This window comes from Paenibacillus sp. FSL P4-0338 (genome assembly GCF_038002365.1).
GTDB lineage: Bacteria > Bacillota > Bacilli > Paenibacillales > Paenibacillaceae > Paenibacillus_AQ.
Genome location: NZ_JBBOCG010000001.1, coordinates 1,960,830 through 2,076,172, shown reverse-complemented (window position 1 = coordinate 2,076,172; position 115,343 = coordinate 1,960,830). Strand labels below are relative to the sequence as shown.

General features: G+C 52.9%; 106 protein-coding genes (2 of these 106 cut by a window edge). 81 read left to right on the top strand and 25 right to left on the bottom strand.

All coding sequences use genetic code 11. From position 1 onward, the window contains the following. The 3 genes from MKZ07_RS09075 to MKZ07_RS09065 all read left to right on the top strand — a co-directional run. Positions 1-429, top strand: the final stretch of a protein-coding gene (locus MKZ07_RS09075; protein WP_036699090.1) for a thiamine pyrophosphate-dependent enzyme. The gene continues 1,878 nt to the left of window position 1, outside the view; only the last 429 of its 2,307 coding nucleotides appear in the window; its start codon lies off the left edge, out of view; its stop codon occupies positions 427-429. 249 nt (positions 430-678) lie between these two features. Next, positions 679-1,887, top strand: coding sequence for an MFS transporter (locus MKZ07_RS09070; RefSeq protein WP_341025582.1), 1,209 nt, complete (start codon positions 679-681; stop codon positions 1,885-1,887). Beyond that, positions 1,887-2,486, top strand: coding sequence for a DUF1349 domain-containing protein (locus MKZ07_RS09065; protein ID WP_341025581.1), 600 nt, complete (start codon positions 1,887-1,889; stop codon positions 2,484-2,486). The genes MKZ07_RS09070 and MKZ07_RS09065 overlap by 1 nt, the downstream gene beginning before the upstream one ends. A 106-nt stretch (positions 2,487-2,592) precedes the next feature. Here the strand turns inward: MKZ07_RS09065 and MKZ07_RS09060 are convergent, their stop codons facing one another. Beyond that, on the bottom strand, positions 2,593-2,808 hold the full coding sequence (locus tag MKZ07_RS09060) for a hypothetical protein (protein ID WP_084649044.1): 216 nt from the start codon (positions 2,806-2,808) through the stop codon (positions 2,593-2,595). Between the two features lie 109 nt (positions 2,809-2,917). After that, positions 2,918-3,433: a MogA/MoaB family molybdenum cofactor biosynthesis protein gene (locus tag MKZ07_RS09055; RefSeq protein ID WP_036699087.1), complete on the bottom strand. Its 516-nt coding sequence runs from the start codon at positions 3,431-3,433 to the stop codon at positions 2,918-2,920. 183 nt (positions 3,434-3,616) lie between these two features. Here MKZ07_RS09055 and MKZ07_RS09050 point away from each other — a divergent pair, with 183 nt between their 5' ends. The 5 genes from MKZ07_RS09050 to MKZ07_RS09030 all read left to right on the top strand — a co-directional run bounded on the left by MKZ07_RS09050 (position 3,617) and on the right by MKZ07_RS09030 (position 7,665). Continuing rightward, positions 3,617-4,615, top strand: a complete 999-nt coding sequence (locus MKZ07_RS09050) for a CobW family GTP-binding protein (protein WP_036699086.1) — start codon at positions 3,617-3,619, stop codon at positions 4,613-4,615. A 95-nt stretch (positions 4,616-4,710) separates the two neighbouring features. Beyond that, complete coding sequence (locus MKZ07_RS09045; RefSeq protein WP_036699084.1) at positions 4,711-5,058, top strand: four-helix bundle copper-binding protein; 348 nt, start codon at positions 4,711-4,713, stop codon at positions 5,056-5,058. 205 nt (positions 5,059-5,263) lie between these two features. Then, positions 5,264-6,208 carry an ATP-binding cassette domain-containing protein gene (locus MKZ07_RS09040; protein ID WP_076158431.1) on the top strand — a complete coding sequence of 315 codons (945 nt, stop codon included), beginning with the start codon at positions 5,264-5,266 and terminating at the stop codon, positions 6,206-6,208. Next, positions 6,205-6,915 (top strand): hypothetical protein, encoded by a 711-nt coding sequence (locus tag MKZ07_RS09035; RefSeq protein WP_036699082.1) that lies wholly within the window; start codon positions 6,205-6,207, stop codon positions 6,913-6,915. Before MKZ07_RS09040 ends, MKZ07_RS09035 begins: the two co-directional genes overlap by 4 nt. 285 nt (positions 6,916-7,200) lie before the next feature. Beyond that, complete coding sequence (locus MKZ07_RS09030) at positions 7,201-7,665, top strand: hypothetical protein (RefSeq protein ID WP_036699081.1); 465 nt, start codon at positions 7,201-7,203, stop codon at positions 7,663-7,665. A 567-nt stretch (positions 7,666-8,232) separates the two neighbouring features. On the opposite strand, the gene MKZ07_RS09025 is transcribed toward MKZ07_RS09030, so the two are convergent. The 3 genes from MKZ07_RS09025 to MKZ07_RS09015 form a co-directional block, all read right to left on the bottom strand. After that, positions 8,233-9,552 carry a winged helix DNA-binding domain-containing protein gene (locus tag MKZ07_RS09025; protein ID WP_341025580.1) on the bottom strand — a complete coding sequence of 440 codons (1,320 nt, stop codon included), beginning with the start codon at positions 9,550-9,552 and terminating at the stop codon, positions 8,233-8,235. Positions 9,553-9,725: 173 nt separating this feature from the next. Continuing rightward, the gene (locus tag MKZ07_RS09020) at positions 9,726-11,819 is read right to left on the bottom strand and encodes an ABC transporter ATP-binding protein (RefSeq protein WP_341025579.1); all 2,094 of its coding nucleotides are present in this window, start codon (positions 11,817-11,819) and stop codon (positions 9,726-9,728) included. A gap of 22 nt (positions 11,820-11,841) precedes the next feature. Continuing rightward, positions 11,842-13,590 (bottom strand): ABC transporter ATP-binding protein, encoded by a 1,749-nt coding sequence (locus tag MKZ07_RS09015; RefSeq protein WP_036699076.1) that lies wholly within the window; start codon positions 13,588-13,590, stop codon positions 11,842-11,844. Positions 13,591-14,109: 519 nt separating this feature from the next. Here MKZ07_RS09015 and MKZ07_RS09010 point away from each other — a divergent pair. Next, complete coding sequence (locus MKZ07_RS09010; protein WP_036699074.1) at positions 14,110-14,412, top strand: HesB/YadR/YfhF family protein; 303 nt, start codon at positions 14,110-14,112, stop codon at positions 14,410-14,412. 226 nt (positions 14,413-14,638) lie between these two features. On the opposite strand, the gene MKZ07_RS09005 is transcribed toward MKZ07_RS09010, so the two are convergent. Further along, positions 14,639-15,154, bottom strand: coding sequence for a hypothetical protein (locus tag MKZ07_RS09005; RefSeq protein WP_036699072.1), 516 nt, complete (start codon positions 15,152-15,154; stop codon positions 14,639-14,641). A 119-nt stretch (positions 15,155-15,273) separates the two neighbouring features. On the opposite strand from MKZ07_RS09005, the gene MKZ07_RS09000 reads away from it, so the two are divergent. Next, the gene (locus tag MKZ07_RS09000) at positions 15,274-17,022 is read left to right on the top strand and encodes an ABC transporter ATP-binding protein (protein WP_341025576.1); all 1,749 of its coding nucleotides are present in this window, start codon (positions 15,274-15,276) and stop codon (positions 17,020-17,022) included. Positions 17,023-17,127: 105 nt separating this feature from the next. On the opposite strand, the gene MKZ07_RS08995 is transcribed toward MKZ07_RS09000, so the two are convergent. Together MKZ07_RS08995 and MKZ07_RS08990 are read right to left on the bottom strand one after the other, a co-directional pair. Then, positions 17,128-17,571, bottom strand: a complete 444-nt coding sequence (locus MKZ07_RS08995) for a DUF441 domain-containing protein (RefSeq protein WP_036699067.1) — start codon at positions 17,569-17,571, stop codon at positions 17,128-17,130. A gap of 21 nt (positions 17,572-17,592) precedes the next feature. Next, the gene (locus tag MKZ07_RS08990; RefSeq protein ID WP_341025575.1) at positions 17,593-18,579 is read right to left on the bottom strand and encodes a YpdA family putative bacillithiol disulfide reductase; all 987 of its coding nucleotides are present in this window, start codon (positions 18,577-18,579) and stop codon (positions 17,593-17,595) included. A gap of 199 nt (positions 18,580-18,778) precedes the next feature. On the opposite strand from MKZ07_RS08990, the gene MKZ07_RS08985 reads away from it, so the two are divergent. From MKZ07_RS08985 to rsgA, 4 genes are all read left to right on the top strand, one after another. Beyond that, positions 18,779-19,375: a DUF2087 domain-containing protein gene (locus tag MKZ07_RS08985; RefSeq protein WP_036699062.1), complete on the top strand. Its 597-nt coding sequence runs from the start codon at positions 18,779-18,781 to the stop codon at positions 19,373-19,375. A gap of 120 nt (positions 19,376-19,495) precedes the next feature. Further along, complete coding sequence (locus tag MKZ07_RS08980) at positions 19,496-19,954, top strand: DUF3939 domain-containing protein (RefSeq protein ID WP_036699060.1); 459 nt, start codon at positions 19,496-19,498, stop codon at positions 19,952-19,954. A gap of 155 nt (positions 19,955-20,109) precedes the next feature. Next, a complete protein-coding gene (locus MKZ07_RS08975; RefSeq protein ID WP_341025573.1) occupies positions 20,110-20,781 on the top strand; it encodes an HAD family hydrolase in 672 nt (223 codons plus the stop codon). A 738-nt stretch (positions 20,782-21,519) separates the two neighbouring features. After that, complete coding sequence (gene rsgA, locus MKZ07_RS08970; protein WP_235218522.1) at positions 21,520-22,623, top strand: ribosome small subunit-dependent GTPase A; 1,104 nt, start codon at positions 21,520-21,522, stop codon at positions 22,621-22,623. 561 nt (positions 22,624-23,184) lie between these two features. Here the strand turns inward: rsgA and MKZ07_RS08965 are convergent. Further along, positions 23,185-23,811 (bottom strand): FMN-dependent NADH-azoreductase, encoded by a 627-nt coding sequence (locus tag MKZ07_RS08965; protein WP_036699056.1) that lies wholly within the window; start codon positions 23,809-23,811, stop codon positions 23,185-23,187. Between the two features lie 328 nt (positions 23,812-24,139). Here MKZ07_RS08965 and MKZ07_RS08960 point away from each other — a divergent pair, with 328 nt between their 5' ends. Next, positions 24,140-24,277: a hypothetical protein gene (locus tag MKZ07_RS08960; protein ID WP_179090468.1), complete on the top strand. Its 138-nt coding sequence runs from the start codon at positions 24,140-24,142 to the stop codon at positions 24,275-24,277. Between the two features lie 664 nt (positions 24,278-24,941). Here MKZ07_RS08960 and MKZ07_RS08955 read toward each other — a convergent pair. Then, positions 24,942-25,181: a hypothetical protein gene (locus MKZ07_RS08955; RefSeq protein ID WP_036699054.1), complete on the bottom strand. Its 240-nt coding sequence runs from the start codon at positions 25,179-25,181 to the stop codon at positions 24,942-24,944. 183 nt (positions 25,182-25,364) lie between these two features. On the opposite strand from MKZ07_RS08955, the gene MKZ07_RS08950 reads away from it, so the two are divergent. The 22 genes from MKZ07_RS08950 to glnA all read left to right on the top strand — a co-directional run bounded on the left by MKZ07_RS08950 (position 25,365) and on the right by glnA (position 52,606). After that, positions 25,365-26,009 (top strand): hypothetical protein, encoded by a 645-nt coding sequence (locus MKZ07_RS08950; protein ID WP_036699052.1) that lies wholly within the window; start codon positions 25,365-25,367, stop codon positions 26,007-26,009. 228 nt (positions 26,010-26,237) lie between these two features. Further along, entirely contained in the window at positions 26,238-27,248 is a 1,011-nt protein-coding gene (locus MKZ07_RS08945; protein ID WP_341025572.1) for an ABC transporter substrate-binding protein, read from the top strand. Positions 27,249-27,262: 14 nt separating this feature from the next. After that, positions 27,263-28,042 (top strand): ABC transporter ATP-binding protein, encoded by a 780-nt coding sequence (locus MKZ07_RS08940; RefSeq protein WP_036699048.1) that lies wholly within the window; start codon positions 27,263-27,265, stop codon positions 28,040-28,042. A gap of 80 nt (positions 28,043-28,122) precedes the next feature. After that, complete coding sequence (locus tag MKZ07_RS08935) at positions 28,123-28,875, top strand: ABC transporter permease (protein ID WP_372238077.1); 753 nt, start codon at positions 28,123-28,125, stop codon at positions 28,873-28,875. A gap of 95 nt (positions 28,876-28,970) precedes the next feature. Then, entirely contained in the window at positions 28,971-29,960 is a 990-nt protein-coding gene (locus MKZ07_RS08930; RefSeq protein WP_341025569.1) for an aromatic acid exporter family protein, read from the top strand. A gap of 136 nt (positions 29,961-30,096) precedes the next feature. Further along, positions 30,097-31,116 carry an HD-GYP domain-containing protein gene (locus MKZ07_RS08925; protein ID WP_036699042.1) on the top strand — a complete coding sequence of 340 codons (1,020 nt, stop codon included), beginning with the start codon at positions 30,097-30,099 and terminating at the stop codon, positions 31,114-31,116. A gap of 260 nt (positions 31,117-31,376) precedes the next feature. Next, complete coding sequence (locus tag MKZ07_RS08920) at positions 31,377-31,934, top strand: outer spore coat protein CotE (RefSeq protein WP_036699039.1); 558 nt, start codon at positions 31,377-31,379, stop codon at positions 31,932-31,934. A gap of 411 nt (positions 31,935-32,345) precedes the next feature. Then, positions 32,346-33,869 (top strand): putative amidoligase domain-containing protein, encoded by a 1,524-nt coding sequence (locus MKZ07_RS08915; protein WP_341025568.1) that lies wholly within the window; start codon positions 32,346-32,348, stop codon positions 33,867-33,869. 904 nt (positions 33,870-34,773) lie between these two features. Continuing rightward, a complete protein-coding gene (gene mutS, locus MKZ07_RS08910; protein WP_341025567.1) occupies positions 34,774-37,632 on the top strand; it encodes a DNA mismatch repair protein MutS in 2,859 nt (952 codons plus the stop codon). Positions 37,633-37,840: 208 nt separating this feature from the next. Further along, positions 37,841-39,925, top strand: a complete 2,085-nt coding sequence (gene mutL / locus MKZ07_RS08905) for a DNA mismatch repair endonuclease MutL (protein ID WP_036695482.1) — start codon at positions 37,841-37,843, stop codon at positions 39,923-39,925. Positions 39,926-39,967: 42 nt separating this feature from the next. Next, positions 39,968-40,747 (top strand): class I SAM-dependent methyltransferase, encoded by a 780-nt coding sequence (locus MKZ07_RS08900; RefSeq protein WP_341025566.1) that lies wholly within the window; start codon positions 39,968-39,970, stop codon positions 40,745-40,747. After that, a complete protein-coding gene (gene miaA / locus MKZ07_RS08895) occupies positions 40,737-41,717 on the top strand; it encodes a tRNA (adenosine(37)-N6)-dimethylallyltransferase MiaA (protein WP_036695480.1) in 981 nt (326 codons plus the stop codon). The genes MKZ07_RS08900 and miaA overlap by 11 nt, the downstream gene beginning before the upstream one ends. A gap of 19 nt (positions 41,718-41,736) precedes the next feature. Next, on the top strand, positions 41,737-41,976 hold the full coding sequence (gene hfq / locus MKZ07_RS08890) for an RNA chaperone Hfq (RefSeq protein ID WP_036695479.1): 240 nt from the start codon (positions 41,737-41,739) through the stop codon (positions 41,974-41,976). A 139-nt stretch (positions 41,977-42,115) separates the two neighbouring features. Continuing rightward, positions 42,116-44,767: a transglycosylase domain-containing protein gene (locus MKZ07_RS08885; RefSeq protein WP_036695478.1), complete on the top strand. Its 2,652-nt coding sequence runs from the start codon at positions 42,116-42,118 to the stop codon at positions 44,765-44,767. Between the two features lie 158 nt (positions 44,768-44,925). Beyond that, on the top strand, positions 44,926-45,480 hold the full coding sequence (locus MKZ07_RS08880; protein WP_036695477.1) for a DUF402 domain-containing protein: 555 nt from the start codon (positions 44,926-44,928) through the stop codon (positions 45,478-45,480). A gap of 3 nt (positions 45,481-45,483) precedes the next feature. Then, a complete protein-coding gene (locus tag MKZ07_RS08875) occupies positions 45,484-46,140 on the top strand; it encodes a YdcF family protein (RefSeq protein WP_341025565.1) in 657 nt (218 codons plus the stop codon). A gap of 90 nt (positions 46,141-46,230) precedes the next feature. Next, entirely contained in the window at positions 46,231-47,205 is a 975-nt protein-coding gene (locus tag MKZ07_RS08870) for an AAA family ATPase (RefSeq protein WP_036695476.1), read from the top strand. Positions 47,206-47,237: 32 nt separating this feature from the next. Continuing rightward, the gene (gene hflX, locus MKZ07_RS08865) at positions 47,238-48,527 is read left to right on the top strand and encodes a GTPase HflX (RefSeq protein ID WP_036695475.1); all 1,290 of its coding nucleotides are present in this window, start codon (positions 47,238-47,240) and stop codon (positions 48,525-48,527) included. Positions 48,528-48,729: 202 nt separating this feature from the next. Then, positions 48,730-49,983, top strand: coding sequence for a methionine gamma-lyase family protein (locus MKZ07_RS08860; RefSeq protein WP_341025563.1), 1,254 nt, complete (start codon positions 48,730-48,732; stop codon positions 49,981-49,983). Positions 49,984-50,043: 60 nt separating this feature from the next. Then, positions 50,044-50,577, top strand: a complete 534-nt coding sequence (locus tag MKZ07_RS08855) for an AAA family ATPase (RefSeq protein ID WP_305954386.1) — start codon at positions 50,044-50,046, stop codon at positions 50,575-50,577. Positions 50,578-50,837: 260 nt separating this feature from the next. After that, entirely contained in the window at positions 50,838-51,248 is a 411-nt protein-coding gene (locus tag MKZ07_RS08850; RefSeq protein WP_019910684.1) for a MerR family transcriptional regulator, read from the top strand. A 29-nt stretch (positions 51,249-51,277) separates the two neighbouring features. Continuing rightward, a complete protein-coding gene (glnA, locus tag MKZ07_RS08845; RefSeq protein ID WP_036695473.1) occupies positions 51,278-52,606 on the top strand; it encodes a type I glutamate--ammonia ligase in 1,329 nt (442 codons plus the stop codon). 342 nt (positions 52,607-52,948) lie between these two features. On the opposite strand, the gene MKZ07_RS08840 is transcribed toward glnA, so the two are convergent. Both MKZ07_RS08840 and MKZ07_RS08835 read right to left on the bottom strand, forming a co-directional pair. Continuing rightward, positions 52,949-53,536, bottom strand: a complete 588-nt coding sequence (locus MKZ07_RS08840) for a GNAT family N-acetyltransferase (RefSeq protein ID WP_341025560.1) — start codon at positions 53,534-53,536, stop codon at positions 52,949-52,951. Positions 53,537-53,661: 125 nt separating this feature from the next. Next, positions 53,662-53,787, bottom strand: coding sequence for a hypothetical protein (locus MKZ07_RS08835; protein WP_268748801.1), 126 nt, complete (start codon positions 53,785-53,787; stop codon positions 53,662-53,664). Between the two features lie 192 nt (positions 53,788-53,979). Between MKZ07_RS08835 and MKZ07_RS08830 the strand changes: the two genes are divergently transcribed. The 4 genes from MKZ07_RS08830 to MKZ07_RS08815 all read left to right on the top strand — a co-directional run bounded on the left by MKZ07_RS08830 (position 53,980) and on the right by MKZ07_RS08815 (position 55,270). Then, positions 53,980-54,252 (top strand): hypothetical protein, encoded by a 273-nt coding sequence (locus tag MKZ07_RS08830; protein ID WP_162174465.1) that lies wholly within the window; start codon positions 53,980-53,982, stop codon positions 54,250-54,252. A gap of 15 nt (positions 54,253-54,267) precedes the next feature. After that, complete coding sequence (locus MKZ07_RS08825) at positions 54,268-54,627, top strand: hypothetical protein (protein ID WP_036695470.1); 360 nt, start codon at positions 54,268-54,270, stop codon at positions 54,625-54,627. Between the two features lie 92 nt (positions 54,628-54,719). Further along, the gene (locus tag MKZ07_RS08820; RefSeq protein ID WP_036695469.1) at positions 54,720-54,941 is read left to right on the top strand and encodes a hypothetical protein; all 222 of its coding nucleotides are present in this window, start codon (positions 54,720-54,722) and stop codon (positions 54,939-54,941) included. Between the two features lie 110 nt (positions 54,942-55,051). Continuing rightward, positions 55,052-55,270, top strand: a complete 219-nt coding sequence (locus tag MKZ07_RS08815) for a hypothetical protein (RefSeq protein ID WP_036695468.1) — start codon at positions 55,052-55,054, stop codon at positions 55,268-55,270. 78 nt (positions 55,271-55,348) lie between these two features. Here MKZ07_RS08815 and MKZ07_RS08810 read toward each other — a convergent pair whose 3' ends face one another. Together MKZ07_RS08810 and lexA are read right to left on the bottom strand one after the other, a co-directional pair. Next, the gene (locus MKZ07_RS08810; protein WP_036695467.1) at positions 55,349-55,687 is read right to left on the bottom strand and encodes a L,D-transpeptidase; all 339 of its coding nucleotides are present in this window, start codon (positions 55,685-55,687) and stop codon (positions 55,349-55,351) included. 188 nt (positions 55,688-55,875) lie between these two features. Further along, positions 55,876-56,502 (bottom strand): transcriptional repressor LexA, encoded by a 627-nt coding sequence (gene lexA, locus MKZ07_RS08805; RefSeq protein ID WP_036695466.1) that lies wholly within the window; start codon positions 56,500-56,502, stop codon positions 55,876-55,878. Positions 56,503-56,699: 197 nt separating this feature from the next. On the opposite strand from lexA, the gene MKZ07_RS08800 reads away from it, so the two are divergent. From MKZ07_RS08800 to MKZ07_RS08715, 18 genes are all read left to right on the top strand, one after another. Then, entirely contained in the window at positions 56,700-57,116 is a 417-nt protein-coding gene (locus MKZ07_RS08800; protein WP_051493562.1) for a LysM peptidoglycan-binding domain-containing protein, read from the top strand. Between the two features lie 109 nt (positions 57,117-57,225). Further along, a complete protein-coding gene (locus MKZ07_RS08795) occupies positions 57,226-57,435 on the top strand; it encodes a DUF896 domain-containing protein (RefSeq protein ID WP_036695465.1) in 210 nt (69 codons plus the stop codon). Positions 57,436-57,482: 47 nt separating this feature from the next. Beyond that, positions 57,483-58,010, top strand: a complete 528-nt coding sequence (locus tag MKZ07_RS08790; protein WP_036695464.1) for a hypothetical protein — start codon at positions 57,483-57,485, stop codon at positions 58,008-58,010. A 35-nt stretch (positions 58,011-58,045) separates the two neighbouring features. After that, on the top strand, positions 58,046-58,831 hold the full coding sequence (locus tag MKZ07_RS08785; RefSeq protein WP_341025557.1) for an HAD family hydrolase: 786 nt from the start codon (positions 58,046-58,048) through the stop codon (positions 58,829-58,831). 467 nt (positions 58,832-59,298) lie between these two features. After that, complete coding sequence (locus MKZ07_RS08780; RefSeq protein ID WP_036695512.1) at positions 59,299-59,727, top strand: FixH family protein; 429 nt, start codon at positions 59,299-59,301, stop codon at positions 59,725-59,727. 169 nt (positions 59,728-59,896) lie between these two features. Continuing rightward, complete coding sequence (gene metH, locus MKZ07_RS08775; protein WP_442792443.1) at positions 59,897-63,274, top strand: methionine synthase; 3,378 nt, start codon at positions 59,897-59,899, stop codon at positions 63,272-63,274. A 211-nt stretch (positions 63,275-63,485) separates the two neighbouring features. Beyond that, positions 63,486-64,436 (top strand): ribonuclease Z, encoded by a 951-nt coding sequence (rnz, locus tag MKZ07_RS08770; protein WP_036695461.1) that lies wholly within the window; start codon positions 63,486-63,488, stop codon positions 64,434-64,436. Between the two features lie 292 nt (positions 64,437-64,728). Continuing rightward, positions 64,729-65,517, top strand: coding sequence for a TIGR01457 family HAD-type hydrolase (locus tag MKZ07_RS08765; protein WP_036695460.1), 789 nt, complete (start codon positions 64,729-64,731; stop codon positions 65,515-65,517). A 45-nt stretch (positions 65,518-65,562) separates the two neighbouring features. Then, positions 65,563-66,378 (top strand): Fpg/Nei family DNA glycosylase, encoded by an 816-nt coding sequence (locus MKZ07_RS08760; RefSeq protein ID WP_036695459.1) that lies wholly within the window; start codon positions 65,563-65,565, stop codon positions 66,376-66,378. Continuing rightward, positions 66,368-67,225: a deoxyribonuclease IV gene (locus MKZ07_RS08755; protein ID WP_036695458.1), complete on the top strand. Its 858-nt coding sequence runs from the start codon at positions 66,368-66,370 to the stop codon at positions 67,223-67,225. The genes MKZ07_RS08760 and MKZ07_RS08755 overlap by 11 nt, the downstream gene beginning before the upstream one ends. Next, complete coding sequence (locus MKZ07_RS08750) at positions 67,222-67,545, top strand: thioredoxin family protein (protein ID WP_036695457.1); 324 nt, start codon at positions 67,222-67,224, stop codon at positions 67,543-67,545. The genes MKZ07_RS08755 and MKZ07_RS08750 overlap by 4 nt, the downstream gene beginning before the upstream one ends. Next, a complete protein-coding gene (locus tag MKZ07_RS08745; protein ID WP_036695456.1) occupies positions 67,545-68,327 on the top strand; it encodes an ABC transporter ATP-binding protein in 783 nt (260 codons plus the stop codon). Before MKZ07_RS08750 ends, MKZ07_RS08745 begins: the two co-directional genes overlap by 1 nt. 17 nt (positions 68,328-68,344) lie before the next feature. Beyond that, positions 68,345-69,391, top strand: a complete 1,047-nt coding sequence (locus MKZ07_RS08740; RefSeq protein ID WP_084648938.1) for an SAM-dependent methyltransferase — start codon at positions 68,345-68,347, stop codon at positions 69,389-69,391. 127 nt (positions 69,392-69,518) lie between these two features. Further along, positions 69,519-71,039 (top strand): serine/threonine protein kinase, encoded by a 1,521-nt coding sequence (locus MKZ07_RS08735; RefSeq protein WP_156949638.1) that lies wholly within the window; start codon positions 69,519-69,521, stop codon positions 71,037-71,039. A 145-nt stretch (positions 71,040-71,184) separates the two neighbouring features. Further along, the gene (locus MKZ07_RS08730; protein ID WP_036695454.1) at positions 71,185-72,741 is read left to right on the top strand and encodes an ABC-F family ATP-binding cassette domain-containing protein; all 1,557 of its coding nucleotides are present in this window, start codon (positions 71,185-71,187) and stop codon (positions 72,739-72,741) included. A gap of 82 nt (positions 72,742-72,823) precedes the next feature. Next, positions 72,824-73,891: a ThiF family adenylyltransferase gene (locus MKZ07_RS08725; RefSeq protein ID WP_036695453.1), complete on the top strand. Its 1,068-nt coding sequence runs from the start codon at positions 72,824-72,826 to the stop codon at positions 73,889-73,891. 14 nt (positions 73,892-73,905) lie between these two features. Then, positions 73,906-74,211 carry a Dabb family protein gene (locus MKZ07_RS08720; RefSeq protein WP_341025552.1) on the top strand — a complete coding sequence of 102 codons (306 nt, stop codon included), beginning with the start codon at positions 73,906-73,908 and terminating at the stop codon, positions 74,209-74,211. Between the two features lie 129 nt (positions 74,212-74,340). Next, entirely contained in the window at positions 74,341-75,099 is a 759-nt protein-coding gene (locus MKZ07_RS08715; protein ID WP_341025551.1) for a response regulator transcription factor, read from the top strand. A 74-nt stretch (positions 75,100-75,173) separates the two neighbouring features. Here the strand turns inward: MKZ07_RS08715 and MKZ07_RS08710 are convergent, their stop codons facing one another. Together MKZ07_RS08710 and MKZ07_RS08705 are read right to left on the bottom strand one after the other, a co-directional pair. After that, positions 75,174-75,713: a C40 family peptidase gene (locus tag MKZ07_RS08710; protein WP_036695451.1), complete on the bottom strand. Its 540-nt coding sequence runs from the start codon at positions 75,711-75,713 to the stop codon at positions 75,174-75,176. A 281-nt stretch (positions 75,714-75,994) separates the two neighbouring features. Beyond that, entirely contained in the window at positions 75,995-76,636 is a 642-nt protein-coding gene (locus tag MKZ07_RS08705) for a thiamine diphosphokinase (RefSeq protein ID WP_341025550.1), read from the bottom strand. Between the two features lie 166 nt (positions 76,637-76,802). On the opposite strand from MKZ07_RS08705, the gene MKZ07_RS08700 reads away from it, so the two are divergent. Continuing rightward, complete coding sequence (locus tag MKZ07_RS08700) at positions 76,803-77,276, top strand: low molecular weight protein-tyrosine-phosphatase (protein ID WP_036695509.1); 474 nt, start codon at positions 76,803-76,805, stop codon at positions 77,274-77,276. A gap of 136 nt (positions 77,277-77,412) precedes the next feature. Here MKZ07_RS08700 and MKZ07_RS08695 read toward each other — a convergent pair whose 3' ends face one another. Further along, on the bottom strand, positions 77,413-78,144 hold the full coding sequence (locus MKZ07_RS08695) for an alpha/beta hydrolase (protein ID WP_036695449.1): 732 nt from the start codon (positions 78,142-78,144) through the stop codon (positions 77,413-77,415). Between the two features lie 265 nt (positions 78,145-78,409). On the opposite strand from MKZ07_RS08695, the gene pdhA reads away from it, so the two are divergent. The 7 genes from pdhA (at position 78,410) to MKZ07_RS08660 (ending at position 86,815) form a co-directional block, all read left to right on the top strand. Next, the gene (pdhA, locus tag MKZ07_RS08690; RefSeq protein WP_036695448.1) at positions 78,410-79,477 is read left to right on the top strand and encodes a pyruvate dehydrogenase (acetyl-transferring) E1 component subunit alpha; all 1,068 of its coding nucleotides are present in this window, start codon (positions 78,410-78,412) and stop codon (positions 79,475-79,477) included. A 15-nt stretch (positions 79,478-79,492) separates the two neighbouring features. Further along, positions 79,493-80,470: an alpha-ketoacid dehydrogenase subunit beta gene (locus MKZ07_RS08685; RefSeq protein WP_036695447.1), complete on the top strand. Its 978-nt coding sequence runs from the start codon at positions 79,493-79,495 to the stop codon at positions 80,468-80,470. A 106-nt stretch (positions 80,471-80,576) separates the two neighbouring features. Beyond that, positions 80,577-82,229, top strand: coding sequence for a 2-oxo acid dehydrogenase subunit E2 (locus MKZ07_RS08680; RefSeq protein ID WP_341025548.1), 1,653 nt, complete (start codon positions 80,577-80,579; stop codon positions 82,227-82,229). Positions 82,230-82,232: 3 nt separating this feature from the next. After that, complete coding sequence (gene lpdA, locus MKZ07_RS08675) at positions 82,233-83,645, top strand: dihydrolipoyl dehydrogenase (RefSeq protein ID WP_036695445.1); 1,413 nt, start codon at positions 82,233-82,235, stop codon at positions 83,643-83,645. A gap of 243 nt (positions 83,646-83,888) precedes the next feature. Next, positions 83,889-84,683: a thymidylate synthase gene (gene thyA / locus MKZ07_RS08670; RefSeq protein ID WP_036695444.1), complete on the top strand. Its 795-nt coding sequence runs from the start codon at positions 83,889-83,891 to the stop codon at positions 84,681-84,683. Next, positions 84,680-85,171 (top strand): dihydrofolate reductase, encoded by a 492-nt coding sequence (locus tag MKZ07_RS08665; protein WP_036695443.1) that lies wholly within the window; start codon positions 84,680-84,682, stop codon positions 85,169-85,171. Before thyA ends, MKZ07_RS08665 begins: the two co-directional genes overlap by 4 nt. Before the next feature lie 156 nt (positions 85,172-85,327). Next, positions 85,328-86,815, top strand: a complete 1,488-nt coding sequence (locus MKZ07_RS08660; RefSeq protein ID WP_036695442.1) for a glutamate synthase subunit beta — start codon at positions 85,328-85,330, stop codon at positions 86,813-86,815. Positions 86,816-87,032: 217 nt separating this feature from the next. On the opposite strand, the gene MKZ07_RS08655 is transcribed toward MKZ07_RS08660, so the two are convergent. After that, positions 87,033-89,033 (bottom strand): methyl-accepting chemotaxis protein, encoded by a 2,001-nt coding sequence (locus MKZ07_RS08655; RefSeq protein WP_036695441.1) that lies wholly within the window; start codon positions 89,031-89,033, stop codon positions 87,033-87,035. A 528-nt stretch (positions 89,034-89,561) separates the two neighbouring features. Between MKZ07_RS08655 and MKZ07_RS08650 the strand changes: the two genes are divergently transcribed. The 3 genes from MKZ07_RS08650 (at position 89,562) to MKZ07_RS08640 (ending at position 94,162) form a co-directional block, all read left to right on the top strand. Then, positions 89,562-91,292 carry a proline--tRNA ligase gene (locus MKZ07_RS08650; RefSeq protein ID WP_036695440.1) on the top strand — a complete coding sequence of 577 codons (1,731 nt, stop codon included), beginning with the start codon at positions 89,562-89,564 and terminating at the stop codon, positions 91,290-91,292. A gap of 64 nt (positions 91,293-91,356) precedes the next feature. Then, complete coding sequence (locus MKZ07_RS08645) at positions 91,357-91,770, top strand: hypothetical protein (RefSeq protein WP_036695439.1); 414 nt, start codon at positions 91,357-91,359, stop codon at positions 91,768-91,770. 103 nt (positions 91,771-91,873) lie between these two features. Beyond that, a complete protein-coding gene (locus tag MKZ07_RS08640) occupies positions 91,874-94,162 on the top strand; it encodes a type IA DNA topoisomerase (protein WP_036695438.1) in 2,289 nt (762 codons plus the stop codon). A 99-nt stretch (positions 94,163-94,261) separates the two neighbouring features. On the opposite strand, the gene MKZ07_RS08635 is transcribed toward MKZ07_RS08640, so the two are convergent. From MKZ07_RS08635 to MKZ07_RS08625, 3 genes are all read right to left on the bottom strand, one after another. Then, the gene (locus MKZ07_RS08635; RefSeq protein WP_076158164.1) at positions 94,262-94,999 is read right to left on the bottom strand and encodes a DsbA family protein; all 738 of its coding nucleotides are present in this window, start codon (positions 94,997-94,999) and stop codon (positions 94,262-94,264) included. Between the two features lie 108 nt (positions 95,000-95,107). Next, positions 95,108-95,860 (bottom strand): HAD family hydrolase, encoded by a 753-nt coding sequence (locus tag MKZ07_RS08630; RefSeq protein WP_036695436.1) that lies wholly within the window; start codon positions 95,858-95,860, stop codon positions 95,108-95,110. Positions 95,861-95,884: 24 nt separating this feature from the next. Next, positions 95,885-96,802 carry an ArsR/SmtB family transcription factor gene (locus MKZ07_RS08625; protein ID WP_036695435.1) on the bottom strand — a complete coding sequence of 306 codons (918 nt, stop codon included), beginning with the start codon at positions 96,800-96,802 and terminating at the stop codon, positions 95,885-95,887. Between the two features lie 160 nt (positions 96,803-96,962). Between MKZ07_RS08625 and MKZ07_RS08620 the strand changes: the two genes are divergently transcribed. The 5 genes from MKZ07_RS08620 (at position 96,963) to MKZ07_RS08600 (ending at position 102,400) form a co-directional block, all read left to right on the top strand. Continuing rightward, complete coding sequence (locus MKZ07_RS08620) at positions 96,963-98,123, top strand: MFS transporter (RefSeq protein ID WP_036695508.1); 1,161 nt, start codon at positions 96,963-96,965, stop codon at positions 98,121-98,123. A gap of 89 nt (positions 98,124-98,212) precedes the next feature. Beyond that, positions 98,213-98,938, top strand: a complete 726-nt coding sequence (locus tag MKZ07_RS08615; protein ID WP_036695434.1) for a phosphonate ABC transporter ATP-binding protein — start codon at positions 98,213-98,215, stop codon at positions 98,936-98,938. Between the two features lie 33 nt (positions 98,939-98,971). Then, a complete protein-coding gene (locus MKZ07_RS08610; protein ID WP_179090463.1) occupies positions 98,972-100,279 on the top strand; it encodes a hypothetical protein in 1,308 nt (435 codons plus the stop codon). After that, positions 100,272-100,970, top strand: coding sequence for a response regulator transcription factor (locus MKZ07_RS08605; RefSeq protein WP_036695433.1), 699 nt, complete (start codon positions 100,272-100,274; stop codon positions 100,968-100,970). Before MKZ07_RS08610 ends, MKZ07_RS08605 begins: the two co-directional genes overlap by 8 nt. After that, the gene (locus MKZ07_RS08600) at positions 100,967-102,400 is read left to right on the top strand and encodes a sensor histidine kinase (protein ID WP_036695432.1); all 1,434 of its coding nucleotides are present in this window, start codon (positions 100,967-100,969) and stop codon (positions 102,398-102,400) included. The genes MKZ07_RS08605 and MKZ07_RS08600 overlap by 4 nt, the downstream gene beginning before the upstream one ends. Positions 102,401-102,487: 87 nt before the next feature. On the opposite strand, the gene MKZ07_RS08595 is transcribed toward MKZ07_RS08600, so the two are convergent. After that, complete coding sequence (locus tag MKZ07_RS08595) at positions 102,488-103,708, bottom strand: glucose-1-phosphate adenylyltransferase (protein ID WP_036695431.1); 1,221 nt, start codon at positions 103,706-103,708, stop codon at positions 102,488-102,490. Between the two features lie 216 nt (positions 103,709-103,924). On the opposite strand from MKZ07_RS08595, the gene glgB reads away from it, so the two are divergent. Together glgB and glgA are read left to right on the top strand one after the other, a co-directional pair. Continuing rightward, complete coding sequence (gene glgB, locus MKZ07_RS08590; RefSeq protein WP_036695430.1) at positions 103,925-105,841, top strand: 1,4-alpha-glucan branching protein GlgB; 1,917 nt, start codon at positions 103,925-103,927, stop codon at positions 105,839-105,841. 45 nt (positions 105,842-105,886) lie between these two features. Then, a complete protein-coding gene (gene glgA, locus MKZ07_RS08585; RefSeq protein WP_341025543.1) occupies positions 105,887-107,323 on the top strand; it encodes a glycogen synthase GlgA in 1,437 nt (478 codons plus the stop codon). 356 nt (positions 107,324-107,679) lie between these two features. Here the strand turns inward: glgA and MKZ07_RS08580 are convergent, their stop codons facing one another. After that, positions 107,680-108,051, bottom strand: a complete 372-nt coding sequence (locus MKZ07_RS08580) for a nuclear transport factor 2 family protein (RefSeq protein ID WP_051493553.1) — start codon at positions 108,049-108,051, stop codon at positions 107,680-107,682. Further along, positions 108,044-109,807, bottom strand: coding sequence for an alpha-glycosidase (locus MKZ07_RS08575; RefSeq protein ID WP_036695428.1), 1,764 nt, complete (start codon positions 109,805-109,807; stop codon positions 108,044-108,046). The genes MKZ07_RS08580 and MKZ07_RS08575 overlap by 8 nt, the downstream gene beginning before the upstream one ends. 234 nt (positions 109,808-110,041) lie before the next feature. Between MKZ07_RS08575 and MKZ07_RS08570 the strand changes: the two genes are divergently transcribed. The 4 genes from MKZ07_RS08570 to MKZ07_RS08555 all read left to right on the top strand — a co-directional run bounded on the left by MKZ07_RS08570 (position 110,042) and on the right by MKZ07_RS08555 (position 114,005). Next, the gene (locus MKZ07_RS08570; RefSeq protein ID WP_036695427.1) at positions 110,042-110,866 is read left to right on the top strand and encodes a transporter substrate-binding domain-containing protein; all 825 of its coding nucleotides are present in this window, start codon (positions 110,042-110,044) and stop codon (positions 110,864-110,866) included. 135 nt (positions 110,867-111,001) lie between these two features. Further along, positions 111,002-111,661, top strand: a complete 660-nt coding sequence (locus MKZ07_RS08565) for an amino acid ABC transporter permease (RefSeq protein ID WP_341025539.1) — start codon at positions 111,002-111,004, stop codon at positions 111,659-111,661. Next, entirely contained in the window at positions 111,648-112,370 is a 723-nt protein-coding gene (locus MKZ07_RS08560; protein ID WP_036695425.1) for an amino acid ABC transporter ATP-binding protein, read from the top strand. The genes MKZ07_RS08565 and MKZ07_RS08560 overlap by 14 nt, the downstream gene beginning before the upstream one ends. A 108-nt stretch (positions 112,371-112,478) precedes the next feature. After that, positions 112,479-114,005 carry a Ppx/GppA phosphatase family protein gene (locus MKZ07_RS08555; protein ID WP_036695424.1) on the top strand — a complete coding sequence of 509 codons (1,527 nt, stop codon included), beginning with the start codon at positions 112,479-112,481 and terminating at the stop codon, positions 114,003-114,005. Here the strand turns inward: MKZ07_RS08555 and ppk1 are convergent. Then, positions 113,953-115,343: the 3' portion of a polyphosphate kinase 1 gene (gene ppk1 / locus MKZ07_RS08550; protein WP_036695423.1), read on the bottom strand. Its footprint extends 730 nt past the window's final position; only the last 1,391 of its 2,121 coding nucleotides appear in the window; its start codon lies beyond the right edge, outside the window; the stop codon is at positions 113,953-113,955. The genes MKZ07_RS08555 and ppk1 overlap by 53 nt on opposite strands.

Genomic DNA, 115,343 nt, shown 5'->3' with positions numbered 1-115,343 from the left:
GCGCAGATTATGGCGGCTACTAACATTCCTTATGTCTTCACCGGCTGTGAAGCTTATCCGCAGGATATGCTAAAAAAAGCGGCAAAAGCCCAGTGGTACGCGCAAAATGAAGGTCTGGTCTACGGCAAGATTCTCATTGCTTGTCCGCTGAACTGGATGAGCGAAGACAAGGACGGCACAGATATCGTGTCCCTGGCTGTCGAATCCTGCTTCTTCCCGCTATATGAAGTTGAGCAGGGAATTACAAGTATCACTTACAACCCGGAAGATAAGGACAAACGGATTGAAGTATCCGCCTGGCTGAAGACGATGGGCAAGACCCGCCATCTGCTGAAGCCGGAGAATGAACCGGCTCTGCGCAGCTTCGAGGGTGAAGTTCAGCGCCGCTGGAGCCGCCTCAAAGCGAAGCATGAGCATCCTGACTTGTAAGGTGTAAGATCTATTGGAAGCTTAGCATTCATAAGCATACGCAACAGCTAAAGTTAGCACCCGCCCGGCAGAGTCACTCTGCCGGGTTATTTGCAGCTGCAAATAACCCGAAAAAACTATTTATTAAAATACTTTTATAAAGTAATATAGTAACGAGGCGAAAGACAGTTAAAAAAGTGGTTTCGAGGTCAAGCCGCCACGCTACAGGTGGGGGAGTTCAACGATCATTGAAGGTTAGGCGGGGATAACATGGCAACGGTATTCTTAATCATTATTTATCTGGCGTTCATCAGCCTGGGACTGCCGGATTCGATGCTTGGCGCAGCCTGGCCGATTATCCGGCTGGATTTCGGAGCGCCGGTCGAGCTTGCCGGACTGCTGTCGATGATAGTGGTCGCCGGGACGATTATCTCAAGCTTGGCCAGCAGTGTAGTTCTAAAGCGGCTCGGAACGGGAATGGTTACTTTTATCAGCGTGGCGGTAACCGCTCTGGCCCTGCTCGGTTTCTCTTATTCCTCCTCGGTCCTCTGGGTGGCTATGCTGGCCTTACCGCTAGGTCTTGGGGCTGGTTCGATCGATACAGGGTTGAATAATTATGTGGCGACTCATTACAAAGCGCATCATATGAGCTGGCTGCATTGCTTTTGGGGAATCGGGGCTATGCTGGGGCCGATCCTGATGTCGCGGTATATTGCGAATGGCGAGTCCTGGAGAACGGGGTTTTTCGCGGTCAGTATGATTCAGTTCGCCCTAGTCGTGGTACTGTTCTTCAGCCTCCCGCTGTGGACAAAGGTAAGCAAACGGGGCGGACAGCAGCCTGTAGAGATGTCTGAGAAGTTAGATTCCCGGCCTGCGGCCGCTCCCGCTGAGGGTAAGGTGCTGCGGATCAAAGGCGTGAAGCTGGCGATGCTCACCTTCCTGTTCTATTGCGGAGTGGAAGCCACGGTGGGGCTATGGGGCAGCAGTTACCTGGTGAACGTCAAGGAGGTATCCCCGGCAACGGCGGCCGGATGGGTCTCGCTCTATTATGGCGGAATCACGGCCGGGCGGCTGATTACCGGCTTTATTACCTTTCGGTTCAGCAACCGTACGCTGATTCGCGGCGGGCTGGTGATTTCACTCGCGGGTGCGCTGCTGCTGGCCTTGCCGCTTCCGGCGGTATATTCACTGGTCGCTTTTATTCTGATTGGCCTCGGCTCGGCACCGATCTTCCCCTGCATGCTGCATGAGACGCCCGCCCGGTTCGGAGCGGAACATTCGCAGAAGATTATGGGGTATCAGATGGCCTTGGCATACACCGGCGGTGCATTTCTGCCTCCACTGTTGGGTTGGGCGGCGGCGCGGAGTACCTTCATGATTCTCCCGCCGGCAATGATTGGGTATATCATAGTGATGATAGTAAGCTCTGAAATCATTAACCGGATGATGAGCAAACGACAAGGAGAGGTGAGCCTGTAATGAGATTCATAGATTGGCAGGATGGAGCATGGAGCAATGAACCGGTGTCAAGCAGGACCGCGGACGGTCAACTGGTGGCCCATGCAGCGGAGGGCAGCGATTACTGGGAAAAAACGATGTACGGCTTCCAGCATGACAACGGTCATGCTCTGCTTGCCCCATGGGATAAGGCAGAGGCGGTAGAGATCAGCTTTGCGCTGGACGGGTTCACGGAGCTGTATGACCAGGCAGGCATCATGCTATGGCACAGTGGTGAGCAATGGATCAAGGCCGGTATTGAGCTGAATGACGGTGTTCCTCATATAGGTGCAGTTGTGACGGACGGTTACTCTGACTGGTCATTGTCCCCTGTTCCCGAGTGGAAGGGCGAGGTGATTACCCTCCGGGCTTCGCGGATGAAGGATGCGGTAATCCTCAGAGCTCGAACGGAGAATCATCCATGGCGGACCATCCGCGTTGCCCGGTTCCCTTATGAGACTGGCAGCCAAGCGGGACCGTTCCTGTGTGCTCCAACGCGTGCCGGCTTTCAGGTCACCTTCACCCGCTGGGCGGCTACAGCACCCGATGCAGACGTTCATACAGATCCGCCAATCGTATAGCTTTCCCCGACAAAGGCAAAACCGCCGATGTGCTTATCCTTCAAGCGCAGACGGCGGTTTTGCCTTTTGCAATATTCTATCTTATAGACCGGAGAGGCAGACTAGACTATCTTCTTCTGCTGCGCACCATTGCGGTAGGACCGCACATTTCATCCCGGACGGAATAAGTGTAGATATGGTGAGGGACCGGAACACAGTGGTGGCGTCTGACGACCTCGACATGGTGGACCACCTGGACCACCTGGGGATGATAGTAATCTTCATATACAACCTGTGTGGGATCTGTAACCGTTTCAGCAGGACATTTCGCACAATTTCTCATTACACTCAGCTCCTTCGCAGTGGACTTATGCCAGTATACGCGTTATGCAGGAGCCTGCTTGTTCATTCGTCTATTTTCCGGCAAAATAGGTGTCCGTCCATGCTGCGCATCAGGAACGCTTGTAGATCTCGCGCATGACATGGCGCAGTTCGGGCAGGATCAGCCGTTCCATGGCCAGCTTGATCGCACCGGTGGAGCCGGGCATGGAGAAGACAGCAGTACTGCCGATCGTCCCGGCTATGGCCCGGCTGAGCATGGCGGCAGAGCCGATATCTTCGGTGAAGCTCAGCAGCCGGAAAATCTCTCCGAAGCCCGGCAGCGACTTGTCCAGCAGAGAGGCTACGGCCTCATAGGTGGTGTCACGGGGGGAAATGCCTGTCCCTCCGGTCAGAAGCACAGCTTCGATGCCGGAATGTACCGAGCTTTTGTAGACCAGCTCCCGGATATCCTCATAATCATCCTTGACAATGGTACGGCCGATTACGGTATAACCGGCGGCTTCCAGCAGACTCTGGATCAGCGGCCCTCCGGTGTCCGTATCGATGGTCCGGGTATCCGAGACCGTTATGATGTAGCAAGCGACTGAATCCGGGGCTTCGCTCCGGTGTTCTTCGACGGATGATATACGAACCAGCTCCTTTTCTTATCTGCTGTGCAGCTTATATTTCTCATGATAGGGGATGGAAGCAGCAATAACAAGCTCCGGGGGAAGCTGCTGTAAGCCTCCATAGGCAGTGCCGCCTTGCACAGAGGCGGTCATTGTAGTACACTCGCTACCATAACCGATTGAGGCAGGGAGAGAGCAAACTTGGAACAGTCATTACCAGTATATATCTTGTCGGGATTTCTCGGCAGCGGCAAGACCACATTACTACAGCGTCTCTTGGATCATTGGAACCTTCAGGGCCTGCGGCCGGCTGTAATCATGAACGAGCTGGGTGAGGTGAATCTGGATGGCTTACTGGTGGAGCAGTCTGTGCCGATGGCAGAGATGCTGGGCGGCTGCATCTGCTGCACGAGCAGGGGCGACTTAAGTACGGAGCTGACCACGCTGGTCAAGAAAGAATCGCCGGATGTAGTTATCATCGAGGCTACGGGCGCAGCCAACCCGCTGGAGATTGTGGATGCCGTAACGGAGACCTCTCTATATCAGCAGGTGGAGCTGAAGGGGCTGATTACCGTCGTCGATGCCGCCCATCTCCTGGAGCTCTACCGCTCCCAGCAAGGGGCTACCTACCGTCTGATGCAGGAGCAGATCCGCTGTGCATCCGTCCTGATCCTGAACAAGACAGACCGCATTCAAGCCGCAGAGATTGCAGAAATCTCGGAGGTATTGCGCAAGTGGAACGCCTACGCGGGGATTCTGCCGGCGGTACGTTGTGGACTGGAGCCGGAAGTGCTGCTCGGTAGTGTGGGAGCCGTTCATATGGAAGACCGGCCCGCCGGGGAAGCGGGGGACAACCGAACTGAGGGAGCGATACACGCCTCACATGATCATGTGATGGCTTATACCCATTATTTCCAGAATCCCGTGAACAGCGAGGAATTCGAACGGTTTGTGAAGGAGTTGCCGCGCGATGTGTACCGGGCCAAGGGGATCGTAACTTTTACCGATACCTCTAGCCGGTTTCTGTTTCAGTACGCCTACAGGGAGGCAGATTTCATGAGAATTACGCCTCAGGGCGAGGTGCCGGATGTTGCGGTATTCATCGGTGAGCATTTCTCCTCCGGTGAGCTGCGCAAGGAGCTTCTGCGCCTGGAGAGACGTCTGCTGACCAGACCCGCAGCGGTCAAACGAAGCCTATAGTTAACAATCTGCAGTTCCTTATGAATGGTTCGTTCTTATTCTTGCAGGTTAATACATAGGCATACCCTATACTAATTGCAGGAGGTTGTAAGGCTATGACCCGAATTCAATATCAGGAATGCATTAATGCTTTGATTAAATGTATGGATGCCTGTAACTATAGCTATGTCTCAAGCCTCAAGGAATATGATCTGGCCGATCTGCGGGAAAGCATCCAGCTGGACCGTGAATGCGCAGATATCTGCTCCTTCGCTATTCAAGCGATGACCCGCCGAAGCCCGTTCGTGGCCGAAATCCTCAAATTATGCGCTGACATCTGTGACCGCTGCGCGGACACGAGCAGCCGTCATAAGCATAACCATTGCCAGGATTGCATCGATACCTGCCGCAATGCAGCCATGGCCTGCAGAAGGGTCAGTGAAGCTGTTGAAGTCTACGCCTGACATCACCCTTTAGGACTAACATATACTGCATTGAATACTTAACAGGAACCAGAGCGGCTGCAGACTTTATTCTGCACAGTTCTGGTTTTTTTGATGTGAAATGGATGGAACCGGGAAATTAAAAAGGAGAATAAAGGCATTCCGGCGAATGTTACATAAGAGAATAATCAGGCTGCCGTTCTGTGCGGCCCATAGGCATGCACGAATGGAAGGAGGCCTGAAAGCCACGAATGCATCACCTCTAATTACAATTATCGAAGGAAGCAAGCGGTATGGAAGCCGCCCGGTACTGACCGGGATATCGATGACGGTTCTTCCTGGCACGGCCACGGCTCTGGTTGGCCGCAACGGGTCCGGCAAGAGTACGCTGTTGTCCATCCTCGCGGGACTGCTGAAGCTGTCCTCCGGCGCTCTAACCTGTGACCGTCAGGCGATAACCACAGGTTATGCACCGGAAGCATTTCCCGGCTTGAAGCTCACCGCCGAAGACTATCTGCACTTCATGGGCCGGATTGCCGGACTCTCCGAAGCGGCTTCGGCGTCCCGAATCAACGAACTGTTGCAGTTGTTCAGTCTCGAATCCTCCCGCAGCCGCAAGCTGGCAGGCTTCTCCAAGGGGATGCTGCAGAAGATTAACCTGATCCAGAGTCTGCTGATCCGGCCACAGCTGCTCCTGCTTGATGAGCCCATGTCGGGACTGGATCTGCCGGCACAAGATAAGCTTATCGATATTCTGCTGGAGTTGAAGGCGGAGGGGACAGCACTCGTCTTGTCCGTTCATGAACCGCAGATCATCGAAGCTGTCGCGGATACAGTATATGTATTACATGAAGGGCAGACCATCCGGACGATTCATGGAGCGGAGAAGCTGAAGAGTGCTCCAGTAGTGAATATCGTCTATACAGCTCTGCCGGGACAAGCCCAGCAGGCTCTGGAAGCCTTGCCTGGAGTCATCCACGTGCTGCCGGAGCCGGACTTCGCCAGTACAACTAGTAGAGGGTTGACTGTAGATCAGCAAATGTCAGATACCTGCCTGAAGCAGATTCTTGCAGCGGGCGGTTCTATAGTTTCGGTGAAGCCTCTCGGGGGATTAAATGACCTGGCCGAGTGGATGGAACCCAAGGATCAGAGCGGGAGTGAACGCGGGTGAAAGGGCTAATCGGTTATTTTTTGCACAGTTATACAGTCTCCCAGCGGTTCTTCGGACCCGTTGCCGGCATTATGATTGCGGTATTAATTCTGTATTCCTATAAGCCTAACCCGGTCATGAGCAGCTACTCGGCAACGGCAGTCCTTCTATTCGTAGCCTGTGCGTGGCTCGGCCTAAGCTTCCTTAACCATGAGCAGGCGGTGCAGAAGCAGGTGGTTATCGTTCAGCTCCGTAGTGCCCGCCGCTACAGTATGGGCGGTCTGCTTACAATGATCTTGCTTACGCTGCTGCTGGATGTAGTTATTGTTATCTATCCGGTGTTGGCCGGAAGCTTCCAAGAACCTGCCGGACTTCAGCGGATCTTGCTTGGTTTGGCCGGACATGCTCTAATGGGACTATTAGGGATCACTCTATCCTTGTACCTGCAATCCTCGTGGGTACCGCGGGCTGGATATGCGGCCGGAATGATGCTGATTCTCCTCATTCTATCGATTAGCGCCGGTAAAGTGGCTGAAGTGGTGCCTGGGCCTGTTGTGTCCATTCTCCTGCCGCCGGTATACCCGGTCATGGATCGAATGATGAATGCTGAGACTCTGCCGGTGTCCTCCGTGCTAGGAGCCTATGCCCACGCATTGGCGTACATAATATTGCTTGCCGGATTCTACATTTACCGTTCCGGCCGCATGGACTATAACAAAACAAACTGAGCTGTGTCCTTTGAACTTGAAGATCTACAATTTGAAAAAAGTGACGGAGGGGAAATTTGGAACTGTAGGAGCGGTAGCGTCCGCCTGAAAGCTTTCCGTAGGAAAGCTCGCATCGTAAGCATAGGCTTGGTTTGGATTTCTACTGCGGCCAGCAGCTTGAATCGGGAAATCCAAACATAACAGCGGCCGGAAGTCCAAATGTTCACCGCAGTAACGGCCATTCCAAAATAGAACGATAGTTATATCTACACAGATCAAATAACCAGATTAAGGACGGGAGGAACGATGAAGGATACACAAATACCGGAGAGTGAACAATCCAAAGAGCTATTTGCCTATTTCGGGCTGGCTGTGTACTATTGCCAGGCACTGGAGCAGCAATTAACGAATCTGCTGCTCCTGACGAAGCTGTCGCAGGGCAAGACGCCAACCGATGCCGAAATCGCAGAGTTGTATCAACGCAAGCTTAGCAATTCACTCGGCCAACTCATCAAAGAAATCCAGCATCACTTCCCCTTCTCTGAGGAAGAGACCAGTCAATTGCAGGCCGTATGGAAGGAACGCAACTATATTGTCCATGATTACTTCAAGGAACGGATTCAAGAGACCTTCACTCCAGCCGGCCGGGCCCATATGATCCGTGAACTGAAACGCTTCAAGAACAAGGCAAGCCGGCTCGAGATTAAGCTGCAGGGCTATTGTACAGAGATGTACAGCAAGCTTGGTCTAGAGGAAGAGCATATCCAATAAGGCATCCAATAAAAGATTGCTAACCTTATCAGAAGCCTCCCCCTATGGCAGCAAGACTGCGCCAGAGGGGGAGGTTTTTTTGGATATATAAGTTTATAGGCACTTTCATATGTTACCGCATTTGCTACGGTCCTGCTGAAACGGTAGCGTTCCTGAAATGTATGCGGAAACCGAACACAATGTGCTGGTGTGGAGGTACGTGGGGGGAGTTGCTGACGGAGAGCCGCGAGGGGGAGAAGTACCCCTGAATTCAGCGGATCTGGGCAAAATAAGCAATTAAGGGCACTAGTGCTCCTGAATTCAGCAGATACAAGGCAAACGTGCGAATGTAGAGCACTAGTGCCTCTGAATCAATCGGATACGAGCCAAACGCCCAAATGAGGGGCACTAGTGCCCCTGGATCAGTCGCATATGAATCATACGTGCGAATGAGGGGCAGTAATACCCCTCATTCGCAGATTGCCCCTGAAGTGGGTGGATGAGTAATGGTGAGAGGTAGTCCACACAAGCTGTGTGGACCGTATAAGTCCCGACATCCTCCACCCGCTAGGGTATCAGATGATTGTATTAATTAGACTTTACAGGCGTAGCAGACAGCGCCTCCTCCAGCTCCTGCAGCCCGCAGGAGTGAACGACATCCGGCGCGAAGCGGATCGCGCTGGCCCCGGTCGAGCGTTGCAGCGAGGAGAAGGCTCCGGTGAGCGCGGGGAGCATGGTGCGTTCAAGCGTCTCCCCGTCCTCCCACCACCAGCGGACGATAGTCAGAACACCGGTCTTCCTATTCATCACCGGCTCCAGCCGGCCGATGAAGCGGTCGCCGTAGAGGAGGGGGAGGACATAGTACCCGTATTCCCGTTCAAGCACTGGCTTATAGACCTCCCAGCGGTATTGGAAGTCGAACAACTGGAGGATCAGCTCTCTGTCCCACAGCAGATTGTCCAGCGGGGCCAGTGCCGCCGCGAAGGAGGCCGCTCCTTCAGCATGACCGGCCCCGCCCTCATTACCAGCCTGAGACCCTGCTGCGGACTCATCTGCACCCGTAGTATCATCTTCAAGCAATACGGCTTCAAGCTCAGGGACGTCTGCTGTGCGGATGTATAGCGGGAGCTTCAGTCCGTCCACCTGTACCTCGCGGAGCAGGTCCTTCTGCAGCAGCCGCTGCACAGCCGCAGTCCGCTCCTTGCTCTTCAGGCCTGCGATGCCAAGCCAGCCGTCCCCCGACCGGTTCCATTGCAGGCCGATACTGCCGATCCGGCGCAGCACATACCAATCGTGATGCTGCTCCAGCGTCTCGTTAGGATCGCTTGCGCTAAGCAGTTCAGGAGGAAGCAGCTTGGCCGTGAAGTCGTAATAACGGCGGGTGTGCACCCGGTGATGGATGGATAGCTCGCCCCAGAAATACATGCTCTCCATAGCAGCCCGGGAGAGTCTTGCCGGAGCCCAGGACCAGTCGATCTTCTCTTTGCTCGCAAGGTCCAGTGAAGAGAGTGGTCCGCGTGCATCCAGCTCCGTGCGGACATGAGTAATCATGGCCGCCATGGCCTCGTTATGCTGATGCCTGGCGGCAGCTTCCCGGCGCCGCTGGAAATACGGCCAATCCTCTGTACAGTAAATCGACATGTTCTTATCCCAGCCATCAATCAGCAGTCTGTCCTTATATAGCAGCTCATTGGCCATCTCGGGCACGAAGCCGGGGATTCTCGCCTGAAGCACCAGCTCGTGGTTATGTCCGGTTATGCTGAGCGGATCATACTGAATACAGCCTACATGCCGGACGAAGTCATAGATGCTCTGCTTGCCGCCGGTCAATCCGCCGCTGACGAGCCGCTGATGGTGCAGCAGGAAGAGGCGGGCTTGCCGTTTGCTAAGACTGTAGGTTATCATCATCTTCACTCCATCCATAATATGTATTGCTCTATTATACAGAACAAACGTTCTGATATCAAGTGAAAGACACCCCCTGCTGCATAGCTGCGTCAGGGGGTGTTCTTGTTTCAATGTATAAGTGGTATATGCGGTTGCCAGCCATTGAACTTAATTTGCTGTATTCAAGCAGCCGCCTAGATCTGTTCCAGCGATGGCCGGAGTCCGGCGGCAGAAGCGTGGCCCCCGGACTCCGGAGCCGGCTCGCCCGGGCCGTTCCCGGCACCTGCACCAAGCTGAAGCTGATACATGCGGAAGTATCTGCCGCCCTGCGCCATCAGCTCATCATGGCTGCCGCGTTCGACAATCTGACCCCGGTGCAGCACCAGAATCTGGTCCGCACTGCGGATGGTGGAGAGCCGGTGGGCGATGATGAAGGTGGTCCGGCCCTTTTTCAGCACCTCCAGCGCCTGCTGGATAATGCTCTCGGTCTCGGTATCGATGTTGGACGTTGCTTCATCCAGAATCAGGATCGCCGGATCGAAGGATAACGCTCTGGCGAAGGAGATCAGTTGCCGCTGTCCGGCGGACAGGGTGCTGCCCTTCTCGATGACAGGTTCATCGAATCCTTGCGGTAGATGGGCCAGCAGTTTATCGGCTCCTACCTCGCGCAAGGCACGTTCGACACGCTCTCTAGAGATCCGTTCGTCACCCAGACTGACATTGGAGGCAATGGTACCGGTGAAGAGGTAAGGGTCCTGAAGCACGATGCCCATATGACTGCGCAGCCATTGCTTCGGCAGATCCTTGACCTCTTGCCCATCGATCGTTATGCTTCCTTGCTGCGGATCATAGAAGCGGAACAGCAGGTTGATGATGGAGCTTTTGCCGGAGCCGGTATGGCCGACAAGGGCGACGGTCTCGCCCGGGCGCGCCTCGAAGGAGATATCGCGCAGGACGAAGTCCTTTTTATAAGCAAAGGAGACATCCTTGAATACGACATTTCCCTTGTAACGCGGCATCGATCCGTCTGTGACCGGCTCTCCAGGCTCATCCATCAGCGTGAAGACGCGGCCGGCGGAGACCATTGAGCTGTCCAGATTCGCCAGCTGGTTGACCATGCCCGTAATCGGCTGGAACATCCGGCCCAGTACATCGACGAAGGCATAGAGGACGCCAAGCGATACGAAGGTTGAACCGTCCAAGCTGCCGAAGCCGAAGTACCACAGTACCAGCACGAAGGAGAGGCTGCGCAGCGAGTTCACCAGGTTGTGGGAGGTGAAGGCGTTGAGGTTCAGCATTTTGTTCTGATATTTCAGATAGTCGTCGTTGAGTTGCTCGAATTCAGCACTACTCTGCTTCTGGCGGCGGAAAATCCGGATGATTGACATTCCTTGAATCGATTCGTTGATAATGGCATTAATCTCACTAAGCCGCGAGCGGATGATCGTGTTGTATTTGGTAGCGATTTTGCGGTACAGCACGATCCAGAGAATAATAATCGGTACGACGAACAAACTGACCAGTCCCAGCTTCACATCGAGCAGGAAGAGGGCCACATACACACCGGTGATATTGATGATACCTGTAGCGAAGTTGGATAATACGGCAATGAACAGATCCTTGACCGCTTCCGTATCGTTGGTTACCCGGGAGACTACCTTACCGGCAGGCAGATTATCGAAGAAATAGACCGGCAGGCGCTGGATATGGGCATAGACATCGGTCCGCAGCTTGCGGATGACCTGATTGGCAGACGATTGCAGCCAGTAGGTTTTGCCGAATTCTGCAATAATGGAGATCACAAGGAACATGGCGTATAGAGCAACTAACTGATAGATTCCCGGAAGCTCCGGTTTGTAAAAGGAAAACAGATCACCAGCCGACAGCTTGACGGCCGGATAGACCGTCGTCTGCTCGCCGTATTTGATCTGGAGCTTCCCGTCCGCGAAGCTGCGCTCGCCTTCGGCCTTCGGTACAGCTTCATTGATGAAGTAGAAGCTTCTGCCAGCCTGAAGCAGGCGGACTTCCTGGCCCTTGGCTTCACCTGTGGCAAAGCGGTCACCGCGTTTGTAATAAGTGTTGTTATATTCTGCAGCATCCTCCGGCGAGGCTGTCTGGAAGTAGGGCTTCTCAATCGCAAGCAGATGATTGTCAATCATGCTCTTGGCGATAAAAGGCCCTGCCAGCTCAGCCGCTACTCCGATGGTCAGGAGCAGAAGGGCGGCGATGAAGGTCTTTTTGGCGGTCAGTGCATATTGCAGCAGACGTTTGCCTGTACTCTGTGTCAACGGTGACACCTCCTGTATGGGGTTATTCATTCGTCAGATTATTCTCGACCTGCTGGCGGTCGAACTGCTCACGGTACCAGCCGCCGAGTTCCAGCAGCTCCTGGTGAGTTCCTTGTTCTGTAATATGTCCGTCTTCGAGGACAACGATCAGATCGGCATGCTCAATCGCCGAGAGGCGATGGGTGGAGATGAGGGTGGTTTTGCCGCTGCGTTCCTCGCGGATATTCTCGATAATCTTTGCTTCTGTGCGCGCATCAACGGCGGACAGGGCATCATCCAGAATCAAAATATCGGGATTCGAGATGAAGGCGCGCGAGATCGAGACCCGCTGCTTCTGTCCCCCGGACAGGGAGACGCCGCGTTCGCCAACCATCGTATCCAGCCCGTCGGACAAGGTGCCGAGGTCATTCTGGAAGGCAGCGGCGGTAATCGCCTGCATGATCCGCTCATCGCTGGCCCCGGAATGTCCGAACTGGATGTTCTCGCGTACCGATTTGGAGAAGAGGATCTGTTCCTGCGGAACGTAGCCCATCCAGCTATGAAGCTTGTCGAGGGCGATCTGGGTGATCGGCACACCGGAGATCAGAATCTCGCCTGTGCCAGCCGGGTATTCATGCAGCAGCTGCTTCAGCAGCGTCGATTTGCCGCTGCCGGTCCGTCCGACCACGCCAAGCGTCTGGCCCTGGGAGAGGGACAAGCTGACTCCGCTGAGATTATTGATGGTAGAGGTTGGATACCGGAAGGTTACATCTTTCAGCTCGATGGTGGTTGGCTGGGCTACGGGAACCGGATGAGGTACATCCTTAACATCAGGCTTCGCATTCAGCGTCTCGTCGATCCGCTCCAATGAAGCGCCGCCGCGCTGCATGATATTAATCAGCTCGCCGATGGCGAACATCGGCCACACGATCATCCCGAGATACATATTGAACGATACCAGATCGCCCAGCGTAATCTGATTGCGGAATACGAGATAAATTCCGTAGGTCAGAGCGATGATATAACTGAGGCCCACGAACAAGCGGATCGTCGGCTCGAAGAAGGCATCGACCCGGGCAACCGCCATATTTTTGCGGTACACATCATCTGTAATGTCAGAGAAACGCTTCTCATCGTGCCGCTCTTGCACATAAGCACGGATGACGCGGATGCCTGATACGGATTCCAGTACTTGGTCGTTCATGTCACCGAAGGCATCCTGCGCCAGACTGTAACGGTCGTGGATCGCTTTGCCGTAGAACACCATGGCTACCGCAATCATCGGGAGCGGGATGACGGCGGCCAGTGTCAGCTTCCAGCTGACCAGGAACCCCATGGCGAACAGGACAACCGTGAGATACACGGTGGAGTCGACAAGGGTGAGCATCCCGAAGCCCACGGTGGCGGATACCGCCCGGATATCATTGGTGGCACGGGCCATCAGATCCCCGGTGCGGTTACGCTCGAAGAAGGCAGGGGTCATCGTCATGAGATGATTCATGAAGCGCGAGCGGAGCAGTCGCTCCACCAGATTCGATCCCCCGAACAGCTTGTGCATCCATATGTAGGTGATCCAGTAAATGATCAGCAGCATAAGTACGATCAGGCCAATGTATTTCATGAGTGAACCTGCGGTGATGGCACCGGTGACGATTTCGTCAATGGCGTTGCCGAGCAGGCGTGGAGGCAGGAGTTCTAACACACCTACCACAATAAGAAGGATGAGGCCAATAGTATAGCGCCTTTTTTCCCGGCGGAAGAACCAGCCGAGATTTCGGAGTACGGAGAACAAGGTAAATCCCTTCCTTTCGTGCTTGGAGTAATTACTAAGTTAGCTTGTTTAACGGAACATTCATGGACACTTTGCAGCGGATCATGACCTCACAGCACGCGAAAAAGCGTACCATCCGAAAACGGATGATACGCCTGTAATTGCGGTTATCATGTCCACGGTGCTATAAGCAGCACAGAGACATGTGAGAGATAAGTTAAGCCTGTTCTCATACGTTACGCGTAATACGCATGAACCTCAGGAATTCTCCACTGCTCGGGCTGCTTCGGTATTCAGTTGGGTATAGTTTTCTACAATAGTGGCGAGGTATACCATATCCATGTTTAGCACCGAGATCACCCTTTCTTCATTTTGGTAATTACTTGAAGACGTTTCGTTATGTTCCGAGTTTATCATCACACTTTAAGAATTGTCAAATTTAATTTTGCGGCGCGGCAGGAGTTCTGGCAGGAGTGCTGCAGTGATTTGGTGAATTGAAGTTTTTTGAGTATGATTGGGGTAGAGGGGAGGAGTGGAGAGATGAACATATTAATTAGTCCGGAAGCAGCCGCCTGGTTCAAAAGAGAACTGAGCCTCCAGGAGGGTGCATATATCCGGTTGTTTCCCCGGTACAGCTCAGGCGGGGGCCTGCATCCCGGCTTCTCACTGGGTATTGCCACCGAGCAGCCTGGACGTCCTGCTGTGCAGTTCGGGGAAGGCGGCTTGACCTTCTATATGGAAGAGCAGGATCTGTGGTACATGGAGGGGTACAATCTGTCGATTGTCTATTCGCAGGCGGACGATGACATCGATTACAAGTATGAGCCTGTGCCGGTGGCATAAGGGGTGAACTGGCGCGAATGGCAGATCCCGGCACTGCCGGGAATGCTGAACAAGCCCTTGCCGTCAGGCAAGGGCTTGTTCCAAAATATAAGAATATATAGGTTTCACACAATAACTTATCCTTCTATTTCTCGCTGAAACGGTACCGTCCTTTAAAAGGACGGCCAAGCCGTTTCCACTTGTACGCACCAGGAAAGCGAAGCTGCCCGCTGCTCAGGTGACGCGATTAGTGCGAGCTGCGGAAGTTTTCTTCCTCCATGGCGAACTCGAAATCATCAATATCATATACCTGGACGGGAACTCCGCCTTCGATGATGCGCTGGATCAGCTCGAACTGGTCGGTCAGAATCGGCACCTTCTCACGCTGGGAGGCCAGCAGCAGCTCTGTCTCAATCGGATCGAACGCTTCTCCGTAGGAGGCATTGTCGATACTGTTGATGATGGTAATCTGCGCGTGTCCGCCGAGGAGGATGCCAGAGCTTTTGGCCCAGGGGATATTTAGGCAGCGGTTGATCTTCTTGGCATTCAGCGGCTCCTCGAAATAGTTGATCAGCTCGCGGATTCTGAGTCTGACATGCTTGTCGTCATCCGCCTGGCTCATCACCGGCTCATCGCTGTCGCGCAGCTCGTATAACTCCATAATTGTGGTATAAGGGACTATATATTCTACAGGGCTCCGCGGGATGAGGAGCTGGCCGTAAATCGCCATCATGACGGCTTCCGTCACAAATTGTCTGGGCATCATTATCCTCCTGAATTTCGGTACTGCAACCGTAACTGTTTAAAAATAATAAAACACTGCAGCGCGCAAATGTCAACTGTACCCTGATGAAGAATGAATTGGAAAGGACCTGACAAGCCGTGAAATCTTGGAAATCTTATTATACCTTTGTTCGGCCTTATATGAAATGGATTGTGCTCACTCTCATCATCGGGATGGTCAAATTCAGCATTCCGCTGACGCTGCCGATGATTCTGAAATATGTAGTCGATGAGCTGCTGGGCAATCCGGCACTAACGATAGCGGAGCGGGTCTCAAAGCTGATGACCGTGATCGGCGGGGGCCTGATTCTGTTCGTGATTGTCCGCGGGCCGGTTGAGTATTACCGCCAATATTTCGCCCAGTTGATTACGAGCAAGGTGCTATTCGATATGCGCAATAAGCTCTATGAGCATCTGCAGCGGCTGTCACTGCGTTATTACCAGAATACGAAGGTGGGCGAGGCCATCTCCCGGTTTATTAACGATGTGGAGCAGTCGAAGAACCTGGTTGAGGTCGGAATGATGAATGTCTGGCTGGATATGTTCACCCTGCTCTTCGCCCTGGGCTTCATGCTCTATCTGAATCCGGTGCTGACGCTGGTGGCGATTGCGATTCTGCCGCTGTATGGCATTGCCGTCAATACGCTGTACAAACGCCTCAAGGTGCTGACCAAAGACCGGTCACAGGCACTTGCCGTCATTCAGGGCTATCTGCATGAACGGATTCAAGGGATTGCGGTCATCCGCAGCTTCACGATGGAACGGGTAGACCTGCAGCAATTCGAGGAGATCAACGGCAAGTTTCTGCAAAAAGCGCTGGCGCAAACACGGTGGAATGCCTTCACCTTCGCTATTATCAACACCTTGACCGATATTGCACCGCTGCTTGTCATCGGATACGGGGGATACCAGGTCATCCAAGGCAATCTGACGCTCGGAACCTTCGTGGCCTTCTTCGGCTACCTGGACCGGATGTATGCCCCGCTGCGCCGGCTGATTAACTCTTCGACGGTGCTTACCCAGGCCTCGGCCTCTCTGGAACGTGTGCTGGAGCTGCTGAATGAGCCGTATGATATTGTCGATGCTCCGGACGCGAAGCCGCTGCTGAAGGCAGCCGGGAAGATCGAGTTCAACAAGGTGTGGTTCAAGTATAGCGACGAGCATGAGTGGGTGCTGCGGGACATTAATCTGAGTATCGCTCCGGGCCAGACGGTGGCTTTTGTCGGGATGAGCGGGGGCGGCAAATCCTCGCTGATTAGCCTGATTCCCCGCTTCTACGACATCAGCGAAGGCAGTCTGCGCATGGACGGCCACGATATCCGCGGGCTGACGCAGGAGAGTCTGCGGCGGACGGTGGGCATGGTGCTGCAGGATAATTTCCTGTTCAGCGGCTCGGTACGCGACAACATCCGGTTCGGGAACCCGGAAGCGGGGGAAGAGGAGGTCATGAAGGCGGCGGTAGCCGCGAATGCCCACGACTTCATCATGCAGCTGCCGGAAGGTTATGATACCGAGGTGGGGGAGCGTGGGGTGAAGCTGTCCGGCGGACAGAAGCAGCGCGTGGCGATTGCACGGGTGTTCCTGAAGGACCCCAAGGTGCTGATTCTGGACGAAGCAACCTCCGCGCTGGATCTGGAGTCCGAGCATCTGATCCAGCAGGCGTTGCAGTCCCTCGCTTCCGAGCGGACGACGCTGATTGTGGCCCACCGGCTGTCTACGATTACCCATGCCGACCAGATTATCGTGCTGGAGAACGGTGAGATCACCGAACGCGGCACCCATGAGGAGCTGATGGGACTTGCGGGGAGCTACGCCCGGCTGTTCAACGTTCAGCGGCTGGATGCTTAGCGCGTCTATACTATTCTTATTCAAATCAAACAGGCTGCAGTTCCACCCGTATAGGTGGACTTGCAGCCTGTTTCGTCTTGCCTTGGACTTGAGGTTGATCTGGACTTACATCCGGCCAATCAGCAGCGACAGGATGCCTGCAGCAATTAGCGGTCCCACGGGAACGCCTTTGAACAGAGCCACGCCAAGGACAGTTCCGATGAGTAACCCGGCGACGATGGTCGGTTGGCTGCCCATGAGCACGGCTCCGCGACCGCCCAGGTAAGCAACCAGGACACCAACTCCGATGGCGGCCAGGGATTTCCAGTGCAGGAACGACTGTCCGATGGTCTGGAGGGAGATCTTCCCGCTGGCGAGCGGCGTCATGACCCCGATGGTCAGGATGATAATGCCGACGGTCAGCCCATATTTCTCCAGCCAGGGAAAAGCCTGCTGAAATCCCAGCACACGGATCAGCAGCAGCACGACCATGGCAATGGTAATCGGCGAGTTGCTGCTGATGACACCGAGCGCTGCCAGACCCAGCAACAATAACGAGGTTATATCCATAGCTTGGATACACTCCTTCTCTTAAGTAAGCCTTGTGCTCACAATATGATCGGCAATCAGCTTGCCGTGCCCCCGCCCGCTCTCGATGAATACCTCGTTGGCATTCCGTCCGGAAGCGATAACCCCGGCGACATAGATGCCCGGTATATTACTCTCCATTGTGGCGGGGTTAAAGGCTGGCTTATCCATAGAGTCATCCATCTGCACCCCGGCAGAGGTGAGCAGGGCCCTGCTGGGGCGGAAGCCGGTCATCGCCAGCACAAAGTCATTATCCAGCTCGGTAGGTTCCCCGCTCACGGAGGAGGTTACCAGGACCGAGGCCGGGGTGATCTCCGTGACGCGCGATTCGAGATGCAGCGTTATGCTCCCCTTTTGCACCATACTCTCGAAGATCGGGCGCACCCAAGGCTTGATGTTGTCCGAGATACTGCTTCCCCGGTAGACCATATCCACCTTGGCGCCTACCCGCAGCAGCTCCAGCGCAGCGTCCACCGCTGAATTACTGCCCCCGATTACAGCCACCTTCATGCCGGAATAAGGATGTGCCTCGCCAAAATAATGCGTGACCTTCGGCAGCTCCTCCCCGGGAATCCCGATCAGATTAGGCTGGTCGAAGTAACCTGTAGAGATGACTACGTTCGCTGCTCTACGTTGCTGTTCCTCGCCGCGCTTGTTGACCGTATGTACAACGAAGCTGCCATCCTCCTGCGGCAGAACGGACAGCGCTTCTTCATAAGCGGCAATCTCTAGCTGATGCTGCGCGGCAGCACGGCGGTAGTAGACCAGCGCCTCATGGCGGTAGGGCTTGTCGTTCGGAGAGGTGAAGGGCACATCTCCAATCTCGAGCAGCGGGGTGGTGCTGAAGAACTGCATGTTGGTCGGATAGAGGTAGATGGAATGGACAATGAAGTTCTTTTCCACAATCAGGCTGGAAAGCCCTTGGCGCTGGCATTCGATGGCTGCAGACAGTCCGCAGGGACCGGCGCCGATAATAATAACGTCTAGCATAATATCTATGTCCTCCTAAGGTAGTATTCTATTCAGTAAATGGTACCTTATATTTTTGTTTTTTGCCATGGCCGGTGAATTCCGCAAATTGGGGATTGATCAGATGTCAAGATGGGTATATAATTAGATATATATCTAAAATGAAAATTGGCAGCCCCCCCCAACTGCCTTACGAATATCCGTAGGAGTGTGATCCCGCTTGCAGTTAGACAAAATTGTCGCCTATCACAAAGCTTTATCCGATCCCACCCGGCTGCGCATTCTTCTACTCTTGTCCCGGGGCGAGGTTCACGGTCACGCCTTAGCCGAGAAGCTGAATCTGTCTCAGCCTACGGTGACCCACCATGCAGCCAAGCTGCGTGAAGCCGCTCTCATTCAGGAGCGCAGAGACAAGAACACTGTATATTTCAAGCTGAATCCCGAGTTTATCCAGTCAGGCTCTGAGGCCTCGCTGAAATTTATTTTTGCAAAGGGGGTGGAGGAGATGGAAGAAGAGTCGCCTGAACACAGTCTGAAGGAGTCGGTGCTCCGTAATTTTTTTGCCAAGGACGGACGCTTGCGCCAGATTCCCGCACAATACAAGAAGAAATTAATCGCGCTGCAATATATGGTGGAGAAGCTCGAACCGGGTGTGGTCTATTCGGAGAAAGAGATCAACGAGTTCATTAAGCCGTTCCATGATGATTATGCCACAATCCGCCGCGAGTTCATTATGCACCAATTCATGTACCGGGAGAATGAGCGATACGAGCTCAACCCGCCCGAACTCTGGACTCGCTGGGAAAATGTCAAATAATGAACTAATAAATGGGGATTTTTTATGACAAGTGCGAAACTGCTGATTAATTGTTCAAATAACGAATAAAATGGTATTGTAAGCGTTATCTGACAAAAGCTTCGAAAGGAGACCTTCAGTATGATATTCAAACGTGCCAAAAAAAACTTGCAACCCAATTATCCAACCGTTACCTTGCCGCAGATCAAGCAGGCTGTAAGGCAATTTGAAGAAGATATGCCCGCTCCCATTAACCGTACCGCTCTGATCCAGGAAGATAAGAGTATTGACCTGAACCGGCTCAAACGATATTTAGGCGGGGTCCCGCAGCAGAAATTCTATATGTCGAGCGAGACCTTTGAGATTTTTGAAGAATCTGACAAGCTGGTGCCGTACTACCTCGACATGGTTCAATCGGCGGTAGACAATTATATCAGTGACACCGGCAAGCTGCCGCTGCTCGAAGATGCCTGGCTCCCTGAGGTTCATTACCGGCTGTTGTCCACCGAGCGTTATCTGAAGGAGACACCGCCGTTCCCGCTATATATTACCGACGAGGAAATGATGCTGACGCACCGGGCAGAGCATTTTGAATCCTGAAAGCTCACGTACCTGATTCCCCCTATACAGGCCATTCTGACGAAGGAGAGGTTGTCTTTCCGGGCAGAATGGTCTTTATTTTGCGACACGGGGCGTAGTACAATAAGCATCTGGTGTTTTATCGCAGAAATGGACGACAGAAGGGGAGCGTATACATGAGAGAGGTACGAGCTTTGCTATTTGATCTGGACAACACCCTGATGGACCGTGATCAGACCTTCCGCAGCTTCAGCATGAAGTTTGTGCAGGATTTCCTGGAACATCTTAGCGAAGAGCAGGCCGTGCGGGTGGTGGAGGATATGATTATCAGGGATGCCGACGGATACCGGGATAAGGACGGGTTCTTCGCGGAGCTGAGCGAGGTTCTGCCTTGGGAGAAGGCATTGACCGCTGCGGACATCCGGGCCTATTATGACGAGACCTATATCCGCCACGGGGCGATGATGAAGCATGCGGTGGAGACGCTGGAGTATTGCCGGGACCGCGGATATCCGCTGGGACTGGTCACGAACGGCGGCACGGATATTCAATATGGCAAAATCGATCTGCTCGGACTCCGCGGCTACTTCCGCACGATCGTCATTTCGGGCGAAGCCGGGATCAGCAAGCCTGATCCTGCGATCTACCGGTTAGCCCTGGAACGTCTGGGTTCCACGGCGGAACAGACTATATTCATTGGGGATCATCCCGTGAATGATATCTGGGGGGCAGCGCAGAGCGGGATGGATACGATCTGGCTGAAGCGCAATCATGCCTGGGATGAATCACTGAATGTGAAGCCGGTTGCGGTCATTCAGGAGCTGGACGAGCTGCGGGGCATTATTTGAGAAAGTTAGGGCCTGCTGTTGACAAACGGCATTCGGGCCGTATATTATAACAGCATATTATTTCGGAAGGAGACGATGTCAAATGGCAGTTTATACTAGCGGTTCAGGATTGGTTGCAACTGTTGTGGATACGTGTCTTCCGGGAAATGCGGCTGTGGAGTAGTTATTAATCCCCAGCTTCACAAGCAAGCTCTATGATGCCTTCTAGAGCCGCCGGGAACCGTATCGGTTCCGGCGGCTTTTTTGCGTGTGCAGGTCTGCTGCATCACGCCCGAAATAGCGGGGTCTACTCTTTCTCGCGAAGAGAGAGTAGCCTCCGCTATTCTGGAATGACTCTGCCCAGCGGGCGGTTCTTTGCTGTATAGCAGCATAGAACCGAATCGCAGCGGAGTCTGCCTCTGCCGCCGGAACCTTTGGGTTCCAGCGGTTTTTTTGTGTACGCATGTGGAGCCAATGCTGCCCGGAGATACATGGATTTGTAGTAAGCGGAGGTAGGAGACGCACTTAAGAAATTAACAAAAAGCAAAAAGAAACGGAGGGGAAATTTGGAACTGGAGGAGCGGTAGCGTCCGCCTTTGTGTTTGGATTTCTACCGCGAGGAGCGGTTTTAAACCAAGAAATCCAAACACAACAGCGGCTGGAAGTCCAAATGTTCACCGCAGTGACGACCATGCTTCGAGTTTTAATCTTAAGTGCGTCTTAATAAAGAAAGATAATAACCCATTCAGGAGGAAATACATGAATATCGATATCAAGCTTGAACAGTATGGCTGGAATGAAGAATGGAACAGAAAATGGACAGATAAGCTGCGGCTGCTGGACGACAGGAAGTATGCAGCGGGCCGGATTGCCGGAGATTTCGGCAGTAAATACAGAGTAATTACCACAACAGGTGAAATATGGGGTGAGCTGTCAGGCAAGTTCCGGCATTCACTGAGCGGTTCCGGCGAATATCCGGCGGTAGGCGACTGGGTGGTACTGGCGATGCAGGATGGGGGAGCGCATGCTGTGATCCATGGCGTGCTTCCCCGTCACAGCGTCATCTCGCGTAAGGTGGCGGGCCCGACGCAGGAGGAGCAGATTGTGGCTTCCAATGTGGATACCTTATTCCTGGTCAGTGCACTGAATGATGATTTCAATGTGCGGCGGATGGAGCGTTATCTGATTATGGCGTGGAACAGCGGGGCGAATCCCGTCATTCTATTGACTAAGGCAGATCTGTGCACTGATGCGGAGCTGAAAATGGCCGAAATGCAGCAGGCGGCTCCCGGTGTCCCGGTCCATGTGGTCAGCGCCTTGCTGGGCGACGGACGGGAGGAGCTCCAGCCCTACATCAGCAGCGGCCAGACGGTAGCACTGACCGGTTCGTCCGGCTGCGGCAAATCGACGATGGTCAACTGGCTCAGCGGCCGCAATCTGCAGCTTACCCAGGATGTGCGGGAAGGGGACAGCCGCGGACGTCATACGACTACACACCGCGAGCTGTTCGTCCTCCCGGACGGCGGAATCATCGTCGATACGCCGGGAATGCGCGAGCTGCAATTGTGGGAGGATGACGGCGGACTGGACCTGGCGTTCGGTGAGATCAGCACCCTTGCGGCGGAATGCCGCTTCAGTGACTGTACTCATACACGGGAGGAAGGCTGCGCCGTGCTTGCGGCGGCCGCAAACGGTGTGCTGGACGGAAAGCGGCTGCAGAATTACCACAAGACGCAGAAGGAGCTGCAATTCCAGAACAGCAAGGAAGCGCGACAGAAGCGCAAGACAGCCGCCGCATCCACCAAAAGCACCCCGCCCCGTGCGAAGGGCAAAAGCTGGCAGCGGGTGCTGGACGAATATTAAGCGGCGATGAAATCCCAGGGCGTTGTAGAAGCATGGAAGCTAGCATGGGAACAGGTATTAAAGTTTGCATAACGGAATAAGCTTGTTGGATGCTGAGGATTGTGTAAGTAGGAGCTACGGCATCCGGAGATTAGTTGGAAAAACGTATCTTAATTTGGTGACTCATGAGCATTTTGGGAAATTAGGTGGATAAACGTCACTTGTTACACCGCTAATACCTCAATTGGGAAGAGTTGCAGGAGATCAAGTGTCTTTTATCCAACTGTTCCCTAGCTTGAGGCTACTTATTGAATAGCAAGTGGAGAAAATCCACCTGCTTCAGCAACTGTTATAGCAGTGGCAAAGTTTCAAACACTAAAAAAGCAGCGATTCCCGTTATTTGGAATCGCTGCTTTCCGTTTTTGGTTTTTTAAAAAGAATGTTCGCATCCCGCTTAAACAGCACAGCGATTGGAACATCGGTCCGTTCGCGGAGCGTCCAACCAAGTACTCACGTTGATCCAACTCCGAAATAAAGAGCTGCCCCAAGTATGGACAGCCCCTTTTACGTATTAATAGCAGATTAGAACGATGCTGCTGCTGTCTTAGCCAGTTGCAGGCCGGAAGCGATAATGTCAGCGGATTTGTCCGGGTTCTGGTTGTGTCCTTCGATGATTACCTGTGTAGTTTCCTTGAAGCCCCAGAAGTTCAGGTTGCCCATGATGAAGTTAACAGCCATTTCAGCACTTGCGGCCGGGCCTTCGGAGTACACGCCGCCTCTGGCGTTCAGAACAGCTGCTTTTTTACCAGTCAAGAGTCCTACAGGACCTTCAGCAGTATATTTGAAGGTAGTTCCAGCCTGGTTCAAGTAATCGATATAAGTGTGCAGTACAGCCGGAACGGTCATGTTCCAGAGCGGGAAGGCGAATACTACTTTGTCAGCAGCCAGGAACTGGTCCAGATATTTCTTCACAAGTGCGGCGCCTGCTGCTTCTTCAGGAGTAGCTTCGAAGCCTTGAGCGGCTTTGTATACACCAGTGATCAGAGTGTTATCGTAGTATGGAAGCTGTTCAGCGAACAGGTCGAGTTCAGTGATCTGGTCCTGCGGATGAGTCTCCTTGTAGCTGGACAGGAATTCGTTGTAGAGCTGAACACTTACGGATTGCTCGGCAGGGCGGTTATTAGCTTTGATAAACAGTACATTAGACATTATGATTTCTCCTTAGATATCTATTTAATATTAACTATCGATAATATAGCATTTAATTTTTAGTTTGTAAATATCCGTCGGATAAAATTTTTATTCTGCCTGCAGAAGCTGCTATCCTTCGCAAATGTACCATATCTTCTATAACAGCTCTCTAATACGCCCGAGAACGGTCTATATGTAGTATTCCTAATTTCGCAAGCGGTGCAGGCGCAGCCAGGGACAAGTTTAAGGTATCAGCGGCCCGGTTATATAGGTGATATAAGGAGAAGAGGAAATGATTCCCTCTCCAGATCACGGGACTAAGCCCCCATTTAAAGGAGCGATTGACATGTCCATTGACCGTTTCATCCTGAAGAAACTGGACAGCTGTCACGAAGAGCATACCCGGCGTAATCTGGTGAAGTTGTTCAAATTGCGAATTAAAAAGGCGGAGAAAGAGGAGAACCGGAACCTCCGGATTGGCTGAGTGCCGGTATAATGTTGAGTGTTAAGCCCCCTGTAAACCATAGACTAAGCGCATCCCTCACTTGTAGGAATGTGCTTTTTTACATTATAGGGGGCTGTTTCAAAAGTGAATTCTTTGAGCGGCGACAGTCACTTGCAGAAATCTCCGGAACTCAAAGTGGTACCTCCATTTTACCAAAATGAGCGATTTTTTGTTTCTTTTTATAGATGGACAAGTCGTTTTTCGCTCAAACAGCGGAGCGGACGGAACGACCCGCGGAAAAGCGGCAGCGGTCGCCTTTGTGTCCGGATTTACACCGCTAAGGGGAATGGAAAAAATCTGGAAACAACAGCGATTGTAACAACGTTCCGTTTGCGGAGCGTCCATCCAAGTGCTCACGTGGATCCCACTCCGCAATAAAGAGCTGTCCTAAGTCTCCATTTCATGGCTTTAGACAGCCCCTCCTGCTGTGGAAAAGGTGAGCGTACATATGTAAATAAGAATTTTTGGAAAGAATCATAGAGTGACTTTGATACTGAATGTGACTGAAGGCTGAATGTATGTGAAAAACAGCATACATCGTACTCGCAAGCAGGCAGATGGACCAAACGTATGTGGAAAAAAGCATACATTGTCTTCGCGCGAAGGTAATCATATTCATCCGCAAAAAAAAATATCCCTCTGTTTAATAGAGGGATAAGGCCAATGAATCATTTTCACTGTAACTGTGCAATATAGCTTCTGAGCCTTTAATTTCGATACTGATCAGGGAATTCAAACAGGTCTGCAGGGCGTTTTTGCCTTTTTGAATTTTGAGTTCAAGGGTGCTGTTTAGCAGTCGAAGTACTTTTTGGGTCGGCTGTTTGTTTTCTGTTGTGAAATATACAGGGACAAGCTTGTTTTGAAATGTGATGAGCATTCTCATTTTGAAAACCACCTCGCTAAAAGTATTTCATGGTATTGATCTTACCCTGTGTTTCTTAATTTTACCTTAAAATTAGCTTATGATAACATAAAGATTGCAAGTTTTATAGTTTTGCTGTTTTTTTGAAAGCCACTCATTTACATTAATACTTACATGTATGCCTAAATGGAAGGGATAAAGAATGTGAATAAGCAAGAGGTTATCTGTCTGGCACAGTATCTGTTCCCGGGTGAGACCCAGCGTCGGGTGGTGGCAGAGCTCCTGCACACAGCCTCCGGCTCCAAGCGGATCTGCAGAATGAAATTCAATGAGCGTGAATATGCGCAGGATGTATGCCTGCAAGTACATAAGGATAAGATCCTCCTGACAGGGTTAACGGAAGAGGATGATTTCGCCTACGGGCTGAAGGAACCGGCAGAGATGAAGCGCGCCTGTTATTATCTGTTCAATTGCTTCGAGCGTGCGCAGCCCGGGAATCAGTCCGCTCCAGCGGTATTCCTGTCCAGACGGAGTTATGAGGAGATTCATGAGAAGGCCGGAACGTGGAACCTCTGTGTGCTGGCGGCTTCACTGGAAGCGGAGACGGGAGATCCCGACAGCTCTGTGGAATTGGCTAAAGTGTTGAAGAATAGGACAGCGTCCGGTGAACTGCGGTTATGTGCAAGGAATGATGAAGGCTGGACCCTGCAGCAGATCTCTTACATTGAAGCTTCTTCGGGCGGATGGCTTCTGCGCAGCAGCAGTGAGCAGGAAAACGGGTATATCATTGCGTTCCCGCTGACCCGGGCGGAGTTATGTCATGCTTTTGGGGAATGGCTGCTCTGTTAAGATTATTCTTGCAAAATAGCTTTGGCGGAAGCACCGCTCAACTCTGAAGAGTCTGGCTCGCTGGTCTGGTACAGCGTGAATACGGCGCTGCGATCGCTCATAATGTGGGAGGCGTTGACGAACCGAATATAATGTAAGCGCTTTATACATTGTGCTTTAACCTTTCCATAGACTCCCGCATATGCATAGAGCAAGGGCGAATGACCCGGGAGGAAAGGAGTGGAAAGGATGAAAGGGTTCAAAAGACTGTCATTGCCATTCTTGGTGATGCTTGTGCTCGGCTCTGTTCTTGCAGGCTGCGGCAGTAAATCCGGTAATGTAAAGGTGAAGATCGGTGAAGTTACCCGTTCCGTGTTCTATGCGCCTGAATATGTGGCCTTATCGCAGGGCTTTTTCAAGGATGAAGGGCTGGATGTAGAGCTGCAGACGATACCGGGCGGAGATAAAACCATGACGGCCCTGCTCTCAGGAGCAATCGATGTGGCGCTGGTCGGTTCGGAGACCTCCATTTATGTGTACCAGCAGGGGGCGGATGATCCTGTAATCAATTTCGCCCAGCTTACGCAGCGGGATGGAACCTTCTTGTTCGCGCGTACACCGGACAGCCATTTTACATGGGACAAAGTGAAGGGCTCGACCTTCCTGGGTCAACGGCAAGGGGGCATGCCTCAGATGGCGGGCGCATTCACGCTGCGCAGCAAGGGGATTGATGCGGGGAAGGATCTGACGCTGATCCAGAACATTGATTTTGCTAATATTGCCGGCGCGTTTGCTTCAGGGACCGGGGATTATGTGCAGCTGTTCGAGCCTCAGGCATCGATCTTCGAGAGTGAAGGCCGGGGCCAGGTGGTCGCTTCCTTCGGGGTAGAGAGCGGTTATCTGCCATATACGGTATTCATGTCCAAGCAGAGCTACATTACTAAGAATCAGGATACGGTGCAGAAATTCACCAATGCGGTCCAGCGTGCCCAGTTATGGGTGAAGGATCATAATCCTGAGGAGATTGCTGACGCGGTTATGCCTTATTTTGAAAAGATTGACCGGAGCATTGTGGTCTCTGCCATCAGCCGTTATAAGGAACAGGATACCTATGCCGTCAATCCTGTGATCGATGACAAGGAATGGAATAATCTACTGGATGTGATTGACCATGCCGGTGAGCTGAAGGAACGAATCCCTGCCGCTAAAATTGTTAATAACAGCTTTGCAGAGCAGGCAGAGAGCACCATTAAGGAGTGAGGAGGCCGACCACTATGCTTCCAGTAGTCGAGTTGAAGGAAGTCACGCACGCCTATCTGGGAGACCGCGAGGCTTCGCTTGCTATAGAGGATCTTAGTCTCAGCGTCGGCCAAGGCGAGTTCGTCAGCCTGGTCGGACCGAGCGGCTGCGGCAAAACAACGATTCTGTCGATCATCGCCGGGCTGCTGCAGCCTTCACGCGGTGAGGTGCTGCTCAGCGGACGCCCGAACACGGGTCCTTCGCCGGAGGTCGGCTATATGCTCCAGCAGGACTATCTCTTTCCCTGGAGGACGATTGAGGATAACGCGCTGCTCGGGCTGGAGCTAACCGGAAGGCTCACCGGAAGCTCGCGTGCCAAATCCCTGCAGCTGCTGGCTGATATGGGGCTGGAAGGCAAGGAGCAAGCCTATCCGGCACAGCTCTCAGGAGGGATGCGCCAGCGTGTTGCCCTCGTGCGGACACTGGCTACCGACCCCAGCCTGCTGCTGCTCGATGAGCCATTCTCGGCGCTGGACTACCAGATTAAGCTGCAACTTGAGGATCTGGTCTCGGAGACGCTGATGCGACGGGGAACCACGGCTATTCTGGTTACGCATGACCTGTCTGAAGCGATTGCGGTCAGCAGCCGGGTCATTCTGCTCCAGCCGAATCCGGGCAGAATCCGCAGAATTTTTGAGATTCCGGAAGCGATTCGCCGCACCCCGCCGCTGTATGCGCGGGACCTGCCGGGCTTCGCGGAGCTTTTTCACGAGGTATGGAAGGAAATGGAGCTGGCAGGGAGGGAAGAGATGTGAATACAGAAGCGCAGCCCCATGAGACGGCCTCCCGTGCGCAGTGGCTGGAACAGAAGCATGCGGATTACAGGAAGAAGAAGCTGCGCCGCAAGAGTCAGGTGCTTATGGTCCGGAGCAGCCTGCTGCTGGTGTTCTTCGTGTTCTGGGAAGCCGGGGCCAGAATGGGCTGGATCGATGAGCTGCTGTTCAGCTATCCGACGAAGGTGTTCGGGCAGATCTGGGAGGACATGATCAGCGGCAGTCTGTGGCCGCATCTGGGAATGACCGTGGGCGAGACCGCGGTGGGCTTTATTCTGGGTACCTTAATCGGAACGCTGCTGGCTGTCGTCATTTGGTGGTCGCCTTTTCTGTCCGCCGTCCTGGACCCTTATATGGTTGTGTTCAACAGTATGCCGAAGGTGGCGCTCGGCCCAATCTTCATTGTAATGTTCGGGGCAGGCTTCACCGCCATCGTCATTACCACCTTATCGATTACCGTGATTATCACGACGCTGGTAGTGTACAATAGCTTTTGCAGCGTGGACCCGAATCTGGTCAAAGTGGTTCGCTCCTTCGGCGCTTCCAAGAGCCAGGAGTTCTGCAAAGTAATTCTCCCGGCGTCGTTCCCGGCTGTGGTCTCCACTCTCAAGGTGAATGTCGGTATGTCCTGGGTCGGCGTCATTGTCGGTGAATTTCTGGTTGCGAAATCGGGGCTGGGGTATCTGATCATTTACGGCTTTCAGGTGTTCAACTTCACCCTGGTCATGTCGAGTCTGCTCATTATTGCGGCTGTCGCTACGGCCATGTACCAGCTGGTGGTGTATGTGGAGAAGCTGCTGCTGTCGAGACGGTGAGAAGCATGTCATGTTGTGTCTCTTAGCAAAATCTTGTACCATGACTATATCTTTATCTGAATTATGAAGCTTAACGGTGTAGGAGAGATATTCACATGGGATTTCGTATTATTAAAACGGCGGCTGCAACTCTGCTGTCTATTCTGCTGGCAGCCGCCGCTGGTATCCCTAATGCACAAAGTGCGGGACTGCTGGCTATTCTCGGGGTGGAAACGACCCGCAAAAGGAGTCTACGCACGATTTCGGCGCGCTTTTTCGCCTCATTGGTGGGACTCTTTTTGGGCTGTATTCTGTTCTGGGCCCTGGGCTTTCATTATTGGGTACTAGGACTGTATGTATTGTTCGGCTTCCCGCTGATCGTCAAAGCCGGCTTCAAAGAAGGGATCGTCACCAGCTCAGTTATCGTGTTCCGTGTATTTGGACAAGCTGATATCACGGTTCATATCCTGCTGCAGCAGGTGGAGCTGCTGATTATCGGCCTCGGCTCGGCCGGACTTGTGAACTTCATCTATATGCCGCAGACCGGCGGGATCATTGCGGGCATCCGCAAAGAGGTGGACGGCTACTTCTCGGTCATCTTCCGGCAAATGGCCAGAACACTCCGTGATCCAAGTTATATCTGGGACGGGAAAGAGCTGATCGGAGCAGGGGAGACTGTTCAGAAGGGACTGAGCGCGGCATCCAGGGAAATGGAGAATCATGTGATCCACCCGGATGAGGCCTGGAATGTGTACTTCTATATGCGCAAGGAGCAGCTGGAGTCCATCCAGAATATGATGCAGCTGCTGTCACAGGTGTACCGGCAGCTGCCGCACGGAGATATGGTGGCAGAGCTGTTCGACCAGCTTAGCGGCGATGTGCTGGCTGAGGAATATACGGGCCGGACCGAACGGCTGCTGGAGGAGCTGCAGCAGGAGTTCCAGGAGATGGAGCTGCCGGATTCGCGTGAGGAATTCGAGATCCGCTCCGCTATTCTGCAATTATGCCGTGAGCTTGCGCTGTATCTTAAGATTGCCAAGCGCTATAAAAGCCCGGTGGAGCTGCGTCCGGCCAAGGACAAGCAGCCTGCGAAAGGCAATGCGTAAGCAAATCCATGTAATTTAGGTGTCAGGTATTCACATTCCGGTGTAAAATAACGATAAGAAACATAAGCACCCCAAGTGAGCTTGTCTCTTAAGTGATGTCTAAAACCCAAGAATCTTGGTCTGGCAGGTGAGGAATATGAATAACAGCAATGATCAATATATCGGCAAACAGCTGGTAGCGAACCTTTTCAATCATAGCGGTGTATTTGTCTTGCCGGCATTGACCCTGCTTACCGGAGAGCATATCCGCCTGATTACACAGCACAAGATCGTTCTGGAGCCGCAGGATGTGGTCCAGGTCGATAGCGCTGCATTCTATCAGTTGGCTGTGGATGACTGTACGGCGGCGATGGAGAGTATTTTTGAGCAGCTGCGCTATACGAAGACGAAGCGTCTGCCGATGATTGAGCTCAGGAATGAAGTGATCCCGTTCATTCAGCAGGTGAGCGAGAAGAATGATTTCTTTGGAATATTGTCTGCGCTGCAGACTAAGGATGACTATACATACAGGCATAATGTGGCGGTGGGCATCATCTCTACGCTGCTCGGCAAATGGCTGAAGCTGAAGCCGGACGAGCTGAGTATGCTGACGATTGCTGCGACGCTGCATGATATCGGCAAAATTATGATTCCGGCCGAGATCCTCACCAAACCGGGTCCGCTGAGTGAGGATGAATATGCCCTGATGAAGAAGCACACGACCTATGGCTATGAGATGATCCGCGATACGGTGGGCACCAATCATATGCAGGCGCTTGTGGCGCTGCAGCATCACGAACGGATGGACGGCAGCGGCTACCCCTTCGGCGTGCTGGGCCACCGGATTACGGATTTCAGCAAAATCGTGGCGGTGGCGGATATTTTCCACGCAATGACTTCAGACCGGTTCTACCGTACAGCTGCGCCGCTGTATGAGGTGCTTAAGCAGATGGATGAGAACGTCTACGGCAAGCTGGACCCGTATATCTGCAGTGTGTTCATTAATAAGCTGATGCAATCGATGATCGGCAATGAGGTGCTCCTGACGGACGGGCAGATCGGCAAAATCATTATGATTCTGGCCCATGACCCGCTGCGTCCGCTGGTGAACATCGGTGAGGATTTCATTGATCTCAGCCGCCACCGGCAGCTTGGCATCGTACGTGTACTTTCCTAGCAGGGAGCCTGGCCCCTTCCCGGCTTAAGATGTTGGCACAACAAAAAGTAGCGGTTTTCCCGGTTAGGGGGAGCCGCTACTTTTGTTTTTTTTCGGGTCAGGAGATTCATAATGGACTAAATCCGGCAATAAAATGAAGCAAAGGGCTTCAGTTACGGCATCTGAGGGCTTACCCAAATTTATTTCTACTCTAACAATCAACAAATGCCCAGAACGTGCATACACTTGATAGTGAATGATTGTATGGAGGAGGTTCAAAGATGTCATTAAGCCATAAACGTCAAACAAGGGAGATCATTACGAAGGCAATTTGCGGCAAAGGTCGTAAGTTCTCTACAGCAACCCATACCGTGACTCCGCCACATCATCCGACTAGTATTCTGGGGGCTTGGATCATTAACCACCAGTACGAAGCGGTTGCCGCCGGGAACGGAATCGAAGTGATTGGTACCTATGATGTGAACATCTGGTATTCGTACGACAAAAACAAGCAGACCGAGGTTGCCAAGGAAACGGTCTCCTATGTGGAGCTTATTCCATTGTCGTACCTCGACCCGAGACACCGTGCTTCCACGGCACAGGTCTCTGCGGAGGCAACGCAGGAACCCAATTGTGTGGAAGCCGGGGTATCGCCGGGCGGAGGCAGTGTGACACTCCGGGTGGAACGCGAGTTCGATGCGGAACTGGTGGCTGAGACCAAGCTCCGCGTGTTTGTCAGTGATCAGAGTGACGATCTGGAAGACAAGGATTATGATTTTGAAGGCGAGAATTACGATTACGATGATCTGGACCCTGATGCTCTGGATGATGAGTTGTAGGAAGGAATATGCCGCTGCCTGAAGTACTGTGTGGGTTATGATCCATTATATGATGAGAGGGCAGCGGCGTAGAGGGCGAATGCCCTCTTTTTTTTAAAATATTTTTTTAAATGGTAAGGATGTAGGCTTCATACTGTTAAGTATCCTTCAAGGCACAGAGATGCGTAGGGGAATGCTTGCGCTGGAGGCGCGGCATTCATCAGGAAAGTTAAACGGGGCAGCGTTTGAATGTCCAAGTATACACCGCAGCGGCGATCAAGCTTCGGGTGCAATTTTTGTGCTATTTCCACTTGAACATTTGGGGGTCAGGCTTCCTCAGCGGCTTATCGCTCAAAGGGTATTGTCCGGTTTTAGGACGGTGCGCGAGGGGATACGGCTCTGAGGAATTTCGTATGGGCGGAGGCATTAGACATGAATGAAGGGCTGAACATATTCCGGCAGCTTGCGCCGGAGCAGATCGAACGCAGGCTCCGGCGCTGCGGGATTGAGGCCGACTCCAATTCTATCGCTAGAGGGGCACGGCGTGAAGATACAAGAGACACCCATGCTCATTCACATGGACAAGACCCCGCAAGCTACAGACAGCACTACCGCGTGCTTATTTTCAATCTGACCGTGTTGGACTGCCAGCCGCTCGGAGCTGGAGCGGCTATGGGCGGGGGGCGGGGGGTTGGAAGGTTGGGTAGGGATGATGGGGGAGTAGCTGGATGGCAAGGGGAGTATAGGAATGGTGTGGGAGGAGCTGGGGGGCAAGATGAGTATAGGAATGGTGTGGGAGGAGTTGGAAGTCAAGGCGGGAATGGGAGTGGTGGGGGCGTATCTGGAAGGCAAAGTGAGTATGGGAGTTTCGTGGATGAGCTTGGCAGTTTAGGTGGTGGGGTAAGGGGGCTGCGGGGGGCTGCAGGGGTTCTGCAGACTTCAGCGGTGCGGGCGCTGTATAGTCTGGGCCTGGATAGCGGCGAGGTGGAGCTGCGGGCCATGGGCGAGCGGCGGTACATGGTGACAGGGATCACTCCGGTGATGCCCGATCCCGCTGGAGCGCTGCCTGAGCCGTACGGGTCAGCTTCCGCAGCGCTTGCGCGGATGCTTGACAGTGAGCAGCCGGGCCGGCCTGGGCTGCTCATGGGCATGGACCCGGAGTTCCTGCTGCTCCGGGAATCCACGGGCCGCGTCGTGCCGGCGTCGCGGTACCTGCCCATGGACGGCGTCGCGGGCTGCGACGCCGGACCCCCGGGAACGCGCGGCGTGTTCCCGGTGGCGGAGCTGCGCCCTGCGCCGCGCGGGGAACCGCGCGCGCTGCTGGCGCAGCTGATGTCCGCCGCACGCGAGGCGGACCGGCTCATTGCCGACCGCTCGCTGCGCTGGCGGGCGGGAGGGATGCCGCTGCGGGGCTGGGCCCTCGGCGGCCACCTGCACTTCAGCGGCGTCACGCTGTGTGCGCCGCTCCTGCGTGCGCTAGATAACTATCTAGCGCTGCCCCTGTTCCTGCTGGAGGACATCCGGGCTGCGGCCCGGCGTCCCCGCTATGGCGTGCTCGGCGATTTCCGCCCTCAGCCGCATGGCGGCTTCGAGTACCGGACCCTGCCGAGCTTCCTGGTCTCCCCGGTCATCGCCAAAGGCGCGGTCTGCCTGGCTCACCTGATCGTGAGCCATTATGAAGACCTGCCGCTGCGCCCGCTCGACCGGGAAGACCTGCATGCCGCCTTCTACAGTGGCGGCAAAGCTCCTCTGCGCACAGCCTGGCCTCCTCTGGAGGCGCAGCTGCGCACACTGGGCGGCTACGCAGCCGCCGCCCGGTGGATTGATCCGTTGCTGCGCGCCATAGCGGAGCAGCAGAGCTGGGATGAGTCGCGGGATATCCGCGGCTCCTGGGTACAGAGCGCCCCGCCGGATTCCGGGGCGCTGCCGTCTTGGCGGGCGGATGCTTATCAATAGAGTACGCCGCCCGTCAAGTCCCGATAGCCGCCGGTTACAGCTTTTCTGCACCACTAGGTGTGGGAAGCTGCTGCTTTGGCGGCTATTTTTTAAAACAAACAATTCTTCATGAAATTTCGTTCTAGTTTGACACAGAAAACGGTGGCACTCTGAGGTTACTTTTGATCATTCACTCATGGTTCGCCTATACAGGAGACGGATGGTTAAACTGATTTTCACTACTTCCACGTAAAATCTGATATCTGCTACCAATACAAGTGACTATTCTAATCCCGCTATCGCAACTACATGGGTCTGTTGAAGTAATTAACGAAGTGAATATCAAAGTGGTTGTATTTACTGCAGCAGAATCGTCGTTTGCCAGCGCTGAGATACATTCTGATGTAGTTTGTACATTAGAATTCTGGAATTTGGTCCGAAAACTCTCCTTGTAAGGATTTCTAATGTACGAAGTGCAGCAGATCCCATTTATCAGCCAATTACAGGGCCATCTAATGTACAAACTACAATAGAATAAAAAACCTGCCGGAAATCTCATCTCCTTCCCCCAAGTTACTCACGGCTGCCCCTACATCCTCGCCCAGCCCAGCATCCTGCCTCACCCGCTCCTCGCACTCGCATCCTGCCTCACAAGTTACTCACACCCGCCCCCCACATCCTCACACGCCCCAGCATCGACTTACACCTGCTCCAACATCTTCACATTCCTCCCACCCCCAAACCATATATCTCCCACACTCTCACCCCTCACTCCCCCCTATTCCTCTAAGTGACACCCCTCCCCCTACCGCCATGAACATCCGCCCCAACTTTTAGCAACCGCCGCAGGCGTGCCGGGGGTAACCCGGGGAGCGGAGTTTCTGCTATAATAGAGAACAGTATGAAGTAGGTATGGAGGTAGACGATGGCAAACTATACGCCGATGATTCAGCAGTATCTCAAAGTCAAGGAGGGGGCTAAAGACGCTTTCCTTTTCTTTCGTCTGGGCGATTTCTATGAAATGTTCTTCGAAGATGCACTGCTTGCATCCAAAGAGCTTGAGATTACATTAACAGGCCGTGACGGCGGGATCGGTGAGAAAATTCCGATGTGCGGGGTGCCGTATCATGCCGCCGAGGGGTACATACAGCGACTGATCGAGAAGGGCTACAAGGTCGCGATCTGCGAGCAGCTGGATGATCCTGCGGTGACCAAAGGGATGGTCCGCCGCGATATCGTCCGGGTCGTTACACCGGGTACAGTGATGGACGGCAAGATCATTTCGGACAAAAGCAACAACTACCTCGTCTGCGTAACAGAGGAAGACGGGATGATGGCGCTGGCTGCCTGCGATTTGACGACAGGTGAGCTGTATGTCACCTCGGTACTCGCAAGCACCGAGTGGCTGCGCGACGAGATTGGCATCTACGAGCCCGCAGAGATTATTGGGGATTCAGCCCTGCTGGAGGAGCTGCGCAGTGAAGCTTCCCTGCTGGCCAAGCCTGTGGTCTATACCCCGTGGGACAAGCAGGAGGAAGCGCTGGCCCGCCGCCAGTTCGGTGAAGCGGCCTGGGTCCGGCTGGAGAAGGAGCGCGGCCGTGCCCTGGCGCTGCTGATCTCCTATTTCAGCGAGACACAGCGCCGTTCACTAGGGCAACTTACCCAGATCTCGCCTTACGAACCAGGGAATTATATGATTCTCGATCCGTTCACCCGGCGTAATCTGGAGCTGACCGAGACCGTGCGGGAACGCTCCAAAAAAGGCTCGCTGCTCTGGCTCCTGGACCGCACCGAGACCTCCATGGGCGGCCGCCTGCTGCGCCGCCGGATTGATAAGCCGCTGCTGCAGCGCGCGCCGATTGAGCGCCGTCTGGAAGCCGTTGACTATCTGTATAACCAGTTTATTGTCCGCGAGGACCTGCGCGGGGCGCTGAAGGAGATCTATGATCTGGAACGGCTTGTCGGACGGATTGCCTTCGGCAGCGCCAACGGGCGGGATATGAACGCACTGAGGCTGTCCCTGGCCCAGATTCCTGCGCTGAAGGAGATGTGCCTGACCTCTGGTTCCTCTACCTTAAGGGAGATCGGCGCAACCATGGATGAATGCGCGGAGCTTCGTGAAGATATTGAACGGGCGATTGTGGAGGATGCACCGGTGTCCGTGCGTGACGGCGGAATTATCCGTGGGGGTTACCATGAGCGGCTGGACGAGCTGCGGGAAGCCAGCAGCAGCGGCAAACGCTGGATTGCCGAGCTTGAAGCGAAGGAACGCCAGGTGACCGGGATCAAATCCCTCAAGATCGGCTACAACAAAGTCTTCGGATATTATATAGAAATTACCCGCTCCAATCTGTCCTCGCTGCCGGAAGGCCGTTACGAGCGCAAGCAGACGCTGGCCAATGCCGAGCGTTATGTCACTCCTGAGCTGAAGGAGAAAGAAGCACTGATCCTGGAAGCCCAGGATAAGATGACAGATCTGGAATACAGTCTGTTCACCGAGCTGCGCGAGCGGATTAGCAGCCAGGTTCCGCGCCTGCAGGCGCTGGCCGAGAAGGTGGCGGAGATTGATGTGTATCAGTGCTTAGCAGCGGTCAGCGCCGAGCACCGGTTCGTGAAGCCTAAGCTATCCGACAGCTACGATCTGCGGGTTGAAGGCGGACGCCATCCGGTAGTAGAGGCAGTGCTGAAGGATTCGGCGTTCATTGCCAACGGCAGCACACTCAGTAAGGACGAAGGCAATATCCTGCTGATCACAGGACCGAACATGGCCGGCAAAAGCACGTATATGCGCCAGGTGGCGCTCATCTGCATCATGGCCCAGATCGGCTGCTTCGTGCCTGCGGCCAGCGCCGAGGTGGCACTGATCGACCGCATCTTCACGCGGATCGGTGCAGCGGATGACCTGATCGGCGGCCAGAGCACGTTCATGGTCGAGATGGCTGACATTCAGGTCATGACCGAGAAAGCAACTGCCCGCAGCCTGATCATCATCGATGAGCTGGGCCGGGGGACCTCGACCAGCGAAGGGATGGCGATTGCCCAGGCGGTGATCGAATACGTGCATGATACCATTGCCTGCAAGGCACTGGTATCGACGCATTTCCATGAGCTGGCCCATCTGGAGCAGAGCCTTGAGGGGCTGCGGAATTATTCGATGGCAGTCCAGGAGAGCGGCGACAAGGTGAACTTCCTCCGTAAGCTTGTGCCGGGAGCTGCGGACAGCAGCTACGGGATTTATTGTGCAAGGCTGGCTGGATTGCCGGAAGGGATTATCGACCGGGCCTACGGACTGCTCCAGAGCATTGAGCAGGCTTCTCCGCCGGGCAGCGCAGCGCTGAATTACGGCACGGGTTACAGTGACCGGAGCGGGGGCGGAACAGTCATACAGGAGCATCAGGCTAGCGCTGCGCAGACGCCGGATGCCGGAGAAGGAGCTGCCACAGGCAGCCAATCCTATTCGGCTGAACGCACCACGCAAGCTCCGGCACATCCAGACCCCTATCCCGAAGCAGCAGCTTCTATGGCTGCCGGACAGCGGGAAGCTGCCGTATCCCTTGCTTCTCCTGTAGAGGAAGAGGACAATGAAGTGGTGCAGCTGTCTATTTTTGGCGAGGAAGAGCCGCGTAAGAACCGCAAGGGCGGGGCAAACGCACCGGCCGTCAAGGACAATCCGCTGCTCAAAGAGTTAATCAACGCCGTGCAAGGCGCCGATCTGATGAATATGACTCCGCTGCAGGCGATGGGCCTGCTGAATGAGCTGAAGCTGAAGGCAAGGGAGCTGTAGTTGAGCGGTATATGGACCAAATATATGTGAAAAACAGCATACATTGTGCTCGCGCGAAGGTAATCTCATCCGTTAGGATGATTTTGTTCCTGAAACAGTACCGTCCTTTAAAAGGACGGCAAAGCCGTTTCCACTTGTCCGAATAAGGCTTTTGTCCGTTAATGTTCAATACTATCTATAAAAATTAGTAAATGCGGGGTGAACGAATATGGCTAAAATTCATGTGCTGGATGAGCATATTGCCAACCAGATTGCGGCCGGGGAGGTGGTCGAGCGTCCTGCTTCCGTAGTGAAGGAGCTGGTGGAGAACGCGATTGATGCGGGCAGCACCCGCATTGAAGTCTCTGTGGAAGAGGGGGGACTGCAGAGCATCCGGGTTAAGGATAACGGCTCGGGGATCGAGCCGGAGGACTGCGAGACTGCCTTCTACCGCCATGCGACCAGCAAAATTGCCAGCGGCCGTGATCTCTTCCTGATCACCAGCCTCGGCTTCCGTGGAGAAGCGCTGGCGAGTATCGCGGCGGTATCGAAGCTGACCCTGCTGACCGCAAGCGGAGACGACGGGAAGGGGCGGGTGCTGGATATCGAGGGCGGCAGGCTGATCCGTAATGAAGATGCAGCTTCCGGCAAGGGAAGTGACCTTACCGTGCGCGAGCTGTTCTATAATACGCCTGCACGCCTGAAGTATATGAAGAGCATCCAGACTGAGCTGGGCCATATCTCGGATGCCATGTACCGGATGGCACTGGCCCACCCGGATATCTCCTTCACCCTTCAGCATAACAGCAATCAATTGCTGCATACGCTGGGCAACGGAGATCTGCTGCAGGTAATTGCTGCTGTATATGGCACCTCAGCAGCCAAGGCCATGCTCCCGGTGTCTGCGGAAGATCCGGACTTCCGGATCTCCGGCTATATCAGCCGTCCCGAGTGGACACGCTCGAACCGCAATGCGGTTACCACACTGGTTGGGGGACGGTATATCCGCAGCAACGGACTGAACGCGGCGATTATGCGCGCTTACCATACGCTGCTGCCGATTAACCGTTATCCGCTGCTGGTCCTGAAGCTGGAGATGCACCCTTCACTGGTGGATGTCAACGTGCATCCGGCCAAGCTTGAAGTTCGCTTCAGCAAAGAACCCGAGCTGTACGGGTTCATAGAGCAGCAGATCCGCTCGCTGCTGATGGGCCAGAGCCTGATTCCGCGCCCCACTAAGGAGATCATCGGCGGCAAGAACAGCAGCTCATTCATTCAGGAGCAATTTGCCTTCTCCAAAGGTGCAGCTCCGGGCAGTGTTCAGCAAGGTACGGAAGCAGGAGGCACAGATAAGTCTGTAGATCCGCGCAGCTACGGACAGGGATTACCTGGCGGTGCTGGCGCCGCAGCGGGCAATCAGCTGCCTTCCAGCGGAGCGAACGGCGCTCTTTTCTCTGGCAGCGCTGGTCCATTAACTAACCCTGCCGCTGGAGGCCCTCACGCTGCTTCCCAAGCATTCGGGAATACCCAGCCATATAGCAGCAATACGCAGCAGGCCAGAGAGACGGCCGCTGCATACAGCGGCGGTAACGCCACCCAGGGTTCATACCGCCAGCCGTCCACCGGCCCCCGCGACAGCTACCGTCCTCAGGCAGCCATCGCTGGCCGGGGGCAGCAGCAGGCGGCCGGGGAGCTGTACGCACCTGCGGAGCAGACCGGCTCGGGTCTTCCTCAGTTTCCAGAGCTGAATTATATCGGCCAGCATCACGGAACCTATATCATCGCCCAGAATGACAGCGGGCTGTACCTGATTGACCAGCACGCTGCGCATGAGCGGGTGAATTATGAATTTTATTATGAGAAATTCGGCAAGCCGGAAGATGCCTCGCAGGAGCTTTTGTTGCCGATTACGCTGGAGTTCACGCCTTCGGAGAGCAGGCAGCTTAGCGAACGGCTCCACTGGTTCGAGCAGGCGGGGGTCGTGCTTGAGCATTTTGGCGGACAGACCTTCCTGGTTCGTTCCCTGCCGTACTGGTTCCCGGAAGGGGACGAGAAGGCGGTCATTGAAGAGATGGCAGAGTGGGTCTTAAGCGAACGGTCGATTGACCTCGCCAAGCTGCGCGAGAAATCCTCCATTCTCTGCTCCTGCAAGGCTTCGATCAAAGCCAATCAGAAGCTTACAGAGCTGGAAGTGGAATCGCTCCTCACCAGGCTCGCGGCCTGCCGTCAGCCTTATACCTGTCCGCATGGACGTCCGATCGTTGTGTCGTTCTCGGCTTATGATTTGGAGAAGCTGTTTAAGCGCGTTATGTAGTGGCTATATTGTACATTTATAGAGTGCAGGATCGGAGGCAACATGATTATAACCACGGGCTTTGACCCGATACCGCAAGTGGTGGCCCGGGCCCGGGAGCTTGCGGAACGCACAGGCTGCGCCTATGCTCCGAGAGCGAAATTCTCGATGGGCAAGATGGTGGAGCATTATGGGGACGAACAGATTCTGGTAGTCCTCCAGGAGGCAGTCCGGCTGATTACACCGGCAATGCCGCCGATGGAATTCCATCCCAGCATGGGTTTTGTCCGCGCCAAAAGATTCTTAAGAGGTGAGCCGGACCCCATGATCGATGCCGCAGGCATGCTCCCCGGCGACAGTGTGCTGGACTGCACGGCCGGACTCGGAGCGGATTCGCTGCTGTTCGCAGTCACTGGAGGAGAGACCTCCAAGGTGACGGCGCTGGAGAGTTCGCTGCCGCTGTACGCCTTACTGCTGGAAGGGATGAGCGGGTATGTATCCGGCCAGGTGAAGGTGAATGAGGCGCTGCGCCGTATTGATGTGCAGCACGGGGACCATCTGGAATACCTGCGGGCCCAGCCGGACAAGAGCATCGACATTGTCTACTTCGACCCGATGTTCCGGGTGCCGCTGACGGATTCGGCGGCGATCTCGCCGCTGCGGCAATTCGCCAATCCTGCTGCGCTATCGGCTGACAGCGTGGCTGAGGCCACCAGGGTGGCACGCAAGACCGTGCTGCTCAAGGAGAAGGCGCTGAGCGGAGAATTCACCCGCCTCGGCTTCAAGGAGCTGCTGCGGGCCAATGCCAAAACATCGTACGGGGTGATTACCATTGACAACTGAGACGAAACGCAAAGTGCTTGTACTGCTGGGACCAACTGCGGTCGGAAAAACCAGACTGAGCCTGGAGCTGGCCGAAGCGCACGGAGCCGAGATCATCTCCGGGGATTCAATGCAGGTCTACCGCGGGATGGATATCGGGACGGCCAAGATTACGCCTGAGGAGATGAAGGGCATTCCCCATCATTTGATTGATATTCATGATCCGCAGGATGCGTATTCTACGGCTGAATTCCAGGAGCAGGGAGCGCGGCTGATCGAGGAGATCAGCGCGAGAGGCAAGCTGCCTTTTATTGTGGGCGGAACAGGACTGTATATTGAATCGTTATGCTACGGCTTCCGCTTTTCTGAAGCAGTGGCTGACGAGGCATTCCGCGAGCAGCAGGAGGCTTACGCCGAAGAGCATGGGGCTGATGCCCTGCATGCCCGGCTGGCAGCGGTGGACCCGGCCAGCGCGGAGCGGCTGCACCCCAATGACCGCAGGCGGATCATCCGCGCGCTGGAGATTTTTCACCAGACGAACGTCCCGTTATCCGACTCCCTGGCCGGCCAGAACAAGGAGTCTCCCTATGATTTATGCCTGATCGGTTTGACAATGGACCGGAAAATACTATATAAACGTATTGAAGACCGAATCGATCAGATGCTGGCGGATGGCCTCGTGCCTGAGGTGCAGCGGCTGCTGGATCAAGGCTACGGCAGGAGTCTTGTGTCTATGCAGGGTCTGGGCTACAAGGAAATTGCCGCCTACCTGGAAGGGGAGATGACGCTTGAGGAAGCCGTGGTGCTGCTGAAGCGTGATACCCGCCGGTTTGCCAAGCGGCAGTTGTCATGGTTTCGCCACATGAAGGAGATTCAGTGGATTGACGTCCTGGAGAGCCAAAACTTTTCTGAGAATTTTGCGAAATTAAATGGTATAATAGCAGGAAAGTTTCTTACAGGTCTTGAATATACTTCTGAACAATCTAATTGAACCATTGGGGGTACGTCATATGAACAAGTCCATTAACATTCAAGATACGTTCTTGAACCAGCTGCGCAAAGAGAATATCCCTGCTACAGTATATTTGACCAACGGCTTTCAAATCCGGGGAATTATCAAAGCGTTCGACAACTTCACCATTGTCATCGACAGTGACGGGCGCCAGCAGATGGTGTACAAGCATGCGATCTCCACGTTTACTCCGCAGCGAAGCGTATCACTGATGCAGGACAACAATAACGAGAATTAAGATTTTACTGTTTTGAAGCGAAACCTTTTTGTTTATAAATCGTTTGAATAGAGAGTGCGAGAGAGCAACCTGAGAAGGTTGTTCTTTTCATTCGTGAACATCATTTATGTTTTTTCCGTTAAGGGAGTCAGGAGGCAGCATGTCCAGAGACCAACTAACCCGGAGCGGCGGCAATAGAAACAGAGGAAGTCAGCCGTCTAGCTCCCAAGGGAAGCCGAAGAAAAAAAAGAAAAGGTTCTTAACCAAAAAACGTGTGCTGTGGAGTTTGTTTTTTTCAGTTGCGCTGGCTATTTTTTGTGCGCTGGGCGGGTATTTGTTCATCATGCTGAACGGGCAGAAGCTGCTGGATGAGAACCGGGATAAGCTGACGGTGAATCCGCCGACGCAGATTTTTGACCGGAACCGGAATCTGATCGGCGAGCTGTCGCTGGAGAAGAGCGACCCGGTGGAATACCAGGATATTCCCAAGCTGCTGATTGACGCATTTGTAGCCACCGAGGACAAAAGGTTCTTCGAGCACAACGGGGTGGATCTCTGGTCCATCGGACGCGCGGCTGTCAAGGATATTGCGGCGCGCAGCATGGTTGAAGGCGGCAGTACGATCACCCAGCAGCTGGCGAAGAATATCTTCCTGACCCGGGATAAGACCTTCTTCCGTAAGGCGACCGAGGTTTCGATTGCCGTGGCACTGGAGAAAACAGAAACCAAAGAAGAAATCATTAAGATGTACCTGAACCGGATTCCTTTCGGCGGAACGGTTTACGGGATTAAGGCTGCTTCCATCCGTTATTTCGGGGAAAGCAATCTGAATAAACTTGAGCTGTGGCAAATAGCGACCTTGGCTGCAATGCCCAAAGGGCCATCCCGTTATAATCCGCTGCGTAACCCCGAGCTGTCGAAGGAACGCCGCGGCGTAGTGCTTCAACTCATGTATGAGCAGAAGCTGATCACTAAGGAGCAGATGGACGAGGCGAAGGTCGTGGATTACAACTACAAGCCGCCTGAGAAGAAGCAGCGTTACCAGGCATTCATCGATTATGCGATTGGTGAGGCTGAGGACAAATTCGGGCTGACCGAGGATGATCTCAACATCGGCGGCTATAAGATTTATACAACCATGGATAAGCATGCCCAGGAGACGATTGAGGATGCTTTTGCCGACAGTGATAACTTCGAGAAGAGTGTGGACGATGAGCTGGTCCAGGGCTCAATGACTATTGTGAATCAGGAGAATGGCAGCGTTGTAGCCTTGATGGGCGGACGTAACTATGAGAAAAAAGGCTACAGCCGGATCGACGGCAGCCGCCGCTCACCGGGTTCTGCCTTCAAGCCCCTGGTATCCTATGCACCGGCACTGGAATCCGGCAAATTCACGAATGATTCCATGCTGAGTAATGAGAAGCAGTGCTTCGGCAAATATTGTCCGAACAATCTGCACGGGTACTCGAAATCGATCAGTATGAGTGATGCGCTGACGAAGTCGGAGAATATTCCGGCGGTCTGGCTGCTGAATGAGATCGGTGTGAATACCGGCTTTCAGTTCGCCAAGAAGCTGGGGATCAACCTGAAGGATGAAGACAAGAACCTGTCGCTCGCCCTCGGAGGGATGAGTGAGGGAACGAACACGATGGAGATGGCCCAGGCTTACAGCGCCTTCGCCAACGGCGGAGAGCTGCGGGAGGCATATGCTATCAAGTCGATAGCCGACAGTGATGATAAGACGGTCTACAAGGCGAACACCAAGCCAGACCGTGTAATGAGTGAACAGACGGCTTATCAGATGACTGAGATGATGCAGCGTGTTGTACAGGACGGTACGGGTAAAAAAGCAAAAATTAACCGTCCGGTAGCCGGTAAGACCGGTACAACGCAGAGCGGGTATAAGGGCATCAGCTCGAACCGTGATGTCTGGTTCGTCGGCTATACGCCGGAATGGACGGCTGCAGTATGGATGGGCTATGACAAGCCGAGCAAAACCCATCTGCTGAAGAACAGCAGTCCGCTGGCCGCTGCCTTCTGGGGCAAGGTGATGGAGAAGGCGCTAGAAGGTGTACCTGCCAAGCAGTTCCCGGTACCGAAGGGTGCTGCTCCAGAGGTAGAGGCTACACCGACACCTGAAGCGGTATCGGCGGTAGCGGGCTTCCAGGCTGCTTATGATCCATCCACGATGACGGTGAACATGAGCTGGAATCCTGCTGCGGCCAGCGGGGTAGAATACCGTATTTACCGCCGTGAGACCTCTGAGACGGACTTCACATCGATTATGAACACCATGGCCTCGAATATCGGGGACATCAGTGCGATGCCGGGACTGTCCTATGAATATTATGTGACTGCATATTATCAGGAGCTTGATCAGGAGAGCGAACCGTCCGAGACTGTAACTGTGTCCGTTCAGGATGAGCTTCAGACCCCTGAGCCAGAGATAACGCCTGACCCGAATATGCCTACGGATAACCCCGATAACGGCGGCAATTCAGGAAATGGCGATAACGGCGGCAATCCGCCGGATAATGGACCAGGAAATAACGGTTCTGGTAATAATGGACCGGGCAACCATGGTCCAGGTAATAACGGCAATGGTCAAGGAGGGGAGGGCGGCAGCGGAGCAGCCACATCCCCTCCTGAGATGACACCGCCGCCTGCCACGCCAGAGCCGTTACCGACACCGGCACCGGAGGCGACGAGCGGTACTGTCGATCCCGGAATCATCCCTGACCCGAATGCCGGAACCGATCCGGCAAGTGATCCGGGCAGCGGTTTTGTTGAAGGCCCCGGCAATGTGCATTAGACTGACATGAAGTCAAATTTATAGCATTAACGATTACCCTGACAGCTCCGGGAGCTCTGCACGATGCAGAATTGCCGGATGTCGGGGTTTTCTTGTTTTGAGTGTCTTTGCAAAATGTGTTAAGCTGAATGCACCATTATCAGAAGAGGGTTATTCATATGAAACGTAAATTCGGAGACCGGGCCAACTGGCGCAGGATTACCCGCCGCCATTTTGCCTGCCGCTATGTGGAGACCCGGGAGTTCAGCGGTTATATCACACTCTACACTATATACGGGCTGAAGGAGCCGCTGTGGAAGAGTTACGGCAGGCATACATACCGCATTGCGGACAAGGGATATTCATGGCTGCAGTATTTTCCCAAGGACAGCCACTATATTGTGACGGCCATGTTTGATGAACGGCAAAATATTGTGCAGTGGTATATTGACACCTGCAAGGTCCAGGGCGTGACGGATCAGGGGGTTCCCTGGTTCGACGATCTGTATCTGGACGTTGTAGTGCTGTGGAATGGCGAAGTGTTTTTGCTGGATGAGGATGAACTGGAGGAAGCGCTGGAGCGGGAAGATATCACGGAGAGTGATTATCAGTTAGCCTGGTCAACAGCCAATGCCATACTGCGTGCGATAGACGCTCATGCCTTTCCGTATTTCTCCCTTTCACTGAAGCATCGCGCCGAATTGTTTCATCACGGAGAATTTAGGAGGAAGTAGATCATGGATTGGTATGTCTATCAGCGGGGCTCATCCCCGATCCGCAAAGTATCACGCAAGCGCCATCACCGTACGAAGAGGGTGGTTACGCTATCGCTGCTGGTTCTGATTGTGGCCGGATTCATCTGGTGCGGAGTAGTCTTTAACAGAATTAACAGTGCAGCAACTACCTCGCCCATGGTGAAGGCGGATGCCGGAGTCATTCTGGGCATGTCGATGTGGGGGGATGAACCGAGTCCGGGGCTGAAGGAACGGCTGGATTATGCGCTTGAGCTGTATAAATCTGGTGCATTCAACCATTTTGTTGTCTCTGGAGGGCTGGATCAGCCGGACTACAAATACACGGAAGCCGAAGGTATGAAGAGGTATCTGGTTGCCCATGGAGTACCGGATAAGGTGATCTATCTGGAGGACCAGTCTACCAGCACTTACGAGAACCTGCTGTTCAGTAAGACAATCATGCAGCAGGAGGGATTGTCTTCAGCCGTCGTGATTACTCATGAATTCCATGGCCGCCGCGCCTTGGAGATTGCGCGTAAGCTGGGGTATAAGAACCCGGAGCTTGGTGTCACGGAGTCTAAAGTGATGTCGATGCTTAAGTATAAGCCCCGCGAGATTCTGGCCTACACCAAATGGAAATTGCAGGAGCTGTCGCTGTAAAACTGCTAATTTCCAAAACTGCTAATAACCCCTTTTATACTGGAATAGACTGGTTAGAGCAAGTCAGACCTGTATAATGAGGTGAACTAGGTGAACGGACATGTAGCGGCGGCAAGCAGCGGACGGGAAGAACGCAGACCGTCCAGGCAGATTAACATTGTGCTGAATAATCAGGCTCCGGCTCCGGTGTCCGGCTTGCCGGCTGATAACGCAAGCGGCACGGCAGCTCCCAAGCCCGGCAGCCATAGCGGACTGTTCCAGGAGCTGAGCCGGGAGCTGGATGCACTTGTAGGTCTGGATAACATCAAAGAGCTGGTCTTCGAGATCTATGCCCTGCTACAGGTGGCCCAGATGCGCAGTGAAGCCGGACTTGCCACCGGAGGTCAGGCCTACCATATGGTATTTAAGGGCAATCCGGGAACAGGCAAAACCACGGTTGCACGGATTGTGGCGAAGCTGTTCCAGCGGATGGGTGTGCTCAGCAAAGGGCATCTTATTGAAGTAGAGCGCGCAGATCTGGTAGGCGAATATATCGGACATACTGCCCAGAAGACGCGTGATCTGGTTAAAAAAGCGCTTGGAGGCATTCTCTTCATCGATGAAGCTTACAGTCTGGCACGCGGCGGAGACAAGGACTTCGGCAAGGAGGCCATCGACACATTAGTCAAATCGATGGAGGACCACCGCAGCCAGTTTGTCCTGATTCTGGCCGGGTACTCCGGCGAGATTGATTATTTTCTGATGAGCAATCCGGGTCTGCCCTCGCGGTTTCCGATCCAGGTTGAATTTCCCGACTACACCATCGACCAGCTGTTGCAGATTGCCGAGCTGATGGCCAAGGACCGTGATTATATTCTGATGCCGCAGGCCATACTCAGACTCAAGCAGCATTTGCTTACAGAGAAGACAGAGAGTCTGCACGCTTTCAGCAATGCAAGGTATGTGCGCAACAGTATTGAGAAGGCCGTACGTGCACAGGCTGTACGTTTACTGAACCAATATGAGAGCACAAGTCCGGGCAAGCAAGAGCTGATGACGCTGCGGATTGAGGATTTCAAAGGATAGTATAGGAAGAATAGATAAGGAGCATGGAATGAATGGCAATCACAACACATGATACAGAGACCGAAGTACAGGACCGCGCGATCCTTGTCAGTCTGGTTACGGACAAAATCAAACGCACGGGCATAGACCCGGAGCTTTCGCTTCAGGAACTGGTACAATTAGCCGAGACCGCCGGGGTGGAGGTGCTGGATGTACTGCGGCAGAATAAGGAGACCCCGGATTCTAGATGGTTTATCGGTAAAGGCAAGGTGGAAGAGCTTCGGATGGCCGCTGACGGGCTTGGCGCGAATACCGCCATCTTCGATCAGGAGCTGTCCGGGGCGCAGGTGCGTAATCTGGAAGAGGCGCTGGATCTCAAAATCATTGACCGTACGCAGCTGATTCTCGATATCTTTGCCGGACGCGCGAAGACCCGTGAAGGGATTATCCAGGTAGAGCTGGCCCAGCTGTCTTATCTGCTGCCGCGTCTGTCCGGGCAAGGTAAGAATCTGTCGCGTCAGGGAGGCGGAATCGGTACGAGAGGCCCCGGAGAGAGCAAGCTGGAGACGGATCGCCGGCATATCCGGGACCGCATTACCGAGCTGAAGCGCCAGCTGGATGAGGTGGTCAAGACCCGCGAGCTGCACCGTGAACACCGCCGCAAGAGCGGTGCGGTTCAAGTGGCGCTGGTAGGCTATACCAACGCTGGCAAATCCACGCTGCTGAAGCAGCTGACAGATGCCGATGTGTACATCGAGAACCAATTGTTCGCTACCCTTGACCCTACCTCACGTGTGCTTCAGCTTCCGGGCGGCAAGGAGGTCGTGCTTACGGACACCGTCGGCTTCATTCAGAATCTGCCGCATGATCTTGTAGCCTCCTTCCGTGCTACGCTGGAAGAAGTGAATGAAGCCAATCTGGTGCTGCATGTGGTGGATTCCTCTTCTCCGATGCGTGAGGAGCAGATGGAGGTCGTTCAGACGATTCTGCAGGATCTGGGCGCAGCAGGCAAGCCGCAGGTTGTATTGTTCAACAAAATTGATCTGTGTCAGCCGGAACAGCTGGAGATGCTTCCGACCGGTGAGGGCTTCCTGAAGATCAGTGCTTTTAATGAGGACGACCTCTCACGGATCACGGAGATCATCAGCGACCAGCTTGCCGGGGATACTCTAATCTTCCGCATCCCCGGAGACCGGGGGGATCTGTCTTCTCTGCTCTACCGGGTGGGCGAGGTGCTTGAACCGGATTATGACGGAAGCGATGTACTCTATAACGTGCGGCTGAACAAAGAGGACTACGATAAATGGAGCTACAAGCTGGCTGAATTCGTGGAGCCGCAATAATTGCTTATCTGACCCGTTTGAAGCTGACTTGGCTGGTTAGAGATGAAGCATCTATATCCCCGCATTGCAACAGTCTGCTTTGGAGATTGATCCAGGCAGGCTTTGCTGTGCGGGTTTTCCCGGAATTTGTGCCTATCTGGCAGCACTGGACTTGCATAAGCGGACATCATTATACAGAAATGTTAGGAGAGATGAAGGAGACATGGCAGGATTTGCAGAGGATTTATTACAGGCAGCGGAAGCTGCAGAGCTGGAAATCGAAGGAGCGGTCAAGGCGCTGGACCGGATTGTGGATCATAATCAGTGGAAGGTGATCGAAGCCTTTCAGCGCCAGCATGTGAGTGATTTTCACTTCGCAGGCTCTACCGGGTATGCTTACAATGACCGGGGACGTGAGGTGCTGGATCTGGTCTATGCCGAAGTATTCGGTGCGGAAGCTGCGCTGGTCCGGCCGCATTTCGCTTCAGGAACTCATACTATATCTACTGCTCTGTTCGGTGTGCTACGGCCCGGAGATGAGCTTCTGTACATTACAGGACGCCCCTATGATACGCTACATAAGGTAGTTGGCAAGCCTGGAGACGGAACAGGCTCTCTGGCAGATTTCGGCATCGGCTACCGTGAGACTGCACTGACAGAAGAGGGTAAGGTTGACTGGGATGAGGTCGCCTTGGCGATAAATGGAAACACTAAGGTGATCGGAATCCAGCGTTCGCGCGGCTATGACTGGCGTTCATCCTTCACGGTCGCTGAGATTGGCGAGATGGCAGCACGGGTAAAAGCCATTAAGCCGGATGTCATTGTATTCGTGGATAACTGCTACGGAGAGTTCACCGAGACACTGGAGCCGCCGCAGGTTGGCGCTGATCTGGTCGCCGGTTCGCTGATCAAGAATCCCGGCGGCGGGATCGCCGAGACCGGCGGTTATATCTGCGGCCGCGCAGATCTGGTGGAGCTGGCGGCCTACCGCCTGACTGCCCCTGGAATCGGCGGCGAGGTAGGGGCGATGCTGGGCACGACGCGCGGCCTGTATCAAGGTCTGTTCATGGCCCCGCATACGGTGGGACAAGCGGTGAAAGGCAGTATTTTCGCTGCGGCGGTGTTCCAGCGCTGCGGCTTCACCACCAAGCCTGTCTGGCATGAGCCGCGTACGGATCTGATCCAGGCGGTGGCTTTTGACGGACCCGAGCATCTGATAGCCTTCGTACAAGGCATCCAGCGCGCAGCAGCGGTAGACAGCCATGTCGTGCCTGAGCCTTGGGACATGCCGGGGTATGAGCATCCGGTCATCATGGCTGCCGGGACCTTCATCCAGGGCGGAAGCCTGGAGTTGTCTGCAGATGCGCCCATCCGAGCACCGTATATCGGGTATATGCAAGGCGGATTAACATATTCTCATGTCAAATATGGGGTCTTAATGGCTTTGCAGAGTATGAGGGAGCGCAAGCTGCTGTAGTATCTGTGCGACATAGAAACCGTTATGTTCATATATCAGGCTTGGAGAGGAGGGCGGACTTTGGAGGAAGCAACAGCTATTGAAAGCTTGCTGCAGAGAAAGCAGGAGAATGAAGCTGCCGTCGCTGTAATGATGTGTGGAGTAGCGGGATCGGGCAAGACGACCTTTGCGCTCAAGCTGGAGCAGGAGGGATTCGCCCGGCTGTCCATCGATGAGGATATCTGGAGTACCCATGGCCGTTATGGCCTTGATTACCCGGAAGAGGCTTATGAATCCTTCAAGGAACAGTCGGAGCGCAAGCTGCGTAAGGAGCTAATAGAGCTGCTTGCCGGAAAGCGCCATGTCGTGGTTGATTTCAGCTTCTGGCAGAAGCGAAGACGTGACGAATACAAAGAGCTGATCGAGCAGCACGGAGGACAGTGGGTCTTGGTTCACCTGAAGGTAGAGCCGGTAGAGCTGCGCCGGAGGCTCCGCATCCGCAGCGCGCGGTTTGACGCCAATGCGGCATTCACCATTACCGGGGAGATTCTGACCCGTTTCCTGAACGGATTTGAGACGCCAACGGGCGAAGGGGAATGGATCATTGAAGCATAACATGACATGAAGCGGGACACCGGAGTTGTAAAGTCGAATACTGGCTTGCCGCAGCTTTCGCAGCAGCCTGTGATTTTGCGTGTGGATTGCTCTATGTGGTATACTTCGGGAAACCAAATCCCATGCATCTGACAGTTTGATCTCTTAATCTCACAATAGGTGAAAGAAATCTTGTGAGAAAAACTCACATACCATTGACACGCCATATAAGGAAATGTACAATGAGATGAGAAAAAGATCATTGGAAGGTTGGATGAGTCATGGGTGATGAAATCCGCAGAAATATGGCATTATTTCCTATTGGAATCGTAATGAAGTTAACTGATCTATCCGCCAGACAAATTCGTTATTATGAGCAGCACAGCCTGATCGTACCTGCGCGTACCTCCGGCAACCAGCGTTTGTTCTCCTTTAATGATGTGGAACGTCTGCTTGAGATTAAGGCGTTGATTGAGAAGGGTGTTAATATTGCCGGCATCAAGCAGGTGATGAACCCTGTCTCGAAGGAATCTGAAGAAGCTACGGTTATTACCCCTGATACAGAGGTGAGACGTAGAGAGTTGTCTGATTCGCAGCTTCACCGTCTGCTGAAGCAGGAGCTGGTTTCCGGTAAAAGACCGGGACAAGTGTCTCTAATCCAAGGTGAGCTATCCCGGTTTTTTAATAAATAATATAGAGCAGTTGAAAGGGAGAGGGTAACGTGAGCTTTACTAAAGAGGATATTCTGCGCATTTCCAAGGACGAGAACGTCCGGTTTATTCGCCTGCAATTCACCGATTTGCTGGGAACGATCAAGAATGTAGAGATTCCAGTAAGCCAGCTTGAAAAAGCACTCGACAATAAAATGATGTTCGATGGTTCTTCCATCGAAGGTTATGTGCGGATTGAAGAATCCGACATGTATCTGTATCCGGACCTGAGCACTTGGGTAATCTTCCCTTGGGTGACAGACAGCCGTGTGGCACGTTTGATTTGTGATGTGTACATGCCGGACGGAACACCGTTTGCCGGAGATCCGCGCGGTATCCTCAAACGTTGTCTGCAGGAAGCGGAAGAAATGGGCTTCACTGCTATGAACGTTGGACCTGAGCCGGAATTCTTCCTGTTTAGAACTGATGAGAAGGGCAATCCGACCACTGAGCTGAATGACCAGGGTGGATATTTCGATTTGGCGCCGATGGATCTTGGGGAGAACTGCCGTCGTGAGATCGTATTGACACTGGAGGAAATGGGTTTTGAGGTTGAGGCTTCCCACCATGAAGTGGCTTCCGGCCAGCATGAGATTGACTTCAAATACGCCGATGCCATCAAGGCAGCGGATCAGATTCAGACCTTCAAGCTTGTCGTGAAGACGATAGCCCGTCATCACGGCCTGCATGCAACCTTTATGCCTAAGCCTTTGTTCGGTATGAACGGATCGGGGATGCACGCCCACCAATCCCTGTTCAATGGCAGCGAGAATATGTTCTACGATGAGAGCGATAAGCTGGGTCTCAGTAAGACAGCCCGTTATTACATGGCAGGGATTCTGAAGCACGCACGTGCATTTGCTGCAATCACTAACCCGACGGTCAACTCCTACAAACGTCTGGTTCCTGGTTATGAAGCACCTTGCTATGTTGCATGGTCTGCAAGCAATCGCAGCCCGATGATCCGTATTCCGGCTTCGAGAGGGCTTAGCACACGCGTTGAGGTTCGTAATCCGGACCCGGCGGCTAACCCGTACCTTGCACTGGCTGTAATGTTGAAGGCAGGTCTTGATGGAATCAAGCGTAAGCTGGATCTTCCGGCTCCAATTGACCGTAACATCTATGTCATGTCCGAAGAAGAGCGGATTGAAGAAGGCATTCCAAGCCTGCCATCCGATCTGAAGGAAGCTCTGAACGAAATGATCCGCAGCCACGTGATCACAGAAGCCCTCGGCGAACATGCCCTGGCCCACTTCTACGAGCTGAAGGAAATCGAATGGGATATCTACCGTACCCAGGTCCACGAGTGGGAAAGAGATCAGTACATGACGCTTTACTAGGATACAGCAGCCCCTGGCGCTATACGCGCCGGGGGCTTTTTTTGTTTTTTTAGAGAGTATGGTTTATATCTGAACGTGGATAAGTGCTCTTGCGTGTCGGCCGCGAAGGGTTAGTTAGATTGTGGTAAAGACATACCAAAAAAGTAGGCTTCCTAAAGCTAGCACAGCAGTCATACCAAGGAGCACACCAATAATGACTTTTTCAGATCTGTTATATTTCTTCACAATGCTCACCTCAATAAACTCTAATATAAAAACCAACAGCTTTCTTTTACCGAGAAATAAATCCCGGACTGCTGTTGGTTTATTGAACTGAACGTCTCTGATTAGGTTAATGCATGATTATTTATTGTGATGATCCTTATGATGAAGATCCCTATATTCATTCTTTGTTAAACCAAACAACATAGAATCATGATATTTACCATTGATATAGAAGATTTGACGTCGGACTCCTTCTTGAACGCATCCTACTTTTCTAAGCATAGCAGCCGATGCTTCATTTCCCTCCAGAACATAATCATTAAATTTATTAAGTCTGCGCTCGAAAAATGCATATTTTAAGAGCATGTGCACTGCCCTGGTACCGTAACCCTTCCCTCGATAGGGATGATCAATTACAATACCTATGCTGAACGTACCATTCCTCTCGTCAATACTGTTTAAATTAATACCACCTACCGTGTCACTGTTCATATTTTCAATAGTAAACATGATTCGGCCATTAGTGGATGTAAATTCAACATTCTCTTCAACGAATTTCTTCGCAACCGAGCTTGTGGGCGGCAATTCAATAGTACATTCCAGAAAACGACGGGCAGGGCTATCGAATGCAGATAAATATATATTTTCCCAATCCTCAGCCTCTATTGAACGCAATCTAATTTCATCATCTTGCCAATAATAGTTTGTATAATCTACATTTAGCATTAGTACACCTCCAAATAATATCACGATTCTATAAGTTTATCTCATGAAATATATATTTTGGAGGTGCTTTTTGATTATAAGTAATCTTAACATGATAATATTGGTTAGATGGTGTAGTTCTTAGATTATTCTTCAATGGAAACCGAGGACCGGAAGGCATACCATAGCAATCCATAAGCTAATCCGAAGTAAAGGAGTATACCGATGATGGATATGGACAGAAGAATGAGGATAACTTTGTTTCCATTCATACATTTACCTCCTAAATAAAACTCTCCCAATATTAAAGTGTGGGGGAGAGACTGAAAATGAAGACTAAACAAAGCCTTTACATCATAATATAAAGGAATTACAATTCCAGATCAATCCACTTCATTTTACATACTATTCCATCTCCTATATACTTAACCAGAAGAGAATTCTAGTGGCAGACATGGGAGTGGATGATGAAGAATACATATAAGATTATGCTTTCGCTGTTGCTGGTGCTGGCGTTGATGGGTCAGGTGGCTGGAGCGGAAGGAGCGGCTGTGCCAGCGGAGACCCAAGAGAGGCTTATGGAGCAATATGGGCTGGATGCGCCGCCTCTGCCGGTATGGGATTGGAGTAGCGTTGATGTCGGGGGCAGTGGAATTGCAGGCGGGATGCTGTTCGTGTACCGGATGTTTGTGAATCCGCTGGGGTTCTTGTTGCAAGAGATACTGTATATTTTGTAGTTGAGGGGGAAAAGAATGAATTCGCGTTATGATATCCCAAGTCCTGCACGCAGAGTCCGTAGGAGATCGGGCGGTAAATCATTACTGGTCCTTATTCTTGTTCTGATTGTGATGGCTGTTACGAATCCGGGGAAGGAAGCCTTCAGTGAATATTCTGTAAAGAATCTGGAGAATACGCTAGATCAGGAAATAGGCGACGGAATTAGCAAGCTGGTGGCTCAGCCTGTAATTGAGTCTTTGACCGAGCGGGATAACTACATTTTGTTCTCAGTATTTAGCGTACCAGACCTTAAAAATACCAATTTTTTTACCAGGGATGGCGGGGCTACTAAGAAGTATATTGGATTGTTTAAAATCCTTTTTATCAAGCTGTAAATATGGTTTACATATTGTTCCATGACCCGGTATAATTAAATAGATGGTTGTCGGAATCTTTTATCATGGTTGTGGAACAAGGAGGAACGAAGTTGAATACGGCTTATAAAGTACTGTCCAGTGATGCTGATCTATTCGCTGCCGCACTGGCACAGGTACAGGTCTACGTCGTTCAGCTGGTTGATGGCAAACCGCATGTGATTGCTGATTATGCCGGACCTGTACAGAAATGGACACCGGAGTACATAGTGCTGGCCGGAATGACTTATAGACGCGATGAATTTGAATTCCGGGTACGGTTGAACAAAAAGTAAGCAGATTACCTGTCCGCTGCTTGCTGCTCTAACATTACTGCCGAATCACACAAGCTTTGGAGTCCTTCTTGGCATCTCTTATACTATCCAACTGTAAAAGAGGTGTAAAGATGAGCCAAAGAGAACGTAACCGGATTCGCAGAGCCATTAATGTCCTGCTGACACAGCGGGCTGTCCTGCTGGAGAGACTGGAAGAAATCAATGAGAATCTGCGCAGAGTGCCTAGAGGTTCGCGGGCCAGAAGAGAGCTGCTGGCAGCCAGAGAATCGATCCGCGAGGCTATCCGTTTGAATACGGTGGCTATCCGTCTGTTGAGAAGTGTGCTGTAGTCTGTATCCGCTCTAATTCATTTGAATCACTGGAACCCTTGGGGCGCAATCTGGCGTCTCAAGGGTTTTTGTGAGTTCCTATTCCCTGATGGTGACACGAGTACCTATGGGAACGAGGGCAGCCAGGGTGAGAACATCTGCGTTATACATGCGGATACAGCCATGGGAGACCATGTGGCCGATGGAAGCAGGGTTATTGGTTCCATGGATGCCATAATGCGGCTTGGATAGACCCATCCAGAAGGCTCCGAACGGGCCACCCGGATTGGGCTGCTTGTTAATGATGGTGTATTCGCCAACAGGCGAGACGGTTAACATTTTGCCGATGCCGACAGGGAAGCCTCTGGTGACGACGTCATTATCCAGCAGGTACAGCATGCGCTGTGACAGATCGACGATAATTCGGTAATTGGGCATACAGATCAGCACTCCTTTGTAACAGGATATGTGCGGAGCTATGCAGCGGTTCTCAGAAAAAGTGGTCAAAAAGCTTAATGAGAACAAATGTTTGCATTCGGCTTTTTGGCCACTTTAAGAAGTGAAATGAACAGAAAACAGGCTGCTTCGCATGGTGCGGAGCAGCCTGTTCTTAAGCGGGGAGTAGATTAGTGGATATCGCGGAATAATCCGATGACCCGTCCCAAAATCGTAACCCGGTTAAGGCGGAGAGGCTCGTATGCCGGATTCTCCGGCTGCAGCCTGATATGATCCCGTTCCTTGTAGAAGGTCTTGACAGTTGCTTCATCTTCTTCGGTCATCGCTACAACAATATCGCCATTGTCGGCAGTCTGCTGCTGGCGTACGATGACATAATCCCCGTTCATAATTCCGGCATCCACCATACTGTCACCAAGGACAGATAGCATAAATACCTTGTTATCGCCTACATAATGAGCAGGTAACGGGAAGTAATCCTCAATATTCTCTGTAGCTGTAATAGGAACACCAGCTGTAACCTTACCCACTACCGGGATGCGGGTAACGGTCTGGACGAATTGATGCACATTCTCTGAATCTTCCTGGCCGAGCAATTCAATCGCACGCGGCTTCGTAGGGTCACGGCGGATCAGGCCCTTCTTCTCAAGCCGGTCCAAGTGACCATGCACGGTAGAGCTGGAGGCCAGGCCGACAGCCTCGCCAATCTCGCGGACGGACGGAGGATAACCCTTGCTGCGGACTTCATTACGTATAAATTCCAGGATCGCCAGCTGACGACTAGAAATCTTTGACATCGGTATCAACCCCATATACTATGTTTGGGAAAATTATAACATAGAACTTCCGTTCGTACAAACATAAGTTCTAAAATGAGGAAAAAAAGAGAACGCAAATAAAGAGAACAGACGTTCCGAAAAAACTATTGATCGAAACACATGTTCGTGTTATATTATTTTCGAAAGCAAGAACATGTGTTTGGAGGATGATGATCATGTTAAAGTATAGTACATACAACAGCATCTACAATAATGAGGATATCAAGGTGTCCGCTCCCGGTAATCCAACTGCTCATAGTAATGTAACCAAGGTCAAGGATGCGATTCTTCATAGTCTCACTGCGCTATCATCACTATTCCGTCAGGTCAGCCTGATGAAGATGGTTTTGGTGCTGATGCTTGTTATTTCGGGATTCACTGTGGTGGGGAATGTTTTTGCCGGTTCGGTCTCTTCACTGAAGCCGGATAAGCGGATCGTAGTCGAACGCGGTGATACCTTATGGAGCATTGCGTTAAGTAACAAGCCTGAGGACATGAGGACAGCCGTATATATAGAAGGAATAATGAAGACGAATCATTTGGAGAACAGTGTCATTAAGGCCGGAGATATTCTGACTTTACCTTTATACTGAAGGATTGTGTCAGACTAATGATCGACTCGGAGAGCTTTCAGGGGGTAGACCTTGACAAGCTCTTTTTCTCATGGCAAAGTTAAAATGAATTTAGAGGGAGGGAAACGTATTGAATATTGACGAATTGGTCGCACGCATCAATGAATTGGCACGCAAAGCTAAGAACGGCGGCCTGAATGAAGAGGAACTGGCTGAACGTGCCAAGCTCCGCGAGATTTACCTGGGGAATATCCGCACTAACTTTCGGGCCCAGCTTGATACTATCGAAATTGTGGACAATCCGGAGCATGAAGAGGGCAATAACGGACTTAAGCATTAGCCTGTTGCCTTTTCATAGATAATACAGGATGACTAGGGGGAACTTACATGGCCCGTTCTTGGGAAAGAATGGTTCAACGCAATACCAAGCAAATTAACCAGCAAAGAAAGAAGCAGGGGAAGGATTCCATTTACACTTCCAGCACTAAGACTGCCGCGAAAAGCATTGATATTTTCAAAGGCCGGAATATTGTATTCCCCGTTGTACTGATGCTGCTTGGCATCATGTTCTGGGTGGTAGGCTCAATTGACGAGGCCAAAGGAAGCGGGATTCTGGCCAACTGGCTGGGTGTGGTGCTGTACTTCCTGCTTGCTGCGCTGCTGTTCTTCCGCCGTCCGTTCCTTAAGGTTGAGCGTGCGCGTATCTCTACTATTAAATACAACCGCGAACGCTTCCTCGCTGCGGCGGATATTGAGAAGATCACTTTATCACGCAGTGTAGTAACCATTAAGTATAAGGGTAAGCGCAAGCAGTGGATTTTCTCCAAGCTGATTAACCGTTATGACACCGCTGCGATGGGGGAACGTCTGGAACAGTTCGCGAAGAACAACAATATTGAACTAGTGCACGAATAGGAAGACAGACCAGCATATAGGGAGTGGGAGAAGAAATGCCGATTACCGCCGTACTATTTGACCTTGACGATACCCTGCTGTGGGATGACCGCAGCGTGGAAGAAGCCTTCCGCTATGCTTGTGAGGGTGCTGGAGATTCCGTTGATCCACAGGAGCTGGAAGCTGCTGTACGCAGAGAAGCCCGTGCCCTCTATGAATCCTATGAGACATATCCGTTCACCAAGCTGATCGGTATTAACCCGTTTGAAGCGCTATGGGCGAACTTCACTGCCGGTGAACAGCCGGAGTTCCGTCAACTGGAGCAGCTTGCCCCCGTCTACCGTAAGGAATCCTGGCGCCGCGGCCTCGCCTCACTCGGAGTAGAGGATGAAGCGCTGGCTGCACAACTGGCCGATAAGTTCGCCGCTGAGCGCCGCAGCCGTCCCTATATCTATGAAGAGACGCTTCAGGTGCTGGACGAGCTGCGCGGCAAGGTGAAGCTGCTGCTGCTGACGAACGGCTGCCCGGCACTTCAGCAGGAGAAGCTGGATGGTGTACCGGAGCTTACCCCGTATTTTGACCATATTGTGATTTCGGGAAGCTTCGGCAAAGGCAAGCCGGACAAGGGAATCTTCGAGCATGCGCTCGGACTGCTGGATATTGCTCCAGAGCAAGGTATAATGGTGGGTGATAAGCTTACGACAGATATTCTAGGCGGCTTATCCGCCGGACTGACCACAGTCTGGATCAACCGAAATAGGAAAGCTTCGGACCCGGAGATTACGCCGGATTATCAGATCAGCCATCTCTCAGAGCTTCTGCCGCTGGTAGTCTCCCTGTAAATTGAATTCCATGAAGCCAGTATCCTATTTATGTGGATATTGGCTTTTTTATATCTGCTATATTGTTTGAACTTGAAATTATACTGTATAGGGAAAAGTGGCGGAGGAGAAATTTGGAACTGAAGGAGCGTTAGCGTCCGCCTGAAAGCTTTCCGAAGGAAAGCTCGCGTCGTAAGCATCAGCTGTTACCCGATTTCAACTGCTAGCAGCGGTTTAATTCAAGAAATCTGGGAACAACAGCGGCCGGAGGGCCAAACATTCTTTGGAGTCACGGCAATCCCAATACAAACACTTGAATCAAAGATATGACTATTCTCATATTCACGAGTGAATCATGCAGCTTCTTTAAGGCAAATTGAATAAAATGTGTATAATAAGGAGAGTAGCGATCTGACTTTCATTGTAATATAAAAATGATATGTTTCATGGATGAAGAAGAATCTACCTATGAACCGGGAGGACTTCAGATGATGAAGCCAAGGATACGCAGGGGACTGATGTGCATTGTGATGGGGATGACGCTAGCAGGATGCTCGGGGAATAAGGAAGACGAGATGCAGATGCAGATGCATGCTGCGGCCAACTCCTCCATGTCACCGATTAAGGTGGAGCTGAGCTGGAACCCGGAGGAAGTAACCGCAGGTACGGCAGTTAGCTTCAAGGCTGTCGTGACACAGGACGGTGAACCGGTAGATGATGCTAGAGAAGTTATGTTTGAGGTCAATGAGGCCGCGGATAAGACCAAGAAGGTTGAAATCAAGGGTGAAAGTGACGGAGAAGGGGCTTATGTCGCGGAACATACCTTTGAAGAGGCGGGCGAATTCAGTGTCACTTCACATGTGACTGCCCGGACGCAGCATTCCATGCCAAGCAAGAAACTTATGGTAGCGCCGTAATAGAAATGAAATCAATGGAAATACAAATAATGCAGGGTGGAAAGGAAGGCTTTCCGAAATCCCTTTATTCTGCTAAAATTACTCTAATGTTTCACTGGGGGGATGGAAAGTGGCCAAATACACACTTGCTGAGAGCTTGCAGCAGCGCATATTGATACTGGATGGAGCTATGGGTACCATGATTCAACAGGTGCCGCTTACCGGCGAGGATTTCGGCGGGGATGACCTGGATGGCTGTAATGAAATGCTGGTGCTGACCCGTCCGGAGGTTATTCAGGACATTCATGAGAAATACCTGGAGGCCGGTGCGGATCTGATCGAGACAAATACCTTCGGTGCCACCTCAGTGGTGCTTGCTGAATATGATATTCAGGACCGTGCCCGGGAGATTAACCTTGCGGCCGCCAGACTTGCACGTAATGCCGCAGATAAATATGATACACCGCAGCGCCCGCGTTATGTTGTAGGAGCTATGGGACCAACCACGAAAACGCTCTCTGTCACCGGGGGAGTCACGTTCAAGGAGCTTGTAGACAGCTATGAAGAACAGGCGGTTGCGCTGATCGACGGTAAGGTGGATGCACTGCTCCTGGAGACATCCCAGGACACCCTGAACGTGAAGGCTGGAAGCATTGGTATCCGTAACGCCTTCGAGAAGAGCGGAATTACGCTGCCGGTGATGATCTCGGGAACCATTGAACCTATGGGAACCACGCTGGCCGGACAGAATATCGAAGCCTTCTATATTTCACTGGAGCATCTGAAGCCGGTGTCCATCGGACTGAACTGTGCTACCGGACCGGAATTCATGCGGGATCATATCCGTTCGCTGTCAGCGATCTCTTCAGCAGCTGTCAGCTGTTACCCGAATGCGGGTCTGCCGGATGAGAACGGGAATTATCATGAATCCCCGGATTCCCTGGCCCGTAAGCTGGGCGGCTTCGCGGAGAAGGGCTGGCTGAACATTGCCGGTGGCTGCTGCGGAACCACTCCGGATCATATCCGTGCGATGGCTGAAGTCATGGCGGCTTACCCGCCGCGTAAGCTTGACGGCCAGCATCCTCCGGCCTTGTCGGGGATTGAGCCTGTGTATGTGGAGAGTGAGAACCGTCCGTATATGGTCGGTGAACGGACCAATGTCCTCGGTTCCCGGAAGTTCAAGCGTCTAATCGTCGAGGGGAAATACGAGGAAGCTTCGGAGATTGCCCGGGCCCAGGTAAAGAGCGGTGCACAGGTCATTGATGTCTGTGTCCAGGACCCGGACCGGGATGAGACGGAAGACATCATGCGGTTCCTGGAGCTGGTGGTGAAGAAGGTCAAGGTGCCGTTAATGATCGATACGACGGACCCGAAGGTCATTGATCTGGCCTTGCAGTATTGTCAGGGCAAAGCGATCATTAACTCCATTAACCTTGAAGATGGTGAAGAGAAGTTCGAGCATGTCACACCTCTTATTCATAAATACGGAGCAGCGATTGTTGTAGGAACTATCGACGAGACTGGTCAGGCTATCCTGGCAAAGGACAAGCTCGAGGTTGCCAGACGTTCCTATGATCTGCTGGTCAACAAATACGGTCTGGCTCCCGAGGATCTGATCTTCGATACCCTGGTGTTCCCTGTAGGTACCGGGGATGAGCAGTATATCGGCTCCGCGAAGGAGACGATTGACGGCATCCGTCTGATCAAGGAGGCTATGCCTGCTGTTCATACAATTCTTGGCATCAGCAATGTCTCCTTCGGTCTGCCTGAATCCGGCCGTGAGGTGTTGAACTCGGTATTCCTGTACGAGTGCACCAAGGCCGGTCTGGATTATGCCATTGTGAACACCGAGAAGGTGGAGCGGTACGCATCGATCCCTGAAGAGGAGCGCAAGCTCGCTGAAGAGCTGATCTATAATACGAATGATGACACCTTGTCTGCGTTCGTAGCAGCTTTTCGCGGCAAAAAGGTGGAGAAGAAGGAGAAGATCTCCAATCTCTCCCTGGAGGAGCGCCTAGCTTCCTATGTGGTAGAAGGCACCAAGGAGGGGCTGATCCCGGATCTGGATGAAGCGCTGAAGACCTCCGCTCCGCTGGAGATCATTAATGGACCGCTGATGGCAGGGATGTCTGAGGTCGGACGGCTGTTCAATAACAATGAATTAATCGTGGCCGAGGTGCTGCAGAGTGCGGAGGTTATGAAGGCCTCAGTGAACCATCTGGAGCAGTTCATGCAGAAGGATGAGACCTCGGTTAAGGGGAGAATCATGCTTGCGACCGTCAAGGGTGATGTGCATGATATCGGCAAAAACCTGGTCGAGATTATTCTCTCCAACAACGGTTATGAGATCGTCAATCTGGGGATCAAGGTTCCGCCAGAGAATATTATTGAGGCCTTCCGCAAGGAAAAGGCCGACGCCATCGGCTTGTCGGGACTGCTGGTGAAGTCGGCGCAGCAGATGGTGCTGACTGCGCAGGATCTGCGGTCCGCCGGTATTGATGTGCCGATTATGGTGGGCGGTGCAGCACTGACCCGCAAATTCACCAAGACCCGAATCCGTCCGGAGTATGACGGACTCGTCTTATATGCCAAGGATGCCATGGACGGTCTGGATATCGCCAACCGGCTGATGAACCCGCTGGAGCGGGTGAAGATTGAGGAGGAGGTCCGCCAGGAGGCTGAGGCTGCTGTAGCTGTCGCTCCGCAAGCGCCCCTTCCCGAGCTTACGCGCGCAGTCCGCTCTAAAATTTCGGGTGATGCCCCAGTGTTCATCCCGCCGGATATGGAGCGTCATGTCCTGCGTAATTATCCGCTGGGACATGTGATTCCTTATGTGAATATGCAGATGCTGCTCGGCCATCATCTCGGTCTGCGCGGTTCTGTAGAGGCGCAACTGGCAGCGCGAGATCCGCGTACCGTAGAATTGAAAGAGACCGTGGACGATATTCTGCATCAAGCGATGATCGAAGGCACGATCGTGCCGCATGCTTTGTACCAGTTCTTCCCGGCCCAGTCACGCGGCAATGACATTCTGATCTATGATCCGCAGGATCAGGCTAAAGTGCTGCATACCTTCACCTTCCCGCGCCAGAATGTGGAGCCGTATCTCTGTCTTGCTGACTTCCTGAAGCCAGTGGAGAGCGGAGTCATGGACTATGTAGGCTTCCTGGTGGTTACTGCGGGCCATGGCGTCCGTGAATTATCGACTGTACTTAAAGATAAGGGGGATTATCTCCGTTCCCATGCTCTGCAGGCTGTCGCCCTTGAGGTCGCAGAAGGTCTGGCTGAACGTGTCCACCATATGATGCGCGACACCTGGGGGTTCCCGGACCCGGCAGATATGACCATGAAGCAAAGACACGGCGCACGTTACCAGGGTATTCGGGTATCCTTCGGCTACCCGGCCTGCCCGGATCTGGAGGATCAGGGGCCGTTATTCAAGCTCCTGAAGCCCGAGGATATCGGCGTGCAGCTTACCGAGGGCTTCATGATGGAGCCGGAGGCTTCGGTCTCGGCGATGGTCTTTGCCCATCCGGAAGCGCAATACTTCAATGTGGAGAAGCTCTAAGCCTTCCGCATGCTCACCGGTCAGAAGGGGCCATGCCCTGACTTTTCGGAACCTCCCGTTACCGGGAGGTTTTTTGTTGGAGTATAAGAATTACCTTCGAGGTGCTGTAAAAGATGCTTTTGCAGCCAAAACAGAGTAGAATTCTTGTCATAAGAACGGGCAAGATCACAAAAAGTAATCAAGACCTTAGAAGCGAGAGAGGAGGGGCATGATGGAAATCTATTTTTTGGGAACGAATGCCGGGGTGCCGACGCTGCAGCGCAATGTGACCTCGGTTGCGCTCCGGCTGCTTGAAGAACGGCGTACCTTCTGGATGTTCGACTGCGGGGAAGGGACACAGCATCAGGTTCTGCGCTCGCCGCTACGGCTGGGTAAGCTGGAGAAGCTGTTTATCACCCACCTGCACGGTGATCATCTGTTTGGCCTGCCCGGACTTATCTCCAGCAGGGGCTACCAGGGCGGGACTTCACCGCTTACGGTGTACGGACCTCCCGGGCTCAAGGCATATCTGGACATATCGCTGTCTGTCAGCCAGTCCCGCATTCCTTATAAGCTGGAGATTGTGGAGCACAGCGGCGGGCTGATTTTTGAGGATGAGACCTTCAAGGTAGAAGCGGGACTGCTGGAGCACCGGATTGACAGCTATGGTTACCGGGTCACGGAGAAGGACAGTCCGGGTAACCTGAATACAGAACTTCTCAAGAGCTATGGACTGAAGCCGGGACCGCTGTATGGCCGGTTAAAAAAAGGCGAGGATATCACTACCGATGATGGCGTGCTGATCCGGGCGGCCGAGGTGATTCATGCGCCCAAGCGCGGACGGATCGTAGTGATTCTGGGAGATACCCGGCCTTGCCCGGGTTCACTGCCGCTGGCGCAGGATGCCGATCTGATTATCCATGAGGCTACCTTTGCCCAGACCCTAGCGGAAATGGCTCATCAATATCATCACAGCACGGCACAGCAGGCTGCGGAACTGGCAAGGGATGCAGGCGGGGCTGAGCTGCTGCTGACTCACTTCAGCTCGCGTTACACTTCGCAGGAGGAGCTCGCTCCACTGCTGAAGGAAGCGCAGGAGATCTTCCCGAATACACTGCTGGCAGAGGAATTCTGCACCTTTCCGGTCTATCGGAGAACCCCGGGAAATGACGCTATTGACTGAATTATTTTCCGGGAAAGCGCAGGAAATGACAGGCCTGTGCCAAAAATAGCGGGGGGCTGCAGGAGTTCGCTAGCGTTCGACGAAGAACGTTAAATTTAAAGTAAAAGCTGAGGATTAAGCGTACGAAGCAGTAGAGAAAATGCCGAAACAAAGCGGCTAAAAATCGCTAAAGGCGGGTAATAAATCCACTTGCAGCACGCTTCCCGCAGAAGCCGCTGCTGCTCTGAAATATAATTCATAGGATTAATAATAAATAGGATGAATCACTTAGCTCGAGTTGACAGGAGGACTTATGAACAATATCGGAGGCTTATTAATTGATCTGGATGGCACCTTGTATCATGGCGGCAGAATGATCCCCGGGGCCCAGCGGCTGATCGCGGCACTTCGTGCGGCGGAGATTCCGTTCCTGTATGTGACGAACAACTCTTCAAGAACACCTGCCAGTGTAGCTGCACATTTACGCGGAATGGGCATTGAAGCAAGGCCTGAGGAGGTCTGCACATCATCGCTGGCTGCCGCCCGTTACATTGCCGGAGAATCTCCGGGGGCATCCGTGGCGATACTTGGAGAAGAGGGGCTGGTGGAAGCCTGCACAGAGGCAGGGTTAACCCTGGTCACCGAGCATCCCCAGGTTGTCGTGCAGGGGATCGACCGTTCTTTTACATATGAAGCACTGGCCCGCGCCTCGCGCTGGATTCGGGAAGGGGCGAGATTCGTCCTGACCAACCCCGACCTGATGCTTCCCTCTGATGACGGAGTGATGCCTGGTGCCGGTACGATAGGTGCAGCTATTGAAGCAGCCAGCGGTGTGGCGCCCGTGGTCATCGGCAAGCCCGAGACGCATCTGGTAACGTATGCGACATCTCTGCTCGGCATCAAGCCGGAGGATGCGGTGATGGTGGGCGATAATATGAGAACGGATATCTTGGCTGGTGCTAATGCGGGCTGCCGGACTGTGCTGGTGCTTACGGGACTTACAACCCGGGATAATCTGGAGCATTACCAGCAGCTAACCGGAGTTAAGCCTGATGAAATTTGTGCTGATTTAGCTGAACTTATGGTACTGCTCGGTGTATAATGACAAAGGTGACCTTTTGACCATCCAAGAAGGGAAGATGACAATATGCCGGAATTGCCGGAAATGGAGAATTACAGAAAGCTGCTTAGCCAACATCTAATAAACGTACCCATTACAGGGGTAACCGTAAATAGAGAAAAAACCATTAATATGGAGACTGAAGAATTCGTGAAAGGTTTGGTCGGGGCTCGAATTGTATTCGTCGAACGCCGCGCCAAGCATATTCTTTTCCACCTGCATGACGGACGCAGACTGCTGCTGCATCTGATGCTGGGCGGGCTACTGTTCTATGGTACAGAAGAAGAACGTCCTGACCGTACTACACAGGTTGAGCTTGCGTTCGGTGATCATATCCTCTACTTCATGGGTCTGCGGCTGGGGTATCTCCATCTGTTGTCTGTCAAGGAAGGCGAAGCGGCAATGGGGAAGCTTGGACCCGAGCTGCTGGACCGCCGGATGACGGCCGATCGTTTCGCCGGACTGCTCAAGGGACGGCGCGGCGCGCTGAAGAGTCTACTGGTTAACCAGCATGTAATGGCTGGAATTGGCAACTGCTATGCCGACGAGATTGCTTATGAAGCCCGTCTGCTTCCGTCTACGCTTGTTCAGAATCTGTCACCGGAAGCGGTGACCCGGCTGTACGACAGCGTGCGTAAGGTATTAACCGAAGCCACTGAAATCGGCGGGTATATGGAAATGCCGTTCATGACCGGCGACACCGTGACCGGTTCTTATAATGATGCCTGTAAAGTGTATGACCGTGAAGGCGAGCCTTGCCTGCGCGGCGGGGGAACCATAGTGAAGATAGAGCTGTCCGGACGCAAGGTATTCTATTGCCCGGATTGCCAGCATGACGCATAGACCCTTCATAGGGGCGCATGTCAGCATACGCGGCGGGTACGGGCAGGCTGCCCGGTCCGCCAGGGAGAGCGGTGCTACATGTTTTCAGTATTTTCCGAAGAATCCGCGCAGTCTGAAGCCGAAGCCGGTAGACTACCGCGATGCAAGAAGCTGCGCAGCATACTGCCGGGAGCAGGGGATGGCTTCCATTGCCCATACCCCGTATCCGACGAATCTGGCCGCTGGTCCGGGCGGCAGAGGGGTGATGATTGCCTCCCTGCGCAACGATCTGGAGATTGCCGAGGCGTGCGGATCGGTGGGCATTGTGGTGCATTTCGGACACTTTGCCGGGATGGAGCCATTGCAGGGTTATCAAAATATAATACAATGTATGAATGAGGTGCTGGCAGACTGGACGGGACATACCAAGCTGCTGCTTGAGAATATGGCAGGGAATCATGGTCATGAGGGTATGACGCCCGAAGAGCTGGTCAAGGTCCGTGAACTGTGCCGCTACCCGGAGAAGATCGGCTTTTGCTTTGATACCTGTCATGCTTTCGCTGCGGGGATCTGGAATCCGGTGCAGACGGAGGAGCTTATCGCACGCGGTGAGCGGCTGGGGTACTGGGCGGATCTGGCGGCTGTGCATTTGAATGACTCACGGTTCCCCTTCGGCTCCCGGCGGGACAGACATGCCGGAATCGGCAGCGGATATATCGGGGGAGCGGCGCTTAGCCGGCTTTTGAAGATGGATGGCCTGGCTGATAAAGTGGTCGTTATGGAAACAGAAAAGGGACCGGATGGCACGCACAGAGCGGAAATTGCTGCTGTGAGGTCCTGGTTTGAGGCGGGGGATGGTGGAGGATGAAGGAAATGAATCAGCCGGAGCTGCTGGAGCTGCTGGCCACGAAGGGCGAGCCGCTTGTTCTGTTTCTGCATACCCCGCTGTGCGGAACCTGCAAGGCAGCCCGGCGGATGATTGAGGTGGCGGAGCATTTGCTTCCGCCTGGTCTTTTGATTGCGGAGGGGAATATTAATATGCTCCCTGAGCTGGTGAATACCTATCAAATCTCAAGTGTGCCCGCTCTGCTGGCCGTATCTGCTGACCGCAGCGCTGAACCGGACATCATCTATTCCATACACTCGGTTGAACGGGTGCTGGCATACATAAGGAGAGTGACATTATAATGATATCATTACAACATCTGTCCCTGCGCAGGGAGGAGAGCCTGATTCTTGACGATGTATCGCTTACCATGAAGCAGGGAGAGAACTGGGTCATTCTCGGACGTAACGGCTCCGGCAAAACCACCCTGCTGGAAATGATGACCGGCTACCTGTTCCCCAGCAAAGGCTCAGTTGAAGTGCTGGGATACAAATATGGTCAATGTGATCTGCGCGAGGTACGTAAGGAGATTGGTTATATCGGCCCGTCCCTGATGGAAAAGCTCTCGCTTACCGACCCTGTCTGGGAGGTTGTCGCTACGGGCGCCTATGCGTATTTGCGCTTCTACCAGGAGATTCCGCAAAGTGTGAAGGACCGGTCGCTTAAGCTGCTGGAGGAGATGAACCTCGGCGAACTGGCTTATCATCCGTTCGGCTTGTTATCTCAGGGGGAGCGCAAGAAGGCTATGCTGGCCCGCTGCCTGATCGCAGAGCCAAAGCTGCTGATTATGGACGAGCCTTGCGCCGGTCTTGATTTATATGAACGGGAGAAAATGCTCGCCGAGATCGACAAGCTGCGGCAGCATAATGTTGGAGTGGTGTATGTCACCCATCATGTGGAGGAGATTGTTCCGCTATTCACTCATGTGGCGCTGATCCGTGACGGGAAGCTGGCAGGAGCCGGTCCCAAGGAAGAGGTGCTGACTCAGGAGATGCTGATGGCTACCTTTGACATTCCGGTGACGGTTGAATGGGATAATGGACGTCCCTGGATTAAAATAAGTTCTGGAGGCACATCGATTTGAACGATTTCACAGAAGACATGCCGGAGCAGGATACTGCTCCGCAAGACAAGATTATTTCAAAATATATCTGCACGGCGAACCATGGCTTTGCCCCCTATGCACAGGAGGAGCTTAGACGCTTGTTCGGAGCGGTGAAAAGTACCTTGCTGCTGCCAGGGGAAATCTTCCTGGCTACGCTTGAGGCGGAGCCGGAGGAGGTATCGCAGCGGCTGGCACAGAACCTGCCGATCTTCCTGCGCCACATCCAGCCTGTTGATTTCCAGGACACCGGCGATCTGCCGGCTCTGGAACGGCTGGCCGTATACTTAGGCCGGCGTTCGGAGCTGCAAGGCGAGAAGGTATCGCTGCATGTCCGCAAAGGCTCGTCCTCCTTCTGGGAGCAGAGTCCTGGCGAGCTGCGCGAGTGGCTTCAGAGCAGGCTTGACAGCCTGGACGCCGAGTTCACCGTACAGGAGCCTGCTTGGGTGATCTCCGTCTATGCGGACGGTGACGCGCTGTATGCCGGTGTATCCCGGCCGGAGGCGAACCTGTCCAGCTGGAATGGCGGCATGATCCGCTTCCGCAAGGAGGACGGGCAGATCTCGCGGGCCAAATTCAAGCTGATGGAGGCGGAGAAGGAATTCGCCATTCCGTTCTACAGCTTCAAGAATGCGGTCGATATCGGCGCTTCTCCGGGCGGCTGGACCTCGTTCCTGCTGGAGCGCGGCCTCAAGGTTACCGCTGTTGATCCGGCGCTGATGCACGAATCCTTACGTAAGCATCCGGCACTCAAGATTCTGCGCAAAAATGCCGGAGAGGTTAAATTCCGTGAGAACGAATTTGATCTGCTGGTCTGCGATATGAGCTGGAGTCCCAAGCTGATGGCCAAGCTGGTCACAGAGCTGCTGCACAGCCTGACACCAGGCGGCAGCGCAATTGTTACGGTGAAGCTGATGCACAAGAAGCCAATGGCGATGATCAATGAGATTATCACACTGTTTGAAGGCCAGCGGATGCAGATTCAGCGCGCGAAGCAGCTGTTCCACAACCGTGACGAGATTACACTTTATATGATTAAGTATTAATTCATAGTTTCAGGATTAAGGGAAAGCATCCCGCAGTCTGCACCTCCGGCTTCGTGCCGGTTCCGGTGCGGGCAGTGGGGGCTTTTTTTGCGTGATTCATTATTCTATAAGAACAGGCGGGGAAGAGATGGAATTCAATGGAAAGCTACATCCCGGACAGATCCTGGGAGGGCGTTATTATGTGACCGGTCTGATAGGAACAGGCGGAATGAGCCGGGTATATCTGGCGGAGGATGAACGGCTGCCGGGCATGCTGCGGGCCATTAAAGAGAGCGTAATCCGGGAGGGGAATTATGGTGCAGGCGCCATTCAGGCGGAAGCGGAGCTATTAATCTCGCTCCGTCATCCTCTGCTGCCGCAGATTGCGGATTTCTTCCCGCCGGATTCTGATGGCTACACCTACCTGGTGATGGATTATATTGAGGGCATCACCCTGCATCAGTATATGGCAGAGCAGCCTGCTGCAATGACGGGGGAGCGAATTCTAAGCTATGCGCGTCAGCTGCTGGAGGTGCTGCATTATTTGCACAGCCATCAGCCGCCAATCATATACCGGGATCTCAAGCCATCGAATATCATGCTGACTGGAGAGCATGAGCTGAAGGTCATTGACTTCGGGATTGCGCGCAGGCTGAGGAGCGGCTCCGGTGAGGACACAGAGAAGCTAGGAACAGCCGGATTCGCAGCCCCGGAGCAGTACGGCGACGGGCGCAGCAGCCAGGTGTCGGACCTGTACGGGCTTGGCGCGCTGCTGCTGTATATGGCCTCTGGCGGTGAGTTCAGCGCCTGGCAGCCAGGGATGGAGCGGAAGCTGCAGGGGCGTCTCCCGGGCCGGATGATTCCGGTCATCAGACGGCTGCTGCGGCATCACCCTGAGGAACGGTATGGAAGTGCTGAAGAGGTAAGAGCAGCCCTCTTGCAGCTGGAGGTTGGCGGAGCGGGGGAAGCTGGACATGGGCGGACGAACATGCGCAAGGTTGCGGATGACAAGGAGTGGCAGTCCTCTGTTGTGGTGGTGGCAGTATTAGGGGTGTCACCAGGGATTGGGACCACGCATACCTCGCTTGCTGTCAGCCGCTGCCTGTCGCCTGCAGGACGGACGGCATGGGTAGATTGTAATCCCGGTTCGCAGGTATTTAATCGCATGAAGGAAATGGCGGGGAGGCCTGAAATAAGCGGTGTTCAGGGGACACAGGAGCAACCGTTCACCTGGATGGGTGTAGACTACTGGAGGTTGCTCCCATCGGAGGGACTCCCGCAGGTGCCGGATCAGGCCTATGCTTACATCGTCCTGGATCTTGGAACCGGCGGCAGTGAGGGGGCGCTGGAAGCGTTCACCGGCAGCGGGTTTCCATTATTGATTGCCTCCGGTGCAGACTGGCGGCTGGAGGATACCCTGTACTGGCTGCGCCGCAGAGGTCTGACTCCCCGGCCGGAATGGCGGATCGGCCTGCCGCTGGCCGGGGAGCATACTGTGGCGCTGCTGGCTTCTCTGCTTGCACCTGCCAGCGTATGCAGCCTGCCGCTTCAGCAGGACCCTTTTCAGAGCAAAGGCAAGCTGGTTCAGGCCATCAGGGCAATGCTTGGACCGATGAAAGGTGGTCGTTTTCCTGCAAAATATATTGGAATATTTCAGAAAAAAGGTTAAACTCTCAGGTTCTTTTGGCTGTTTTTCAGAAATTAGGCTTAATTTCTATTTCGAAGCAGGGTGCAGGTGTGCTAAAATGTAGTGATATCTATAAGTTATGGACCTATTAGTATTTACAATATAGACAGGAGCTTGCGGAGAAATTATGAGTTTACTTAGTGTAGAAGACGTTTCCCATAATTTTGGGGACCGGGTGTTGTTCAAGGATGTGTCTTTCCGTCTGCTGGATGGAGAGCATGTAGGTATTGTAGGCGCGAACGGCGTAGGCAAATCGACGCTGATGAATATTTTGACCGGCAAATTATTGAAGGACAACGGCAAGGTGGAATGGACGCCGCGGGTCCGTTACGGATATCTGGATCAGCATACCCTGCTTACAGCAGGCAAAACCGTGCGCGATGTGCTTAAAGATGCTTTCCTGCCGCTGCTGGAGCTGGAGCATGAGATGCTGGCGATTACCGATAAAATGGGGGAGGCGACTCCCGAGGAGTTGGACCTGCTGCTTATGCAGATGGGCGACATTCAAGAGCAGCTTGATATTGGTGACTTTTACCTCATAGATGTGAAGGTTGAAGAAATGGCCAATGGGCTGGGGTTGACAGCGATCGGTCTGGACCGGGATGTCACTTCCCTCAGCGGGGGACAGCGGACCAAGGTACTGCTGGCGAAGCTGCTGCTGGAGAAACCGAATGTACTGCTGCTCGATGAGCCTACCAACTATCTCGATGTGGAGCATATTGACTGGCTGTCGAATTATCTGAAGCAATATCCGTATGCCTTCATGCTGATCTCCCATGATACGGAATTCATGAATAAAGTGGTTGATGTGATCTATCATCTGGAGTTCTCCAAGCTGACCCGCTATACGGCCAATTACGAGAAATTCCTGGAGATGGCGGGGATGAACAAGGCCCAGCATATTGATGCGTACGAGAAGCAGCAGGATTTCATCAAAAAGCAGGAGGATTTCATCCAGCGCAACAAAGCGCGTGCCTCGACTTCTGGCCGGGCGAAGAGCCGTGAGAAGCAGCTTGGCAAGATGGAGCGGATCGACAAGCCGGAAGAGGCGATGAAGCCTACGTTCCAGTTCAAGGAGAGCCGGGCCAGCGGAAAGACCGTGTTCGAGGGCGTTGATTTCGAGATCGGGTATGACCGCCCGCTGCTGCCAAGCAAGCTGAATATGATGATTGAACGCGGAGAGAAGATTGCGATTGTCGGCTACAATGGGGTCGGTAAATCTACGCTGCTCAAAACCATCCTGGGTGTTATCCCTACGTACAGCGGAAAAACCTACCTGGGAGATTACCTGAGTTCAGCGTATTTCCAGCAGGAAATGAAGGCGGAGAATATCACGCCGATTGAAGATGTGTGGAATGAATTCTCGAGTCTGACCCAGAATGAAGTGCGTGGGCATCTGGCGCGCTGCGGGCTGAAAAACGAACATATTACCCGTCCGCTCAGCATGCTGAGCGGCGGCGAGCAGGCTAAGGTACGTCTATGCAAGCTGCTGATGCGCGAGAGCAACTGGATTCTGTTCGATGAGCCTACGAATCACCTTGATATTGTGGCCAAGGCTGAGCTTAAGCGGGCGCTGCAGGAATACAAGGGCACAATTCTGCTGGTATCCCATGAACCGGAATTTTACGAGGATTGGGTAACGAAGGTCTGGAATGTAGAGCAGTGGTCTGCGCAGACCGTATAACAATGGATTCCGGGAAAAGTGGAGGCTTGCACTTTTCCCGGTTTTTTACCAATAACCTACGTACATAGGGGGCTGTTCAGAGATGGGTCCTGATCAAAAAACGCCGGTTCCAGCTTCATCAGCCGGCAGGGACGGCAGATATTCAAGACAGGTGCGCTTCACACCATTCGGCGCAGCAGGACAGCAGGGGCTGGCACGCTCCTGTGTGCTGGTCGTTGGCATGGGGGCGCTGGGGACTGGCATTGCCGAGACGTTAGCCCGCTGCGGGGTAGGACGGCTTATACTGGTGGACCGTGACTATGTGGAGTGGAGTAATTTGCAGCGCCAGCAGTTGTACACGGAAGAAGACGCCCGTGTGCGCACGCCCAAGGCGGCTGCAGCCCGTACCCGGCTGATGGCGGTCAATTCGGAGATTGTGATCGAGGCCCATGTGCTTGATGTACGTGCAGAGGAGCTGGAGAGCCTGCTCCCCGGCGTGGATCTGATTATGGACGGAACGGATAACTTCGACACCCGGCTAATCATCAATGACCTGGCGCAAAAGCACCGCATCCCCTGGATCTACGGAGCCTGTGTCGGAAGTTACGGCATTACGTATACGATTCTGCCGGGTGAAACCCCTTGTCTGAATTGTCTGTTGGGCACGATTCCGCTGGGTGGGGATACCTGCGATACGGCGGGGATTCTTCCGCAAGCGGTACAGCTGGTTACAGCGAATGGAACTGCTGAGGCGCTGAAGCTGCTCGGCGGATTCAAGGACAAGCTGCGCGGCAAGCTGCTGACCTTCGATATCTGGCGTAATGAGCAGCAGGAGATTGGCGTGAGGGCGGCGAAGAAGCAGGGTTGTCCCTCATGCGGTGAATCACGGAGCTATCCGTATCTGTCGGCCTCTAACACAGAGCGCAGCGATGTGCTGTGCGGCAGGGATACGGTGCAGATCCGTCCGGCACAACGCAGAAGTCTTAATTTGGAGGAGACGGCTGCCCGCTTGTCCAGGCTGAACAGCGGCAAGGTGGAGAGCAATCCGTATCTGGTTTCTTTTACAGAGGAGCCGTACCGGATGGTTGTGTTCGCAGACGGAAGAGCCTTAATACATGGAACCAGTGATATCGCTGCCGCCCGCAGCTATTATCACCGCTATTTCGGATAATGGAGGAGATCACAATGAACGAGGGAACCATCGGTCATATGGCTGTATTTACACTGAAATCCGCCCCGGATTCGGAGGAGACCAGAGCCTTCTTGCGGGATGGAGCTGAGATTCTTAGCGCTATTCCTATGGTCGGGAATTTCGAGGTGCTGCGACAGGTCAGTGTCAAATGTGAGCACCAGTACGGCTTCTCGATGGAGTTCGCCGATCAGGCGGCTTATGATGCCTACAACAATCATCCGGCGCATCAGGCTTTTGTCGCAGAGCGCTGGGACACCCAGGTGGCTGCATTCCAGGAGATCGATTTCGTTCAAATATAAGAAATTATAGGCTATAATTAGTACCGCAAAGAGACCATTCCCCTGAATGGTCTCTTTGTTTTGCGGGAATTCTAAGCATCATCTGCGGCGGCACAGCCGGTGCAAGACTGGTGGAGGGGGACGATCCCGGTGAATGAAAAGATCGCATGGTACATACCCGGGCCGCACCCGGATAGCCTTGAATCTGATGCAGACAGAGAGCAGAGGGCAGTCGGTCATGCCGGGCTGGAGGAAGCCATCCATAGCCTTGGGATGACAACAGCAATAAGCGAAGACTTGGATAGTCTTCGGTTATTGCTGTTAGGCGGTGAGCCTGTGCTTCTGCTCGCAGAGCTGGATGACCCCGGAGCTTGGGCGGGCTGGGAAGCCGTCTCGGAGATGCGGAAGGAGGGGATGATTCTTCCGGTAATGGTCCTATCCGGGGGGACACCTGAAGAGAGAGGGAAAGCGGCTGTCTCCGTATTCGATGCCGGAGGCAACGAATATATGGAGAAGCCTGTACATACCGGTGAGTTCAAACGCAGAATATTGAATATACTTAAGCTGACAGGTCGCCGAAGAGATACGGCTTCGCTGCTTAAGGTGGACGGATTGATTCTTGATCGCGGGCGCCGGCAGGTCAGCCGGGATGGAACCGAGCTGAAGATGACCCCCAAGGAATTCGACCTGCTATATTATCTGGCAGAGAATCTGAATGAAGTCTGTCCCCGGGCTGAGATATTGCAGCAGGTGTGGGGGTATCATTTTCATGCGGACACCAATGTGGTGGATGTGTACATCCGGCATCTGCGACTGAAGGTGGATAAAGGCCGCCGGAATAAACTGATTCATACGGTGCGTGGAACCGGATATGTACTGCGGACACCGGAGAGCGGGGCCACAAGCTGACGGCCGATGCAAGCAGCTCTCCGGCTAATAGGCATGTACTCTCTTGGTACAAGCTATAATAGATCTTTTGGCTGTTACAGTACGCGGCGCGACTTCAGGTAGGTTTTTTTCCAGTTCCCTGAATTCAGATCTGATATGGTTACGCCGGGTGAACCGTAAGTGTGAAGAATCTTGCCATTGCCGGCATATACAGCGACATGGGTGACGTTCTTGCCGTTGGCCCGGCTTCCGCTGGAGAAGAACACCAGATCGCCGACGCGCAGATTGGCCTTGCTGACCGATTTACCCACTTTAGATTGGGCTACGGACGTTCGGGGCAGATCTACACCATATTTTTTGAAAATATATTGAGTAAAGGAGGAGCAGTCAAAATAACGTGTAGTTGAAGTGGAGGCACCGAACTGGTAACGGGTACCCAGGTACTTTTTGCCGAAGCTGATCACTTTGGAGCCGGTGGAAGATGCGGATACGGAATCGGCACTTACAGCATCAGCGGATACAGCTGAAGCGGCGGCAGGGGCTGTTCCTGCTCCGGTTGCGAGTAAGGCGCTGAACCCGATTGTTGTGCACAGACCGATTGTCATTGCTTGCTTAAACCATTGTTGCTTATTCATGTTGTATACCTCCAAGTTTGTAATCTATTCTAGTAGTTTCGTTCTCTGATTCGTAGTATAGCAGGTTATGACAGACCTAAATTATGGAATAGATGGGCTAAAAGCAGGCGGGATATACAATGGAAGCGTTATATTAAAATCGCATTAAAAGTTACAAAATATTAATATTTAGATATTTTACTCGACAAAAAAAGCCGAAAATCCCTTGAACGTCAAGGGATTTTCGGCTTTATGATTTTGAAACAAAGGTTACAGCTATGTCTCCAAATAAATCTATGTATTCAGTCCTTGCTCTGAATAATCAGCAGCAGTCCGCTCTCGATATGAACGGTTCCCTTGTGCTCCTGCAGCACATTGCTCACGGCCAGGGACTGGCCTAATTTGAGGGTGGCGTTCTCCAGAGGATATTGGAAGCCCTGAAGGGTGATGCCTGTTACCTCAGGAGTCAGAGGCAGCAAGGAGACATAGGTATATCCCTGTTCCTCTACAACCGCCTGAGAGCCGGTAAGCGTAATGTAGTTGTTCGCATCCATAATGGAGCAGGCTACCTGCCGCTGTAGCGCTCTTGTCATCATCTGAATACTGGCCAGCGTATGGTCCATGCGTGTTCCCGTTACCCCGATCATCAGAATAGACTGCGGCTGGAGGTTCAGGGCAAGATCCAGGGCCATTTCACTGTCGGTAAGGTCTTTGTTGACCGGATCGCAGCTGATCGTCTCCTTGCTTCCCGCCTGAATCCGCTCCAATGCCTCAGGAGAGACAGAGTCGAAATCACCGACGGCAAGCTGGGGGGTGAAGCCATGGTCAATCAGGAACAGCGCTCCCCGGTCAGCGCCGATAATATAATCCTCTTCATCTAATACGTGCAGGCATTCCGCTGTCAGTTTACCGCCTGCAACAATTACAATACGCCCGGATGGCAATAGCTCCCCCTCCTTGTAGTTGAATTAAGTTCATCATCCTGAACAGTATATAGCAGTTTCAAAAGTTGTACAATTGCCGCGCTGACGCTAAAATAGGGTTAGTGCGGCTGGCCGCACCTATCCATAGAGGATGATGAGGAATGCTTGAGCGCAGGAGGTGAGAGGGATCGTTAACGTGTTGTTTGTATGTCTGGGGAATATTTGCCGTTCTCCGATGGCGGAGGCTGTACTGCGCAGCAAGATTGAACAGCGTCATCTTGCGGATCAGATTACAGTGGATTCTGCAGGAACGGGAGACTGGCATATCGGGAAAGCGCCGCATGAAGGAACAAGGCGTATCCTTGATCTGCATGGTATCAGCTATGAGAATATGAGAGCAAGACTGGTTGCCAGTGAGGATTTCGGGAGATTCGAATATTTCATCTGTATGGACAAGTCCAATGGGGAGAATGTGCGGAAAATTCCCGGCGGTGAGCAGTCCAAGCTGTTGTTCTTCATGGATCTGTTACCGGATGAGGAGCTGCGTGAAGTGCCTGACCCGTATTTCACCGGTAATTTCGAGCAGGTCTATGATTTAATCAACGCCGGTTGTGATGTGCTGCTGGAACGGATCATTCAAGAGAAGCTACAGCAGGCATAGTGTTACAGCCGGACCGGTTGCCGTCCTTATTATGTAAGGAACGGCACCGTACATCCTCCTGAACATGAAAGCGCAGTCAATCGTGCTGCATACATAAGTTCGTAAGATGTTCACTTTTGGGGTTCTATTTGCTGTTTCAGGAGCTGAAGAAATAGAGTAATGATTCCGGGAGCTCTTTTTGCCAAAAACCCCAAAGATGCTGGCCATCCTTCTCGCGGTAGGATACGGTGGCTCCTTTGGATTCAAGCATAGCCTTGGTCTCCCGGTTCATTTCAACGAAATCATAGACTCCGGTATCTGTCTTGTAGTCTCTCTCTTGAAGCCCGACAACCATATTGATCTGAAGCCAGGAGAGATCCTCTTCTTGTGCTAACAGCTCACGGGTCTCTGGATAGTAAGCACCGGAGAGGCTGAGCACACGGCTGAATAATCCCGGATACGCCAACGCCAGGTGGAGGGAGACACTGCCGCCCAGGGAATCACCGGCTACGATCCGCTCCTCCGGTGTGCGCCGGACCGGATAATTATGTTCAATGAAGGGAATAATCTCTTCGGCGAAGCATGCAAGGTACTGCTTGAAGCGGCTGCCGAACGGAGCGTATTCAGCGGTGCGGACTGCCACGTTGACTTCGACGCCCACTATAATGAAGGGTTCCACATCCTGCTCCAGAATCAGCTGCCCGGCCAGGGTAGCAATCCGGCCGAAGTTGAAGAATTCTTCACCGTCCTGGCAGTAGATGACGGGATAGCTGAGTACTTCATTATATCCGGGGGGAAGATAGATACGCAGCTTGCGCTCTTCCTGCAGGTGTTCGCTCCACAGTGTTTGTTTCACAATTGTACGTTTCAGAAAAACAGGTTCGCTCATTGTCAAATCGTCGCCTTTCATGTCGAATTTTGCTTAAGACTTAGTGTTACGTTAAAATTACCCAAGCATAGAATGTGGGATATATCATTTACTTGATAAATATCCTTTAATCTGTTATAGGATATTCAAACGCCTGTTATACATACAAAATTTATGGAAACATAAATTTTATGCGTATTTCTTTGACGAAACAGATACAACAGGTGTATAATAATTCTATAACAGAGACCACTGATATTCAAATTTTTTTATTGAGGTGAAGATAATGACTAGAGTTCCTTATGAAGTGTATACAGAGGACGTTGAAGCCCTTACGGTTCTTTCCCCGGATGGAGAAATTATCAATAAGGAAATGATGCCTGACCTTACCGATGATCAATTGAAAGAAATTATGTACCGTATGGTATTTACCCGTACCTGGGATGACCGTGCTGTCAACCTGGGCCGTCAAGGCCGTCTCGGCTTCTATGCGCCGGTATCCGGACAGGAAGCTACAATGATCGGCAGCGAGTACGCTTTGCAGAAGGAAGATTTCGTCTGCCCTGGCTACCGCGATATTCCACAGCTCGTATGGCATGGCCTTCCATTATATCAGGCATTCCTGTATTCCCGCGGACATCAGCATGGCGGACAGATTCCTGATGGCGTGAATGTACTTATGCCGCAGATCATTATCGGAGCACAAATCCTTCATGCTACCGGTATTGCTATGGGCTTCAAATTGAAGAAACAGCAGAACGTTGCAATCACATATACCGGTGACGGCGGTTCGTCTGAAGGCGACTTCTACGAAGGCCTTAACTATGCAGGAGTATTCAAGCTGCCAGTGATCTTCTTCGTTCAGAACAACGGCTATGCTATCACCACTCCGTTCTCGAAGCAGACGGCAGCGAAATCCATCGCCCACAAGGCGGTTGCCGCAGGGATTCCCGGAATCAAGATCGACGGCATGGACGTATTTGCAGTAATCTCTGCTGTACAGCAGGCTGCTGAACGTGCCCGCAAAGGCGAAGGCGCAACACTGATCGAAGCGGTAACCTACCGTTTCCGTCCGCATTCCCTGTCCGATGATGCCAGTAAGTACCGTACGAAGGAAGAAGAAGGTCAATGGAATGAGAAAGATCCGATTGCCCGTCTTGCCAAGTACCTGGAGAAGAAAGGCCTCTGGACTGAAGAGGACACTCTGCGCGTAAGAGAAGAAGCGAAAGCAACTGTGAACGAGCAGATTAAGAAAGCAGAACAGACCGAAAAAATGACCATTCCCGGCTTGATCGACAGCATGTTCGAGGTAACTCCGAAACATCTTGAAGAACAAAAAGCCGATTTTGAATAAGGGGGATATCAGGCAATGGCACAGATGAATATGAAAGAAGCAATTCGTGACGCAATGCGCGTTGAACTGACTCGTGACCCTAATGTTCTTATCTTCGGAGAAGACGTTGGTAATGTAGGTGGCGTATTCCGTGTAACGGAAGGGCTGCAGAAGGAATTTGGCGAGGAACGCATTTTCGATACACCGCTGGCTGAGTCCGCCATTGGCGGCTTGGCTTTCGGTCTCGGCATACAGGGCTTCCGCCCGATTGCTGAGATCCAGTTCGTAGGCTTCATCTTTGAAGCTCTTGATCAGATCGTTATTCAGGCAGCGCGCCTGCGCTGGCGTTCCGGGGGCAAATACAATGCTCCTGTAGTCTTCCGCACTCCATTCGGCGGCGGCGTTAAGGCAGCCGAGCTGCATACCGATTCCCTGGAAGGTCTGATTGCCCAGAGTCCTGGTATCAAGGTAGTTATTCCTTCTAACCCATATGATGCGAAGGGACTGCTGATCGCTTCGATCCGCGACAACGACCCTGTATTCTTCATGGAGCACTTGAACCTGTACCACGCTTTCCGTGCAGAGGTGCCTGAAGGTGAATATACCATTGAACTTGGCAAAGCGAATGTAGTTCGCGAAGGTACGGATGTATCTATCATTACCTACGGTCTAATGGTACATACAGCGACCAAAGCGGCTGACCAGCTCGAAAAAGAAGGCATCAAAGTCGAAATTATCGACCTGCGTACCGTTAGCCCGATTGATATCGACACCATTGTGGCTTCCATCAAGAAGACTAACCGTGCGATTGTTGTACAAGAAGCTCAGAAGAGCTCGGGCGTAGCCGCTGAGGTTATTGCCCAGATTAACGAAAAAGCTCTGCTGCACCTGGAAGCCCCTGTGCTTCGTGTAGCAGGTCCTGATACGATTTTCCCGTTCGCTCAAATCGAAGATACCTGGATTCCTACCCCTGCACGCGTCATTGCGGCAGTTAAGAAAGTCATGGAATTCTAAGAAGTAACGACCTTGCCGTCCTTGTAAAAAGGGCGGCACCCGTTTCTGTCATCTATTGGACGGAGCTGTTGGAGTATCTCAACATAATTTATAGGAGGTTATCAAGGTGGCAAAATTTGAGTACCGGTTCCCTGAGCTGGGCGAAGGTCTGCATGAAGGCGAAATTATCAAAATGCATATCAAAGCCGGCGACAAAGTAACCGATGACGATATCGTAATGGAAGTTCAGAATGACAAGGCGGTAGTAGAGGTTCCTTGTCCGGTCAACGGCACAGTGCTTGAAGTCTTCACCAAGGACGGCCAAGTATGCCGTGTAGGCGAAGTTGTAGCAATTATTGATGCAGAAGGCGACATCCCTGAGCAAGAGGGCGGCCATCCGGCAGAGCATGCTTCCCAGGAAGCTGATGCAGCCAAAGGCGGAGCGGATACTACTTCTTCTCCGGCAACCAGCAGCCCGGCTACCGGCGGAGCAACGAACTTCGAATACAAGTTCCCTGAACTGGGCGAAGGCCTGCATGAAGGGGAAATCATCAAGATGCACATCAAGGTTGGAGACAAAATCACTGACGACGATATCATTATGGAAGTTCAGAATGATAAAGCAGTGGTGGAAGTTCCTTCTCCGGTCAACGGTACTGTAGTCGAAGTGTTCACCAAAGACGGCCAGGTCTGCCGCGTAGGTGAAGTTGTGGCTATCATTGCTGCAGAAGGTGATGTTCCTCATGAGGAGGGCGGCCATGCTGAAGCATCCGGTGGCCAGGCAGCAGCTCCTTCCCAAGGTACAGCTCCGGCAGCGGCAGCAGCTCCAGCTCCTGACCGTGAAGTGCTGGCAACACCAAGCGTACGCAAGTATGCCCGCGACAAGAGCGTAGATATCTCCAAGGTGAACGGCTCCGGCAAGAACGGCAAGATCACACTTGAAGATGTGGAAGCCTTCCTGAAAGGCGGCTCTACAGCTCCTGCGGCAGCGGCTCCTGCAGCTTCTGCACCAGCGGCGGCAGCACCGCAAGCCAAAGCCAAAGAAGCAGCACCGGCAGCAGCTTCCGGCAATGCAAACCTGGAAGAAGAACGCGTACCATTCAAGGGTATCCGTAAGGCGATTGCCAATGCTATGGTTAAATCGGCTTACACTGCACCGCATGTTACCATCATGGACGAGGTGGATGTTACGGAGCTTGTTGCCTTCCGTGCCCGCATGAAGCCGGTAGCCGAGAAGAAAGGCGTGAAGGTTACTTATCTTCCGTTCATCGTGAAGGCACTCGTGGCTGCTTCCCGTCAGTTCCCTGCGCTTAACGCGATGATTGACGAAGCTTCGAACGAAATTGTCTACAAGAAGTACTACAACATCGGTATTGCTACAGATACAGACAACGGTCTGATCGTTCCTGTCATCAAGGACGCTGACCGCAAGAGCATCTGGATGATCGCAAGCGCGATTACAGATCTGGCAGTACGCGGACGCGACGGCAAGCTGGCTCCGAATGAAATGAAGGGCAGCACGATCTCGATCAGCAATATCGGCTCTGCCGGCGGTATGTTCTTCACTCCGATTATCAACTTCCCTGAAGTAGCTATTCTCGGAACCGGACGTATCACTGAGAAGCCTGTCGTGAAGAACGGCGAAATCGTTGCCGCACCTGTAATGGCTCTGTCCCTGAGCTTTGACCACCGGATTATTGACGGCGCAACAGCACAGAATTTCATGAATTACATTAAGACCCTGCTTGCAAATCCTGATATGTTAGTTATGGAGGTGTAATTAATGGTAGTCGGAGACGCTTCAATCGAAATCGACACATTGGTAATTGGTGCAGGTCCCGGCGGGTATGTGGCGGCAATTCGTGCCGCCCAGCTCGGCCAAAAGGTCATCATTGTAGATAAATCGGAACTCGGCGGTGTGTGCTTGAACCGCGGCTGTATTCCTTCCAAGGCCCTGATCTCGGCCGCTCATCAATTCGAGGCTGCCCAGCACGGTGAAGTATTCGGTGTTACAGCCGAGAACGTGAAGGTAGACTGGTCCAAGACTCAGGCCTTCAAGAACGGCGTAGTCAAGAAAATGACTTCCGGCGTTACCAGCCTGATGAAGGGCAACAAGATCGAAGTATTCAGCGGAGAAGCTATGTTCATCAGCACAAACGAAGCCCGTCTGTTCAATGATCATGAATCCCCGCGTTACAAGTTCAATAACTGCATTATCGCAACGGGCTCCCGTCCGATTGAACTGAAGCCATTTCCGTTCGGCGGACGCATCCTGTCCTCCACGGAAGCGCTGGATCTGCCTGAGATCCCTAAGAGCATGATCGTTATCGGCGGCGGCTACATTGGTGCGGAGCTGGGTCAGATGTACTCCAAATTCGGCACCAAGGTTACCATCATTGAAGGTCTGGACACCGTTCTGCCTGGCTTCGACAAAGACATGACCCGTCTGGTTGCCAAGAATATGGCTAAGACTGGCATTGAAATTGTAACCAACGCCAAAGCAGAATCTGCGGTTCAGAACGACAAGGAAGTTACTGTGAAGTACTCCGTCGGCGGAGAATCCAAAGAAGTTACTGCTGAATACCTGCTGGTAACCGTAGGACGCCGTCCGAATACTGACGGCGAGCTGGGCCTGGATCTGATCGGCGTTGAGCTGGATGACCGCGGTCTGGTGAAGGTAGACCATCAGGGACGGACTAACATTCCTAACATTTTCGCAATCGGCGATATCGTTCCAGGTCTTGCCTTGGCGCACAAAGCTTCTTACGAAGGTAAGATTGCTGCGGAAGCCATTTCCGGACACAAATCGGTTGTGGATTACAAGGTAATGCCGGCTGTAGTATTCACAGATCCAGAATGCTCCAGCGTAGGCCTGACCGAGAAGGAAGCGAAGGATAAGGGCTATGCGGTGAAAGCCGGCAAGTTCCCGTTCGCAGGCAACGGCCGTGCCGTGTCCCTGAATGCTCCTGAAGGCTTCATCAAGATTGTAGCGAAGAGCGACAACAATCAGGTGCTTGGCGCGCAAATCGTCGGTATCGAAGCTTCCAATCTGATCGCTGAGTTGGGTCTGGCGATTGAAATGGGCGCAACGCTTGAAGATATCGCACTGACCATCCATGCGCATCCAACCCTTGGCGAGATCGTCATGGAAGCGGCTGAGCTGGTAGAAGGCCACCCGATCCACGTAATGAAATAATAACCGCTTAAGCTTATGCGGTAAGAACATAGGAGGATGTTCCCGAAGCCATGCAGATGGTCAGGGAGCATCCTCTTTTAAATAATGTCACTGTCATGAACGTTCGGAAATAGCTGGAAGTCAGCCCAATTCAGGTAAAGAAAAGTATGCTTTTTTGCTTTTTTTTATCATTAGGGAAGTTACAACGACCGTCAGCTCATGGTAAACTGGTAGAAGAAAAAAGAGAGTGGGGTGCGATACGGCTTGCGTAATTACTTGGATTTATTACAGGATATTCTGGACACCGGTACAGCTAAGAGTGACCGGACAGGTACAGGTACTGTGTCCGTCTTCGGGCGTCAGCTCCGCTTCGATCTGGCGAAGGGCTTCCCGCTGATGACCACCAAGCGCATTCATCTGAAGTCGGTGGTACATGAGCTTCTATGGTTCCTCAAAGGGGATACCAATACAACTTATCTGAAGGAGAACGGCGTCTCGATCTGGGATGAATGGGCCGATGAGAACGGGGAGCTGGGACCGGTGTACGGTTCGCAGTGGCGGGCCTGGGAGAGCAAGGACGGGCAGCATATCGATCAGATTGCGAATGTTATTGAGTCGATCAAGCATAATCCCGATTCACGGCGTCATATTGTTAGTGCGTGGAATGTAGGCGAGATCGAGCAGATGAAGCTTCCGCCCTGCCATTTCGTATTTCAGTTCTACGTAGCGGGCGGCAAGCTCTCCTGCATGCTTACGATGCGTTCGGTGGATACGTTCCTTGGACTTCCGTTTAACATTGCCAGCTACGCGCTGCTTACGCATATGGTGGCGCAGCAGACGGGGCTAGAGGTCGGAGATTTCATCTGGTCCGGCGGAGATGTGCATATATATACAAATCATATGGAACAAGTGGCTACACAGCTTGCGCGGGAGCCTTATGCGCTGCCGAAGCTTAACATCCGTAGAGTACCGGACAGTATTTTTGATTATACCTTTGAGGATTTTGAATTTACTGACTATGTCTATCACCCGGGAATCAAGGCACCGGTTGCTATATGAGCATTACCATGATATGGGCGATGGCCTCGAATGGCGTAGTTGGAAAGAATAATGATATGCCCTGGCATTTGCCGCTGGATTTCGCTTATTTCAAAGCAGAGACACTCGGCAAGCGGATGCTGATGGGCCGCAAAACCTGGGAGTCGCTGGGCAGCAAGCCGCTGAAGGGCCGTACCAGCCTCATCCTGACCCGCGACAAGAGCTTCGCACCCGAAGGGGCTGAGGTCATCCATACGCTGGCTGAGGCGCTGGCTGAGGGGCGCAAGGAGGATGAGCTGATGGTGATCGGCGGAGCCGAGATCTATAGCCTGATGCTACCTTATGCCGACAAGCTGCGTGTTACACGGATAGAGGCGGAGATTGAAGGCGATACGAGATTCCCTGAGGTAGACTGGAGCCAGTGGAAGGAAGTTTCCAATACACCGGGACTCAAGAATGAGCAGAATCCCTATGATTATCGTTTTATGGTGTACGACCGCAAGGAGTGACAATGAAGCGTTTTCTCTGACACAAGATGTGAAATAGTACAAATAATCAGCAGATTAGTCCATTACAGTGCGAAAGTATTGAGTGCTAATATAATTAAAATTAGAAATGGTGTACTATACATCAACACGAAGAGAACGGATGGGGGAAACGTATATATGTCTACACCTACTGGATTTATGGAGTATAAGCGCCAGCTCCCAGGGGACCGCGATCCCGAGCAGCGCGTGAAGGATTGGGAAGAATTCCACGAGCATCTGACCGAGGACGAGCTTCGGACCCAGGGTGCCCGTTGTATGGATTGCGGCACACCGTATTGCCACACCGGCATGGATATGAGCGGCGGTACTTCAGGCTGTCCCGTGCATAACCTGATCCCGGAGTGGAATAACCTGGTCTACCGCGGCTTGTGGAAGGAAGCGCTGGAGCGCCTGCACAAGACTAATAACTTCCCTGAATTCACCGGCAGCATCTGTCCTGCACCCTGCGAGGGCTCCTGTACCGTCGGTCTGATTGGACAGCCTGTTACGATTAAGACGATCGAGCTGGCCATTGTGGACAAGGGCTTTGAAGAGGGCTGGGTAGTCCCGAGTCCGCCGGAGAAGCGTACAGGCAAACGGATCGCTATTGTCGGCTCCGGTCCGGCAGGACTGGCCGCAGCCGCCCAGCTGAACAAAGCGGGTCACACGGTAACGGTCTTTGAGCGCAGTGACCGGATCGGCGGTCTTCTGATGTACGGTATCCCGACGATGAAGCTGGACAAACGTGTCGTACAGCGCCGCGTCGATCTGCTGGCTGCAGAAGGTATCGAGTTCGTGGTTAACACAGAGATTGGCAAAGACATTCCGGCGCAGCAGCTGGTGGATGAATATGATGCCGTTGTACTCTGCGGCGGTGCGACCAAGGCAAGACGCTTCAACGTGGAGGGCAATGACCTCAAAGGGGTTATGTATGCCATGGATTACCTGAACGGCACGATCAAGAGCTATCTGAATTCCAATCTGGAGGATGGCAATTATGTATCCGCCGCAGGCAAGGACGTAATCGTGCTGGGCGGGGGCGACACCGGCTCAGACTGTGTAGCGACTTCTCTGCGGCATGGCTGCAGCAGCATCACCCAGTTCGGTACTCACGACAAAGCGCCGCTTACACGTGATCCGATTGCAAACCCCTGGCCGCAGTTCCCGAATGTCTACACTCTGGATTATGCCCAGCAGGAAGCCAAAGCGGTCTTCGGAGAAGACCCGCGTGAATTCTCTATCATGACGACGAAGTTCGTCGGCGATGAAGAGGGCAACCTCAAGGAGCTGCATACAGTGCAGATCCACCGGACGGTAGACGAGACAGGACGGAAGATCTATCAGCCGGTTCCGGGAACTGAAGCTGTCTATCCGGCTCAGCTGGCGTTGATTGCCATTGGCTTCGATGGACCGGAGCAGGATATCATTGAGCAGCTTAAGCTGGATACGGACCGCCGTACCAATGTCAAGGCCCGTTATGGCAAATTCAATACGAATGTGGATAAAGTATTCGCAGCCGGAGATATGCGCCGCGGACAGAGTCTGGTCGTCTGGGCCATCAACGAGGGACGCGAAGCAGCGCGTGAAGTGGATAAATACCTGATGGGTTCGACTGTACTTGCTTAATCCTATATGCACCAAAAAGCCGTCCTCCAGCATTGCTGAGAGACGGCTTTTTATTAAAATATAAGAATTTATATGTTTCACGCTATACATTATCCTTCTATTTCTCGCTGAAACGGTACCGTCCTTAAAAGGACGGCAAAGCCGTTTCTACTTGTGCGCTATCGGATTATGCGGCAATGGAAATGAATGGCCTTCAATGTTCAAAAGATCACGGGGGCTAGTCTTCCAGCTTGAACCGTTCAATCTTAAGCTGCAGATCGCCTGCCATCCTGGACAACTCCGTAGAAGAGGCGGAGATTTCTTCCATGGAAGCGAGCTGTTCTTCTGTAGCTGCCGTTACACTCTGGAAGGTGTCTGAGGTAGACCGGGAGATGCCGGAGATCTCGTGTACGGAAGCGGCGACCTCCTGCGCTCCCGCTGACATCTGCTCGGTAATAGCCGAGATGTCATGCAGCTGGCTGTTGATTTTGGCCGTAGACTGTTCAATACTGATGAAGGATTCCTTGGCTTCCGCGGTAACCTGAATACCCAGCTCTACATCGGCTGCAACGGTATGGCGGATCGCTTCATAGGTCTGGTCGATCAACGAGGTCATCTGCTGGAGGGTATCTTGAATATCCCCGGCGGTATTCTTCGATTGATCGGCCAGCTTCCGAACCTCTGCCGCCACGACGGCGAAGCCCCGGCCCTGCTCTCCGGCCCGGGCCGCTTCAATACCAGCGTTCAGGGACAGGAGATTTGTCTGTACGGCAATGGCCGAAATTGCACTGCTCATCGCGGAGACTTCATCGTTCAGGCCGTTTAATTGCCCGATCAGCTGCGAAGAGTGGTGAGTAGAGGTCCGGATGGCATCCATTTGCTGGCTGACCTGTTCCATCTTCCGGCTGCCGCTGCGAACATCTGCTTCAGTGTTCGCGGAAGAATCGACGATGGAGGCGGCAGCTTCGGCAATCTTTTGAATCCCGGAGGACATTTCCTCCATCGCGCGCGAGGTTTCTGCCATGGCCGAGGTCTGTGTCTGCGCACTCTCAGAGGAGTCCTGCACCAGTTCTGCCACATAAGCGGTGGCTCTGGAGTTCTCTTCGGTTGTGGCATTCAATTGCTGGCTGGAGGCTGCCAGTTGTCCCGAGGTATCCGAAATATCCGAGACGATGTCGCGCAGAGAGCCAACCATCAGGTTGTAATTCTGTGCCAGCTGCCCGATCTCATCCACCCGGCTTATCTCAATCTGCTCATTCAGATAGCCTTCGCTTACCCGCTGTGCAGAACGGTTCAGACTGCGGATCGGCTTCGTGATGGAGCGGACAATCAGGTACATCAGGGTCAGGGCGACTAGCAGGGCAATGGCCAGAACCATCAGTCCTGTATAGATAATGGGCTGTGAGGCATCCGAGAATTCTTGGGTAGGCAGGATGCCGACAATTTTGAACCCGGTATTCGGATCGGTTGTATAATAACCCTGCATGTCCATCTCCGTATCCGGATTGGTATAGTGCAGGTCCCCGCTGTCGTTACCGAGCAGCTTCACTACATAGTCTGCTACATCCTCACCTGCTGCTTTGCTGGGATGAGAGACGAATTTATGATTACGGTCCACAATGTAGAAGTATCCGGTCTCACCTGGATGGGTGGTATTTATTCTTTCACTCATTGCCTTGAGATTGAGGCTGGTGGTAACTGCTCCTTTACCATCCTTCAGCGAATGGGAGATGAACAGCGTATAGTTGCCGGTTGTTAACGAGACAAAAGGATCAATGATTGTAGTTGTACCAGCATTTTGCATGGACGCCTTATACCAGTCCCGCGTACGCGGATCATAATCCTGTTTGCCGGGGTCCGGGGCCTTCATCCACGCTCCTTGTTCGTTGCCCACCGTAAGAACCTCAAGCTCGGGATGTGCCTTCATGAACTGATCGATCAGTGTACGTGTTGCGGGAGCCGTAACATCGACCTCGGAAGACTCAATCTGGCGGCTGAGTAAATCTACATTCCGCATAGCAGCGGATACATATTCTTGAATGGTCCCGGCGACCAGCTCGACACTGGAATGCGTGGCTTTCTGCATTTTAATCTCCAATTGCTGTTTAGCACTGGAATAGGAGAAATAACTGACCAAGAGGATCGGGATCACTAGCATAATGGTGAAAAGCATCATCATTTGTCTTTGCAGTGATCGTGATCTGAGCTTGCTGATGAAGCGGTTGACTGACTTGAACATTGGAACGGTTCCCCCTCTGGTACATGGAAATCGACTGGTAGTATCGCTAGCCGTTTCTCTCTGAATATCTCTACTCATATTCGGTTTATCGACACATTCTGTTCATATCTGAAGGTATTTCATCCAAAATAATTAATTGCATTCATAAGCTATTTATCGCCAGCTTGACGCGGCCTGGAATATCGTATAGATTAAGTACCAACATTTATAACGTAACAGCGTTGACCAAGGACCTGGTATCCGTAAGCGCCGGAAGCAGAGAGGGGATTCACCGGCTGAAAGATCCCCCGAGTGCGTAAGACACCAATCCTGCCTTGGAAGCTGCAGCTTATGCTGAAGATGGCATAAGTCTGCCGGACCCGGCCGTTATCCGGATTAGAGAACCTCAGGCTTGGATAGTCTTGGGGTTGAAACAGGGTGGTAACACGGCGCATTCGTCCCTGACGGATGCGTCTTTTTTGCGTTCTCATTATGGCAGAGAAATGTTCTGGAGCTGTACACACTTATCTACGAAAGAGGCTGATCTGTATGCGTCAAACCAATCTATTAGTAACCACTCTGCGCGAAGCTCCTGCCGAAGCAGAGACAAGGAGCCACCAGCTGCTGCTGCGTGCGGGATATATCCGGCAGGTGGCCGCCGGGGTATACACCTATTTGCCGCTCGGACGGCGGGTGCTGCGCAGGATAGAGCAGATCGTGCGCCAGGAAATGGAGTCCGCCGGTGCGCAGGAGGTTCTTATGCCTTCCATGCAGCCAGCAGAGCTCTGGAGAGAATCGGAACGTTATGAGGTGTACGGCAAAGAGCTGATGAAGCTCCGCGACCGTCACGACCGTGAGTTCGTGCTGGGTCCGACCCATGAGGAAGTGGTTACGGCGCTAATGCGCGGAGAGATCAGCTCCTACCGTCGGCTGCCGGTGACCGTCTATCAGATCCAGACGAAGTTCCGGGATGAACGCCGTCCGCGCTCAGGACTTCTGCGTGGAAGAGAATTCCTGATGAAGGATGCTTATACGTTTGATACGGACTGGAATGGCCTGGATCTGGCCTATCAGGTGATGTACAGCGCTTATGAGCGGATATTTGACCGCTGCGGCCTGAAGTACCAGGCGGTGCAGGCGAATGCCGGAGCGATTGGCGGCAAAGGCCAGAACCATGAATTCATGGCTCTGTCAGAGATAGGCGAGGATACGATAGCTGTATGCTCCCTGTGCGGATATGCTGCGAATCTGGAGCAGGCAGAAGTGCAGAGCGGGGCTGCGCCGCATAGACAAGATTATGCCGCACGGCCTGCTCCAGAGCGATTCCACACCCCTGCCCAGAAGACCATTCAGCAGCTGGAGCAGGAGAGTCAGCTCAGACCGCAGGATATCATCAAGACATTAATATACACAGGCGGCGGCAAGATATTTGCTGTGCTGGTCCGTGGAGATCATGAGGTGAATGAGCTGAAGGTGCAAAAGTACCTCGGCTGCGGTGACATTACACTGGCTGATGCCATGCATGTACAGGAGACCGCCGGAACCGTAAGCGGTTATGTCGGTCCTGCCGGATTGTCCATGCCTCTCCTGGTAGATGCTGCTGTTGCAGCCATGACAGAAGCAGTCACAGGCGCGGGGGAAGAGGATTACCATCTGCGCGGAGTGGTGCCCGGCCGGGACTTCCCGCTGACGCAGGTGGGGGATTTCCGCAATGCGGTTGCCGGCGACTGCTGTCCGCAGTGCAGCGAAGGGGAGCTGGATTTCCATCAGGGCATCGAGGTAGGGCATGTCTTCAAGCTGGGCACGGTCTACAGTGAGAAGCTGGGGGCAGATTATCTGGATGCGGACGGCCGCACCCGGCCTATGGTAATGGGCTGCTACGGTATAGGAATCTCCCGCTTGCTGGCCGCAGTGGCAGAGCAGAGCAACGATGACCAGGGGCTGATCTGGCCGCAGAGCCTGGCTCCATATACGGTTCATATTCTGCTGATGTCTGTCCAAGATACAGCGCAGCGTGAGCTTGCCGAAGCTCTGTATGTACGGCTGACCGCCTTGGGCATTGATACCCTGCTGGACGACCGCGATGAGCGGGCCGGGGTCAAATTCAAGGATGCCGGATTGATGGGTATACCGGTGGCGCTGGTTGTCGGCAAGCTGGCCGCAGAGCAAAGGGTTGAATACATGGACCGCAGAACGGGTAACAAGGAAGTAATCGATATGAGCGAGGCCGTGCTGCGCGTAAGCAGTCTGAAGTCCGCACCGGATTCTACTTTTGCTTGAATTGAGGATTTGGTAAAATAGGGCAATACCGCATAAATTGCCGCCCTGGAGAGGAGGGAGATGCATGTTTGGACGCTTGCGACGCCGTCTTGACAATGCCAGACAGATGCAGAAAATGCGTAAGGAGCATCCTGAGGAGATCCGCCGCTTACTGGAAGAGCGGGCCAGGGAACAGCAAGTCCCGATAAAACCTGCACCCGCAAAGTCCGGGCCGTGGATTATCTTCTTCCGGTGTATTCTGTATATTCTGACGGTGCTGGTTGTGCTGATTACCTTCATCGGAGGCCCTCAGAGGAATGCCCCTATTTTCACCATACTTTCCTTTGGTCTGCTGCTGGCTGTTCTGTATCTGATAGCGGGGCTTGCCCAGCCTGCAGTCGTATTTTTCCGCAAGCACTGGCCCAGGGGAGATGTGCTCGAACTGTTCAGCCTGATTATCGGGGCACTGCTCATTATGATGGCTATCTTCCGCCCTTAGGTTACAGGCTTTAATAATGTGAAGCGGATTTTGGGGTCCGGGAATGGTATAATAGACTACTGGACAACTTTTGTAATGAACCGAGGGTAAGGAGCGATTATTGTTGAAGACACTCATTATTGCGGAGAAACCGGACATGGGGCGGAATATCGCCGCCGCAATAGAACCGAAGGCCAAAAACTACCGTTCCTATCTGGAAGGGGAGCAGTACATCATCACCTGGGCGATTGGGCATCTGATTGGCCTGGCAGAGCCCGAAGCTTACGACAATAAATATAAAAAATGGAACATTAATGATCTGCCGATCATCCCTGAGGAGTTCAAGCTGCTGCCTAACGCACGCACCATGGATCAGCTGAAGGTGATCGGGGAGCTGGCGAAGCGCAGTGATCTGCTGGTGAACTCCTGCGATGCCGGGCGTGAGGGCCAGCATATTTTCTCGCTGATCCAGCGTTACCTGGAGCTGAACCAGCCGGTGAAGCGGCTGTGGATCTCCGATCTGACACCGGAGACGATCCGCAAGGGTTTCCAGGAGCTGAAGGACGGGTCGGAATACGAGAATCTGACCAAAGCGGCCCGGGCACGCAGCGAGGCGGACTGGCTGATTGGGATGAACGGCTCGCGCGCGTTTACCACCAAGCATAATGTGCTGCTCTCCGTAGGACGAGTGCAGACGCCCGTGCTGGCGCTGATCTATGACCGTCAGAAGACCATTGAAGCGTTTTCCTCGCTGAAGTTCTTTGAGGTGGAAGGACATTTCACCCAGAATGAGCTGACGTATAAAGGAATGTGGCAGGGCGACCGGTTAACGGATGGTGCGAAGGCAGAGGCGCTTGCAGCCAAGGTCAAAGGCAAGCCCGCCCGGATTGTTCTCTATGAGGTTAAAGAGACCAAGGAATATCCGAACAAGCTGTACGATCTGACGTTGCTGCAGCGTGAGGCGAACGGGAAATATGCCTTCTCCGCCAAAAAAACACTGGATATCGCCCAGGCGCTGTATGAGAAGCACAAGGTAATCTCTTACCCGCGTACCAACTCCAACTATGTTACGGAGCAGAATATTCCTGAAATGCACAAGACGCTGTCGGCCCTTCAGGGCACGCAGTACGACGATTGGGTGAAGGGTGCAAACCGTAACCTGGTTCATAAAGGCAACAAGTTTATTTGTAATCCGTCCAAGGTCGAGGATCACCATGCGATTCTGCCTACGAACCGTAAGGCGAACGGGCTGAGTGCGGACGAGGCCAAGCTGTACGATCTGATTGTCCGCCGCTTCCTCTCCCAGTTCTATCCGGCTGCGGAATATAAGGTGCATACGGTGATGACCGAAGTGGAAGCTGAGAAGTTCAAGACTACGGTCAAGGAGCTGCTCAGCCTCGGCTGGAAGGTAATCTACGCAGACCAGAAGAAGGACAAGTCTAGACCGGCCAAGGGCAAAGGCAAGGAGGACGAGGAGGAAGAAGAGCTTGAGGTGAACGAGCCGTTCTCGGTTCAAGCGGAGGGTGAAGTGATCTGCAGCGATGCGATTGTGAAGGAGAAGGATACCCAGCCTCCGAAGCATTACACCGAAGGAACCTTGCTGAAGGCAATGGAGAGCGCAGGCAAGCAGATTGAGGACGAAGAGCTGCGCGATGCCATGAAGGATTCGGGGCTGGGCACTCCGGCGACCCGGGCCGCTACAATTGAACGGCTGAAGAATGTCGGCTATGTGGAGATGCAGGGGAAAAAGATCGCCATCACCCAAAAGGGGCGGACGGCGGTTGAGCTGATCCGCGGGGCAGGTGTGGAACTGCTGACCTCCCCGGAAATGACCGGGCAGTGGGAGCGCCGGCTCAATGAAATTGCCCGCGGCACCGCAGCGGACGGACAATTCATGGAGAATGTGAAGAGGTTCGCTTCCATGATTGTGGACAAGGTCCGTGTACAGTCGCGCGCCGCTAAGACCTCCTTCGAAGGGGATACGCCTTCGCTGAACAGCGGCGGCAAGGGCCGCAGTTCGGCTGCTGCGCCGCGCAAGGCGGCCGGCAGCAAAGCGGGTGATGGCCAAGCGACTGCCCGGCCGGCAGCAGCAAGACCGCGCCGCGCGGCACCTGCCGCTGCCGGGAAGAACGGGGATACCGGGCCGAAGGTCATCGGCTCCTGCCCGCGTCCCGGTTGCGGCGGCATGATCTTCATGGGCCGCAAGGGCTACGGCTGCTCTCATTATAAGGAGGGCTGCGGCTTCGTGATCTGGAAGGAGAATCACGGGCGCACGCTCACCGACACCCAAGTGAAGGCCCTGATTGAGAAGGGCCGGACCGGGAAGCTGAAGCTGACCGGTGAGGACGGCGCACCGCTTGAAGGCAAGCTGGTGCTGCAGAATATGGATACCGGCCAGCTGGCCGTGGAATAATTCATTACCTGTTGATCATTCATTAACTGAAGAGCGCCCCGGCCAGATCTCCCGGCCGGGGCGCTCTTTTAATAGAAAATTAAGTGTTTTGGGGTTAAGTTACTTAGCTGCACTCAAGGCTGCTTCAACGGCGGCACTTAAGCCTTCATAAGAGGAATCCGGCAGCAGGACGCCGTTCACCATGAACTTTGGTGTGCCGTTGACGCCGTAAGCTCCGGCGATTTTGAAGTCTTCTTTGACATCGTACATATACGTATGGTTCTTCAGATCCTGTTCGAACTGCTCTTGGTCAATCCCTGCAATATTGTCCTTCACGAACTTAGTGATGAACTTCTGCGTTGCCCAGATCTTGCTCTCATCGCCCTGGCTCTCGTAGAGCTTGTGGAGATACTCCCAGAACTTCTCATTATTCTGCTGATAGATAGCTTCCCCGGCACTGGCGGCCAGGTAAGAATCCCGGTCAATGAAGGCGAAGTTCATGAAGTAGAACTGGACTTTCCCGCTGTCTACGTAGTCCTTGATGAACGTATCGAGGTAGGAGGCGGTCCAATTTTTGCAGGCAGGGCATTTGAAATCGGCGAATTCGATCACCTTCACCTTGGCGTCTTCGCTGCCCAAATGCGGCTGCTTCTCGTATTTCAGCCCGTCCACTACGATCTTGCCCTTCACATCAGTGTAGTTAGGGAGATTATCGAGCGCCTCGGTGCCGGACGATTTGCCCTGTGTAAGGAAGAAGGCAAGAAGGGCGATCAGCAGCACGGCAATCACTGCAAGCAGCATAGGGAGCAGTCGCCCGTGATTCGGGGTATTCTTGGAACGGTTAGCTTTGTTATTCATGGACAGCCTCCTGCGCGATGTAAAAATCTACTCAAATAGTATAATCTTACCGGTGGCAGGCTGCCTATGCCATTTGTAACAATTGCCTGATCCTGATGAAGCCGTCAATCAGCCGTGATGCTCCCGCAGCGCAGCGGTGCGGATCACCGGAGGCACCTCGTGAATGGCAGAGATGGTCATGACGGACTGCTGCATCTCCCGCTCCAGCTCAATCAGATTGTAGAGCCACTCCGTCGGCTGCTTCAGATAGATGCTGTTGATCCCGGCAGTCAGCGCGGGCAGTACATCCGTACGCAGGGAGTTGCCGATCATCCAGGTGATTTTGCGGTCGAACGGGTAGGTGGTCAGGATATTCTCAAGCGCCTCTACATTCTTGTGCTGGCGGATATAGATGCGGTCATCGAAATAGGCGTCCAGCTTCATTTGGGCGATTTTGCGCTGCTGGATGGTGTCGTCGCCGCCGGTATAGAGATAGAGGGAATGGCCGTCCTGCTTGAGGGTATCCAGCGTCTCCACCATACCTGGATAAGCCTCTACCTCTTGGTCGTATACGCTCAGGCCCAGCTTCATCAGCTGCCGCTCCTCGAAGGCATCAGGCTTGCGGCTATATTTGCTGCAGAAATAACGGTAGGTGGCAATCAGTGATTTCGGGAAATTGTCGCTGGCCAGGCCGCTTGTGCTAACGGTCTCGACATCAATCTCCACCTGCTTGCTGCGCAGTTCGCCGATGGTGGGCTGATAATCGCTGAACCAGTCTGACATCAACTCGAAATACTGTCCAAGAATGAGGTCAAAATACTTATTGCAATGCACCAGGGTATCATCAAGATCAAAGATTACTTGTTGGGTCAAATACTTCATGAGGTTCACTCCTAAGTTGGTCTGTTAGATACGGATATAGGACTCCAGAAACATCTGGAGCTCCGAGGCCCCGTCCGGGCGTATGCTGTAGCGTTCGGTACCTTCACCACGCAGATGGACCCGCAGCAGCCCTGCGACCCGCAGACTAAGCAGATGATGCATCAGCATCTCCCTGGACAGGCTCAGTTCGGACTGCATCTCCCACAGCGTCTTCGGTTCGTTCGCCACGAAGCGCAGCAGTCTCAGCCGGGTGGAGTCAGAGAGAGCCTGTGTTAAACGAAGCAGCACTGTGGGCGGCTCCTCCTCATTGTCTGAAGGGACATCTACCGGATATTGCACCAGCATCAGATTCTTAAAGAAGCAATACGTGTTGATCGGCCGGTTATGCACGGTAGGCAGCAGCACGATCGTCTCCAGCCCGGGAATGTCCTCAATGACAATTCCGCCGGAAGCGTATTCGATTAGCGGGACCATATCCATTTTGCTCTCCAGCATTTTTTTCTCAGAAGCGTCTTCAATCAGCAGCGGCAGCAGGGTATGCTCCACATGGCGGAAATAATGCTCATACCATATCCGCAAAAGAGGCGTGTACCCGTTCTTGATCCGCGCGCATTCCCCGGCCGTGAAGTTATGGAAGAACGGCTCGGTCCGCCGGAGGCAATCCTCAAGTGAAGAGTTCTCCAGCTCAGCCAGGAACTGCAGCACCTTGGAAGCCTCGCCCCGGCTGTAAGCCCAGGCATAGAGTACATCATAATCTTCGAACGGCCACTCGGCGGCCTGCTTCAGTGCAGCCAGCTGCGCGGGGGTGAAGCGGCCGTCCACATCCCGGATCCAGTCGGTGCCGATGTCCAGATTGGAGGTCCATTTCTTGGTTACATATAACATGAAACTGTCCAGCAGTTCGTATACGGGGGAAACATCAATGTTCAGTTCATACTTCATTTAAGCCGGGTCACCTCCAGAAAATCAGACACTTCTATATATTATCTCTTGTTTTGAAGAGGGTTGTCTACTATAATGTTCGGTGTTTGCCGTATGGACATCAGATTCCGCACATCAATGAATTACATAGGAGGATTTACTTGTGTCAGATTCTACACCGATGCCGCTTGGACAGAGCGGTAGAATGAATTATTCGATTTTGATTGCCGTGATTATTCTGGCAGGGCTTAGCCAGGGGATGCTGCTGCCGGTCTTATCCATTCTGCTTGAGCAGGAAGGCGTATCGTCCTCGTTGAACGGACTTAACGCGGCTGCCTTGTATGTAGGCTCATTTGCCATGACTCTGATTGCGGAACGGGTGCTTGGTGCCATCGGCTTCAAGAAGCTGATCGCCGCCGGTCTCGCGCTGGTTCTGGTATCACTGCTGCTGTTCCCGCTCCTTACCGGCGTGAAGGTCTGGTTCGTGCTCCGCGTGCTTGTCGGGATCGGCGATTCGGCGGTTAATTACGCTGCGCAGCTATGGGTGCTGCTCATGACACCAGCGGAGCACCGTGGACGGAACCTGTCACTCTACGGGATGTCCTATGGACTGGGCTTTAGCCTCGGTCCACTTGGCATCAGCCTGCTGCGGTTCGGGCAGCCCGCACCGTTCCTGATTACAGCTCTGCTGTTCGTAATCGTCCTGCTGATTGTCGGCTTCAAGCTGCCTGACTCGCGGCCGGAAGCTATGGATCATAACGAAGGCCAGGCTAGCAGGTTCGGCCGGAGCTACCGGCTTGCTTGGTATGCGCTGATTCCAGCGCTGCTATACGGCTATATGGAAGCCAGCCTGAACAGCAGCTTCCCGGTATACGGGCTGCGCACCGGGTTCAGTGCAGACCAGATTGCTGCTTTGCTGCCTTTTGCAGGCATCGGAGGCCTGGTGCTCCAGCTGCCGCTCGGCATATGGAGCGACCGCTTTGGCCGCAAGGCCATCCTGATTGCTGCGGGGACAGGAGGAGGCCTGGCCTTCACACTGCTTCCGCTTACCGGCGACCATTTCCTGCTCACCCTGCTGGTGCTGATGGTGGCCGGGGGACTTGTCGGCTCCTTTTTCTCACTAGGATTAAGCTATGCCGCCGATATTTTGCCGCGTAAGCTGCTTCCCGCTGCCAATGTAGTCGCTTCCTTCCATTATAGTCTGGGAAGTATAGCGGGGCCGGGCATCGGCGGGCTGCTGCTGCAATTCGGCTGGGGAGGCAGTGTGTTTGCCGTGATGGGCGGTCTGTACATTGTATTTGGGCTGGCAGGGTTATTGTTCTCGCCACGGAAGATGATATAAGGTAGAATAAGAACGAATGCTCGCATGGAATTTGATCCCGCTTTCAGAGTACACTATAGAGTAGAGTCGAAGACAGGAGAGGCTGACCTATGATTACAGTTGAACATTTGGCCAAAGCGGTCGGGGAAGATAAAACACCGGTGCTTCAGGATATCGGATTTCAGTTAGAACCGGGAGAATTTGTAGCGCTGTTGGGAGCCAGCGGCAGCGGGAAATCAACACTGCTGCGCTGCCTTGCCCTGCGTGAGAAGTGGGACAGAGGGAATTTCAGGGTAGATGGGCAGGATATTATGAAGAGCCCCTTCGCCGGCAAACGTAAAATCCGCCGGGAATGGGCCTATCTGGAGCAGAATGCGGAGCTGAATCCGAACCGCACTGCACTCAAGAATGTGCTGATTGGACAGGCCTCCCAGACGCCACTGTGGCGGATGGCTACAGGCATGGTCCGCTCAGATGATTATATGGGGGCGATGGACCAGCTTGATCTGCTTGGATTGCTGGACAAGGCCAAGCTGAAGTCCGGCCAGCTCAGCGGCGGTGAACGTCAGCGTGTAGCCATTGCCCGGGCATTGGTCCATGGCGCCAAGGTCATCCTGGCGGATGAGCCGGTGACGGGCCTTGACCCCAAGACTGCGGATAATGTGCTGGAGACCCTCCGCAATCTGTGCAAGGAGACAGGACTTACCGTGCTTACGGTGCTGCCGATTGAGCTGGCCGAGCGTTACGCCAGCCGTCTGTGGGTGCTGGAGGACGGAAGAATCAAGCATGATGTCAAAGGACGCCGGCTGACCTCACAGGAGCGGCTGCACCTGTGAAGTAAGACAAGGCGTTCAGTAAGGAGAGCGTAAATGAAGTTGAATATGCGTATGCGTGTCCTGGGAGGACTTGCCGCAGCCGCCCTGTCGCTGTTTGCCCTGCCCGGCTGCACCTTCATCAGCGATCCTGTATCCCAGATGAGGGTGCCCCAGCTGCCTGCGGACAAGGCTTCGCTGATGGCAGCGATTAACTCTTCCTTGAAGGCGCTGGATGGTACCTTGACCCGTCCGGCCAATGATGATAACAGCTCTATTTTTACGGAGGACCTGGACCGGGATGGCGTGATGGAGACGCTTGTGTTCTACCAGACGAAGAATGAAGCTGTAGTTAATCACGGGATGATTCTGGAGAAGCAGGGGGATGCCTGGGTCAAGAAGCTTACGTTCGATGGTGTTGGCAACATTCTGGATTCTGTAGATCTTCAGGATGTTACTGGTGACGGTAAGCTCAACATTATTGCCGGGTATTCCCGCACCGAAGATAAGGGTGTGAAAGGTATGGTTGTCTACAGTTATTCCGGGGGAGTGCTGGAAGAGATTCTAACCAAGCCATATACTAAATATATCATCGATGATCTGAATGAAGACGGGATTGCGGATATTACCGTGGTATACTTCAAGCGCAATGAATTCGCTACAATAACAACCTACCAGTACAATGACAGCTTCAAGGTGCTGGATCAATTGGACGACCTAGACCCTTATTTCAATAGCTATTACAATATTGTCTCAGGAAAAGTTGCTGCGAACAAAGAAGGGATTGTACTGGATTCAGCCGTGGATTCTCACTCAGCGTATACAACAGTGGTTGTAATGGAAAATAACAAGCTGCGTGTCGCTATTCCAGGGAATGACCTAACCTTCAAGGACCGCAAAATTGTCAGTGAGGATATTGATTCGGACGGAATTATTGAGATTGGCATGCTGGTTCCCCCCAAGGGCTGGGAGTATTTCGACCCGGAGACCATTCCGTATTTCAATTCTTATTACAAATGGGACGGGAAAGACGGCCTGACCTTCAGTACCCAGCTCTATAATGATCCGCTGGACCGGTTCACCATCAATTTTGCCCCCGAATGGCAGGAGCGTGTGACCGTGGACACGAAGTCGGTTCAGAACAAATCGCTCAAATTCATAATGACGGATACCGGAGAGACGGTCGCCGAAGTAACATTCTTCTCGCCTGCGGAATGGGACAATGTGAAGAACAACGGCTGGAAGCTGCTCGGACGCGATCTGGATAAAATGATCGGGTACCGGGGAGGACTGGAACAGAATACAATCGGAGGAGGGGATGGGCGAATCCAATCCACTATTGAAAGGAAGGGAATCAATGAGTAAAGTATTAATTCTGGAGGATGAAGAGTCCATCCGCAGTTTTATTGTGATTAATCTGAAGCGCAACGGTTTTGAGGTGCTTGAGGCGGCGGATGGCCATGAGGCGCTGCATAAGCTGACTACTATCCATGACATTGATATCGCCCTCTTGGATGTAATGGTACCTGGTATCGACGGCTTTGAGGTATGCAGACGTATCCGGGAGACCAATGAACGGCTGGGGATTATTTTCTTGACGGCCAAAGTACAGGAGCAGGATAAAGTCTATGCGCTGTCGGTGGGAGCAGATGACCATGTCAGCAAGCCGTTCAGTCCCACTGAGCTGATCGCCCGTATCCAGTCGCTGCTGCGCCGGGTCAATGTTCACCGCGAGCAGTCAGCCAAGGTATCGTTCCAGTCGGGTCCGTTCACCCTGGATCTGATCTCGAAGCAGTTCAAGCGGAGCGGGGAAGCCATTGAGCTTACCCCAACAGAGTTCTCACTGGTGCAATTCTTCCTGGAGAAGGAGAATACGCCGCTCAGCCGTGATTCCCTGCTCGATCATGTCTGGGGCAAGGAATATATGGGCGACCCTAAGATCGTTGACGTCAATATCCGTCGCTTGCGCCAAAAAATCGAGAATAATCCATCGGAGCCTGAATATCTGCAGACAGTGTGGGGACACGGCTATAAATGGAAAGGCCAGGTACAATGATCAAGAAGGGGATGCGCAGACAGATCGTACTGCACTATATTCTTGTAGTCTTTGTAGCGCTTCTCCTGGTTGAGACAACCTTTCTGCTGGCGATCCGCACTTATTATTACGACAGCATCTACACCAAGATCACTACACAGATTAGTGCAGCTGAAAGTATGGTTAAATATGGTAACTTAAACGGCACATCGGCGAACCAGTTGCAGGGTTTACTCGAATTGTTCAATCTGGAAAATACAGAGCTTGAGGTCCTGACTCTTAAAGGAGATATTATCACCAGCTCGACCGGGTTTCAGCCGGACCGGACCATCACCACCAGTGATGTCCCAGAGGCGGTGGGCGGTAGTATAGGACGCTGGGTGGGGCGGCAGGCCGGCACGAATGAAAGTGTCATGGCCGTATCCAAGATGGTGCGGATCAACACTCATGATTCTTATGTCCTGCGGTATCTGTCCTCGATGGAAGGTATTAATAAAGATCTGCTTAATCTGACCTTGCTCTCCCTGGGCATCGGGGTGGCAGTCCTCACCATCGTGCTGTTGCTGAGCTTCGGGCTCGCCAATTCGATTGTGCGACCGCTGAATAATATTACGGCCGTATCGGCGCAGATGGCGAAGGGCAAGTTCACGACCCGGATCAAAGGCGATTACCGGTACGAGATCGGCGGACTCGCTTCAACGCTCAACTATATGGCGGACGAGATTGTCCGCAGCAATCAGATCAAGGATGATTTCATCTCCTCAATCTCTCATGAGCTGCGTACTCCGCTGACCAGCATCAAGGGTTGGAGCGAGACGCTGGTCTCCGGGGGTTATGACCCTGAAGAGACTAAGCTTGGGGTCGGAATTATCTCCAGAGAGAGTGACAGGCTGATTGGGCTGGTGGAAGAAATCCTCGACTTCTCGAAGCTTCAGCAGAATGAAATGAAGCTGTCGATGGGGCAGGTGGATATTAAGGTTCTGCTGCAGGAGACGCTGCTCAATATCTGGGCGAAGGCCGAGAAGAAACGGATTCATCTGCTGCTGGAATGCGAGGAGACGATCTTCATCAAGGGGGATGCCAACCGCCTCAAGCAGGTCTTCCTCAATCTGGTGGATAATGCGGTGAAGTTCTCGCCGGAGGATTCCAGTATTGTGCTGTCGGCGGAGCGTTTATCCGGTATTGAGATGGCTGTTACTGTTCGTGACAGTGGTATTGGAATCAGTGAAGCGCATCTGTCCAGAGTGCGGGACCGCTTCTTCCAGGTCGATGCCCTTAACGGGGGAACGGGCCTCGGGCTAGCGATCTCCCAGCAGATCGTGGAGCTTCATAACGGTAAGCTGGAAATGGACAGCGAGCTGGGCAAGGGTACTCAGGTTACCGTCATTCTGCCGCTGGATGACAGCCAGCAAGGGAATACCCGACCCGGCAACCCACAGTTAACTTCATAGCAAGATACAAAAGGGATACAGCTATCGTCCGGGCGGACCGGAGCTGTATCCCTTTGTATGTAGCAGCCCTTAGGGCTGAATTTTTGTTTATGAAGGCATTCCTTCCGCACGCAAACGGCCGGCCTTCTCATAGACCTCCTGAAGCAGACGGGCAGGCTGAGTACGTACCAGCGGCTTAGCAGCTACAATCTCATGCGGGCCGACAACCACGATGTTGTCTGCACTGCCTTTGATTACAGCGCCATCCTTGATCACAGCACCTTCACCGATAATGGCGTGTTCAATCAGAACACCGCGTCCAATGCGGGCACCCGGCATTACCACGCTCTGCTTGATTCTGCTCTGCTTGCCGATCTCCACACCGCCGAAGATGACCGAACGCTGCGGGCTGCCTTCGAGCTGGCAGGTTTCATGAATCAGGCAATTTGCTGAAGCAGATTGAGTGCGGGGTCTGATCGCAGCCAGCTTGGTGCGTTGTGCCCGGCTGTACATCGGCCAGCGGGAGTTATCTAGCTGGAAGCCATCCTCTTGCAGAAGATCCATATGAGCTTCCCAGAGGCTGCCAACGGTACCAACATCTCTCCAGTAACCTTCGAATCGGTAAGCGAACAGTTCATTGCTCGCATCCAGCATGGACGGAATAACATCCTTACCGAAATCATGACCGGACTCCATATTCGTTGCATCCTGCAGTAAATGAGCCTTCAAGTAGGACCACTCGAACAGATAGATGCCCATAGACGCCAGGTTGCTCTTCGGAGCTTGTGGTTTTTCGGCAAATTCGGAGATCTTGAAATCTTCATCCACGTTCATCACGCCGAAGCGGCTCGCTTCATCCCAAGGAACCTCCATAACCGATATCGTTGCCTTCGCAGACTTGGCGATGTGATAATCGAGCATTTTGCGGTAATCCATGTGGTAGATATGGTCTCCCGACAGGATAAGTACATGCTCCGGGTTCTGACTGTCTATATATTCAATATTCTTATAAATAGCATCGGCGGTGCCTGTATAGCTGTCTCTGCCTTCAACACCTGAAGGGAGCAGCCTTACACCCCGGTCACTGCGGCTATGCAGCCCCCAGGGCTCGCCTTCACCGATATGCTGATGCAAGGATTCTGCTTCATACTGAGTCAGTACTCCGATGGTATCAATCTTGGAATTCACACAGTTGCTGAGGGGAAAATCAATAATCCGGTACTGTCCGCCGAAAGGGACTGCAGGCTTAGCCATGCTGGAAGTCAAGGGGGCCAATCTGCGGCCTTCCCCGCCCGCCAGGAGCATGGCGATACATTCTTTCTTACTCATGTGTTATCCCTCCCATTTTTTTGTCAATGCTTGTAATATACACTCAGAACAAGCGCTTGAAACGACATAGGTGAATTATATTGCTGTATCTGTGGAAAAATTACATGTTTATTTTCAATATTCAGAAATTGCCCGGACTTCTCTCAAAATCATTTTCAAAATCTATATATTCGGGTAATGTAATAGGTGCATCATATATCCTAAGGTGGTGATGATTTGGCCGATTTACCAAAAACAGAAAACCTCCCGTCCGCTGAAGATATTTATCTGTTCCATGAGGGCACGAATTATCGCAGCTATACGATGCTTGGCGCGCACATTGCCGTCCAAGAAGGGCAGGCCGGCGTTCGTTTTACCGTGTGGGCTCCTCATGCGGCATATGTAGGACTGGCGGGAGATCATAACAGCTGGGATGGAACATCTGATCTGGATACGTTATATAAGATACCCGATTCAGGATTTTGGAGTCGTTTTTTCCCGGGAATGGAGCCGGGAACTTTTTACAAATACAGGATTACAGGAACAGATGGTACAAGCTTCCTCAAAGCAGACCCCTATGCCTTCCACGCTGAAGTGCGTCCGGCAACGGCATCCGTTGTGGCCAATCTGGACGGCTACAAATGGGGGGATGCCGCATGGCGGCGGAAGAGTAAAGGTCCGTATCAGGCACCCATGAACATTTATGAAATGCATCTGGGCACCTGGCGGCAAAAGGAAGACGGCGAACTCTATACTTATCGTGAGATCAGCAGCCTGCTGATTCCCTACCTGAGTGAAATGAGCTATACCCATGTGGAGTTCATGCCGCTGGCTGAACATCCTTATGATCTGTCCTGGGGCTACCAGGGAACCGGTTATTTTGCTGCTACCAGCCGTTTCGGAGAGCCGCAGGATCTGATGTACCTGATCGATCAGCTGCATCAGGCAGGCATTGGGGTCATTCTGGACTGGGTCCCAGCCCATTTTGCCAAGGATGCCCATGGTCTGCGCTTGTTCGACGGTTCGCCGCTGTATGAATATGCCGATCCGATGCTGGCGGAGAAGCCGGGCTGGGGGACCTTGTCCTTTGACTTCAGCAAGCCGGAAATCTCATCGTTCCTAATCTCCAATGCCTTGTTCTGGTTCGAGAAGTATCATATTGACGGCATGCGTGTGGATGCGGTTACGAGTATGCTGCGGCTTGATTTCGAGAAGGAACACCATCAGTACCGGACGAATGAGCATGGAGGGCTGGAGAATCTGGAAGCCATCCGGTTCATTCAGCAGCTCAACCAGACGATTTTCCAGTATTATCCGAAGGCGCTCATGATGGCGGAAGAATCCAGTGCCTGGCCGGGCGTAACCTCACCGGTGCATGAAGGCGGCTTGGGCTTCAACTACAAATGGAATATGGGCTGGATGAATGACACCTTGGGCTACATAGAACGGGATTTCGGATCACGCCCGTATCATCATAATTTGTTGACCTTCCCGATATGCTATGCTTATGCCGAGAACTATACGTTGCCGCTGTCACATGATGAGGTAGTGCACGGCAAGAAGTCGCTGCTGGACAAAATGCCCGGGTCCTATGAGCAGAAATTCGCCGGTCTGCGCCAGCTTCTCGGATATCAGATCAGCCATCCGGGCAAGAAGCTGCTGTTCATGGGCGGAGAGTTCGGACAATTCATTGAATGGAAGGATCAGGAGCAGCTTGACTGGCTGCTGCTGGATTATGAGAGCCACCGGCGGATGCAGGCCTATACGGCTGCGCTGAATCAGCTATACCTTGCCGAAAAATCGCTGTGGGAGCTGGACCATGACATGGCTGGCTACCAGTGGATTGATGCTGACGATAGCGGGCAGAGTATCGTATCCTATATCCGCAGAGGCAAACGCCCGGTGGACACGCTGCTGATTATCATCAACTTCCAGCCGGAGGAGCGCCGCCATTACCGTATCGGCGTGCCGCGTCCGGGCGTATATGAGGAATTATTCAGCTCGGAGAGCAACGAATACGGCGGATCGGGCTTCCATAATGAGCCGCTGAAGAGCACCAAGACCGAGTGGCATAATCAGGTGAATAGTATAGAGCTGACCCTGCCGCCGCTTAGCTTCTTGGTGCTTAAGAAGTCAGGCCGCAAGACCGTTTAAAGGCAGGAATTGTCCGAATAAGCAATTAAATAAGGGGGAGATGGAATGAAAGTACTATTTGCCGCGGCGGAAGCCCATCCATTTATCAAAACAGGCGGACTGGCCGATGTCATCGGCGCTTTGCCGAAGGCCCTCAAGGCGGCCGGGGTCGATGTCCGGGTGATTTTGCCCAAATACAAAGGAATTCCTGAGAAGTATTCCGCACTGATGGAGCCTGTCGCTACGCTGGAGGTTCCGATTGGCTGGCGCAATCAGTATTGCGGGATTGAAAAGGTCGTGTTTGAAGGGATTCCCGTCTATTTCGTTGACAATGAGTATTACTTCGGCCGTGACGGGATTTATGGCTATATGGATGACGGCGAGCGCTTCGCGTACTTCAACCGGGCGGTACTGGAATGCCTGCCGGCGATTAGCTTCCAGCCGGATGTGATCCATTGCCATGACTGGCATGCTGCGGTTGTTCCTCTGCTGCTGCAGGCGCACTACCGGCATAATCCGTTCTACAGTGAGATGCGTACGGTATTCACCATACATAATCTCCTGTACCAGGGAGTCTTTCCGTATACGGTGCTGGGTGAGCTGCTGGGTCTGGATGACAGCTATTTCCTGGGCGTGGAGTATTACGGGAATGTGAATTATATGAAGGGCGGGATTGTCTACAGTGATCATGTCACTACCGTTAGCCCGACCTATGCCGATGAGATTCGGACCCCATACTACGGCTATGGTCTCGATGGCCTCCTGACTTCGCGTTCTGATGCGCTGAGCGGCATTGTGAACGGAATTGATACCAAGAGCTATAATCCGTCCAGTGATACGGCAATCTTCACCAAGTACCGGTCCAACCTGGCCAAAAAAGCCGAGAACAAGCTGGGACTCCAACAGGAGCTGGGATTGCCGGTGGCTCCTTACATTCCAATGATAGCTATGGTCACGCGTCTGGTGGATTCCAAAGGACTGGATCTGCTGACCCGTGTGCTGGACGAGCTGCTATACTACGATGATATTCAGTTCGTGCTGCTGGGGACGGGGGATGAGGTATACGAACGCTGGTTCCGCGAGGCGCAGTGGCGTTACCCGACTAAGCTGTCATCACAGATTACTTTCAGTGATGCCTTATCCCGCAAAATCTACGCCGCCAGCGACATTTTCCTGATGCCGTCCAAATTTGAGCCTTGCGGCATCAGCCAGCTTCTGGCGCTCCGTTACGGCAGCATTCCGGTGGTTCGTGAGACAGGCGGGCTGAACGATACCGTACAGGCATACAATGAATATACTGGGGAGGGCAATGGCTTCACCTTCCAGGATTATAACGCCCACGATATGATGCATACGCTCCGCCGCGCCGTATCGTTCTACCATAAGCCCGAGCACTGGAAAAAGGTAGCCAAAAACGCATTCTCCGGCGACTACAGCTGGAACGTATCCGCACAGCAGTACATTGATATTTATAACAACATTACGGCCGCTCCAGCGGAATAGGAAATAGCAGGATCAGGATGGAAAAGGCACCCCTCAGTTCATCATGGACTAAGGGATGCCTTTTTCTGTTGCACTTGGTTCACTGGATACGAGGAACCATAATTACCAGGGGGATTTGTGCCGATTAGCTGGAGGGAATAGGTGTATTTCAGGCACTTGTTAACGGAAGGAAAAACACATCCTCAGCAGCAAATGGAAAAATGGCACTTAATTAGCCCAAACTTCCTCATATTAAGGAATTCAGCGAAAAGAGATGACGTTTATCCAACTAATTGCCTCTAACCATGAAAATTGGCTAAATTAAGATGCGTTTTTCCATCTAAACAAGTAGCATTAAAGAAATAAGAAAATTCAAGTCAGGTATAAGGATAAGAATGGGGGATTTTGGATTGGAATTCTTTTAGACTCACGATCTGGTTTCCGGGATTAAATTCGATTAAGGAGACCCCGTCAAAAGCATCGGTCACTGCATCATACTCACACTTAAAGTACCATTCCACCACAGTCATATGGCCCTGATGGATGAATTGCTTGATCGTCCAGTTCAATACCGTACCACGCGTATTCCAGTCCTCGAACCACAACAACAGGGTGTCAAATCCCCGATACTGAGGGCCGTAGCTTTCGGTATACACAATGTTGGGATCGAAGATGGTACTTAATATAGAGTTGTCCTTGTTAATCCATGAATCGAAATATTGTCTGATCTGCTGCTCGCGTTCAATCATTAGATGCCTCCTCCACAATATGCCGGAACAGAATCCGGTACTCGTACGGCTCAAGCGCCACGTTCATCATCCCGCGTTCTGGAACGACCGCCTCACCCGTAAGTGCATCCAGCCAGTCACTGGTCTCCATCGGGTGGCTGAGCGTGCGGGGCTGCGGCGAATTGTTCATCCAGACCGTGAAGTGGATCAGCTCATCGGCGCGCTCATAGACGATGCACGGGTCGTGCTCGCAGGACTGAAGAATCCGGAAGCGGCCTTCGCGGAGGACTTTATGCTCCTTGCGCAAACTAATCATCATCCGGTAAAAGTCATACAGCTCGCGGTCCTGCTTGCCCTGATCCCATTCCATACATTTGCGGCAATCCGGGTCCTCGTTGCCGGTCAGGCCAATCTCATCGCCGTAATAGATGCAGGGAGTGCCCATGAAGGTGAACAGGAAGACGACCGTCAGCTTCAGCTTCCGTTTATCTTCACCAAGCACGGTGAGCAGGCGGGGGGTGTCGTGACTGCCGAGCAGATTGAAGACCACCTCGTTCGTCTGCTGCGGATAACGCATGAGCAGGCCGCCGATCCGGTGACCGAAGGTGATGCCGTCCATCCCGCCATTGAAGAATTCCAGCACCGTCCCCGAGAAGGGATAGTTCATCACCGAATCGAACTGGTCGCCGAGCAGCCAGGTTAAGGAGTCGCTCCACACCTCGCCGACGATGTAAGCATCCGGGTTCGCGGCTTTGACCACCTTGCGGAAATCGCGCCAGAAGTGATGGTCCACCTCGTTGGCCACATCCAGCCGCCAGCCGTCCACCTTGATCTCCTTAATCCAGTATTCGGCTACCTCCAGCAGGTAAGATTTTACTTCATGATTGGCAGTGTTGAACTTCGGCATATTGCCGTAGAAGCCGAACGTGTCATAGGTGGGAATGCCGTCCACAATCTCAGCCGGAAAAGAGTTCACATGAAACCAATCCCGGTAGACCGAGTACTCCCCCTTGGCCAGAACATCCTGGAAGGGCGGGAACTGATCGCTGCAATGGTTGAATACGGCGTCAAGCATGACGCGCAGGCCCCGTCTGTGGCATTCCTCGACGACCTGCTTCAGCAGCTCATTATCGCCGAAATGCGGGTCGACTCTCCGGTAATCCACGATGTCATATTTATGATTGGAAGAGGAGACGAACAGCGGGGTGAAGTAGAGGGCATTGACGCCCAGCTCCTGCAGATCATCCAGATGATCCAGCACGCCCTGAAGGTCGCCGCCGAAGAAATTATTCAGCTCGGGCTTACCGCCCCAGGGCTGCGTGCCTTCCGGATTAATCAGGGGATTGCCATTCGCGAACCGCTCGGTCATGATCTGGTAGAACACCGCATCCTTTGCCCAGGGAGGAACCCGGAACAAGTCGATCCCGTGGATATAGGGGAATTCGTAGAAGTGATTTGGAGCGGGCGGGCATTCGGAGCGGATACCATTATCGAGCAGATAGACCGTCTCCATACCTTTACTCACGCGAAAAGTATAGCTAAGCCGCTTATACTTGGGCCGGACCGCCGCTTCCCAGTAGTCGAATTTGTCATCGGAGGCGGCCTTCTCCATGATGATGTCATAAGAAGTATGCTGCCAATCGTACTTGTCGCCGGTAAGGGCGACTACATAGTCCACATCATCACGTTTGGTGCGCACACGCAGATGAATCGTTTCAGTATCATAGGCATAAGCCCATTTGTCACGGGGAACATGGTACATCGCTTCAAGCAGCATAGTAGCACCTCCTGTAAGTTGGGTGGAAACTGTAATGATTCATGAGGCAATTGGAGATAATCTATAGTAGGTAGTATTATATACCACCTTCATAGGATGTGCATTTTTTTGTCGCCGTAACAGGTTTTTGTCACAAAATTGTCTTTGCATATTCATGCGAAGTGATTTATAATAAATCGGTCAATGAGACGGAACAGTAGAGAGAACATAAATAGAATAGGGGAGACGGGACAAATGAACAAATGGGGTAAACTTTCTATGGGACTGCTGCTGGCAGCAGGACTGCTAGCCGGATGCGGCTCCAATAACGATAAGAACAATACCGCAGCAAGCGGGAATGGCGGTGCTGCAAGCACAGAAGCGCCGGCTAAGAAGCTGATTATGGGCACAAGCGCAGACTTTCCTCCATATGAATTCCACAAGATGGTTGAAGGCAATGATACGATTGTTGGTTTCGATATCGAGATTGCCAAGGAGATCGCCGCTGATCTGGGCCAGGAGCTGGAGATTAAGGATCTTCCGTTCGACTCTTTGCTGAATGAGCTGGCAAGCGGCCGGATCGATATGGTCATTTCGGGACTTAGCCCCACGCCGGAACGCGCTGAAGCCGTAGGCCTTTCGGACATCTACTATAAGGCAGAGCAGGCTGTCGTAGTGCGTGAAGCCGATAAGGACAAATTCGCTACCATGGACGCACTGAAGGGCGCCAAGATCGGAATTCAGACCGGTTCCATTCAGGAGGGTATCGCTAAGGGCATCGAAGGCGCACAGCTGACCTCCCTCAGCAAAATCTCCGAAATCGTCCTGCAGCTGCAGTCGAACCGGGTGGATGCTTCCATCATGGAAGGACCTGTGGCCAAGTCCTTTGTGAAGAACGTCAAGGGCCTCGTGATCACCGATGCCAAGCCGGAGGTTGAAGATGACGGTTATGTCATCGGCGTGAAGAAGGGCAACACCGAGCTGCTCGATCAAGTGAATAAGACACTCGGACGCCTGAACTCCGAAGGCAAGATTGATGAATTCGTAGCGGCAGCAAGCGAGCTTGCTGAGAGCAAATAACACGCGAACCGCATATACGGTTAGCAGAGATCAAGGATAGGCCCGCAGCTGGCTGCGGGATCATGCTCTATCATGCAGAAAATGGCGGTGATCCGCCGTTTTCTATTTTTTTGAGAAGAGGAGGGTTTGAGGGCAATGAATCTATTCGATATGGCTTATGAGTACCGCAATTTATTCTTATCCGGTCTGCAGTACACACTGCTGCTTGCAGTACTGGGGGTATTCTTCGGTTTCGTACTCGGCATCCTGGTGTCGCTCCTGCGGATGTCCAAATGGAGAATTCTGCGCTTTATCGCCACCGCATGGGTCGAATTCTTACGCGGGACGCCGATGCTGGTGCAGCTGTTTCTGATTCACTACGGGTTAACGGAGCTTGGACTTGAGTTTACGCCGATCCAGTCCGGTGCAATTACATTAACCATCAACAGTTCTGCTTATCTGGCGGAGATTTTCCGCGCCGGGATTCAAGGGGTGGACCGCGGTCAGGTTGAAGCGGCGCGTTCACTCGGAATGAAGCAGGGGATGGCGCTGCGCTATATCGTGCTGCCACAGGCGATTAAGAACGTGCTGCCGGCCATCGGCAATGAATTTATTACCATCATCAAAGAATCTTCAATCGTGTCTATGATCGGGGTTGCAGACCTGTTCTTTCAGGCGAAGACCATTACAACGATTACGTATGAGGGCCTAACACCCTATGTTATTATTGCCATCATGTATTTCGTACTGACATTCATACTATCCAAGCTGCTGGGTATATTGGAACGGAGGCTGAACACGGATGATCGAGGTTAAGAACCTGCGGAAGAGCTTTGGGAAGCTGGAGATCCTGAAGGGCATTGATCTGAATATTCACAAGGGCGAGGTCGTTGTCGTCATCGGCCCCAGCGGATCGGGCAAAAGCACCTTTCTGCGCTGTCTGAACCTGCTGGAGCAGCCTACGGGCGGCGAGATCAGCTTCGAGGGTCAATCCATTACCGCGAAGCGCCATGACATCAACGTGACCCGCGAGAAAATGGGCATGGTGTTCCAGCAGTTCAACCTGTTCCCGCACAAATCCGTGCTGCAGAACATTATGCTCGCCCCGCTCAAGGTGAAGAAGCAGCAGGCTGCAGAGGCAGAGAAGTTTGCGATGGAGCTGCTGCGTACGGTAGGCCTTGAGGACAAGCGCGATGCTTATCCGGCCCAGCTCTCCGGCGGACAGAAGCAGCGGATCGCAATCGCCCGGGCGCTGGCTATGCAGCCGCATGTTATGCTGTTCGACGAGCCAACCTCGGCGCTGGACCCGGAGATGGTCGGTGAAGTGCTGGAGGTTATGAAGCAACTGGCAGTGAACGGCATGACTATGGTGATTGTAACGCACGAAATGGGCTTCGCCCGTGAAGTGGGGGACCGTATCCTGTTCATGGACGGCGGAGTGGTTGTGGAGCAAGGGACACCGGCAGAGGTGTTCGGTCATCCCAAGCATGCCCGCACGCGTGATTTTCTCAGCAAGGTATTATAGAAAGCCGGCTAATAACCCCACCGCATGGGGTTATTTTATTTTGGCGTAGTGTACAATGTTTGATATAGTATACAAATGATCAATCTACTTGAAAAGGAGTACATACAGATGAGAGATGATCTTTGCCGGATCGGCATTATTGATATTGGTTCCAACTCCATACGACTTGTAATTTATGACACGACACAGGCAGGCGGCTACAAAATCATCAAGGAATGTAAGTACTCTGCCCGTTTGAGCGAGAAGATTACGAAGGAAGGCCGGCTGGAGAAGAAGGATATGAATACAATCATACCTGTTCTTCAGCAGTTCAAGGAGATTTGCGATGATTTTGAAGTAGAGAGAATCCGTGCAGGCGCCACCGCCGCCATCCGTAATGCAGCTAACTCTGCGGAGATCATCAGCTATCTGTCCGAGGCTTCGTCCATTCCGATTGAAGTGGTCAGCGGATATCAGGAAGCATATTTCGGCTTCCTTGGGGTGATCAATGCTTTTGACGTCCAGGACGGCTTCGTGATTGATATCGGCGGAGGGAGTACCGAGGTTACCTTATTTCGAGGACGGCGTTATCAGCAGAGTATCTCGTTCCCGTTCGGTGCGGTCAACACGAATCAGATGTTCAGCCAGGGCGGCAACTGGAATGCGGAGCAGATCCGCAAGCTGCAATTATACGTAACCGGCAGGCTGGTGGAGCATGACTGGCTATCGACGGGCACCGGACTTCCGCTATACGGGCTGGGAGGAACACTTCGCTCACTGGCGAAGCTCGATCAGCGGAACCGCGATTATTCGCTGCCTAATTCCCATGGCTATGTTCTGGAGAACGAGACGATCGAACGGTTCATGGAGGTTCTGCCTGTTACCCCCTTTGAGAAGCGTAAGGACCTGGACGGGCTGTCCAAAAGCCGGGCGGATATCATCGTGTCCGGGCTGATTATTTTCCATACCGTCTATCATTACATTGGTGCCAGCCAGGCGCTGATCAGCGGGGAAGGCCTGCGTGAGGGCATGCTGCATGATCTGCTGGAGCCCGAGCAGCCGGTGCGTGACAGCGCGCTGGAATACAGCCTGGATACGATTATCCGCTTCGATATCCGTACCTCTAAGCGGCATCTCGACCATATCAACAAGCTGGCGCTGAGCCTGCTGGGGGCCTTTGAGCGGGAAGGGGACCGGGAGGAGCAGGAGATGCTGGTCTATGTGGCGATTATGCTGCACCGGACAGGCTCCAACATTAACTATTATCAATCTAAGCGGCACACCCACTACTGGCTCATGAATTCACCCATCCGCGGACTGACGCACCGCCAGCTGATTCTTAGCGCGTACATCGCTTCTTACAGCACAAAAAGCCGGAAGCAGAAATTATCCCTGATGCATAAGGACATTTTGCTGCCTTCCGACGAGGAATGGATTCATAAGCTGGGTACATTAGTGCAGTTAAGCATCGCGCTGGACAGCACCGAGATCGGCATTGTCAGCGGGCTGAAGTCCCGTCTGCATAATCATACGCTGGATCTGGAGCTTCAGGGCGGACAGGTGCTAATTGGCCTGGAGGACATTGAGAATGCGCTCAAAACCTTCAGGAATGCTTGGTCGGTGAAGGTAAAGCTCGGCTTCCCTTCCAGCGGGTAACATCCATAGCGGCGAACTGGCTCCGGAGCGGGGCCTTTTTGTCGTCGATCCGTTCATAATATCCGTTTGGCTGAAGGAAGCTGGATTTGATATTGTCCATCAGCGACAGCTCCAGAATTTTGACAATCTGATCGCGGATACCGCTATCCTTGACCGGACACATCAGCTCGATCCGCCGGGTCAGGTTACGCGTCATCCAGTCGGCACTGGACAGGTAGACCTCGGGATCGCCGCCGTTCTCGAAATAATAGATACGTGAGTGCTCCAGGAAGCGGTCCACTATGCTGCGTACCGTAATGCGCTCACTGAGGCCTTCAATTCCCGGACGCAGGCAGCAGACTCCCCGGACGATCAGGTCGATGGACACTCCCGCCTGGGCTGCGCTGTACAGATAATCAATAACCTCCTGGTTCGACAGGGAGTTCATCTTGGCGATAATCCGTGCAGGCCGGCCTGCGGCAGCATGTTCTGCCTCACGCAGAATCAGCTTCTGGAGCGACAGGCTCATGTTAGTCGGTGCTACGATGAAGGAGTTCCAATTGTAGTTGGCAGAGTAGCCTGTCATCTGATTGAACAGCTCGGACGCATCCAGGCCAATCTCGTGATTGGCGGTGAACAGGCTAAGGTCGGTATAGGCCTTGGCCGTGCTGTCATTGTAATTGCCTGTTCCCACATGAACATAGCGGCGCAGCTCCGAGCCTTCCTGGCGGACGATCAGCGTTACCTTGGCATGGGTCTTGAGGCCGACGAGACCGTAGACCACGTGGCAGCCGGACTGCTCCAGCTTACGCGCCCAGGCGATGTTGCGTTCCTCATCGAAGCGGGCCTTCAGCTCCACGACCACCGTAACCTGCTTGCCGGACTCGGCTGCATTGGCGAGCGCAGTAATCAGCGGAGAATTGCCGCTGACCCGGTACAGCGTCATTTTGATCGCCATCACCTGCTCATCCTCGGAGGCCTGGATAATGAAATCCGTCATCGCATCGAAGGATTCATATGGATGATAGACCAGCACATCTCGCTGGCTCAGCACCTCGAAGAAATCTTCATTCTCATCGAATTCCGCCGGATACATCGGCTCAACAGGCGGATAGAGCAGATAGCTGAAGCCCTTCAGACTGCTGGTGAAGCTGCGCAAGAAGCCGAGATCAAGCGGGCCTTCGATTTCGAAGACGAAGTCCTCCAGCTCGAATTCAGCCTGCAGCTGCTCCAGCGCATACGGATGAATGCCTTTCTGGACTTCCAGACGGGCAGGCACACCGCGGCGGCGTTTGCGGAGCTCTTTCTCAATCTCCTCCAGCAGGTCTTCTGCGCCTTCTTCATCTATCGTCAGGTCAG

Bases quoted from the DNA above. Each gene is read 5' to 3' on its own strand.
- MKZ07_RS08760 (WP_036695459.1), top strand. From the start codon at position 65,563: ATGCCGGAATTGCCGGAAATGGAGAATTACAGAAAGCTGCTTAGCCAA.
- MKZ07_RS09040 (WP_076158431.1), top strand. From the start codon at position 5,264: ATGGAAGGAGGCCTGAAAGCCACGAATGCATCACCTCTAATTACAATT.
- MKZ07_RS08735 (WP_156949638.1), top strand. From the start codon at position 69,519: ATGGAATTCAATGGAAAGCTACATCCCGGACAGATCCTGGGAGGGCGT.
- MKZ07_RS09005 (WP_036699072.1), bottom strand. From the start codon at position 15,154: ATGCCCAGACAATTTGTGACGGAAGCCGTCATGATGGCGATTTACGGC.
- MKZ07_RS08665 (WP_036695443.1), top strand. From the start codon at position 84,680: ATGAGCATTACCATGATATGGGCGATGGCCTCGAATGGCGTAGTTGGA.
- MKZ07_RS08600 (WP_036695432.1), top strand. From the start codon at position 100,967: ATGATCAAGAAGGGGATGCGCAGACAGATCGTACTGCACTATATTCTT.
- MKZ07_RS08875 (WP_341025565.1), top strand. From the start codon at position 45,484: ATGGATTGGTATGTCTATCAGCGGGGCTCATCCCCGATCCGCAAAGTA.
- rsgA (WP_235218522.1), top strand. From the start codon at position 21,520: ATGAATATCGATATCAAGCTTGAACAGTATGGCTGGAATGAAGAATGG.
- mutS (WP_341025567.1), top strand. From the start codon at position 34,774: ATGGCAAACTATACGCCGATGATTCAGCAGTATCTCAAAGTCAAGGAG.
- MKZ07_RS08925 (WP_036699042.1), top strand. From the start codon at position 30,097: ATGAATAACAGCAATGATCAATATATCGGCAAACAGCTGGTAGCGAAC.
- MKZ07_RS08650 (WP_036695440.1), top strand. From the start codon at position 89,562: ATGCGTCAAACCAATCTATTAGTAACCACTCTGCGCGAAGCTCCTGCC.
- MKZ07_RS08780 (WP_036695512.1), top strand. From the start codon at position 59,299: ATGATGAAGCCAAGGATACGCAGGGGACTGATGTGCATTGTGATGGGG.
- MKZ07_RS08885 (WP_036695478.1), top strand. From the start codon at position 42,116: ATGTCCAGAGACCAACTAACCCGGAGCGGCGGCAATAGAAACAGAGGA.
- MKZ07_RS08570 (WP_036695427.1), top strand. From the start codon at position 110,042: ATGAACAAATGGGGTAAACTTTCTATGGGACTGCTGCTGGCAGCAGGA.
- MKZ07_RS08915 (WP_341025568.1), top strand. From the start codon at position 32,346: ATGAATGAAGGGCTGAACATATTCCGGCAGCTTGCGCCGGAGCAGATC.
- MKZ07_RS08645 (WP_036695439.1), top strand. From the start codon at position 91,357: ATGTTTGGACGCTTGCGACGCCGTCTTGACAATGCCAGACAGATGCAG.
- MKZ07_RS08880 (WP_036695477.1), top strand. From the start codon at position 44,926: ATGAAACGTAAATTCGGAGACCGGGCCAACTGGCGCAGGATTACCCGC.
- metH (WP_442792443.1), top strand. From the start codon at position 59,897: ATGGGTACCATGATTCAACAGGTGCCGCTTACCGGCGAGGATTTCGGC.
- lexA (WP_036695466.1), bottom strand. From the start codon at position 56,502: ATGTCAAAGATTTCTAGTCGTCAGCTGGCGATCCTGGAATTTATACGT.
- rnz (WP_036695461.1), top strand. From the start codon at position 63,486: ATGGAAATCTATTTTTTGGGAACGAATGCCGGGGTGCCGACGCTGCAG.
- pdhA (WP_036695448.1), top strand. From the start codon at position 78,410: ATGACTAGAGTTCCTTATGAAGTGTATACAGAGGACGTTGAAGCCCTT.
- MKZ07_RS08850 (WP_019910684.1), top strand. From the start codon at position 50,838: ATGGGTGATGAAATCCGCAGAAATATGGCATTATTTCCTATTGGAATC.
- MKZ07_RS09045 (WP_036699084.1), top strand. From the start codon at position 4,711: ATGACCCGAATTCAATATCAGGAATGCATTAATGCTTTGATTAAATGT.
- MKZ07_RS09010 (WP_036699074.1), top strand. From the start codon at position 14,110: ATGAACATATTAATTAGTCCGGAAGCAGCCGCCTGGTTCAAAAGAGAA.
- MKZ07_RS08995 (WP_036699067.1), bottom strand. From the start codon at position 17,571: ATGGATATAACCTCGTTATTGTTGCTGGGTCTGGCAGCGCTCGGTGTC.
- MKZ07_RS08920 (WP_036699039.1), top strand. From the start codon at position 31,377: ATGTCATTAAGCCATAAACGTCAAACAAGGGAGATCATTACGAAGGCA.
- MKZ07_RS08635 (WP_076158164.1), bottom strand. From the start codon at position 94,999: ATGAATAACAAAGCTAACCGTTCCAAGAATACCCCGAATCACGGGCGA.
- MKZ07_RS08835 (WP_268748801.1), bottom strand. From the start codon at position 53,787: ATGAATGGAAACAAAGTTATCCTCATTCTTCTGTCCATATCCATCATC.
- MKZ07_RS08825 (WP_036695470.1), top strand. From the start codon at position 54,268: ATGAATTCGCGTTATGATATCCCAAGTCCTGCACGCAGAGTCCGTAGG.
- MKZ07_RS08575 (WP_036695428.1), bottom strand. From the start codon at position 109,807: ATGCTGCTTGAAGCGATGTACCATGTTCCCCGTGACAAATGGGCTTAT.
- MKZ07_RS08730 (WP_036695454.1), top strand. From the start codon at position 71,185: ATGAGTTTACTTAGTGTAGAAGACGTTTCCCATAATTTTGGGGACCGG.
- MKZ07_RS08975 (WP_341025573.1), top strand. From the start codon at position 20,110: ATGAGAGAGGTACGAGCTTTGCTATTTGATCTGGACAACACCCTGATG.
- mutL (WP_036695482.1), top strand. From the start codon at position 37,841: ATGGCTAAAATTCATGTGCTGGATGAGCATATTGCCAACCAGATTGCG.
- MKZ07_RS08900 (WP_341025566.1), top strand. From the start codon at position 39,968: ATGATTATAACCACGGGCTTTGACCCGATACCGCAAGTGGTGGCCCGG.
- MKZ07_RS08695 (WP_036695449.1), bottom strand. From the start codon at position 78,144: ATGAGCGAACCTGTTTTTCTGAAACGTACAATTGTGAAACAAACACTG.
- lpdA (WP_036695445.1), top strand. From the start codon at position 82,233: ATGGTAGTCGGAGACGCTTCAATCGAAATCGACACATTGGTAATTGGT.
- MKZ07_RS08725 (WP_036695453.1), top strand. From the start codon at position 72,824: ATGGGTCCTGATCAAAAAACGCCGGTTCCAGCTTCATCAGCCGGCAGG.
- MKZ07_RS08840 (WP_341025560.1), bottom strand. From the start codon at position 53,536: ATGCTAAATGTAGATTATACAAACTATTATTGGCAAGATGATGAAATT.
- MKZ07_RS08955 (WP_036699054.1), bottom strand. From the start codon at position 25,181: ATGAGAATGCTCATCACATTTCAAAACAAGCTTGTCCCTGTATATTTC.
- hfq (WP_036695479.1), top strand. From the start codon at position 41,737: ATGAACAAGTCCATTAACATTCAAGATACGTTCTTGAACCAGCTGCGC.
- MKZ07_RS08630 (WP_036695436.1), bottom strand. From the start codon at position 95,860: ATGAAGTATTTGACCCAACAAGTAATCTTTGATCTTGATGATACCCTG.
- MKZ07_RS08745 (WP_036695456.1), top strand. From the start codon at position 67,545: ATGATATCATTACAACATCTGTCCCTGCGCAGGGAGGAGAGCCTGATT.
- MKZ07_RS08945 (WP_341025572.1), top strand. From the start codon at position 26,238: ATGAAAGGGTTCAAAAGACTGTCATTGCCATTCTTGGTGATGCTTGTG.
- glgA (WP_341025543.1), top strand. From the start codon at position 105,887: ATGAAAGTACTATTTGCCGCGGCGGAAGCCCATCCATTTATCAAAACA.
- MKZ07_RS08755 (WP_036695458.1), top strand. From the start codon at position 66,368: ATGACGCATAGACCCTTCATAGGGGCGCATGTCAGCATACGCGGCGGG.
- MKZ07_RS08965 (WP_036699056.1), bottom strand. From the start codon at position 23,811: ATGTCTAATGTACTGTTTATCAAAGCTAATAACCGCCCTGCCGAGCAA.
- MKZ07_RS08555 (WP_036695424.1), top strand. From the start codon at position 112,479: ATGAGAGATGATCTTTGCCGGATCGGCATTATTGATATTGGTTCCAAC.
- MKZ07_RS08960 (WP_179090468.1), top strand. From the start codon at position 24,140: ATGTCCATTGACCGTTTCATCCTGAAGAAACTGGACAGCTGTCACGAA.
- MKZ07_RS09025 (WP_341025580.1), bottom strand. From the start codon at position 9,552: ATGATGATAACCTACAGTCTTAGCAAACGGCAAGCCCGCCTCTTCCTG.
- MKZ07_RS08580 (WP_051493553.1), bottom strand. From the start codon at position 108,051: ATGATTGAACGCGAGCAGCAGATCAGACAATATTTCGATTCATGGATT.
- MKZ07_RS08980 (WP_036699060.1), top strand. From the start codon at position 19,496: ATGATATTCAAACGTGCCAAAAAAAACTTGCAACCCAATTATCCAACC.
- MKZ07_RS08710 (WP_036695451.1), bottom strand. From the start codon at position 75,713: ATGAATAAGCAACAATGGTTTAAGCAAGCAATGACAATCGGTCTGTGC.
- MKZ07_RS09065 (WP_341025581.1), top strand. From the start codon at position 1,887: ATGAGATTCATAGATTGGCAGGATGGAGCATGGAGCAATGAACCGGTG.
- MKZ07_RS08790 (WP_036695464.1), top strand. From the start codon at position 57,483: ATGGCCCGTTCTTGGGAAAGAATGGTTCAACGCAATACCAAGCAAATT.
- MKZ07_RS08720 (WP_341025552.1), top strand. From the start codon at position 73,906: ATGAACGAGGGAACCATCGGTCATATGGCTGTATTTACACTGAAATCC.
- MKZ07_RS09070 (WP_341025582.1), top strand. From the start codon at position 679: ATGGCAACGGTATTCTTAATCATTATTTATCTGGCGTTCATCAGCCTG.
- MKZ07_RS08940 (WP_036699048.1), top strand. From the start codon at position 27,263: ATGCTTCCAGTAGTCGAGTTGAAGGAAGTCACGCACGCCTATCTGGGA.
- MKZ07_RS08615 (WP_036695434.1), top strand. From the start codon at position 98,213: ATGATTACAGTTGAACATTTGGCCAAAGCGGTCGGGGAAGATAAAACA.
- MKZ07_RS08565 (WP_341025539.1), top strand. From the start codon at position 111,002: ATGAATCTATTCGATATGGCTTATGAGTACCGCAATTTATTCTTATCC.
- MKZ07_RS08815 (WP_036695468.1), top strand. From the start codon at position 55,052: ATGAGCCAAAGAGAACGTAACCGGATTCGCAGAGCCATTAATGTCCTG.
- MKZ07_RS08660 (WP_036695442.1), top strand. From the start codon at position 85,328: ATGTCTACACCTACTGGATTTATGGAGTATAAGCGCCAGCTCCCAGGG.
- MKZ07_RS08605 (WP_036695433.1), top strand. From the start codon at position 100,272: ATGAGTAAAGTATTAATTCTGGAGGATGAAGAGTCCATCCGCAGTTTT.
- MKZ07_RS08800 (WP_051493562.1), top strand. From the start codon at position 56,700: ATGTTAAAGTATAGTACATACAACAGCATCTACAATAATGAGGATATC.
- MKZ07_RS08560 (WP_036695425.1), top strand. From the start codon at position 111,648: ATGATCGAGGTTAAGAACCTGCGGAAGAGCTTTGGGAAGCTGGAGATC.
- MKZ07_RS08930 (WP_341025569.1), top strand. From the start codon at position 28,971: ATGGGATTTCGTATTATTAAAACGGCGGCTGCAACTCTGCTGTCTATT.
- MKZ07_RS08620 (WP_036695508.1), top strand. From the start codon at position 96,963: ATGCCGCTTGGACAGAGCGGTAGAATGAATTATTCGATTTTGATTGCC.
- MKZ07_RS09030 (WP_036699081.1), top strand. From the start codon at position 7,201: ATGAAGGATACACAAATACCGGAGAGTGAACAATCCAAAGAGCTATTT.
- MKZ07_RS08595 (WP_036695431.1), bottom strand. From the start codon at position 103,708: ATGAGTAAGAAAGAATGTATCGCCATGCTCCTGGCGGGCGGGGAAGGC.
- MKZ07_RS08785 (WP_341025557.1), top strand. From the start codon at position 58,046: ATGCCGATTACCGCCGTACTATTTGACCTTGACGATACCCTGCTGTGG.
- MKZ07_RS08750 (WP_036695457.1), top strand. From the start codon at position 67,222: ATGAAGGAAATGAATCAGCCGGAGCTGCTGGAGCTGCTGGCCACGAAG.
- MKZ07_RS08990 (WP_341025575.1), bottom strand. From the start codon at position 18,579: ATGCTAGACGTTATTATTATCGGCGCCGGTCCCTGCGGACTGTCTGCA.
- MKZ07_RS08625 (WP_036695435.1), bottom strand. From the start codon at position 96,802: ATGAAGTATGAACTGAACATTGATGTTTCCCCCGTATACGAACTGCTG.
- MKZ07_RS08740 (WP_084648938.1), top strand. From the start codon at position 68,345: ATGCCGGAGCAGGATACTGCTCCGCAAGACAAGATTATTTCAAAATAT.
- MKZ07_RS08610 (WP_179090463.1), top strand. From the start codon at position 98,972: ATGAAGTTGAATATGCGTATGCGTGTCCTGGGAGGACTTGCCGCAGCC.
- MKZ07_RS08860 (WP_341025563.1), top strand. From the start codon at position 48,730: ATGGCAGGATTTGCAGAGGATTTATTACAGGCAGCGGAAGCTGCAGAG.
- hflX (WP_036695475.1), top strand. From the start codon at position 47,238: ATGGCAATCACAACACATGATACAGAGACCGAAGTACAGGACCGCGCG.
- MKZ07_RS08830 (WP_162174465.1), top strand. From the start codon at position 53,980: ATGATGAAGAATACATATAAGATTATGCTTTCGCTGTTGCTGGTGCTG.
- MKZ07_RS08765 (WP_036695460.1), top strand. From the start codon at position 64,729: ATGAACAATATCGGAGGCTTATTAATTGATCTGGATGGCACCTTGTAT.
- MKZ07_RS08685 (WP_036695447.1), top strand. From the start codon at position 79,493: ATGGCACAGATGAATATGAAAGAAGCAATTCGTGACGCAATGCGCGTT.
- MKZ07_RS08655 (WP_036695441.1), bottom strand. From the start codon at position 89,033: ATGTTCAAGTCAGTCAACCGCTTCATCAGCAAGCTCAGATCACGATCA.
- MKZ07_RS09060 (WP_084649044.1), bottom strand. From the start codon at position 2,808: ATGAGAAATTGTGCGAAATGTCCTGCTGAAACGGTTACAGATCCCACA.
- MKZ07_RS08810 (WP_036695467.1), bottom strand. From the start codon at position 55,687: ATGCCCAATTACCGAATTATCGTCGATCTGTCACAGCGCATGCTGTAC.